This window comes from Cryobacterium algoritolerans, assembly GCF_004402785.1.
Taxonomy (GTDB): Bacteria; Actinomycetota; Actinomycetes; order Actinomycetales; family Microbacteriaceae; genus Cryobacterium; species Cryobacterium algoritolerans.
On sequence record NZ_SOFP01000046.1, the window covers coordinates 113,883 to 227,249 of the forward strand.

The 113,367-nt window shown below is 67.2% G+C and carries 104 protein-coding genes and 3 tRNA genes (2 of these 107 running past the window's edge); 62 read left to right on the forward strand and 45 right to left on the reverse strand.

Annotated features, from left to right (window positions below; translation table 11 throughout):
- Window positions 1-599: the 5' end (the start) of a bifunctional metallophosphatase/5'-nucleotidase gene (locus tag E3O19_RS09020; protein ID WP_241981284.1), read on the reverse strand. Its footprint begins 1,186 nt before the window's first position; only the first 599 of its 1,785 coding nucleotides appear in the window; its start codon is at window positions 597-599; its stop codon lies off the left edge, out of view.
- Between the two features lie 431 nt (window positions 600-1,030).
- Here E3O19_RS09020 and E3O19_RS09025 point away from each other — a divergent pair, with 431 nt between their 5' ends.
- A complete protein-coding gene (locus E3O19_RS09025) occupies window positions 1,031-2,614 on the forward strand; it encodes a S53 family peptidase (RefSeq protein ID WP_134567002.1) in 1,584 nt (527 codons plus the stop codon).
- A gap of 346 nt (window positions 2,615-2,960) precedes the next feature.
- Here E3O19_RS09025 and E3O19_RS09030 read toward each other — a convergent pair.
- A tRNA-Gly gene (locus E3O19_RS09030) sits at window positions 2,961-3,031 on the reverse strand.
- 168 nt (window positions 3,032-3,199) lie between these two features.
- On the opposite strand from E3O19_RS09030, the gene E3O19_RS09035 reads away from it, so the two are divergent.
- From E3O19_RS09035 to clpX, 5 genes are all read left to right on the forward strand, one after another.
- Window positions 3,200-3,273: transfer RNA gene (locus E3O19_RS09035), tRNA-Pro, on the forward strand.
- Between the two features lie 43 nt (window positions 3,274-3,316).
- Window positions 3,317-4,699, forward strand: coding sequence for a trigger factor (gene tig, locus E3O19_RS09040; RefSeq protein WP_166804525.1), 1,383 nt, complete (start codon window positions 3,317-3,319; stop codon window positions 4,697-4,699).
- Between the two features lie 195 nt (window positions 4,700-4,894).
- Window positions 4,895-5,494, forward strand: a complete 600-nt coding sequence (locus E3O19_RS09045) for an ATP-dependent Clp protease proteolytic subunit (protein ID WP_134567003.1) — start codon at window positions 4,895-4,897, stop codon at window positions 5,492-5,494.
- Window positions 5,495-5,510: 16 nt separating this feature from the next.
- Complete coding sequence (locus E3O19_RS09050; protein ID WP_134507476.1) at window positions 5,511-6,182, forward strand: ATP-dependent Clp protease proteolytic subunit; 672 nt, start codon at window positions 5,511-5,513, stop codon at window positions 6,180-6,182.
- Window positions 6,183-6,391: 209 nt separating this feature from the next.
- On the forward strand, window positions 6,392-7,672 hold the full coding sequence (gene clpX / locus E3O19_RS09055; protein WP_134567004.1) for an ATP-dependent Clp protease ATP-binding subunit ClpX: 1,281 nt from the start codon (window positions 6,392-6,394) through the stop codon (window positions 7,670-7,672).
- A gap of 69 nt (window positions 7,673-7,741) precedes the next feature.
- Here the strand turns inward: clpX and E3O19_RS09060 are convergent, their stop codons facing one another.
- Window positions 7,742-9,775 (reverse strand): M3 family metallopeptidase, encoded by a 2,034-nt coding sequence (locus E3O19_RS09060; protein WP_134567005.1) that lies wholly within the window; start codon window positions 9,773-9,775, stop codon window positions 7,742-7,744.
- 66 nt (window positions 9,776-9,841) lie between these two features.
- On the opposite strand from E3O19_RS09060, the gene E3O19_RS09065 reads away from it, so the two are divergent.
- The 3 genes from E3O19_RS09065 (at window position 9,842) to E3O19_RS09075 (ending at window position 13,365) form a co-directional block, all read left to right on the forward strand.
- On the forward strand, window positions 9,842-10,675 hold the full coding sequence (locus E3O19_RS09065; protein ID WP_134567006.1) for a class I SAM-dependent methyltransferase: 834 nt from the start codon (window positions 9,842-9,844) through the stop codon (window positions 10,673-10,675).
- 64 nt (window positions 10,676-10,739) lie between these two features.
- Window positions 10,740-12,161 carry a class I adenylate-forming enzyme family protein gene (locus E3O19_RS09070; RefSeq protein WP_134567007.1) on the forward strand — a complete coding sequence of 474 codons (1,422 nt, stop codon included), beginning with the start codon at window positions 10,740-10,742 and terminating at the stop codon, window positions 12,159-12,161.
- Window positions 12,142-13,365: a thiolase family protein gene (locus E3O19_RS09075; protein ID WP_134567008.1), complete on the forward strand. Its 1,224-nt coding sequence runs from the start codon at window positions 12,142-12,144 to the stop codon at window positions 13,363-13,365. Before E3O19_RS09070 ends, E3O19_RS09075 begins: the two co-directional genes overlap by 20 nt.
- Before the next feature lie 59 nt (window positions 13,366-13,424).
- Here the strand turns inward: E3O19_RS09075 and E3O19_RS09080 are convergent, their stop codons facing one another.
- The 7 genes from E3O19_RS09080 to E3O19_RS09110 all read right to left on the reverse strand — a co-directional run bounded on the left by E3O19_RS09080 (window position 13,425) and on the right by E3O19_RS09110 (window position 22,216).
- The gene (locus E3O19_RS09080) at window positions 13,425-13,691 is read right to left on the reverse strand and encodes a hypothetical protein (protein WP_134567009.1); all 267 of its coding nucleotides are present in this window, start codon (window positions 13,689-13,691) and stop codon (window positions 13,425-13,427) included.
- A 1-nt stretch (window position 13,692) separates the two neighbouring features.
- Window positions 13,693-14,139 carry a GNAT family N-acetyltransferase gene (locus E3O19_RS09085; protein WP_134567010.1) on the reverse strand — a complete coding sequence of 149 codons (447 nt, stop codon included), beginning with the start codon at window positions 14,137-14,139 and terminating at the stop codon, window positions 13,693-13,695.
- Window positions 14,140-14,148: 9 nt separating this feature from the next.
- Window positions 14,149-16,731 (reverse strand): valine--tRNA ligase, encoded by a 2,583-nt coding sequence (gene valS / locus E3O19_RS09090; protein ID WP_134567011.1) that lies wholly within the window; start codon window positions 16,729-16,731, stop codon window positions 14,149-14,151.
- Between the two features lie 151 nt (window positions 16,732-16,882).
- Window positions 16,883-18,691, reverse strand: coding sequence for a dipeptide ABC transporter ATP-binding protein (locus E3O19_RS09095; protein WP_241981285.1), 1,809 nt, complete (start codon window positions 18,689-18,691; stop codon window positions 16,883-16,885).
- Window positions 18,688-19,551, reverse strand: a complete 864-nt coding sequence (locus E3O19_RS09100) for an ABC transporter permease (protein ID WP_134567012.1) — start codon at window positions 19,549-19,551, stop codon at window positions 18,688-18,690. The genes E3O19_RS09095 and E3O19_RS09100 overlap by 4 nt, the downstream gene beginning before the upstream one ends.
- Window positions 19,548-20,570, reverse strand: a complete 1,023-nt coding sequence (locus E3O19_RS09105) for an ABC transporter permease (protein ID WP_420898599.1) — start codon at window positions 20,568-20,570, stop codon at window positions 19,548-19,550. Before E3O19_RS09105 ends, E3O19_RS09100 begins: the two co-directional genes overlap by 4 nt.
- On the reverse strand, window positions 20,567-22,216 hold the full coding sequence (locus E3O19_RS09110; RefSeq protein WP_134567013.1) for an ABC transporter substrate-binding protein: 1,650 nt from the start codon (window positions 22,214-22,216) through the stop codon (window positions 20,567-20,569). Before E3O19_RS09110 ends, E3O19_RS09105 begins: the two co-directional genes overlap by 4 nt.
- Window positions 22,217-22,598: 382 nt before the next feature.
- Between E3O19_RS09110 and ileS the strand changes: the two genes are divergently transcribed.
- Genes ileS through ndk form a run of 4 tightly spaced genes read left to right on the forward strand, consistent with a single transcriptional unit; the run spans window position 22,599 to window position 28,234 of the window.
- Entirely contained in the window at window positions 22,599-26,111 is a 3,513-nt protein-coding gene (gene ileS / locus E3O19_RS09115; protein WP_134567014.1) for an isoleucine--tRNA ligase, read from the forward strand.
- Window positions 26,104-27,480, forward strand: a complete 1,377-nt coding sequence (locus E3O19_RS09120; RefSeq protein WP_134567015.1) for a bifunctional folylpolyglutamate synthase/dihydrofolate synthase — start codon at window positions 26,104-26,106, stop codon at window positions 27,478-27,480. The genes ileS and E3O19_RS09120 overlap by 8 nt, the downstream gene beginning before the upstream one ends.
- Window positions 27,477-27,815, forward strand: coding sequence for a DUF4233 domain-containing protein (locus tag E3O19_RS09125; RefSeq protein ID WP_166804526.1), 339 nt, complete (start codon window positions 27,477-27,479; stop codon window positions 27,813-27,815). The genes E3O19_RS09120 and E3O19_RS09125 overlap by 4 nt, the downstream gene beginning before the upstream one ends.
- A complete protein-coding gene (ndk, locus tag E3O19_RS09130) occupies window positions 27,812-28,234 on the forward strand; it encodes a nucleoside-diphosphate kinase (protein WP_134567017.1) in 423 nt (140 codons plus the stop codon). The genes E3O19_RS09125 and ndk overlap by 4 nt, the downstream gene beginning before the upstream one ends.
- 109 nt (window positions 28,235-28,343) lie before the next feature.
- On the opposite strand, the gene E3O19_RS09135 is transcribed toward ndk, so the two are convergent.
- Entirely contained in the window at window positions 28,344-28,943 is a 600-nt protein-coding gene (locus E3O19_RS09135) for a vitamin K epoxide reductase family protein (RefSeq protein ID WP_134567018.1), read from the reverse strand.
- A gap of 280 nt (window positions 28,944-29,223) precedes the next feature.
- Between E3O19_RS09135 and E3O19_RS09140 the strand changes: the two genes are divergently transcribed.
- On the forward strand, window positions 29,224-31,971 hold the full coding sequence (locus E3O19_RS09140; RefSeq protein WP_241981286.1) for an Rne/Rng family ribonuclease: 2,748 nt from the start codon (window positions 29,224-29,226) through the stop codon (window positions 31,969-31,971).
- Between the two features lie 132 nt (window positions 31,972-32,103).
- On the opposite strand, the gene E3O19_RS09145 is transcribed toward E3O19_RS09140, so the two are convergent.
- Window positions 32,104-32,394 carry a DUF4031 domain-containing protein gene (locus E3O19_RS09145; RefSeq protein WP_134567020.1) on the reverse strand — a complete coding sequence of 97 codons (291 nt, stop codon included), beginning with the start codon at window positions 32,392-32,394 and terminating at the stop codon, window positions 32,104-32,106.
- A gap of 198 nt (window positions 32,395-32,592) precedes the next feature.
- Between E3O19_RS09145 and rplU the strand changes: the two genes are divergently transcribed.
- The 12 genes from rplU (at window position 32,593) to E3O19_RS09205 (ending at window position 41,161) form a co-directional block, all read left to right on the forward strand.
- Window positions 32,593-32,901: a 50S ribosomal protein L21 gene (gene rplU / locus E3O19_RS09150; protein ID WP_134447928.1), complete on the forward strand. Its 309-nt coding sequence runs from the start codon at window positions 32,593-32,595 to the stop codon at window positions 32,899-32,901.
- A gap of 19 nt (window positions 32,902-32,920) precedes the next feature.
- Complete coding sequence (gene rpmA / locus E3O19_RS09155) at window positions 32,921-33,178, forward strand: 50S ribosomal protein L27 (protein ID WP_134507497.1); 258 nt, start codon at window positions 32,921-32,923, stop codon at window positions 33,176-33,178.
- Between the two features lie 76 nt (window positions 33,179-33,254).
- Window positions 33,255-34,832, forward strand: a complete 1,578-nt coding sequence (obgE, locus tag E3O19_RS09160; protein WP_134567021.1) for a GTPase ObgE — start codon at window positions 33,255-33,257, stop codon at window positions 34,830-34,832.
- A complete protein-coding gene (gene proB, locus E3O19_RS09165; protein ID WP_134567022.1) occupies window positions 34,829-35,638 on the forward strand; it encodes a glutamate 5-kinase in 810 nt (269 codons plus the stop codon). Before obgE ends, proB (E3O19_RS09165) begins: the two co-directional genes overlap by 4 nt.
- A 13-nt stretch (window positions 35,639-35,651) precedes the next feature.
- Entirely contained in the window at window positions 35,652-36,467 is an 816-nt protein-coding gene (gene proB, locus E3O19_RS09170) for a glutamate 5-kinase (RefSeq protein WP_134567023.1), read from the forward strand.
- Window positions 36,468-36,509: 42 nt separating this feature from the next.
- On the forward strand, window positions 36,510-37,781 hold the full coding sequence (locus E3O19_RS09175; RefSeq protein ID WP_134567024.1) for a glutamate-5-semialdehyde dehydrogenase: 1,272 nt from the start codon (window positions 36,510-36,512) through the stop codon (window positions 37,779-37,781).
- Window positions 37,782-37,853: 72 nt separating this feature from the next.
- Window positions 37,854-38,054, forward strand: coding sequence for a hypothetical protein (locus E3O19_RS09180; protein ID WP_134567025.1), 201 nt, complete (start codon window positions 37,854-37,856; stop codon window positions 38,052-38,054).
- 13 nt (window positions 38,055-38,067) lie between these two features.
- Window positions 38,068-38,661, forward strand: a complete 594-nt coding sequence (nadD, locus tag E3O19_RS09185; protein ID WP_134567190.1) for a nicotinate-nucleotide adenylyltransferase — start codon at window positions 38,068-38,070, stop codon at window positions 38,659-38,661.
- A complete protein-coding gene (locus E3O19_RS09190) occupies window positions 38,658-39,611 on the forward strand; it encodes a hypothetical protein (protein ID WP_134567026.1) in 954 nt (317 codons plus the stop codon). The genes nadD and E3O19_RS09190 overlap by 4 nt, the downstream gene beginning before the upstream one ends.
- Window positions 39,612-39,651: 40 nt before the next feature.
- A complete protein-coding gene (rsfS, locus tag E3O19_RS09195; protein ID WP_134567027.1) occupies window positions 39,652-40,029 on the forward strand; it encodes a ribosome silencing factor in 378 nt (125 codons plus the stop codon).
- A 73-nt stretch (window positions 40,030-40,102) separates the two neighbouring features.
- Window positions 40,103-40,178, forward strand: a tRNA-Ala gene (locus E3O19_RS09200).
- A gap of 197 nt (window positions 40,179-40,375) precedes the next feature.
- Complete coding sequence (locus E3O19_RS09205) at window positions 40,376-41,161, forward strand: DUF4158 domain-containing protein (RefSeq protein WP_241981287.1); 786 nt, start codon at window positions 40,376-40,378, stop codon at window positions 41,159-41,161.
- A 283-nt stretch (window positions 41,162-41,444) separates the two neighbouring features.
- Here the strand turns inward: E3O19_RS09205 and E3O19_RS09210 are convergent, their stop codons facing one another.
- Window positions 41,445-41,894, reverse strand: coding sequence for a cytotoxic translational repressor of toxin-antitoxin stability system (locus tag E3O19_RS09210; protein WP_134567028.1), 450 nt, complete (start codon window positions 41,892-41,894; stop codon window positions 41,445-41,447).
- A complete protein-coding gene (locus E3O19_RS09215) occupies window positions 41,887-42,306 on the reverse strand; it encodes a prevent-host-death protein (protein ID WP_134567029.1) in 420 nt (139 codons plus the stop codon). Before E3O19_RS09215 ends, E3O19_RS09210 begins: the two co-directional genes overlap by 8 nt.
- Window positions 42,307-42,670: 364 nt before the next feature.
- Between E3O19_RS09215 and E3O19_RS09220 the strand changes: the two genes are divergently transcribed.
- Together E3O19_RS09220 and E3O19_RS09225 are read left to right on the forward strand one after the other, a co-directional pair.
- Entirely contained in the window at window positions 42,671-43,255 is a 585-nt protein-coding gene (locus tag E3O19_RS09220; RefSeq protein ID WP_134567030.1) for a type IV toxin-antitoxin system AbiEi family antitoxin domain-containing protein, read from the forward strand.
- Between the two features lie 2 nt (window positions 43,256-43,257).
- Window positions 43,258-44,133 (forward strand): nucleotidyl transferase AbiEii/AbiGii toxin family protein, encoded by an 876-nt coding sequence (locus tag E3O19_RS09225; RefSeq protein WP_241981302.1) that lies wholly within the window; start codon window positions 43,258-43,260, stop codon window positions 44,131-44,133.
- A 49-nt stretch (window positions 44,134-44,182) separates the two neighbouring features.
- On the opposite strand, the gene E3O19_RS09230 is transcribed toward E3O19_RS09225, so the two are convergent.
- The 4 genes from E3O19_RS09230 to E3O19_RS09245 form a co-directional block, all read right to left on the reverse strand.
- Complete coding sequence (locus tag E3O19_RS09230) at window positions 44,183-44,848, reverse strand: DUF6226 family protein (protein ID WP_134567032.1); 666 nt, start codon at window positions 44,846-44,848, stop codon at window positions 44,183-44,185.
- Window positions 44,849-45,075: 227 nt separating this feature from the next.
- Window positions 45,076-45,585 (reverse strand): DinB family protein, encoded by a 510-nt coding sequence (locus E3O19_RS09235; protein WP_134567033.1) that lies wholly within the window; start codon window positions 45,583-45,585, stop codon window positions 45,076-45,078.
- 134 nt (window positions 45,586-45,719) lie between these two features.
- Complete coding sequence (locus tag E3O19_RS09240; RefSeq protein ID WP_134567034.1) at window positions 45,720-46,259, reverse strand: hypothetical protein; 540 nt, start codon at window positions 46,257-46,259, stop codon at window positions 45,720-45,722.
- Window positions 46,260-46,484: 225 nt separating this feature from the next.
- Complete coding sequence (locus E3O19_RS09245; protein ID WP_277613020.1) at window positions 46,485-47,159, reverse strand: TetR/AcrR family transcriptional regulator C-terminal domain-containing protein; 675 nt, start codon at window positions 47,157-47,159, stop codon at window positions 46,485-46,487.
- Window positions 47,160-47,246: 87 nt separating this feature from the next.
- On the opposite strand from E3O19_RS09245, the gene E3O19_RS09250 reads away from it, so the two are divergent.
- The 3 genes from E3O19_RS09250 to E3O19_RS09260 all read left to right on the forward strand — a co-directional run bounded on the left by E3O19_RS09250 (window position 47,247) and on the right by E3O19_RS09260 (window position 49,073).
- A complete protein-coding gene (locus E3O19_RS09250; protein ID WP_134567035.1) occupies window positions 47,247-47,828 on the forward strand; it encodes a DUF4386 domain-containing protein in 582 nt (193 codons plus the stop codon).
- Window positions 47,825-48,205 (forward strand): GNAT family N-acetyltransferase, encoded by a 381-nt coding sequence (locus E3O19_RS09255; RefSeq protein ID WP_134567036.1) that lies wholly within the window; start codon window positions 47,825-47,827, stop codon window positions 48,203-48,205. The genes E3O19_RS09250 and E3O19_RS09255 overlap by 4 nt, the downstream gene beginning before the upstream one ends.
- 184 nt (window positions 48,206-48,389) lie before the next feature.
- Entirely contained in the window at window positions 48,390-49,073 is a 684-nt protein-coding gene (locus tag E3O19_RS09260; RefSeq protein WP_166804527.1) for a CG0192-related protein, read from the forward strand.
- A gap of 162 nt (window positions 49,074-49,235) precedes the next feature.
- On the opposite strand, the gene E3O19_RS09265 is transcribed toward E3O19_RS09260, so the two are convergent.
- On the reverse strand, window positions 49,236-49,679 hold the full coding sequence (locus E3O19_RS09265) for a hypothetical protein (RefSeq protein ID WP_134567037.1): 444 nt from the start codon (window positions 49,677-49,679) through the stop codon (window positions 49,236-49,238).
- Between the two features lie 375 nt (window positions 49,680-50,054).
- Between E3O19_RS09265 and E3O19_RS09270 the strand changes: the two genes are divergently transcribed.
- Window positions 50,055-50,525, forward strand: coding sequence for a GNAT family N-acetyltransferase (locus E3O19_RS09270; protein WP_134567038.1), 471 nt, complete (start codon window positions 50,055-50,057; stop codon window positions 50,523-50,525).
- A 115-nt stretch (window positions 50,526-50,640) separates the two neighbouring features.
- Entirely contained in the window at window positions 50,641-51,078 is a 438-nt protein-coding gene (locus E3O19_RS09275; RefSeq protein ID WP_134567039.1) for an ASCH domain-containing protein, read from the forward strand.
- A 40-nt stretch (window positions 51,079-51,118) separates the two neighbouring features.
- Here the strand turns inward: E3O19_RS09275 and E3O19_RS09280 are convergent, their stop codons facing one another.
- Complete coding sequence (locus E3O19_RS09280; protein ID WP_338145090.1) at window positions 51,119-51,442, reverse strand: putative quinol monooxygenase; 324 nt, start codon at window positions 51,440-51,442, stop codon at window positions 51,119-51,121.
- Between the two features lie 154 nt (window positions 51,443-51,596).
- Between E3O19_RS09280 and E3O19_RS09285 the strand changes: the two genes are divergently transcribed.
- The 3 genes from E3O19_RS09285 (at window position 51,597) to E3O19_RS09295 (ending at window position 54,126) form a co-directional block, all read left to right on the forward strand.
- On the forward strand, window positions 51,597-52,181 hold the full coding sequence (locus tag E3O19_RS09285) for a recombinase family protein (RefSeq protein WP_134567041.1): 585 nt from the start codon (window positions 51,597-51,599) through the stop codon (window positions 52,179-52,181).
- 186 nt (window positions 52,182-52,367) lie between these two features.
- Window positions 52,368-53,714, forward strand: coding sequence for a phosphoribosyltransferase family protein (locus E3O19_RS09290; RefSeq protein ID WP_134567042.1), 1,347 nt, complete (start codon window positions 52,368-52,370; stop codon window positions 53,712-53,714).
- A 7-nt stretch (window positions 53,715-53,721) separates the two neighbouring features.
- On the forward strand, window positions 53,722-54,126 hold the full coding sequence (locus E3O19_RS09295) for a YchJ family protein (protein WP_134567043.1): 405 nt from the start codon (window positions 53,722-53,724) through the stop codon (window positions 54,124-54,126).
- A gap of 21 nt (window positions 54,127-54,147) precedes the next feature.
- On the opposite strand, the gene E3O19_RS09300 is transcribed toward E3O19_RS09295, so the two are convergent.
- Together E3O19_RS09300 and E3O19_RS09305 are read right to left on the reverse strand one after the other, a co-directional pair.
- Window positions 54,148-54,801: an anaerobic ribonucleoside-triphosphate reductase activating protein gene (locus E3O19_RS09300; RefSeq protein ID WP_134567044.1), complete on the reverse strand. Its 654-nt coding sequence runs from the start codon at window positions 54,799-54,801 to the stop codon at window positions 54,148-54,150.
- Window positions 54,798-56,894 carry a ribonucleoside triphosphate reductase gene (locus E3O19_RS09305; RefSeq protein ID WP_134567045.1) on the reverse strand — a complete coding sequence of 699 codons (2,097 nt, stop codon included), beginning with the start codon at window positions 56,892-56,894 and terminating at the stop codon, window positions 54,798-54,800. The genes E3O19_RS09300 and E3O19_RS09305 overlap by 4 nt, the downstream gene beginning before the upstream one ends.
- A 337-nt stretch (window positions 56,895-57,231) precedes the next feature.
- On the opposite strand from E3O19_RS09305, the gene E3O19_RS09310 reads away from it, so the two are divergent.
- On the forward strand, window positions 57,232-57,936 hold the full coding sequence (locus E3O19_RS09310; RefSeq protein WP_241981289.1) for a TetR/AcrR family transcriptional regulator: 705 nt from the start codon (window positions 57,232-57,234) through the stop codon (window positions 57,934-57,936).
- Between the two features lie 211 nt (window positions 57,937-58,147).
- Here the strand turns inward: E3O19_RS09310 and E3O19_RS09315 are convergent, their stop codons facing one another.
- Entirely contained in the window at window positions 58,148-58,828 is a 681-nt protein-coding gene (locus E3O19_RS09315; RefSeq protein WP_134567046.1) for a hypothetical protein, read from the reverse strand.
- 218 nt (window positions 58,829-59,046) lie between these two features.
- Between E3O19_RS09315 and E3O19_RS17800 the strand changes: the two genes are divergently transcribed.
- On the forward strand, window positions 59,047-59,211 hold the full coding sequence (locus E3O19_RS17800) for a hypothetical protein (protein ID WP_166804529.1): 165 nt from the start codon (window positions 59,047-59,049) through the stop codon (window positions 59,209-59,211).
- Here the strand turns inward: E3O19_RS17800 and E3O19_RS09320 are convergent.
- From E3O19_RS09320 to E3O19_RS18095, 3 genes are all read right to left on the reverse strand, one after another.
- Entirely contained in the window at window positions 59,202-59,387 is a 186-nt protein-coding gene (locus tag E3O19_RS09320) for a hypothetical protein (RefSeq protein ID WP_134567047.1), read from the reverse strand. The two genes, E3O19_RS17800 and E3O19_RS09320, sit on opposite strands and share 10 nt — an antisense overlap.
- Window positions 59,388-59,435: 48 nt before the next feature.
- Complete coding sequence (locus tag E3O19_RS09325) at window positions 59,436-59,963, reverse strand: NUDIX domain-containing protein (protein WP_241981290.1); 528 nt, start codon at window positions 59,961-59,963, stop codon at window positions 59,436-59,438.
- 168 nt (window positions 59,964-60,131) lie between these two features.
- Window positions 60,132-60,323: a hypothetical protein gene (locus E3O19_RS18095; RefSeq protein WP_198413887.1), complete on the reverse strand. Its 192-nt coding sequence runs from the start codon at window positions 60,321-60,323 to the stop codon at window positions 60,132-60,134.
- Between the two features lie 85 nt (window positions 60,324-60,408).
- Between E3O19_RS18095 and E3O19_RS18100 the strand changes: the two genes are divergently transcribed.
- The 6 genes from E3O19_RS18100 (at window position 60,409) to treZ (ending at window position 69,348) form a co-directional block, all read left to right on the forward strand.
- Window positions 60,409-60,669 carry a zinc-binding dehydrogenase gene (locus E3O19_RS18100; RefSeq protein WP_198413888.1) on the forward strand — a complete coding sequence of 87 codons (261 nt, stop codon included), beginning with the start codon at window positions 60,409-60,411 and terminating at the stop codon, window positions 60,667-60,669.
- A gap of 27 nt (window positions 60,670-60,696) precedes the next feature.
- The gene (locus E3O19_RS09335; protein WP_134567049.1) at window positions 60,697-61,677 is read left to right on the forward strand and encodes a hypothetical protein; all 981 of its coding nucleotides are present in this window, start codon (window positions 60,697-60,699) and stop codon (window positions 61,675-61,677) included.
- 16 nt (window positions 61,678-61,693) lie between these two features.
- The gene (locus tag E3O19_RS09340) at window positions 61,694-62,728 is read left to right on the forward strand and encodes an LLM class flavin-dependent oxidoreductase (RefSeq protein ID WP_134567194.1); all 1,035 of its coding nucleotides are present in this window, start codon (window positions 61,694-61,696) and stop codon (window positions 62,726-62,728) included.
- A 116-nt stretch (window positions 62,729-62,844) separates the two neighbouring features.
- The gene (gene glgX, locus E3O19_RS09345) at window positions 62,845-65,235 is read left to right on the forward strand and encodes a glycogen debranching protein GlgX (RefSeq protein WP_134567050.1); all 2,391 of its coding nucleotides are present in this window, start codon (window positions 62,845-62,847) and stop codon (window positions 65,233-65,235) included.
- Window positions 65,232-67,592, forward strand: coding sequence for a malto-oligosyltrehalose synthase (gene treY, locus E3O19_RS09350; RefSeq protein ID WP_134567051.1), 2,361 nt, complete (start codon window positions 65,232-65,234; stop codon window positions 67,590-67,592). The genes glgX and treY overlap by 4 nt, the downstream gene beginning before the upstream one ends.
- Window positions 67,582-69,348, forward strand: a complete 1,767-nt coding sequence (gene treZ / locus E3O19_RS09355; RefSeq protein ID WP_134567052.1) for a malto-oligosyltrehalose trehalohydrolase — start codon at window positions 67,582-67,584, stop codon at window positions 69,346-69,348. The genes treY and treZ overlap by 11 nt, the downstream gene beginning before the upstream one ends.
- A 61-nt stretch (window positions 69,349-69,409) precedes the next feature.
- Here treZ and E3O19_RS09360 read toward each other — a convergent pair whose 3' ends face one another.
- Both E3O19_RS09360 and E3O19_RS09365 read right to left on the reverse strand, forming a co-directional pair.
- Complete coding sequence (locus E3O19_RS09360) at window positions 69,410-72,211, reverse strand: FAD-binding and (Fe-S)-binding domain-containing protein (RefSeq protein WP_134567196.1); 2,802 nt, start codon at window positions 72,209-72,211, stop codon at window positions 69,410-69,412.
- Window positions 72,212-72,285: 74 nt separating this feature from the next.
- The gene (locus tag E3O19_RS09365) at window positions 72,286-74,016 is read right to left on the reverse strand and encodes an L-lactate permease (RefSeq protein WP_134567053.1); all 1,731 of its coding nucleotides are present in this window, start codon (window positions 74,014-74,016) and stop codon (window positions 72,286-72,288) included.
- A 138-nt stretch (window positions 74,017-74,154) separates the two neighbouring features.
- On the opposite strand from E3O19_RS09365, the gene E3O19_RS09370 reads away from it, so the two are divergent.
- The 3 genes from E3O19_RS09370 to E3O19_RS09380 all read left to right on the forward strand — a co-directional run bounded on the left by E3O19_RS09370 (window position 74,155) and on the right by E3O19_RS09380 (window position 75,995).
- Window positions 74,155-74,847 carry a GntR family transcriptional regulator gene (locus E3O19_RS09370; protein ID WP_134567054.1) on the forward strand — a complete coding sequence of 231 codons (693 nt, stop codon included), beginning with the start codon at window positions 74,155-74,157 and terminating at the stop codon, window positions 74,845-74,847.
- 22 nt (window positions 74,848-74,869) lie between these two features.
- The gene (locus E3O19_RS09375) at window positions 74,870-75,427 is read left to right on the forward strand and encodes a hypothetical protein (protein WP_134567055.1); all 558 of its coding nucleotides are present in this window, start codon (window positions 74,870-74,872) and stop codon (window positions 75,425-75,427) included.
- Window positions 75,428-75,527: 100 nt separating this feature from the next.
- The gene (locus tag E3O19_RS09380; RefSeq protein WP_134567056.1) at window positions 75,528-75,995 is read left to right on the forward strand and encodes a hypothetical protein; all 468 of its coding nucleotides are present in this window, start codon (window positions 75,528-75,530) and stop codon (window positions 75,993-75,995) included.
- Between the two features lie 144 nt (window positions 75,996-76,139).
- Here the strand turns inward: E3O19_RS09380 and E3O19_RS09385 are convergent, their stop codons facing one another.
- Window positions 76,140-77,372 (reverse strand): low temperature requirement protein A, encoded by a 1,233-nt coding sequence (locus E3O19_RS09385; RefSeq protein ID WP_198413889.1) that lies wholly within the window; start codon window positions 77,370-77,372, stop codon window positions 76,140-76,142.
- 119 nt (window positions 77,373-77,491) lie between these two features.
- On the opposite strand from E3O19_RS09385, the gene E3O19_RS09390 reads away from it, so the two are divergent.
- From E3O19_RS09390 to paaZ, 4 genes are read left to right on the forward strand one after another with little or no spacing between them, the layout of a single operon-like run.
- Window positions 77,492-78,676, forward strand: coding sequence for a thiolase family protein (locus tag E3O19_RS09390; protein WP_134567057.1), 1,185 nt, complete (start codon window positions 77,492-77,494; stop codon window positions 78,674-78,676).
- Window positions 78,677-79,423 (forward strand): enoyl-CoA hydratase/isomerase family protein, encoded by a 747-nt coding sequence (locus tag E3O19_RS09395; RefSeq protein WP_134567058.1) that lies wholly within the window; start codon window positions 78,677-78,679, stop codon window positions 79,421-79,423.
- The gene (locus E3O19_RS09400; protein WP_134567059.1) at window positions 79,420-80,325 is read left to right on the forward strand and encodes a 3-hydroxyacyl-CoA dehydrogenase family protein; all 906 of its coding nucleotides are present in this window, start codon (window positions 79,420-79,422) and stop codon (window positions 80,323-80,325) included. Before E3O19_RS09395 ends, E3O19_RS09400 begins: the two co-directional genes overlap by 4 nt.
- Window positions 80,322-82,367 (forward strand): phenylacetic acid degradation bifunctional protein PaaZ, encoded by a 2,046-nt coding sequence (gene paaZ, locus E3O19_RS09405; protein ID WP_134567060.1) that lies wholly within the window; start codon window positions 80,322-80,324, stop codon window positions 82,365-82,367. The genes E3O19_RS09400 and paaZ overlap by 4 nt, the downstream gene beginning before the upstream one ends.
- On the opposite strand, the gene E3O19_RS09410 is transcribed toward paaZ, so the two are convergent.
- The 6 genes from E3O19_RS09410 to E3O19_RS09435 form a co-directional block, all read right to left on the reverse strand.
- Window positions 82,364-82,834, reverse strand: coding sequence for a hypothetical protein (locus E3O19_RS09410; RefSeq protein ID WP_134567061.1), 471 nt, complete (start codon window positions 82,832-82,834; stop codon window positions 82,364-82,366). The two genes, paaZ and E3O19_RS09410, sit on opposite strands and share 4 nt — an antisense overlap.
- 70 nt (window positions 82,835-82,904) lie before the next feature.
- Window positions 82,905-84,419 carry a dihydrolipoamide acetyltransferase family protein gene (locus E3O19_RS09415; protein WP_134567062.1) on the reverse strand — a complete coding sequence of 505 codons (1,515 nt, stop codon included), beginning with the start codon at window positions 84,417-84,419 and terminating at the stop codon, window positions 82,905-82,907.
- Complete coding sequence (locus E3O19_RS09420; RefSeq protein WP_134567063.1) at window positions 84,416-85,432, reverse strand: alpha-ketoacid dehydrogenase subunit beta; 1,017 nt, start codon at window positions 85,430-85,432, stop codon at window positions 84,416-84,418. Before E3O19_RS09420 ends, E3O19_RS09415 begins: the two co-directional genes overlap by 4 nt.
- Entirely contained in the window at window positions 85,429-86,613 is a 1,185-nt protein-coding gene (gene pdhA, locus E3O19_RS09425) for a pyruvate dehydrogenase (acetyl-transferring) E1 component subunit alpha (RefSeq protein WP_134567064.1), read from the reverse strand. Before pdhA ends, E3O19_RS09420 begins: the two co-directional genes overlap by 4 nt.
- A gap of 111 nt (window positions 86,614-86,724) precedes the next feature.
- Window positions 86,725-87,219, reverse strand: a complete 495-nt coding sequence (locus E3O19_RS09430; RefSeq protein WP_134567065.1) for an Lrp/AsnC family transcriptional regulator — start codon at window positions 87,217-87,219, stop codon at window positions 86,725-86,727.
- A 40-nt stretch (window positions 87,220-87,259) separates the two neighbouring features.
- Window positions 87,260-88,060 (reverse strand): oxygenase MpaB family protein, encoded by an 801-nt coding sequence (locus tag E3O19_RS09435; protein WP_338145091.1) that lies wholly within the window; start codon window positions 88,058-88,060, stop codon window positions 87,260-87,262.
- Between the two features lie 152 nt (window positions 88,061-88,212).
- Between E3O19_RS09435 and E3O19_RS09440 the strand changes: the two genes are divergently transcribed.
- Together E3O19_RS09440 and E3O19_RS09445 are read left to right on the forward strand one after the other, a co-directional pair.
- Window positions 88,213-89,421: a glycoside hydrolase family 3 N-terminal domain-containing protein gene (locus tag E3O19_RS09440; protein WP_134567066.1), complete on the forward strand. Its 1,209-nt coding sequence runs from the start codon at window positions 88,213-88,215 to the stop codon at window positions 89,419-89,421.
- Window positions 89,422-89,527: 106 nt separating this feature from the next.
- Window positions 89,528-90,088, forward strand: coding sequence for a YceI family protein (locus tag E3O19_RS09445; protein ID WP_134567067.1), 561 nt, complete (start codon window positions 89,528-89,530; stop codon window positions 90,086-90,088).
- A gap of 345 nt (window positions 90,089-90,433) precedes the next feature.
- Here E3O19_RS09445 and E3O19_RS09450 read toward each other — a convergent pair whose 3' ends face one another.
- The 5 genes from E3O19_RS09450 to sepH form a co-directional block, all read right to left on the reverse strand.
- A complete protein-coding gene (locus E3O19_RS09450) occupies window positions 90,434-91,498 on the reverse strand; it encodes a hypothetical protein (protein ID WP_134567068.1) in 1,065 nt (354 codons plus the stop codon).
- A gap of 669 nt (window positions 91,499-92,167) precedes the next feature.
- On the reverse strand, window positions 92,168-93,523 hold the full coding sequence (locus tag E3O19_RS09460; protein ID WP_338145094.1) for an FUSC family protein: 1,356 nt from the start codon (window positions 93,521-93,523) through the stop codon (window positions 92,168-92,170).
- A gap of 192 nt (window positions 93,524-93,715) precedes the next feature.
- Window positions 93,716-94,006 carry a DNA glycosylase AlkZ-like family protein gene (locus E3O19_RS18825; protein WP_134567200.1) on the reverse strand — a complete coding sequence of 97 codons (291 nt, stop codon included), beginning with the start codon at window positions 94,004-94,006 and terminating at the stop codon, window positions 93,716-93,718.
- Entirely contained in the window at window positions 94,003-94,293 is a 291-nt protein-coding gene (locus E3O19_RS09470) for a hypothetical protein (RefSeq protein ID WP_134567070.1), read from the reverse strand. Before E3O19_RS09470 ends, E3O19_RS18825 begins: the two co-directional genes overlap by 4 nt.
- A gap of 128 nt (window positions 94,294-94,421) precedes the next feature.
- Window positions 94,422-95,504, reverse strand: a complete 1,083-nt coding sequence (sepH, locus tag E3O19_RS09475) for a septation protein SepH (RefSeq protein WP_134567071.1) — start codon at window positions 95,502-95,504, stop codon at window positions 94,422-94,424.
- 197 nt (window positions 95,505-95,701) lie between these two features.
- Here sepH and E3O19_RS09480 point away from each other — a divergent pair, with 197 nt between their 5' ends.
- Entirely contained in the window at window positions 95,702-95,995 is a 294-nt protein-coding gene (locus E3O19_RS09480; RefSeq protein WP_066599570.1) for a DUF4193 domain-containing protein, read from the forward strand.
- 6 nt (window positions 95,996-96,001) lie between these two features.
- On the opposite strand, the gene E3O19_RS09485 is transcribed toward E3O19_RS09480, so the two are convergent.
- Complete coding sequence (locus E3O19_RS09485; RefSeq protein ID WP_134567072.1) at window positions 96,002-96,457, reverse strand: DUF3093 domain-containing protein; 456 nt, start codon at window positions 96,455-96,457, stop codon at window positions 96,002-96,004.
- A 38-nt stretch (window positions 96,458-96,495) separates the two neighbouring features.
- Between E3O19_RS09485 and dut the strand changes: the two genes are divergently transcribed.
- From dut to E3O19_RS09520, 7 genes are all read left to right on the forward strand, one after another.
- Window positions 96,496-96,987 (forward strand): dUTP diphosphatase, encoded by a 492-nt coding sequence (gene dut / locus E3O19_RS09490; protein WP_134567073.1) that lies wholly within the window; start codon window positions 96,496-96,498, stop codon window positions 96,985-96,987.
- Entirely contained in the window at window positions 96,984-97,613 is a 630-nt protein-coding gene (locus tag E3O19_RS09495; RefSeq protein ID WP_241981291.1) for a DUF3710 domain-containing protein, read from the forward strand. The genes dut and E3O19_RS09495 overlap by 4 nt, the downstream gene beginning before the upstream one ends.
- 29 nt (window positions 97,614-97,642) lie before the next feature.
- On the forward strand, window positions 97,643-98,482 hold the full coding sequence (locus tag E3O19_RS09500; protein WP_134567075.1) for a DUF3159 domain-containing protein: 840 nt from the start codon (window positions 97,643-97,645) through the stop codon (window positions 98,480-98,482).
- 4 nt (window positions 98,483-98,486) lie between these two features.
- The gene (locus tag E3O19_RS09505) at window positions 98,487-100,877 is read left to right on the forward strand and encodes an HAD-IC family P-type ATPase (RefSeq protein ID WP_134567076.1); all 2,391 of its coding nucleotides are present in this window, start codon (window positions 98,487-98,489) and stop codon (window positions 100,875-100,877) included.
- Window positions 100,878-101,078: 201 nt separating this feature from the next.
- Window positions 101,079-103,898, forward strand: a complete 2,820-nt coding sequence (locus E3O19_RS09510; RefSeq protein ID WP_134567077.1) for an aconitate hydratase — start codon at window positions 101,079-101,081, stop codon at window positions 103,896-103,898.
- 99 nt (window positions 103,899-103,997) lie between these two features.
- Window positions 103,998-105,953, forward strand: a complete 1,956-nt coding sequence (gene dxs, locus E3O19_RS09515; RefSeq protein ID WP_134567078.1) for a 1-deoxy-D-xylulose-5-phosphate synthase — start codon at window positions 103,998-104,000, stop codon at window positions 105,951-105,953.
- A 27-nt stretch (window positions 105,954-105,980) separates the two neighbouring features.
- Entirely contained in the window at window positions 105,981-106,958 is a 978-nt protein-coding gene (locus E3O19_RS09520; RefSeq protein ID WP_134567079.1) for an aldo/keto reductase, read from the forward strand.
- Between the two features lie 144 nt (window positions 106,959-107,102).
- Here E3O19_RS09520 and E3O19_RS09525 read toward each other — a convergent pair whose 3' ends face one another.
- The 4 genes from E3O19_RS09525 to E3O19_RS09540 all read right to left on the reverse strand — a co-directional run bounded on the left by E3O19_RS09525 (window position 107,103) and on the right by E3O19_RS09540 (window position 112,324).
- The gene (locus E3O19_RS09525) at window positions 107,103-109,265 is read right to left on the reverse strand and encodes a 3-hydroxyacyl-CoA dehydrogenase NAD-binding domain-containing protein (protein WP_134567080.1); all 2,163 of its coding nucleotides are present in this window, start codon (window positions 109,263-109,265) and stop codon (window positions 107,103-107,105) included.
- Between the two features lie 3 nt (window positions 109,266-109,268).
- Window positions 109,269-110,468 carry a thiolase family protein gene (locus E3O19_RS09530; protein WP_134567081.1) on the reverse strand — a complete coding sequence of 400 codons (1,200 nt, stop codon included), beginning with the start codon at window positions 110,466-110,468 and terminating at the stop codon, window positions 109,269-109,271.
- Between the two features lie 76 nt (window positions 110,469-110,544).
- A complete protein-coding gene (locus E3O19_RS09535) occupies window positions 110,545-111,741 on the reverse strand; it encodes an HRDC domain-containing protein (RefSeq protein ID WP_420898600.1) in 1,197 nt (398 codons plus the stop codon).
- A complete protein-coding gene (locus tag E3O19_RS09540) occupies window positions 111,734-112,324 on the reverse strand; it encodes a DUF3000 domain-containing protein (protein WP_134567083.1) in 591 nt (196 codons plus the stop codon). Before E3O19_RS09540 ends, E3O19_RS09535 begins: the two co-directional genes overlap by 8 nt.
- A gap of 65 nt (window positions 112,325-112,389) precedes the next feature.
- Between E3O19_RS09540 and E3O19_RS09545 the strand changes: the two genes are divergently transcribed.
- A protein-coding gene (locus E3O19_RS09545; protein WP_134567084.1) for an alpha/beta hydrolase family protein crosses the window boundary here: on the forward strand, window positions 112,390-113,367 show its 5' portion. It continues 210 nt past the right edge of the window; the window shows 978 of its 1,188 coding nt (coding positions 1-978); its start codon is at window positions 112,390-112,392; the stop codon falls past the right edge of the window.

Genomic DNA, 113,367 nt, shown 5'->3' on the forward strand with positions numbered 1-113,367 from the left:
TTCGCCTTGTCCCAGATGGCGATCCCGGGATTGGTCAGGCCGAGGATGCCCATCTTGATCGGCTTCTCACCGGCCGGGCTGATCGTCTTGATGACGTACGGCGCGAAGGCAGGCAGTCCGGTCGCCGCGTCCAGCGCGTTCGCGCCGAGCAGCGGAAAGTCGAGTTGATCGGCGAAGGTTCGGAGCAGCGGGATGCCGTAGTTGAATTCGTGGTTGCCGAGGGCTGCGGCGTCGTAGCCGATGTAGTTCATGGCCGCGGCCATCGGGTGCAGGTGACCGTCGGTGATCGGCGCGATGCGCGCGAAATAGTAGGCCAGGGGAGTTCCCTGGATCGTGTCGCCGGCGTCGATCATCAGCGTGTTCTCACGCCCGCGCTGGAGGCGGACAGCTTCGACCAGCGTCGCCACCTTGGCCAGGCCGATGTCGTTCCTCGCGGAATCGTCGTATTCCGCGTTCTGGAAGTAGTTCCAATTGAAGACGCAGCCGTGCAGGTCGGTCGTGCCCATGATCGTCAGCGAGACCGGGTCTCCCGGCCGATGTCGCCCCCCACGCTCTGCGGCCTGGGCCGGCGTCATCCCGGCGGCGGTCAGCACGCTCACCGCCGCGAAACTACCCAGCACGCTACGTCGAGTCAGTTGAATTGGCACATGAACTCCCCAGGTGTTCCCCGCGATGGAGGCGTCGTGAGGCAAGTGACCAGCCCCATCGGTAACGCTAGACCCGTCCGAGAAAGCCTGTCAATCAGTCCGGACCTGCTCGAGTTTCCTGAGCTGCGCCATATCGGTACGCAGTGGGCGGCCGCCGTCAGGGATTGCCCCGCACTGGCTGTCGCACTTCGGCTGCTGCGTCAGGGCAGGCGGGGCTGCGTCGTCCACCACGTGTTGCTCGTGATCGGCAGGGTGAATGTCGATGTTGGGCGTAGTGCCCGCGCGGTCACAGTGGTAGTTTCGGCTCGATTGCGAGATAAATCGGCGTCCGGAAATCCACTCCCGACGCCGCTCGTGCACTCTCACCAGGAGGTTGATGTTCCATGAAGCCATCCGTTCGCCTGGCCACTCTGCTCGGTGTAGCCACGCTCGGTGTAGCCACGCTCGGGATAGCCACGCTCGGGTTAGCCACAGCGCCCAACACCTCCGCGTTCGCGGCACCTCCGCCCACATCCACCAACCCTCAGCCATTCGCTGCGCAGGCGCCTGAGTCGGCGTTCACCTCGGCCGCCGACGCAACAGGAGCGGTGGCGTGCGCCCGACCGGCGCCCAGCAACACCGTGTCAACCACGCTGCACTGCTACACGCCCGACCAGCTTCGAGCCTTCTACGGTCTGGGCCCTCTCGCTTCGAGCAACGATGGTGCGGGGGAGACGATCGTGCTCGTGGACGCGTACGGTAGCCCCACCGCGGCGGCGGATCTTTCGTTCTTTGCCCAGACCTTCGGTGGCCCTCCTCCCAACTTTCAGGCAGTCTTCCCGTTGGGGTCACCCGACTACAGCAATCCGACCGGTAACGGTGTCGGCCAATCCGGGCCGAATTCAGCCGACGGCTGGGCGGGTGAAGCGAACCTCGACGTGCAATGGGCCTACGCGATGGCGCCCAAGGCGCACATCGTGCTGCTCGCGACGCCGCCGGCCGAAACCCAAGGGGTCCAGGGTCTGCCGAACCTCATGAAGGCCATCGACTGGGCGGTGGGCGAGTATCCGTCGGGCACGGTGTTCTCGATGTCGTTCGGCACCGACGAGCAGACCTTCGGATCGCAGTCGGCCGCAAGGACACAGTTCACGAAGTTCGATGCCACCTTCCAGCGGGGTGTGGCAAAGGGCGACACCTTCTTCTCCTCAGCGGGCGACAGCGGTTCGAGCGGTTTCGCGCGATCGCATCGTGCCACCACTGTGGGGGCAGTGCCGGAGGTCAGCTACCCGAACGTCTCGCCGTATGTGACCTCGGTCGGCGGCACACAGGTGCAGTCCGGCTGGACGTGGAACCCCACGCAGGATAAGCCGTTCCTCGGATCCGGCGCCCGCAACCCGGGCTACTGGTCGTGGACCCAGAGCGGCAGCACCGAACCTGTGTGGAACGAGAGTTGGGCGTCGATTGCAACCGGCGGCGGCCTCTCGACGGTGTACACGCGTCCGTCTTTCCAGAACGGAGTCGCATCCATCGTCGGTAACCATCGCGGTGTGCCTGACGTCGCATGGAACGCCGCCGTCAACGGTGGAGTGCTCGTCTTCCATTCCTACTTCCCGACGCTTGAGGGAAGCCCGAGGTGGTCTGTCTTCGGCGGCACGTCCGCATCATCCCCGCAGGTCGCTGCGGTCACCGCGATCGCCAACCAAGCGCGCGCCTCCGTGAACAAGGCGCCGATCGGCAACCTCAATCAGGTGATCTACGCTTCATCGTTCAACAAGGCTGCCGCATTCAGTGACGTTGTGACACGAATCTACGGAACGACACTGAGCGGCGTGCTGCAGAACAACCGCCTGTGGGATCTCGGGTCCGATGGATTCGTCGCACCCGACCCGGTGCCCGGCTACCCGACCACCACGGGTTACGACCTGACGACGGGCTGGGGCAGCCCGAAGGCTCCCGGATACATCACCCAGTTGGTAGCGGCGCAGTGACGCTCTGACACGAGGTTCCGGTCGGCTCCGCGCGTCGCGACGAAGCCGACCGGAAACATCGGTTTGATCGAATTCCGGCATTCCGGCATTCCGGCATTCCGGCATGCCGCGCTGGGCCGCTCCACAGGCTGTTGACGGTGCGTCCTGGCTGGCGCCCCTCGCCCGGCCCAGTCCACCCGCTCGGAGCAACAGTGGGTGAGCCCCGCTGATCAGCACTTCTCCGACAGAATCGAGGGCCGGACTCGAACCCGCGACACCACGATCATCAGCCGCTAGTTCCAAGCCCGGCAGCGATCTCGCCGGTCCGAAGTCGCCCAGAAGGACGAGAGGATCCGGCTCAGCATTGAGGGGATGACGGGAATCGAACCCGCGCCATCAGTTTGGAAAACTGAGGCTCTACCATTGAGCTACATCCCCAAGCGTGGACTCCCGCGCACTCGATCACTGTAGTACACGATCCGGGGTGACGGATGCACGGAGGGTCGCTTTCGCATCGTGAGCGTGGAGTAGACTTACCGAGGTCATTCCGCTGGTGCGTGAGCTTTGCGCGTCAGGAGGATGACTCCAACGGGTTGAGAAAATATCCGGGGCGTAGCTCAGCTTGGTAGAGCGCTCGGTTTGGGGCCGAGAGGTCGCAGGTTCGAATCCTGTCGCCCCGACAATCACCCCCCAGAACATCGTTCGAACACAGGAGATACCCACGTGAAGTCCACGGTCGAAAAGCTGAGTCCCACGCGCGCCAAGGTCACCATTTCGGTGACCCCCGAGGAGTTGAAGCCCAGCATCACCCACGCCTACGGGCACATTGCCGAGGACATCAACATCCCCGGCTTCCGCAAGGGCAAGGTTCCGCCGCCCATCATCGACCAGCGGGTGGGCAAGTCCGCCGTGCTCGAGCACGCGGTCAACGAAAGCCTCGACGGTTTCTACCGCAAGGCCGTCGAAGAGCACAAGCTGCGCCCCCTGGGCCGCCCGGAAGCCGACATTGTCGAATGGCCCAGCGACAAGGACTTCTCCGGGGACCTGCTCCTGGCGATCGAGGTCGACGTGCGGCCTGAGATCGACCTTCCCGCCTACGAAGGTCTGAAGCTCACCGTTGACGCGGTCGAGGTGTCCGATGAAGACGTCGCCGAGGAACTCGACCAGCTGCGCAGCCGTTTCGGCACACTTGTCACGGTCGACCGTCCCGCCACCACCGGCGACTTCGCCCAGATCGACCTGGTCGCCAGCATCAACGAGCTCGAGGTCGACAACGCGACCGGGATCTCCTACGAGGTCGGCTCGGGCGACCTGATCGACGGTATCGACGAGGCTCTCGACTCCCTCAGCGCCGGCGAGACCACCACCTTCAACTCCAAGTTGATGGGTGGAGACCACGAGGGTGAAACCGCCGAGATCACCGTCAAGGTCATCGCCGTCAAGGAGCGCGAGCTTCCGCCCATCGACGACGACTTCGCTCAGATCGCCAGCGAGTTCGACACCATGGCCGAGCTCACCGAGAGCCTCAAGGCGCAGGTCCTGCGTTCCAAGGCGTTCGGTCAGGGCAGCCAGGCCAGGGAGAAGCTCGTCGAGCAGCTCCTCGCCTCGGTCGAGGTTCCGATCCCGACCTCGATCATCGAGGACGAGGTTCGGCGCCACCTCGAGGGCGAGAACCGCCTCGAGGACGACGAGCACCGCGCCGAGGTGACCGAGTCCAGCGAGAAGACCTTCCGCCAGCAGATCCTGCTCGACACGATCGCGGAGGCCGAGAAGGTCCAGGTCAGCCAGGACGAGCTCACCCAATACCTCATCCAGGGCGCCAGCCAGTACGGCATGGACCCGAGCGAGTTCGTCCAGGCGCTCAGCGGCAACGGTCAGATCCCGTCGATGGTCGCCGAGGTTGCCCGTAACAAGGCCCTCGCGATCGCGTTGGGCAAGGCCGAGGTCGTCGACTCCAACGGGGCGCCCGTTGACCTGTCCGAGTTCGCCGCCGTCGCCGCGAACGACGAAACCGCCGAGGACGCCGAAGCCGAGGACGCCGACGAGGCACCTGTGGCCGACGCTGCCCCGGCCACGCCGAAGAAGAAGGCCGCAGCAAAGAAGTAGCACGCCACGAGAACGGGGTCGGATGTCGCAGACATCCGACCCCGTTCTCGCGTCCGGCCCCGCCCCACCTCACTCCGGTGTCCTGGGGGAGAGTCGCGGGCGGCGGCGCGCAATCTGCCGAGGGCGAACACGGCCTCCCCGGCGCGTTTCACCCTATAGATTCATTCTGAAGCGACAAGCGAAACGGAGCGCGACATGGCCGATATGGCACCTACACCCGGCGTTTTTGACCGACTGCTCAAAGATCGAATCATCTGGCTCGGTTCAGAGGTTCGGGACGAGAACGCCAACGAGATCTGTGCCAAGATCCTGCTGCTGGCGGCGGAGGACTCGGAGCGGGATATCTTCCTGTACATCAACTCGCCCGGCGGCTCGATCACGGCCGGCATGGCAATCTACGACACGATGAAGTTCGTACCGAACGACATCGTCACCGTTGGTATCGGACTCGCCGCGTCGATGGGTCAGTTCCTGTTGTCCTCCGGCACCAAGGGCAAGCGCTACATCACGCCGAACGCTCGCGTCCTGCTGCACCAGCCGTCCGGCGGATTCGGCGGCACGGCCGCCGACATCCAGACCCAGGCCAAGGTAATCCTGGACATGAAGAAGCGGATGGCGGAACTGACGGCAGAGCAGACCGGTAAGTCGGTCGAGCAGGTGCTCATCGACAACGACCGCGACAACTGGTTCACCGCCCAGGAGGCCGTGACATACGGCTTCGTCGACCACCTGCGCGAATTCGCGTCGGACGTGGTCGGCGGCGGCGGCACCGACGACTCAGTGAACAAGAAGTAGGACGGGCAGAGACGACATGGAATTCACGAATTTTGGTCACCAGGCCGGGGGCCGCGCCCCGCAGTCGCCCGAGGCCCGCTACATCCTCCCTACCTTCGAAGAGCGCACCGCCTACGGGTACAAGCGCCAGGACCCCTATGCGAAGCTCTTCGAGGATCGCATCATCTTCCTCGGCGTTCAGGTCGACGATGCGTCAGCAGACGACGTCATGGCCCAGCTGCTCGTGCTGGAGAGCCAGGACCCCGACCGCGACATCGTGATGTACATCAACTCTCCGGGTGGCTCCTTCACCGCGATGACGGCCATCTACGACACGATGCAGTACATCCGACCGCACATCCAGACGGTGTGCCTCGGCCAGGCGGCCTCCGCCGCTGCCGTGCTGCTCGCCGGCGGAACGCCCGGAAAGCGTCTCGCACTCCCGAACGCGCGCATTCTGATCCACCAGCCGTCGGCCGGCGGCCAGGGTGGCGGGCAGGCTTCCGACATCGAAATCCAGGCCGCCGAGATCCAGCGGATGCGTGAATGGCTGGAGTTCACCATCTCGCACCACTCCAACCGCACCGCGGAACAGGTTCACAAGGACATCGACCGCGACAAGATCCTCGGTGCCCCCGAGGCCCTCGAATATGGCCTGATCGACCAGATCCTGACCAGCCGCAAGAACGTTCCCACGCTCGTCAAGTAGCGCGTTTGGCAACAATCGCACGTCGAATCCGGCGGATGCCCGGCTGTACAACAGCCGGGCATCCGCCGTTTCTCGTGGCCGACGGCGGTTTCTCGCCTGGCCGCCGTTATCGCATTTGCACCGGTCCGCACGGGTTGCACACCACAGTCACAGCCACAGGCTAGGCTCAGTTCAGCGTTACCAGCAATACCGATGGAGGAGGCTGACGGATGGCCCGAATAGGCGAGAGTGCCGACCTGTTGAAGTGTTCCTTCTGTGGGAAGAGTCAGAAGCAGGTCCAGCAGCTCATTGCCGGTCCCGGCGTGTATATCTGCGACGAGTGCGTCGAACTGTGCAATGAGATCATCGAGGAACGCCTTGCCGAGGCCGGTGCCGAAGAAGGCCATGGCGAATTCGACCTCCCCAAGCCCAAGGAGATCTTCGGTTTCCTCGAGGAATACGTCATCGGACAGGAAGCCGCCAAGCGCGCCCTCGCCGTTGCCGTCTACAACCATTACAAGCGCGTTCGTGCCCGAGCCACCCTCACCGCCGCCGATGCCATCCACGATGACGTGGAGATCGCCAAGTCCAACATCCTGCTGATCGGCCCGACCGGGTGCGGCAAGACCTACCTGGCCCAGACCCTCGCCAAGCGGCTGAACGTTCCTTTCGCGGTGGCGGATGCAACGGCCCTCACCGAAGCAGGCTACGTCGGCGAAGACGTCGAGAACATCCTGCTCAAGCTGATCCAGGCGGCCGACTACGACGTCAAGCGCGCCGAGACCGGCATCATCTACATTGACGAGATCGACAAGATCGCCCGCAAGGCCGAGAACCCGTCGATCACGCGTGACGTGTCCGGCGAGGGAGTGCAGCAGGCGCTGCTGAAGATCCTCGAGGGCACGATCGCGTCGGTGCCGCCGCAGGGCGGCCGCAAGCATCCGCACCAGGAGTTCATCCAGATCGACACCACCAATGTGTTGTTCATCGTGGCCGGTGCGTTCGCGGGCCTTGACGACATCATCTCCACCCGGGCCGGCAAGAAGGGCATCGGTTTCGGCGCCCCGCTGCACAGCAAGGGCGACGACGTCAACCTGTTCAGCGAGGTGCTCCCCGAAGACCTTCACAAGTTCGGGTTGATTCCTGAATTCATCGGTCGGCTTCCCGTCGTCACGACGGTCACCCAGCTCGACCAGGTGGCCCTGATGCAGATCCTCACCGTGCCGCGTAACGCCCTCGTGCGCCAGTACCAGCGCATGTTCGAACTCGACGGTGTCGAACTCGAGTTCGAGCAGCCGGCCCTGGAGGCCATCGCCGACCTGGCCGTGCTCCGCAAGACCGGCGCGCGCGGCCTCCGCGCCATCATGGAGGAAGTGCTCGGGCCGATCATGTTCGAGGTGCCGTCGAGTTCCGAAGTCGCCAGGGTCGTCGTGACCCGCGCCGCCGTGCTCGACAACGCCGAGCCGACCATCGTGCTGCACAAGGCGCGCCGGGTGGACAAGTCCGCCTGACCCGTTCCGGATCCTGACCCGAATCGCTCACAGCGCGCCCTGACACTGCCCGCGGGCACGACCACTCCGTCAGTTCAGGCCGCGCCGGTCGAGCAGGGGCTGGATGCGGGCATCCCGGCCGCGGAAGTCCCGGTAGGCGGCGAGCTGGTCGGTGCTGCCCCCGACGCCCAGCAGGCGGTTGCGGAACCGGTCGCCGTTGTCGCGGGTGAGACTGCCGTTCTCGGTGAACCAGTCCACCGTGTCGGCGTCGAGCACCTCGCTCCAGATGTAGGAGTAGTAGCCGGCGTCGTAGCCGCCGGCGAAGGTGTGGGCGAAATAGGTGCTCGCGTAGCGGGTGGGCACCACCTCGTTCGCCAGGCCGCAGGCGGTGAGGGCGGATGCTTCGAACTCTGCGACATCCGTCACCACAGTGTCGGCGTCGATCAGGTGCCAGGCCTGGTCGAGCAGGGCCGCAGCCAGGTACTCGCTGGTCAGGAAGCCCTCGTTGAAGGTTGCCGAGGCGCGGATGCGGTCGACCAGGTCCTGGGGCATGCTCTCACCGGACACGGTGTGCTTCGCGAAGTTCGCCAGCACCTCCGGCCAGAGCAGCCACATCTCGTTGACCTGGCTCGGGAACTCGACGAAGTCGCGGTAGACGTTCGTGCCGGCGAACTTTGGGTAGGTGACCCGGGCGAACAGGCCGTGCAGGGCATGGCCGAACTCATGGAACAGGGTCGTGGCCTCGTCGTAGCTGAGCAGGGTGGGCTCACCGGCCGCCGGCTTCGGCACGTTGAGGTTGTTGCAGACCACCGCTGGCGTGCCCAGCAGTGCGGACTGCGAGATGAGGGGGTTCATCCACGCGCCGCCGCGTTTGGAATCGCGGGTGTACACGTCGAGGATGTACAGCCCGACTGGGGAGCCGTCGGCGTCGGCGACCTCGAAGACCCGGGCCTCCGGGTGCCAGGTGACCAGGTCGTCCCGTTCGGTGAAGGTGACCCCGTAGAGCCGGGTGGCGGCGTAGAAGACGCCGTCGTGGAGCACCCGCTCGAGTTCGAAGTACGGCCGCATGGCCTGGCTGTCCACGGCATACCGGGCCCGGCGCACCTTCTCGGTGTAGAACGCCCAGTCCCAGGCGGCCAGGCTGAACCCGCCGCCCTCCGCGTCGACGAGCCCCTGCAGGTCTGCCTGTTCGGCCAGCGCGTTGCGGGCCGCCGCCGGGGCGAGCCGGCCCAGCAGGTCGGCGACCGCACTCGGCGTCTTCGCGGTCTGGTCCGCGATGACCGCCGCGGCATGGTTGGCGAACCCGAGCAGCCTTGCCCTGGCGGCCCGCAGGGCTGTGATCTCGAGCACCAGGGCGCGGTTGTCGTGGACCCCGCCACGGATGCAGCGCGCACGCGACGCGGCCAGCAGTCGTTCCCGCACGCCCCGGTTGGTGAGCTGCGCCAGGTAGGGGTGGGTGGTAGGGAGCACGAGCGTGAGCACGTACCGCCCGGCCAGCCCGCGGGATTCAGCGGCCTGCGCTGCGGCCGAGATCTCACCGGCCGAGAGGCCGTCGAGTTCGGCGACATCGTCGAGCACGAGGGCCAGATCGTTGGTGTCGGCCAGCAGGTTCTTTTCGAACCGGGTGGCGGCGACGCCGAGCCGCGCGTTCAGGTCGCGAAGGGTGGCCTTGTCCTCGTCGGACAGGCCGGCGCCGGCGAGGGTGAACTCGGTGAAGTACCGTTCGACCAGGTACCGCGACTCCGGGTCCAGGCCCAGGCCGCCCCGCTGCTCATGCACCCTCGCGATGCGGGCGAAGAGGGCAGGGTCTAGGCGGATGGCGTCGGCGTGCGCGGCGAGGAGCGGTGCCAGTTCCTCCTCGAGCGCGTTGGTGAAATCGCTCGAATGCGACGAGCTCAGGTTGAAGAACACAGCGGCCACCCGGCTGAAGGCCTGTCCGCTGCGTTCGAGAGGCAGAAGGGTGTTCTCGAAAGATGGGGCCTCCGGATTCGCGCCGATAGCCGCGACCTCCGCGCGCTGCTCTGCCATCCCTTCGAGGAAGGCCGGACGGTAGTGCTCCTGGGCGATCGCCGCGAACGGCGGAAGCTGGAACGGTAGTGTGCTCGGACGCGAAAAGGGATTCATCGATTCACCATGCAACAAACCTAGTTCGGCCGACACCGGTTGCGCTTCCGTGCGTAGGCTCATGGCATGATCGACCAGCCCGAACGCCCTGAGACCGCTCCGCGTGACCGATACACGCACGGTCACCACGAGAGCGTGTTGCGCTCGCACACGTGGCGCACCGTGGCCAACTCGGCCGCCTACCTCATCCCGCACCTTGACCCCGGGTTGAGCCTGCTCGACGTCGGCTGCGGGCCGGGCACCATCACGGTTGACCTGGCGAGGCGGCTCTGGCCTGGCCGGGTCACCGGCATCGACGCCGCGGGGGAGATCATCCAGCGGGCGACCGGGCTCGCCTTCGACGAGGGGGTGCGCAACGTGGTCTTCCAGGTCGGCGACGTCTACGCCCTGGACTTCCCGGATGAGTCATTCGACATCGTGCACGCCCACCAGGTGCTCCAGCATGTCGCCAACCCGGTTGCGGCGATGAAGGAGATCCGGCGGGTGCTGAGGCCCGGCGGCGTTTTCGCTGCGCGGGACGTGGACTACGGCGGCGTGATGATGCATCCGAAGCTGCCCGGTCTGCTGCTCTGGATGACCGCCTACCGTGACGTGCACTATTGGAACGGCGGCGACCCTGACGCGGGGAGGGCGCTGAAGGCCTGGGCGCGCCAGGCCGGGTTCGGCAGTGTCACCAGCAGCGCGTCGATCTGGTGCTTCGCCTCGGCTGCCGAACGCGAGTGGTGGGGAGAGTCGTGGGCCGTGCGCGCCACCGAGTCCACCTTCGCGGCGCACGCGATCGAGGTCGGGGCGGCCGACCTGGCCGACCTGCGGCAGATCGCGGCCGCCTGGCGGCAGTGGGCGGCGGACCCTGACGGCTGGTTCGGGATGCCGCACGGCGAAATCATCGCCCGGAAGTGACGACGCCCGCAGCCGGGTCACGGCTGGACCTGACCGTCGGTGATCACCGGCAGTAACATCAAGGGTGCCCTTCCTGGATCAGCTGAACCACTGGGCCCGGCACCAGCCGGGCGCGACGGCCATCGAGGTCGGCGCCGATCGGCTCAGCTTTGCCGGACTCGCGGCCAGGGCAACCGCTGCGCTGTCCGACCAGACCGACGGTGCAGGCATCAGCGTCATCAGCCTGCCCAACGGCATTGAATTCGCCCTCGCCCTCACCGCCGGGATCGCCGGTGACCGCGCCGTCGCCGTGCTCGATGCCGGCTGGCCGGATGTCCAACGGGACGCCGTCACGGAACGGCTGGCCGCGTTGGACCCGCGACGGGCGCGGCCCCGGCGTGGGCCCGGCACGGTCCTGGCCGACGGGCACCCCGATTCGGTCTTTCTCTATGGCTTCACCTCCGGCACGACCTCCCTGCCCAAGGCGTTCACCCGCAGCCGGGAATCCTGGCGGCGCTCGTTCGAGGCCGGCACCGACTACTTCGGGCTGACTCGGCACGACCGCACGCTGGCGCCGGGACCCTTGTCGTCCAGCCTCACCCTCTACGCCCTGGCCGAGTCCCTGCACGCCGGCGCGACCTTCGTCACCCTGCCGGAATTCGACCTTGCCGCAGCCCTCGCCTGCGTCGCCGACCGGGAGATCACCCGGCTCGTCCTCGTACCCACCATGCTGCGCCTGCTCAGCGAACGCGGCCTGGCCGGTGGGGTGAACGGCCGGGCGCTCACCCGCATCGTCAGCGCCGGGGCCCGGCTGGATCCCGCGACCCTTGCCGCCGCTCGCCGGTTCGCGCCCAACGCGACGATCCAGCAGTACTACGGGGCGGCCGAGCTGAGTTTCATCGCCGCCTGGACGCTGCGCCCCGGGGACGCGCCGGGCGCGAAGGTGACGGCCGTCGGCCGAGCATTGCCCGGCATTTCTCTCAGCATCCGGGACGAGGCCGGGCGGGAACTGCCCCGCAACGAGCCGGGCACGATCTTCGTGCGCAGCGACCTGGTCAGCAACGGCTACGCCTGGGGCGACGACGGCGCGGCGTTCCGCCGCGACGGTGACTGGTGCACCGTCGGCGATCTCGGTTTCCTCGACCAGGACGACGTGTTGCACTTCCTGAACCGACGCTTGGACATGATCGTCACGTCAGGCCGCAACGTCTACCCGCAGGAGGTGGAGGCGGCACTGCAGCAGTTGCCGGGAGTCGCATCCGTGGTCGCGGTCGGAGTGCCGGATGCCCGCCGTGGCGCCCGGCTCGTCGTGGCGGTCCTCGGCAGCCCTGAGGTCGACGCGGCCTCGCTTCGCCGGGCCTCTGCCGCGTCTCTCGCGGAGGCGAAACGGCCACGGTCCTACTACCGGCTGACCGCCCTTCCCCTCGCCCCGACCGGCAAGCTCAGCCGGCACCTGTTGGCCCGATGGATCACCGAGGGAGACCCGCGTGTCACCGCACTCGACTGACCGTGCCCGGCCGGGCACCGACCGCGAGCCGGTCATCGTCCTCGGCCGTCGCTCCGCCTTCGGGCGCGTGAACGGCGGCCTGGCGGCGCTGACCGCCGACCGGCTGCTCGCGCCGGTGCTGGCGGCGCTGCTGGCCGACACGGGCGTCGCACCGGAAACGGTCGACGACGTCATCATCGGCAATGCGGTCGGCGGCGGCGGGAACGTGGCCCGCCTGTCCCTGCTGCGCGCGGGACTCCCCGTGACGGTGCCGGGCCTGACCGTCGACCGCCAGTGCGGCTCCGGCCTGGAGGCCATCGTCCTGGCCTGTCGGCTCGTGGCCGCAGGGGCCGGTGACATCTATCTGGCCGGCGGCGTGGAGAGCTGCAGCACCGCGCCGTTGCGGGCGCACCGGCTCTCGTCGACGCCCGGACACCCCGACTTCTTCGACCGGGTGAGGTTCTCGCCGGACGAGGTCGGAGACCCCGAGATGGGCGTCGCCGCCGAGAATGTGGCCGACCGGTTCGGCATCACCCGGGAGCGACAGGACGCGTTCGCGCTCCGGAGCCACCGGCTGGCCATCGCTGCGAGCGAGTCGGGGCAGCTGACCGGCGAGATCGTCGCCGTCGAGACGGATGCCGGCCGGATCGATGCCGATGCGGGACCGCGGCGCAGCCTCACCCTCGGTCTGCTGAGCCGGTTCACCCCGGCGTTCCGGGCAGGCGGAACCGTCACCGCGGGCAACTCCTGCGCGGATGCCGACGGGGCCGTCGCGGTTCTGGTGACCAGCCGCCGGACCGCGGCGGCCCTCGGGCTCGGTCGTGGTCTGCGCTTCGTCGAGTCCGCGGTGACCGGCACGAACCCGTTTTTCCTCGGCATCGCCGGCGCCGAGGCAGCACGGCTCGTGCTTTCCCGACAGAGGTTTGCCGGCACAGACCTGTCCTGGATCGAATTCAACGAGGCCTTCGCGGCCCAGGTGCTCGCGTCGCTGGATCTCCTGGGCATTGCGGAGGAGCACGCCAACCGGCAGGGCGGGGCACTGGCTCTCGGCCATCCGTTCGGCGCGAGCGGCGCCCTGCTGGTGCTCAGCCTGTTACGGCAGTGCCGGGCCTCGGCCTCGCCGGGAGAGCTTGGCCTGACCGCCGTCAGCATCGCCGGGGGACTCGGCGTCGCGGCGCTGTGGTGCTGGGACGGCACCGACGACGCGGCGCGAAGCGACGAATAGCGCGTGGCGACGTGTGGTACGCCGAGGCGCACTCGGGCCGGTTCCGGCCGTGCGAGCGGCTAGATCCAGTCCTCGTCGTCCTCGACCGCCACGGCCGGCTGGGTGATGGTGGCGCTGTCTTCACCCGGGTTGTACCGGATGACGGTGCCGTCGTCGAGCTCGAGCACCGGCTGGGCCTCGAGCCAGGTCAGCGTCCAGCGCCAGGCGCTGCTGTCCTCGCCCAGGGCGGCGAGTTCCTCTTCGACCGCCTGGATCGCGATCTCGACCACGTGGGGCAGCCCCGGCGGAAACGGCCCGCCGAGCGCAAAGCGGCTTCCCAGTTGCACTCTAGAGCTCGATCCCGTAGGTCACCCAGTCCGTGCGGGTGGCGACATCATCGTAGAGATGCTGGGCCTCCTCATTGTCAGCGGCCGTGATCCAAGCCATGGTGCTGAGGTGGTGCTCCGTGGCGTACAGCTTCGCGAACTCGATCAGGGTGCGCCCCACCCCGGTGCTGCGAGAATCGGGGACCACGAACAGGTCGTCAAGGTAGAGCCCGCGGGTGGCGCTGAGCGTGTTGGGCACCTCCCGGTAGTGTGCGAACCCGATGAAGTCACCCTCGTCATTGACGGCGACCGCTCCGGCGAGCACGTGGTTCTTGTCGATGATCCAACTCCAGACCTGAAGCGCTTTCTCATCCGTGAGCGCACTCTTGTAGAACTCGCTGTAGCCCTCGAAGAGGCCTAACCACGAGAAAAAGTCCTTGTCGTCCAGTGTTCGTACCTTGACTGACATCCGGTTCTCCTAACTCTCTGGCACCGTGTCGAGCACGATGTCAGTGACAGCCAATTCACTGCCATCGACAAAAACCAATTCCGAGATACGACCGACGGCCCGCAGATCGTCGGAGGCCTGCGCGAGCAGGGCCACCTCAGCGGCCGTTCCGCTAATTACAGCAGATGCGACGGCAGATTTCTGGGATGCCTTCGCATCAGTCTTGGCGCGCCGGATGCCGGTGAGCGCCCGGCTGGCCAGATCGAGCAGGGCGACGTTGCCGATACCGCCCGCCGCGCGCTCCGCCTGGCTCGGCCACGGCGCACGGTGCACCGATCCTTCGCTGGACCAGGACCAGGCCTCCTCGGTTGCGAACGGCACGAACGGAGCGAACAGGCGCAACAGCGTGCTGAGGGCCGTGCGGAGCGCGGCGACGGCCGACGCCTGGCCGGCGCCGCTCTCGCCGTAGGCGCGTTCCTTGACCAACTCGAGGTAATCGTCGCAGAACGTCCAGAAGAAACTCTCGGTGAGTTCGAGCGCACGGGCGTGGTCGTAACCCTCGAATGCGGCCGTGGCCTGGCCGACGACGACGCTGAGCCGGGCGAGCATGCTCTGGTCGATCGGCTCGGTGACCGGGGCGTCCGCGGCGCCGTCGAAGCCGAGGATGAACTTGGATGCGTTCAGGATCTTGATCGCGAGGCGACGGCCGATCTTGATCTGGGTCGGGTTCTTCGGGTCGAACGCGGCATCCGTGCCCAGGCGGGACGACGCAGCCCAGTAGCGCACCGCGTCGGAGCCGTGCCGTTCGAGCATGTCGGCGGGGGTCACCACGTTGCCCTTTGACTTGGACATCTTCTTACGGTCGGGGTCGACGATGAAGCCAGACAGCGCCGCATGCTGCCACGGCGAGACGCCGTGTTCGAGTTCGGCGCGGAGCAGGGTCGAGAACAGCCAGGTGCGGATGATGTCCTGGCCCTGCGGGCGGAGCGAATATGGGTAGACCAGGTTGAACAGTTCGGGGTCGCGTTCCCAGCCTCCGGCCAGCTGCGGGGTGAGTGAGGAGGTCGCCCAGGTGTCCATCACGTCGACCTCGCCGACGAAACCGTTCGCGGCTCCGCGCTGATCGGCGCCGTAGCCGGGGGCCGTGTCGGATGACGGGTCGACGGGGAGCAGGTCGCGGGTGGCCACGATCGGCTGGTCGAAGACCGGGTTGGCGTCGGCATCCAGCGGGTACCACACGGGCAGGGGCACACCGAAGAAGCGCTGGCGGGAAACCAGCCAGTCGCCGGTGAGTCCGTTCACCCAGTTCTCGTAGCGAACCCGCATGAACTCGGGGTGCCACTGCAGGTCGGCGCCGTGGGAGATCAGCCGGGAGCGCAGGGCCTCGTCCCGGGCGCCGTTGCGGATGTACCACTGCCTGGTCGACACGATCTCGAGCGGCTTGTCGCCCTTCTCAAAGAACTTGACCGGGTGCACGATCGGCTTGGGCTCGCCGATCATGTCCCCGCTCACGCGGAGCAGTTCCACGACAGCCTGCTTGGCGGAGAATACCGTCTTGCCGGCCAGTTGGGCGTAGGCGGCGACTCCGGTCTCGCTGACGATGACGTCGGGGGCCTCGGCGATGATCCGGCCGTCGAAGCCCATGATTGCGCGGTTGGGCAGGTCGAGCTCGCGCCACCAGACCACGTCGGTCACGTCGCCGAACGTGCAGATCATCGCGATTCCGCTGCCCTTGTCCTTCTGGGCGAGGTGGTGCGCGAGGATGGGCACCTCCACGTCGAAGAGCGGGGTGCGCACGGTGGTGCCGAAGAGCGCCTTGTACCGTTCGTCGTCCGGGTGCGCGACGAGGGCAACGCAGGCGGGGAGCAGTTCGGGCCGGGTGGTTTCGATCTCGATGGTGCTGTCGTCGGGCTTCCGGAACGAGACCCGGTGGTAGGCGGCGGGCATTTCCTTGTCTTCCAGCTCGGCCTGGGCGACCGCGGTGCGGAAGGTCACGTCCCAGAGGGTCGGCGCCATGGCCTGGTAGGCCTCGCCGCGCTCGACGTTGCCGAGGAACGCGAGCTGGGAGGTGACGAGCGAGTCGTGGCCGATCGTGCGGTAGGTCTGGGTCCAGTCGACGCTCAGGCCGAGGGTGCGCCAGAGGGCCTCGAACTGCTTTTCGTCTTCGATGGTGAGGCGTTCGCACAGTTCGATGAAGTTTCGACGGCTGATGGGGAGCTGGTCGGCGGCCTTGCTGCTCTTGCCGTCGCCGCCCTCGAAGGGCGGGGTGAAGTCGACCGCGAAGGGGAGCGAGGGGTCGCAGCGCACGCCGTAGTAGTTCTGCACGCGACGTTCGGTGGGCAGGCCGTTGTCGTCCCAGCCCATCGGGTAGAAGACGCTCTTGCCGCGCATCCGCTGGAAGCGCGCGATGACATCGGTGTGGGTGTAGGAGAACACGTGCCCGATGTGCAGCGAACCGGAGGCGGTCGGCGGCGGGGTGTCGATGGAGAAGATGTTCGCGCGGGTGGCGGATCCCCGGTCGAACCGGTAGAGGCCGGAGCCTTCCCAGCTGCTGCCCCACTTGGTTTCGAGACCCTCGAGGGCCGGTTTGTCCGGAACGCTGGCGGCGGTCATGTTTCTCCGTTTGGGTATGTGCGGCACCGTGTAGGTGGTGAGGTGCCTGAGTATTGGGCCGCAACCAATCTACCGGATGCCCTGTTCCCCGCCGATTCCGCCGGTGGTTGGGCTTGTCGATACTCGGCCGCCGGATCTCGACGTGCCGCCCTCAGGCGAGCCCGGGGACGGCAGCGAGCAGGGACTGCGTGTACGGATGCTGCGGCGCCCCGAACACCTGCGTCGTCGCCCCGATCTCGACGATCCGGCCGTCCAGCATCACCGCGACCTGGTCGCTGGCGTGCTGGATCACCCCCAGGTCGTGGGAGATCACCAGCAGGCTCAGGCCACGCTCGCGCTGTAGCTCGTCGAGGAGATCGAGCACCTGGGCCTGCACCGTCACATCGAGGGATGACACGGGTTCGTCGCAGACGATGATCTGCGGTTCGGAGGCGAGTGCCCTCGCAATGCCGACGCGCTGACGCTGGCCGCCCGAGAGTGACAGGGGGCGTCTGGTGAGCAGCGTCGACGGGAGGGACACCTGGTCGAGCAGCTCGGCCACCCTGGCCCGGTCACGGGCTGCGGTCCCGCGCCCGGCCGACCCGGACCGCGCAGCGTGGCGGGCGCCCCGCACGGCGTCCCGCAGCACCGCGTCGACCGTCAGCCGCGGGTCGAAGGAGCTGAGGGCATCCTGGTACACCGCGCCGAGCTCCGGTCGCAGGCGCCGGCGTTGCCGCTCGGTGGCCGCGCTGAACGGACGACCGAGCACCCGCACCTCTCCCTCGTCCGGCCGGCCGAGTGCCAGCAGCAGCCGCGCCGTGGTGGTCTTGCCCGACCCGGACTCGCCGACCAGGCCGAGGGTGGTGCCGCGGGCGAGCCTGAACGAGACCCCATCCACCGCCCGCTGGTCGCTGCCGTCCGGTCGCCGGAAGGTTTTGACGAGTCCGACCGCCTCCAGCACGACCTCGCCCGGAGAAGGAACTGGAGAAGGAACAGGAGAAGATGCAGGGGCAGATGCGGGAGCAGGCGCGGGCGACGCCGACGAGGCCGGCGGCATTGTCGGCGCTGAGACGTAAAAGGCCGGCGGTGCGGGCGGGCTCGCCGGAGCATCCGCCCGGTCCACGGGAGCGGCCAGACGCGTCCCGCGCGGCTTGTCGACGGGAATCGCGGCGATCATCCGCCGGGTCTGCTCCTGCCGAGGCGAGGCGAGCAGCCTCGCGGCCGGCCCCTGCTCCACGATCCGCCCGGCGTTCATCACGGCGATCCGGTCGGCGATCCGGCCCACCACGGCGAGGTCGTGGCTGATCAGCAGGATGGCCGTCCCATGCCGTTTGAGGCTCTCCAGGAGGTCGAGGATCTGCGCCTGCACCGTCAGGTCGAGGGCCGTCGTCGGTTCGTCGACCAGCAGCAGGGGCGGGTCGAGGGCGATCGCGGATGCGATCAGGGCGCGCTGGCGCTGCCCGCCGGACAGCTCGCCTGAGCGCTGCCGCACCCGGGTACGGCCGTCGGGCAGACCCACCCGCTCGAGCACCTCCTGCACCCTGGCCCGCCGCGCCGCCCGGTCGAGGGTGGTGTGCAGGCGAAGCGAATCGGCGATCTCGCGGCCGATGGGTCTCAGCGGGTCGAGGGAGACGAGAGCGTCCTGGAGCACCAGGCCGACGTCACGGCCGCGCCGGCGTCGCCACTGCGCCTCGGAGAGGCCGATCACGTCGCTGCCGTTGATGGCCAGTTCCGTGGCCTCCAGCCAGGCGCCGTCGCCGGCCAGTCCGAGCAGGCTCCGGGCGGTGACGCTCTTTCCGGAGCCGGACTCGCCGACCAGGGCCAGGCATTCGCCGGGGGCGATGTCGAAGGAGACCCCGGCGACGACCGGATCGGTTCCGGGCTGTCTGCCGAAGCCCACAGCCAGGTCCCGCACACGAAGCATGGAGACGAGCGGTCCGGTTGGCGGACGGTGGACCGGGAGGCTGGTTCCGGGACTCATGCGTGCCTCAACCGACGTTCAAGGGCGCGTCCGAGGCTCGTCGCGGTGACCGCGGTGAGCACGATGAACAACCCGGGGAAGAAGGCCAGCCACCAGGCCGACGTGATGTAGGTGCGCCCGGCCGAGAGCATGGCGCCCCATTCGGCGGCCGGTGGGGCGGCGCCCAGCCCCAGGTAGCTCAGCGCCGAGGCCCAGACGACGGCCTGCCCGATGCCGAGGGTGCCGAGCACGAACAGCGGCGCCAGGGTGTTCGGGAGGATGTGCCGCACCAGAATCTGCCAGCGGCCGCGGCCGAGCACGGTGGCGGCCTCGACGAACGCCGCCGACCGCACCGAGATGAGCTGGGCCCGGATGATCCGGGCATAGCCGGGCGCCGTCGCCAGCCCCACGGCCACGGTCGCCGTCTGTATCCCCGGCCCGAAGACCAGGATGACGAGCAGGGCCAGTAACAGGCCAGGGAACGCGAACAGCACCTCGAGGAACCGATTGACGGTGAAATCGACGATCCGCCCGAGCATCCCGGCCATGGTGCCGAGCACAATCCCGAGGCCGAGGCCGATCCCTGTGGCCAGCGTGCCGATCACCAGGGATCCTCCGGTGCCGTGGCTCACCCGGGTGAAGATGTCCCGTCCGGACTCGTCGGTGCCGAACCAATGCACGAGGTTCGGCGCCTGGAAGGCCGACAATGGATCGATGGCGAGCGGGTCGCCCGGCGCGACGAGAGACGGCGCGAACGCGGCCGCGATGAGGAACAGCGCGAAGGCCCCGGCGAGGGCCTCGGCGACACTGATCCGGCGTCGGCGCGGCGACCTTGCCCGCGCCTGGCGGCCGAGGTCGGCCTGGATCTCGAGGTCGCTCATCGCCGGCGCAATCGCGGGTCGGCGATCCACTGGGCCAGGTCGGTGATGACCGTCATCAGAATGTAGCCGATGGCCACGATCATGACCACCCCGATCACGACGGGCACGTCGCGCACCGTGACGGCGTTCAGTATCGTGCGGCCGAGGCCGGGCCGGGCGAAGATGGTCTCCACCACGACGGCGCCGCTGATCAAGGAACCGAAGGCCCAGCCGGAGAGGCTGATCGCCGGCAGCGACGCGTGTCGGAGCGCGTGGATCCAGCGCACGCCGCGTTCGCCCTCGCCGCGGGCTCTGGCCGAGAGCACGAACGGTGACTCGAGCGCGGTGAGCAGTGATTCGCGCATGATCTGGCCGAGGAACCCGGCCAGAGGGATCGCGAGCGTGAGCACGGGCAGCACGAGCCCGGCCGGTCCCGGTGTGCTGATCGGCGGCAGAACGCCCAGCCAGACACTGAAGAGCACGATCAGCGCGGTGGCCAGCCAGAAGTGGGGCAGTGCCGCTGCGACGATCTCCAGCCCAGAACCGAGGTACCAGGCGAAGCGGCCGCCGCGGGTTGACCAGGTGGCGAGCACGAGCGCGAACAGCCAGGCGACGACGAGCGCGAGTGCCGCCAGCAACAGGGTCCCGCCGAGCTGGCCGACCAGGAGCGGGGCGACGTCCTGTCTGAGCGCGTAGGAGCGGCCGAGGTCGCCGCGTGCCAGCCGGCCCAGTTGCGCCAGGTACTGCACGAGGACGGGCTGGTCGAGACCGTACTGGGCCCGAACCGCGGTCAACGCCTCCGGCGATGTCTGCGAGCCCGGACCGCCGAGGATGGCCTCGGCCGGGTCGCCCGGGATCAGTCGGATGGCGAAGAAGGTGATCGTGGCCACGGCCCAGAGCACGAACACCGCCCCGACCAGGCGGGCAGCGAGCAGGCCGGGGATCGAACGGCGCACGGCGAGCCACGGGCGTGCCCGCAGGGGCCGTGCGGAGCGGGGCGCTCCGTCAGGCCGCAGCGCCCCTGCCGCGGTGCCGGTCACTCGGCGGGCAGCCAGGCGTCGTAGAACGTGGGAGTCGACACGGTGGGCATCGCGCGGGCGCCGGAGACACGGGAGCTCAACAGGTAGTGGTTCTGCTGGTCGTAGAGCGGCAGGATGTAGAAGCCCTCCAGCACCCGGTTCTGCACCTGCGTGTAGAGGCCGGCGCGCTTGTCGGCATCCGTCACCGCCGCGGCCTCGGTGAGCAGTGCGTCCACCTCGGGGTCGTTCACCTGCGCGTGGTTGGCGAAGTAGCCGCTGGGGGCCGGCACGATGCCGGCGGAGTCGAAGAGGATGCGCAGCACGTCGGGACCGACCTTGCTGTATGGAGCGCTGACGGCGTCGTAGCCGTTCTCACCGAGCGCCGTGTACCAGCTGGCGAGGTCCATCGGGGTGAGCACCACGTCGAAGCCGGTCTTCTTCGCGGTCGCCTGGATCTGCTCGAACAATGACCGTTCGGCGGGGATGGACTGGTTCGTACTGACCGGGAATTGGACGGTGAGGCGCACGCCGTCCTTGACCCGGAAGCCGGCCGCGTCGCGGGCTGTCCAGCCGGCGGAGTCTAGCAGCTTGTCGGCGGCCTTGGCGTCGTAGCCGAACAGGTCGGGTCGCTGGACCGCGGTGGCCTCTACGCTGCTGAGTGTGGAGTATGACCGCTTGGCCGTGCCCTGGAAGAGGCTGGTGACGGCATCGTCGACGTTCGCCGAGCGGATGAACGCCTCGCGCACGCGCGGGTCGTTGAACGGCGGTCGGGACGAGTTCAACTCGATTCGGTTCGAGGCTCCGGGCCGGGGCGCGTCGAGGTGGGTGATCGAGTCACCCTTCTCCGCCTGCACGATCGTGTCGGGCTGGGCGTTGTCGATCACGTCGACGTCACCGGCCTGGAGGGCCGCGAACCGCGATGCCGAGTCGGGGATGAACCGCCAGACGATCCTGGCCAGGTACGCCGGGCCGGTGTGGTCGGCGTCGGCGGGCGGCGACGTGTACGTGGCGTTGCGCACGAGCACGACCGAATCCTGCTTCTGCCAGCTCTCGACCTTGAACGGGCCGGTACCGACCGGGGCCGCACAGTTCTCATCCATGCCACGGGCCAGGCCCGTCGGGGATTCGATCGCCAGCCACGGCTGGGTGAGCGATTCAAGGAGGGCGCTGTCCGGTGCGCTCAGGGTGAATCTGACCACCTTCGCGGAGACGGCTTCGGTGCTCGTGACCTTCGCCAGCGCCAGGTAGCCGGTCGAGGAACCCGTCTTCGGGTCCTGCAGGTGTGCCACGTTGGCCTGCACGGCGGCAGCGTCGAGCGGGGTCCCGTCCGTGAACGTGACGCCGTCCTTGAGTGTGAACTCCCAGGCGAGTCCGTCGGGGCTCTCCGTCCAGGATTTCGCCAGCCAGGGGATGATGGCGCCGTTGCCGTCCCGGGAGACCAGCGACTCCAGGTACTGCGTGCTGACCAGGGCCTGCGGGTAGTTGCCTCCGACGTGCGGGTCGAGGCAGGTGGGCTCGGCGTCTCCCGACGCGTAGGTGAGGGTGCCACCCTTCACCGGGGTGCCGCCGCCGGCACCGGGGGAGGCGGCACACGAGGTGAGCAGGAGGCCGGCGGCCAGGACGGCCCCGATGGCGGCCGAACGGTGAGAATGAATACAGGAATGCATGAGAGGAGTCTCTTTTCACGGCAGGGGAACGGCCGAGTGTGCTGGTCGAGGAGTCGACCCGTAGTGGGTCGCCAATGTCCCATCGTAAAACATCGGGTGGCGACCTGGAATTCCACCCGGCGGATGCGGCAGGGTAGAATCGCAAGCGCATGACTATGATCCGGCCATCACCGGTGAGTCTTCGGAAGAACGGCCCTCCGGGGTCTGCTAGAACCGAACGGGTCGGGCCCGTCACAGCCTCTGAACAAGCGGTCGCCCGCTCACCCGGGCGGCAAGCGAGGTGGTACCGCGGCGGATCCCGTTCGGAGTCGGCGTCCTCGTGGAACAGGGCAGGCCTGCGCGAAGCAGGAATCAGAAACTGCCCGACTCGTCCAGGAGAAGCATGACGTACCCCGCAGGTCAGCAAACAGGTTCGGCAGCCCGGCAGCCCGGCTCCATCGTGCCGTCGCCGAACTTTCCCCAGCTCGAAACCGAGGTGCTCTCGTTCTGGAAGGACGACGCCACCTTCCAGGCGTCGATCGACAATCGGGAGGGTGCGCCCGAGTGGGTCTTCTATGACGGGCCGCCATTCGCCAACGGCATGCCGCACTACGGCCACCTCCTGACCGGGTATGCGAAGGACCTTTTTCCGCGTTTCCAGACCATGCGCGGCAAACAGGTGCACCGCCGGTTCGGCTGGGACACCCACGGGCTCCCGGCCGAGCTCGAGGCCGAACGCGAGCTGGGCATCGTCGACAAGAGCGAGATCGAGAAGATGGGCATCGGCGCCTTCAACGCCGTCGCCCGCAGCTCCGTGCTCAAGTACACGAAGGTGTGGGAAGAGTACGTCACCCGCCAGGCCCGTTGGGTTGACTTCGAAAACGATTACAAGACGCTCGACATCACCTTCATGGAGTCCGTGATCTGGGCCTTTAAACGGCTGCACGACAAGGGCCTCGCCTACGAGGGCTACCGGGTGCTGCCGTACTGCTGGCGTGACCAGACCCCACTGTCCAACCATGAGCTGCGGATGGACGACGACGTCTACAAGATGCGCCAGGACCAGACGGTCACGGTCACGTTCCCACTGGTCGGGGCGAAGGCGGAGGCGCTCGGCCTCACCGCCGTGCGCGCCCTCGCCTGGACGACGACTCCGTGGACACTGCCGACCAACCTCGCGCTCGCCGTCGGCCCGCGGATCGTCTACGCCGTCGTGCCGGCCGGCCCGAACGGCACCCCGGATGCCACCGTCCTCCGCGAGGAGACCGGCAGAACGGATGCCGCCGCCGAGGTGTTCGGCGCCGAGTACCTGCTCGCGATCGACCTCGTCGGCAACTACGCCAAGGACCTCGGTTATGAGTCCGCCGCCGACGCGACCGCGGCGATCTCCCGCACCGTTCTCGGCAGCGACCTCGAGGGTGTCTCCTATGACCGGCTCTTCGACTACTACGCGGACACCGCGGTCTGGGGCACCCGGAACGCCTGGACCGTCGTCGTCGCCGACTACGTCACGACCGCGGACGGCACCGGGATCGTGCACCAGGCGCCCGCCTACGGCGAGGAGGACCAGCGCATCTGCGAGGCCGCCGGCATCCCGGTGATCATCTCGCTCGACGACGGCGGGAAGTTCCTGCCCGACGTGCCGGAGGTCGCCGGCCTGCTCTGGTCAGACGCGAACAAGCCGCTCACCCAGCTGATCCGCGCCGAGGGGCGCCTGCTCCGCCAGGCCAGCTACGAGCACTCCTACCCGCACTGCTGGCGCTGCCGCAACCCCCTCATCTACAAGGCCGTGTCCAGCTGGTTCGTGCGGGTCACCGACTTCCGGGGCCGCATGGAGGTGCTCAACCAGGACATCAACTGGGTCCCGGAGAACGTCAAGGACGGTCAATTCGGCAAGTGGATCGGTAACGCCCGCGACTGGTCGATCAGCCGCAACCGCTACTTCGGCTCGCCGATCCCGGTCTGGAAGAGCGATAACCCCGACTACCCGCGGATCGACGTCTACGGTTCCCTCGACGAGCTCGAAGCCGACTTCGGCGTGCGCCCCACCGACCTGCACCGCCCGTACATCGACGAGCTCACCCGGCCGAACCCTGACGACCCGACCGGGCAGTCCACCATGCGGCGCATCACGGATGTGCTCGACGTCTGGTTCGACTCCGGCTCGATGCCGTTCGCCCAGGTGCATTACCCGTTCGAGAACCGGGACTGGTTCGACAGTCACAACCCCGCCGACTTCATCGTCGAGTACATCGGTCAGACCCGTGGCTGGTTCTACATGCTGCACGTGCTCGGGGTCGCCTTGTTCGACCGTCCGGCCTTCAAGAACGTCGTCAGCCACGGCATCGTGCTCGGCAGCGACGGGCAGAAGATGTCGAAGTCGCTGCGCAACTACCCCGACGTGAACGAGGTGTTCGACCGGGACGGGTCGGATGCGATGCGCTGGTTCCTGATGAGTTCCTCCGTGCTGCGCGGCGGCAACCTCATCGTCACGGAGGAAGGCATCCGCGAGGGTGCCCGCCAGGTCATGCTCCCGCTCTGGAGCACCTGGTACTTCTTTTCTCTCTACGCCAACGCGTCAGGCGAGAACGGCTACGACGCGAGCTGGCGCACCGACTCCACCGACGTGCTCGACCGCTACCTGCTGGCCAAGACCCGCGCATTGATCGTGGACGTCACCGCCGACCTCGAAAACCTGGACAGCACCCAGGCGTCCGCCCGGCTCCGGGACTTCGCCGACGTTCTCACCAACTGGTACGTGCGCCGGTCCCGCGACCGGTTCTGGGTCGGAGCGACCGGGGTCTCGACAGGCTCGACCACCGGGGCAGGCTCGACCACCGGGGCAGCCACGACCACCGGGGCGGTGGCAGAGCCCGGTGACAGCACCGAGGCCTTCGACACCCTGTATACCGTGCTCGAAACCGTTGCCCGGGTTGCCGCACCCCTGCTCCCGCTCGTCACCGAGCGCATCTGGCAGGGACTCACCGGTGGCCGCAGCGTGCACCTCGAGGACTGGCCCGACCCTGAGTTGTTCCCCGCCGATGATGTGCTCGTCGCCGCCATGGACCAGGTGCGTACCATCAGTTCCACCGTGCTCTCCCTGCGCAAGCAGGCCGGGCTGCGTGTGCGCCTGCCGCTCGCGAACCTGACCGTCGTCACCACCGACACGGTGGCGATGGCGCCGTTCGAGGCCATTTTGCGCGACGAGCTCAACGTCAAGAACGTGACCCTGGTGGAGCTCGCCGCCGACAGCGCCACCGCCTATGGCGTGACTTCCCGGCTCAACGTCAACGCCCGGGCAGCAGGCCCGCGTCTCGGCAAGCAGGTGCAACACGTGATCAGGGCCGCCCGCGCCGGCGAGTGGAGCGAGACCGACGGCGTTGTCACCGCCGGCGGGATCGAATTGGCCCCGGGGGAGTACGAGCTGGTGCTGCAGACCGGCGGCCAGGCCGCCGAAGCAGGCCGGGGCGCCGAGTCCGGCGACACGACCGCTCTCGCCCTGCTCCAGGGCGGCGGTTTCGTGTTGCTCGACACGGAGACGACCGCGGAGCTCGAGGCCGAGGGATTCGCCAGGGACCTGATCCGCGCGGTGCAGGACACCCGCAAGTCCGCCGGATTCGAGGTGAGCGACCGCATCCGCCTCGACCTGGTCTTCTTCGACGACGCTGACATGGCCACCTTCGCCCTGGCCTCGGGGGTCGACCTGCCGGCAGAAACCCTCACCACCCGCTTTGCCACCCATCGCGCGAGCGACGCGGGCTCCGAGCAGCTCGACGCGACCCTGCCGTCGGAATGGCTCGGCGGCCTGGTGGGTGCGCCGGTCGAACACTACGTGCGCTTCGAAGCGGGGCAGTACGCCAACCTGGGTGCCGTGCTCGTCGCCGTCGCCAGAGAGAACGGACTCATCCATGTCTAAGTCCAGCGCAAAAGCCGACGACGCCGGGCGGAGCGCCGGCGACGCCGTGTACGCCGCTCTGCTGGCCCGTGTCGGCGAAGGGTCCCCGCGGCCCCGCCTCGAACCGACCAGGCGGGTCCTTGAATTGCTCGGCGACCCGCAGACGGTGTACCCGATCATCCATATCACCGGCACCAACGGCAAAACCAGCACCAGCCGGATCGCCGAGAGCCTGCTCCGCGCCTACGGCCTGCGTACCGGCCTGCTGATCAGCCCGCACCTCGTGCGGCTCAACGAGCGCATCGTGATCGACGGTGAGCCGATCGACGACGTGGCCCTCGCCGCGAATTGGGACGACATCGCCCCGTACCTGCGGATTGTCGACGACGAGCTCACCGCCGCGGGCGACGAACCGCTGACCTTCTTCGAGGCGCTCACCGTTCTCGCCTTCGCCTGCTTCGCCGATGCCCCCGTCGAGGTCGCGGTGATCGAGGTCGGGATGGGCGGCGAGTGGGACTCCACGAACGTCGCCGACGGGCAGGTCGCCGTGATCACGCCGATCGCCCTGGACCATACCAAGCGCCTTGGGAGCACCATCGCGGAGATCGCCCGCACGAAGTCCGGGATCATCAAGCCGGCGGCATCCGTCGTCACGGCGGCGCAGGCCGAGCCGGCGCAGGCCGAGCTCGAACGCGCCGTCGAACTGACCGAATCGACCCTGGCCAGCGAGGGCGAAGACTTCGCCCTGCTCGCCAGCCAGGTCGCCGTGGGCGGGCAGCTCATCTCGGTGCGCGGCCTCGCCGGAACCTATTCCGACCTTTTCCTTCCGCTCTACGGCACCCACCAGGCGCAGAACGCGGCCGTCGCGATCGCCGCCGTCGAATCGTTCCTCGGCGCCGGCAGCCAGGAGCTGGCCTACGACCTCGTTGAGGAGGGCCTCGCCTCCGCCACCTCGCCCGGCCGGCTGCAGCTGGTCGGCATCGACCCGACCGTGCTGGTGGATGCCGCGCACAATCCGCACGGAGCGGCCGCCCTGGCCGCGGCGTTGGACGACTACTTCGACTTCGACGAGATCCTCGCCGTCGTCGGCATCCTCGCCGACAAGGACGCCGCCGGGATCATCGCCGCGCTCGAGCCTGTCGTCGGCCGATTCCACGTCACCGCGTCGCACTCCGAGCGGGCCATCCCCGTCGACGACCTCGCCGACCTGGTCGCGCGCACGGCCGGGGATGACATCACGATCCGGTTTGACGACCTCGGCCAGGCCCTCGATTCCGCCAGGGACTGGGCCGAGGAGTCCCCACGCCGCGCCGTCATCGTCACCGGGTCGATCACCCTCGTCGGCGAGGCGATCGCCTTGGCCGACGCCCGGGAATGGCTGAAGAAATGAGCCAACGCTCGGTGAAACGGTCGCTGGCCTCGATCGTGCTCGGCTTCGAGATCATCGTCGTGTTCCTCGCCGCGCTGGTCATCTTCGGCCTCGGGGCCCTGCCTGCCTGGCTCGCGCTCGGCGGGGGAGCGGCGCTCTGCCTCGCCATGGTCGCCGTCATCGGCCTGCTCGGCCGGGGCTGGTCGTATTACGCCGGCTGGGGCATCCAGGCCATCGTCATCGCCACCGGTTTCCTCAACCCCACGATGTTTTTTATTGGCGCAATGTTTGCCGCCATGTGGACGTACTGCATGGTCGTCGGCACCAGGATAGACAACCAGAAGGAGAGCTCATGAGCACCCAGATCGAAGAAACCCTCGTATTGGTGAAGCCGGACGGCGTGGCCCGCAACCTGTCCGGCGAGATCCTGCGCCGGATCGAGGCGAAGGGCTATTCCCTCGTCGACGTGAAGCTGGTCGAGCCAGACCGGTCCCTGCTCGCTGCGCACTACGCCGAGCACGAGGGCAAGCCGTTCTTCGAACCGCTCGTCGAGTTCATGGAAAGCGGGGCCGTCCTCGCGCTCCGGATCGCCGGTGAACGCGTGATCGAGGGCTTCCGCGCCCTCGCCGGAACGACCGACCCGACGACCGCGGCACCCGGGACCATCCGCGGCGACCTCGGCCGCGACTGGGGCGGAAAGGTGCAGCAGAACCTCGTACACGGCTCCGACTCGCCCGAGTCGGCTGCCCGCGAACTGGCCCTCTGGTTCGACTAGACCTCTGGCCGGACCGTGAGAAAAGCCGCCTCCCAATCGTGCGGAGGCGGTTTTCCCCACACCTGGCCGACGTGACGGAGCAGGCCGCCACGCGCGCGGTCGGCCTGGCTCAGAGGCGGTGCAGGAAGTCCATCTGCACCTGGGCGATGGTCGCGCCCGCCAGGTAGCAGCCGATCGTGATCACGACGATCCAGGAGTGGGCGCCGGCGGCGAAGCGGCGCACCGCGGCGGATGCCGGGAGGTTCCCCTCCTTGAGGTTGTGCAGCGTGACCGCAAGGAAGACCGGAATGGTCACGACCCAGGTCACCATGCACCACGGGCAGAGCACGTCCAACACGAAGAAACTCTGGCCCATCAGCCAGACCACGAACGCGATCGCACCGGTGACTCCCACGTTCAGGCCGATCCAGAACCAGCGGGGGAACCGGGCCCCGGCGAGGATGCCGGCGCCGATCGTGATCACGACGCTCCAGCCGACCAGGCCGATCAGTGGGTTCGGGAAGCCGAAGATGGCGCCCTGCCACGAGCCCAGGTTGGTGCTGCAGCCCACGAGCACGCTGAAGTTGCAGGAGAGCTGGGCCTGGGGATCCTCAAGGATGTGGATCTTGTCGAGAGTGAGCAGGAAGGCCGCAGTCAGGGCGATCAAACCGCCGATGATGAGCAAGATTGCGAGCCCAACGGGGCGCTTGGACGTCTCGGGCTGTGGCACCCTCGGATTATGTCATGCGCCTCGCGCTTGATCCTGAGAATGCGTGCGATAATCGAAGAAGTCGCTTGAGCCGCGCTCAAGCTGACGCCAGAGAAGGCCTAATGGGCAGCGAACGCCCAGATTCATTGGTCCCACGACCAAAGGTATTAGCAATCAGAGCCAAGAGCCGGTTGCGAACGAAGAGGATTCCCGAGGCTTTTGCGCAAGCAGAAACCTCGCACGAGAGAGTAGCCGGATGGGTGGCGCGGTCGCCCAAAACCGGTCAAGGAGCGCACCAGCGATGGTGGAAGACAACGAAAACAAGAAGCGCAAGGGCCTATTCGGCGGTCGCAGGACCAGCCGACGGGCATCCGCGGCAGCATCGATGACGCCGGAGGTGGCCGCTCGGCCACAGCCCGTCGTGACGGATGACGCCCCGCCCGCCGACGCGACGGCACCGACAGGCGCCGCGCCGACCCGCGCGACCAGGACCAGCACGGCGCGGACCAGTGCCGCGATCACCACCGACGAGCGGGCCGAATCGAACACCGCTTTCGAGGCCCAGCCCCAGACCCCAGCGGAACAGGACTCCACCGTGGACCTCACGACCTTGCCCGTCGAACAGAGCGAGGTGCGACGCCCGTCGACCTCCCTGCTCTTCCAGGCACCGAACATCCTCCCGCTCCCGGCCCGCACCGGTGGCCGCCAGGGTGCCTCCCGTCAGGACGGTTTCCGCCAGGACGGTTTCCGCCAGGACGGCCGTCAGGACAGCCAGCGCCAGGACAGCCAGCGCCAGGATCAGGACGACGACGGCGATGAAGCGTCGACCGTGCGCCGCCGAGCCCGCCGGCGCACCGGCGACGAGGGCCGCTCCGGCTCAGACGACCCGGCGAACACCGTCGTGCGGGTGCGCACACCGCGCGAACCCGAACTGATCACCGAACCCCAGCGGATCAAGGGATCCACCCGGCTCGAGGCCAAGAAGCAGCGTCGCCGCGACGGCCGCGATGCCGGGCGGCGTAGGCCCGTGATCACGGAGGCCGAGTTCCTCGCCCGCCGTGAGGCCGTCGACCGGGTCATGGTCGTGCGCGCCAGGCACAACAAGATCCAGATCGGCGTCCTCGAGGACGGCGTTCTCGTCGAGCACTATGTGGCCAAGAACCAGGATGCCTCGCTCATCGGCAACGTCTACCTCGGCCGGGTGCAGAACGTGCTCCCCAGCATGGAAGCCGCGTTCGTCGACATCGGCCGCGGCCGCAACGCCGTGCTCTACTCCGGCGAGGTCGACTGGGATGCCGCCGCCGAGAACTCGGGCAACAGCAGCCAGGCCCGCCGGATCGAACTCGCTCTGAAGCCGGGCGACAAGGTACTCGTCCAGGTCACCAAGGATCCGATCGGTCACAAGGGCGCACGGCTGACCAGCCAGGTCTCCCTCCCCGGCCGCTACCTCGTCTACGTGCCCAACGGTTCGATGAATGGGATCAGCCGCAAGCTGCCGGACACCGAGCGTACCCGCCTGAAGAAGATCCTCAAGGAGGTTCTCCCCGACAACGTGGGCGTGATCGTTCGCACCGCTGCTGAGGGTGCCACGGACGAGCAGCTGACCCTCGACGTCAATCGCCTCACCTCGCAGTGGGCATCCATCGCCAAACAGGTCGACACGGTCCAGGCGCCGTCCCTGCTGCACAGCGAGCCCGACCTGCTGATCAAGATCGTTCGGGATGTCTTCAACGAGGACTTCCAGAAGATGGTCATCTCCGGTGACGACTCGCGTGATGTCATCGAGGCCTACCTGCGCCAGGTGGCCCCTGACCTGGTCGAGCGAGTCGAACGCTACGAGGCCGAGGCCGAGGGCGACGTAGAGGTCGACGCCTTCGACGAGTACCGCATCTCGGAGCAGATCGAGAAGGCACTCGACCGCAAGGTCTGGTTGCCGTCCGGTGGATCGCTCGTGATCGACCGCACCGAGGCCATGACGGTCGTCGACGTCAACACGGGCAAGTTCGTCGGCTCCGGCGGAAACCTTGAGGAGACCGTCACCAAGAACAACCTTGAAGCGGCCGAGGAGATCGTGCGCCAGCTCCGCTTGCGCGACATCGGCGGCATCATCGTCGTCGACTTCATCGATATGGTGCTCGAGACCAATCGGGACCTCGTGCTCCGCCGGATGCTCGAGTGCCTCAGCCGGGACCGCACCAAGCACCAGGTCGCTGAGGTCACCTCGCTCGGCCTCGTACAGATGACCCGAAAGAAGCTCGGGCTCGGACTGCTCGAATCGTTCAGCGAGAACTGCGAAGCCTGCGCCGGACGTGGCATCGTCATCCATCACGACCCGGTCGTCAAGCACCGGCAGACCGCGCAGCCCGCCATGGAGCGTCGCCCGCGCAGCAAGTCGGGCAACAACGGCAGTAACGGCAACGGCGACAACGGCAGCCGGGGCGGCGACAGCGGTCACCGGAGCAGCAACGGCGGTGACAGCGGTCACCGCGGTGGTGGCGGCAACGGCACTCAGCAATCGGAACCCACCAAGTCCACCGTCGGCACACACGGGATCACCGAAGACGCCAAGCACGCCCTGGCGCTGATCGCGGCGCGCACCATCACGCGTTCCCTGACCGGTGCCATCCCGGTCGTTCCGGCCACCCTGGCGAACCCGATCGCGGCGGCCGTCGACTCCGCAACAACCGAGACGGCTTCGCCCATCCTGGTTGCGGCCACCCAGGCCACCGCCGGCCCGGCCAAGGATGCGTCGGCGGACCCGCGAGGATCGCGCACCGACACGGTGGAGGCTGTGGCGACCGTGCCACTGGTCGACGACGCCTCGGATTCCGTGGCCATCCTCGACATCCCGGTGACGAAGTCCCCACGCAGCCGCCGCACGGTCAGCAAACAGGTCACCGACCAGCTCCTGGACTCGGTTCTCGAGGCTCTCCCCGAGCCCAAGCAGCCGGGCCAGGGTCGCTCGCGCAGCCGCCGCGTCACGACCGCCGGTGGCTCGACCGCCACGGTGCAGGCCATTGTGACCCCCGGGACCGACACTCAGCAGTAACGGTTTCGTCCCAGGAGACCGATGGAGGACCCGGCTTCAGCCCGGCCTTCATCGGTCGCTTAGGTTCATGGAGTGGGGACCGAAGGAGGTTGGTACCGCGGCGTCGGCCTTCCAGGCTCCGCTCATCGGTGATCAGGGCCTCTGATGCTCCGGACGGTTCGCGCGCTCCCGGGCGCTCACCCTGAGTCCGCTTCCGCGCAGGCGCAGCACCAGCTCACGGTTGCCGACCGGTTGCGCCCCAGCGGCCACCAGGGAGTCGTAGAGGCGCGCCGGCACGTCGTAATGATCAAGGTCGAATCCGCGACGGGGAATCTCGTTGGCGGCAGCGAAGGCATGCAATTCGTCCAGCGAGGTGTCGCTGACCAGATGCGACCAGACGGTGCCGTGGGCGGGCCAGATGGGACGGTCGATCAATACGGTCATCACCAGATTCTATGTTCACGGTTCGGTTTGACCGTGGCAGGTGGATCAGCTAAAGTCGACTGTTGGTGTGCGATGGGCCTGAGCCCGCGCGGTCACCAAGGTTTTCTGACAGCGACGAGCCGACTTGGCCTGTTCAACGCAGTAACTTTCCATCTTAGGAATCGGGGCCTCACGGCTCCCCAGAGTTAGGTACGTAACGTGGTTTACGCAGTTGTGCGCGCCGGTGGGCGGCAGGAGAAGGTAGAGGTCGGGACCATCGTCACGATGGACCGAATCAAGGCTGATAAGGACGGCAACGTCGAGCTGGCCGCCGTGCTTCTCGTCGACGGCGACAAGATCACCTCTGACTCGAAGTCGCTGGCCAAGGTCACGGTTACCGCCGAGGTCCTCAACGACCTCCGTGGTCCGAAGATCGTCATTCAGAAGTTCAAGAACAAGACCGGGTACAAGAAGCGTCAGGGGCACCGTCAGGAGCTCACCCGCGTTCAGGTCACCGGCATCGCCTAAGGCCTGAGGAGAAGAACAGATGGCACACAAAAAAGGTGCGAGTTCCACTCGCAACGGTCGCGACTCCAACGCGCAGCGCCTCGGCGTGAAGCGTTTCGGTGGTCAGGTTGTCAGCGCGGGCGAGATCATCGTTCGCCAGCGCGGCACCCACTTCCACCCCGGCGTCAACGTCGGCCGCGGTGGAGACGACACGCTCTTCGCCCTGGAATCCGGCTCGGTTGAGTTCGGTGCAAAGGGCGGCCGCAAGGTCGTCAACATCGTGGTGGCTGCCGCGTAGGCATCCACAACTCTTGAACGTCAGGGCGGGCTTCGGCCCGCCCTGACGTGTTTTCGCCACCTGAAAGGGGCACCCCATGGCCACATTCGTTGACCACGTCACGCTGCACCTGCGAGCGGGCAATGGAGGGAACGGCTGTGTCTCCGTCAAGCGGGAGAAGTTCAAGCCCCTCGCCGGCCCCGACGGTGGAAACGGCGGAAACGGCGGCGACATCGTACTCGTCGCCGACCCGCAGGTGACCACGCTGCTCGGCTACCACCGTTCTCCGCACCGCAGCTCTTCCAACGGCGGGCCGGGGATGGGCGACCACCGCGCCGGCTACGCCAGTGACCTGATGGAACTCTCCGTGCCGCTGGGCACCGTCGTCAAGGACACCGAGGGCAATGAACTCGCGGACATGACGGAACCCGGCTTCCGCATCGTTGTCGCGCCAGGCGGCCAGGGCGGGCTCGGCAACGCGGCCCTCGCCTCGACCAAACGCAAGGCCCCGGGTTTCGCGCTCCTCGGCACCTACGGTTGGGAAGGTGACATCCAGCTTGAGCTCAAGACAGTGGCGGATGTCGCGCTCGTCGGCTACCCGTCGGCCGGTAAGTCCAGCCTGATCGCCGCGATCTCGGCCGCGCGCCCCAAGATCGCCGACTACCCCTTCACCACCCTGCACCCCAACCTCGGCGTCGTCGACGCCGGCGAGGTGCGGTACACCGTCGCAGATGTTCCCGGCCTGATCGAGGGTGCCAGCGAGGGCAAGGGACTCGGCCTCGAGTTCCTCCGCCACGTCGAGCGCTGCACCGCGCTGCTGCACATCCTCGACTGCGCCACCCTCGACCCCGATCGCGACCCGCTCAGCGACCTCGACGTGATCCTCGGCGAACTGGCCGCATACCCGGTTCCCGAGGGCCAGAAGCCGCTTCTCGACCGACCGCAGCTCATCGCGCTGAACAAGATCGACGTGCCGGAGGCCCGCGAACTCGCGGATTTCGTCAGAGGTGACCTCGAGGCGCGCGGCTACCGCGTGTTCGAGATCTCCACGGTCAGCCACGAGGGCCTCCGGGCGCTCAACTACGCGCTGGCCGAGGTCGTCGAAGCCGGACGGGTCGAAGCGGCCGCGACCCAGGCCGGCAAGCCGCGCATCGTCATCCGCCCCAAGGCCGTCGACGACAGCGGATTCGTCGTCAAGGTCGAGGGTGGTTCGTTCGGCAACATCTACCGGATCATCGGGACCAAGCCCGAACGATGGGTGCAGCAGACCGATTTCACCAACGACGAAGCGGTCGGCTTTCTCGCGGACCGTCTCGCCAAGCTCGGGATCGAGAACGAACTGTTCAAGGCCGGCGCCATCGCCGGGTCGACGGTCATCATCGGCCCCGGCAACGGAGTCGTCTTCGACTGGGAGCCCACGCTCACCTCCACGGCCGAGCTGATCACCGCACCCCGAGGAACCGACACCCGGCTCGACGATTCCAAGCGCCGCACGAGCAACGAGCGTCGCGAGGAGTACTTCGGACGGATGGACGCCAAGGCGGCCGCCCGAGCCGAACTCATCCGCGAACGCGAAGCCGGCATGTGGTCAACCGGCGAAGAGGAATTCAACGGCGACGTGACCGGCGACGGTTCAGTCCCAGTGAAGGGAAAGAAGGAAGGCGGGTCGGAATGAGTGCCCGCGCCCGCGCCCAGGTTTCCTCGGCCCGGCGGATCGTGGTGAAGGTCGGTTCCTCCTCGATCAGCGGTGACAACGCCGACCAGATCGCCCCACTGATTGAAGCCCTCGCGGAAACGCACGGCCGCGGCGTCGAGGTGGTTCTCGTGTCCTCGGGGGCCGTCGCGAGCGGGATGAGCCACTTGAATCTCGACGGGCGACCGAGCGATCTGGCCACCCAGCAGGCGGCCGCCTCCGTGGGACAGAACGTGCTCACCGCCCGCTATCAGGAGACCCTGGACCGGCACGGCATCGCGGCGGGGCAGGTACTGCTCACCGAGGGGGATCTTCTCAATGAACCGCACCGCAGCAATACCCGGCGTGCGGTGAACCGGCTTCTCGACCTGCGGATCATGCCGATCGTGAACGAGAACGACACCGTGGCCACCTATGGGCTGCGGTTCGGAGACAACGACCGCCTCGCGGCCATGCTCTCGGTGCTCATCCGGGCCGACCTGCTGCTCCTGCTCAGCGATGTGGACTCCCTCTACACTAAGCCTCCTCACCTGCCCGGTGCCGAACGGATCGACCACATCGGATTCGACGCGGAACTGGGCGGGATGGAATTCGGGGCCACCAAGGCTGACGGCGGCGTCGGAACCGGCGGGGCCAACACCAAGGTGAAGGCGGCCCGGCTGGCCGCATCCGCCGGCACGGCCGTGCTCGTGACCGCGACCGGGCTGGCCGCCGCCGCCCTCCGCGGTGAACAGGTCGGCACCTGGTTCGAGCCGATGCCCACCGCACCGGGGCGCGCGCTCCTGTGATCCGGGTCGGGGAGTGAGCGTGCTCGCACGGCACCAGATTTCGTCGGCGGCGCGCATCGTCGTCAAGGTCGGCTCCTCGTCGATCAGCGGACCGAACGCCGGACAGATCGCCCCTCTGGTCGACGCCCTCGCGGCCGCCCACGGGCGCGGCGCGGAAATCGTGCTCGTGTCCTCCGGCGCCATTGCCACCGGAATGCCCTACCTCCAGCTCGATGAACGGCCAAGCGATCTCGCCACCCAGCAGGCCGCGGCATCCGTCGGCCAGAACCTGCTGATCTTCCGCTACCAGGACAGCCTCGATCGGTACGACATCGTGGCCGGCCAGGTGCTCCTCACCGCCGGCGACCTCGAGAACCCGTCGCACCGCAGCAACGCTCACCGGGCCATGGACCGGTTGCTCGGGTTGCGCATCCTGCCGATCGTCAACGAGAACGACACCGTCGCGACCCATGAGATCCGCTTCGGCGACAACGATCGGCTGGCCGCCCTCGTCGCCACCCTGATCAAGGCGGACCTGCTCGTGCTGCTCAGCGACGTCGATGCGCTCTACACCCGCCCGCCGCACCTGCCAGGTGCCGAGCCGATCTCCCACGTGAGCCCCGGGGACCGGCTGCCCGGCGTCGAGTTCGGCGGGAGCCGTTCCGGCGTGGGCACCGGGGGAGCGGGCACCAAAGTGTCTGCGGCCCGGATCGCGGCCGACGCCGGCACCGCCGTCCTCGTCACCTCCACGTCGCTGGTCGCCGAGGCGCTCCGCGGTGACCTGGTCGGTACCTGGTTCGAACCGAGCACCGAGGCGCTCATCCCGCCGTCCGGCAGCCCGTTCGGGTAAACCACCCAGCCGACCGGCAGCCTGGTCGCGTAGGCTGCCGGGATGTCCTCACAGACCCTGACCGACACTGCCCAGCTCCCGCCCATCCTCGAGGCATCCCGGCGGGCGTCGGTTGCCCTCGCGGCCGCGCCAACCCAGCTGAAGAACCGTGCTCTGGCCACCGTTTCCGCCGCGCTGCGCGGAAACATCTCCGACATCCTCACCGCCAACCGGGTCGACCTCTCCGCCGGCCGCGAGAACGGCCTGTCCGCCGGGATGCTCGACCGCCTCAGTCTGGACGAGTCCCGGATCGAAGGACTCGCCGCCGCCGTCGACCAGATCGCCCTGCTCACGGACCCGATCGGCGAGGTGGTGCGGGGGAGGAACCTGCCCAACGGCATCAAGATCAGCCAGGTGCGGGTACCCTTCGGCGTGGTCGGGGTCATCTACGAAGCGCGACCCAACGTCACCGTCGACATCGCCGCGATCGCCCTCAAGAGCGGCAACGCCGTCGTGCTCCGCGGCGGATCTGCCGCGGAGAACACCAACCGGGTTCTCGTCAGACTCCTGCAGCAGGCGATCGGATCAGCCGGGCTGCCCGCGGAATCCGTGCAGACGATCGACCCGTTCGGGCGCGATGGTGCCACCGAGCTGATGCAGGCCCGCGGCTATGTGGATGTGCTCATTCCCCGGGGAAGTGCCGGGCTGATCCAGGCGGTGGTCAACCAGTCGAAGGTGCCCGTGATCGAGACCGGTGCGGGCGTCGTGCACATCTTCCTCGACGAGAGCGCCAACGCGGACTGGGCGGTGGAGATCGTGCACAACTCGAAGGTTCAGCGGCCCAGCGTCTGCAATTCTCTCGAGACCCTGCTCGTTCACCGTGATGCCGCGGCCCGGCTGCTCCCCGGCGTGCTGGCAAGGCTCACCGGATCCGGCGTCACAATCCACGGCGACCTGCGGGTGCAGGAGATATTCCCTGCCGCGGTGCCGGCGAGACCGGAAGACTGGGGCACCGAATACATGGGCCTTGAGGTCTCCGTGGCCGTCGTCGACTCCCTCGACGACGCGATCGCGCACATCCGCCGGTATTCGACCGGGCACACTGAATCGATCATCACCAACGACGTGGTCAACGCCGAACGTTTCCTGGCCGAGGTCGACTCCGCCGCCGTCATGGTCAACGCCTCAACCCGGTTCACCGATGGTGGCGAGTTCGGATTCGGTGCCGAGGTGGGTATTTCGACCCAGAAACTGCACGCCAGAGGGCCGATGGGTCTGTCGGAGCTCACCAGTACCAAATGGATCGTGCGTGGCTCGGGCCAGGTGCGAGTGTAGGCCCCGCTAGAATACTCTCGGAGTCGTCCGCTCTTGCCGGGTGCCCGTTAACCGTCTCTGAATGGAGAACCCATGTCGTTCCTGAACGAAGTGCTCGCGCAGGCCGAACACGTCGCCCTGCCCATGCCGACGTTCGTCTACGGCCTGATCGCGCTTGTGACCTTCGCGGCGCTCGGCGTCGTCGTCTGGTCCTACCGCGACGTGGCGAACCGCCACCAGGCCAAGGCGAAGGCATATGCCGACGCCCACGGCGGCGCGCGCGCCAACCACTGAGGCTGTCGTTTCGATGCCGGCGCGCCGCCTGAGAATCGGGGTGATGGGCGGCACCTTCGACCCGATCCACCACGGGCACCTCGTGGCGGCCAGTGAGGTGGCCCAGAGCTTCGACCTCGACGAGGTGATTTTCGTGCCCACCGGACAGCCGTGGCAGAAGCCCGATGTCACGGTCAGCGAGCACCGCTACCTGATGACGGTCATCGCCACGGCGTCGAATCCGCGTTTCACGGTGAGCCGGGTCGACATTGACCGGACCGGTCCCACCTACACGATCGACACCCTTCGCGACCTGCACGCCCAGCGCCCGGACGCCGAACTCTTCTTCATCACCGGGGCGGATGCGATCCGGCAGATCCTGAGCTGGAAAGACGTCCAGGAGCTCTGGGACCTCGCGCACTTCGTGGCTGTGAGTCGTCCGGGACATGAGCTGAGCGTTTCGGGATTACCCAACCAAGACGTAAGCTTATTGGAAGTTCCGGCTTTGGCTATCTCGTCCACAGACTGCCGGGCACGTGTGAACCGGGGATTCCCGGTCTGGTATCTGGTCCCCGATGGGGTCGTCCAGTATATCTCAAAGCATCATTTGTATCGGAGTGTGGCATGACGTTGGGTAATGACCCACAGCCACTGACGCGTCGTCAAGCGCGCGAGTTGGCCCAGGGGCACGAGCCTGCCTCGGCAGACCAGCAGAATTCGTCGAACCACATTCCCACGCACTCCTCCGGATCCACCCCGGCACAGACCGCGGCGCCCGACAAGCCCGCCGTCGCATCCGCGTTCGCCCCGCCCGCGACAAAGTCCGGTTGGGCCGCGGCGGTGAGCGCTCCACGCCAACCCGTCCCCAAACGAACGCTGACCCGTCGTGAACTGCGCGCCGTGCAGCTGGCTCAGGGCCACGACGACGAATCGGGCCAGTCAGAGCCGATCGCGGTCGAGCTGCAGGGTACCCCGGCTCCCGTCGTCAAGGCGAAGCAGCCTGTTCCCGTCGAGTTCCTTGTCGAATCGAAGTCCTCTTCCTCGTCGGCCCGGGTCCGCCCCGGTGTACTCCACCCGCCGGTGGGACATTGGTCCCTCGATCGTGACGACGACGACGGCTCCATCCCCTCCGCATCGCCGATCGAACCGTTCGACCAGCTGATGTCCCGTGGCATCAGCGCCGGCGGAATTCCGACGACGACCAACGCCCTTATCCTGCCGTTGATCCCGCATCAGGGCACGACCTCGGGACCGCTGACCAGCACCGGCGAGATCATGATCACCGGCTCGATCGACCTGCCCCGCAGTCTCGGGTCGACGGGCGCGCATCCGAATCTTTTCGACTCCGCCGAGATGGACCACATGCTCGACCAGCTCGACGAGAGCGGTCACCACAGCGACGTCGCCCCGGTGAGTGCGAGCCGCGCCGTCAGCACCCACGCCTCGACCAGGGGTGTTATGGCGCCGCCGGCCAAGCGCGGGGTGACACTTCCCACCGTCCTGACCATCACGGTGGGAGTGCTCGCTCTCGGCGTCGTTGCGCTCTTCATCGCCGGCTACGTCCTCAAGATCTTCTAATGCCACTTCATTCGCTCTCACTATCCCAGGGATTCATTCGATGACAGCTTCTGCCCATGCTCTCGAGCTCCTCAAGCTGGCCGCCGCCGCCGCAGACTCGAAGGCGGGGGAGGACCTCGTCGCAATCGACGTCTCGAACCCCCTTCCGCTCGCCGACATCTTCCTGATCGTTACCGGCCGCTCGGAGCGCAACGTCGTGGCTATCGCCGGCGAGATCGAAGACAAGCTCACGGAGGCCGGCCACAAGCCCCTGCGTCGCGAGGGCCGCGCCGAGGGCCGTTGGATCCTCGTTGACTTCGGTGACCTCGTTGTCCACGTCTTCCACGAAGAGGAACGCGTCTACTACTCCCTCGAGCGCCTGTGGAAGGACTGCCCGGTCGTTCCGATCGAGTTGCCCGCCCACAATGTGCAGGAGTAGCAGCTGGTACTCCACCGGGCTCGGGATGTAGTAGCCTAGAGAAGTTGTTTCGGGGGAATCCGAAACACAATCTGGGTCCGTGGCGCAGCTGGTAGCGCACCTGCATGGCATGCAGGGGGTCAGGGGTTCGAATCCCCTCGGATCCACCACGCAACACCGTTGGACAAGAAGTACCCGCTCACTGAGCGGGTCTTTTTTGTATGATCTGGTCCTTTTCTTGTTCCAGATCCTCGCCGAGGCTGGGATTTCGGTGCCCGCCGGTCTCGTCAGTCCTGCGGAGCCGGCGTCTGAGGAGGATCGGTACGGAAATTCACGCTAAGTGGTCCGGGGCTTATGGATTGGTGGCATGGCGGTTGATTTTCTAAGTGATGAGCAGGTCGCCGGGTTCGGCCGATTCCCTGATGAGGTATCGCGGGAGGACCTGGAGCGCTTTTGTTGGTTGGACGATGCTGATCTGTCGGTGGCCGGCCGGCGGCGGGTGATGCACAACCGTCTGGGATTCGCTGTTCAACTGGCCACGGTCCGTGTAGTAGGCCGGTTCCTGACGGATCCGTTGGTTGTCCCTTGGCCGGTGGTGGAATCCTTGGCCGAGCAACTGGGCATTGCGGATGCTTCCACTCTCAAGCTTTACGCGCAGCGGGGACAGACCGGCTACGAGCATGCTGCGGAGATTTCTGCCTTTTATGGGTACGTGGACTTCGCTGATCCGGTGAAGTACGAGGAGCTGAGGCTGTTCCTGTCGGCCCGGGCGTGGACGTCGTCGGAGGGGCCAGTGCGTTTGTTTGAACGCGCGGCCCTCTGGCTGCGTGAGCGGAAGGTCCTTCTTCCTGGCGTCTCCGCGTTGACGCGTCTGGTTGCAGAGGTCCGTGCTGGCGCGAGTGACCGGCTCTATGCCGTGCTGGTTGACGCGGCCGGGCCCAACTTGATCCGGGGGTTGGAGGCCTTGCTTCGCGTCGAGGACGGTTCCAGGCTGACTGCGTGGGAAAGACTGCGGACAGGGCCCTCGCGGGTCTCGGTGCCGGAGTTGCTGCGGCAGTTGGACCGGCTGACACGCCTACAGGCCTTGGGTGCGGGGACCATTTTACGTGCCTGCCGATGCGCAGCTGATCGAGTGGATGCCGTAACTGCGTGAAGCAGGTGTCTCGCCCTTTGTGGCCTGGGCCTGTGATCCGGCAAAGGCGAAGGCCCGTTCTCCGCGCGAGTCGAGAACGGGCCCAGGTCGCTGGGTTGTGAGCACTGCGCCGCAATGGGGTGCTGACAGTTCGCAAGGGGGACCCCCTACGGGACGCTCAAAAAGGTGGACCAGTCAGCGTTCGACGTCTTTGCAGCTCACCAGAATCGGGCCGTAGAGGGTCGCTGCCACCAGCATGGTGACCCTTCCCGAAGCCTCATCGGTCCAGTAGTTGTCGAATCACTCACGAACTGCGTTGGTGGCCGTAGCGCTCGGCCATCTTCTCGGAGAGTAGCTGCGCTGCTTCCGCCGCGGTGAGTGTCAGGCTCTCGCTTTCGTCAACGCCGAGTTCGCTGAGCGCCCGAACGAGATACAGCGGTAGCGGCTCCCTCTGGGTCACGGTTTCGGGCGCCCCGCGGTCCGGCAACTTCTTGTCACGAACACAGGCCCAGAACGCTTCAGGGTCAACGGCGAGCTGGGTTCGCAGGATGTGGGTCCACATCCCGGCAGAGTAAGTCGACTTGTCGACGGGTCTGGAGATTCGAGTTCGGAGGATGTGCCCGTCCCAGAGCGTCAACTCGTAGGTGCGGTGATGCCTGACAGGCTGTCCTGATGCGCCGCGTATGAGCTGCCACTTCTCCGCCACGCAGAAGTCGTCGTGGTCCTCGCGGGTCGCGGCCGGGTGTCTACTCACCGCCGCGCTCAAGCCATTCGAGGAGCTGTTCGTCGGTGGAAAGTTTAATGAGCTGCACAAGTGCCCAGTTTCCGGCGTGATTCGGAGCACTCTCCAGCCGGTCGTCCCAGTCTTCGGCGTACTCACGAAGCGAAAGGGCGAGGTCAGCGAGCGCGCCGTTAACATCCGTACCCTCAGACACAAAGGGGCGACCATCCATCAACGCGATAGTGCGGCCATCTTCGCGAGTGACGCGAACGCGCGGCGATACAGTTCGAGAGAAGTAGGTACGGAGCCGATCCACCGGCATGACCGCGGAGAGCTGACCATCGCGCTGCACGGTGACGGTTCGCCCGCGCGCGGTCGCATCGAACACTTCCTTGAGATGTGAGCGCGCGTCTGTGAACGTCTTGTAATCGGCGACGAGTGGCATTTTCAACCTTCCTGCGGAGGTGAACCCTTGCATGTAGACGTACGTTGAGTACGTCATGTACATGTTATCTCGGTGTCGACTCGAATGGTTGACTCGGCCACGTACTCACCGCAACCCCACACCCGCCACAGCGACCCAATGGCTGCACACGTGCCCGTAACCCGAACGGTTACCGGGACACAGCTAATTGGATTGGCCCGTCCGGAACGGGCGATTAGGCAAAGGCCGTAAACGACAGGTGCTGCGCCAGGACGAGATGGGTCGTTTGAGTCTGGCGCGGACTCCCAACTCCTCTGGCGTACTGAAGTGTTTGCAGATAAAGTTACGTGTAAGCACTTTGATACTCGGAGAAGGGCGGCCCCTCATGGCGACGATTGATGATCTGCCCGTTCAGGTTTTCAATGCGGCTGCGGCTGCCGACGCAGGTTTCGGTGTGCGAGAGTTGCGCCGGCTTTGCGAGAGCGGTGCCATCGACCGCATCGGCAGGGGCTTGTACCGCAGGGCCGATCTTCCGCCTGCGAACCTGGACCTGATCGAAATCGCCGCCCGAAGGCCGGACGCGACATTGTGCCTCACGAGCGCATTGGCGCACCATGGCCTCATTGATGCCATCCCCGCGCGTATAGATGTAGCCCTGCCTCGTCGCGCCCGGTTCCCGCGCACTCAGGCCCCTGTCGCCTGGCACCATTTCGATCCTGAGTCATTCACGCTCGGACGCACCGAACTGCCCATCGACGGAACCGACGGGACCATTGGCCTATATTCGCCTGAGCGCTCCATCGTCGATGCTTACCGGCTTCGTGGCTTGGAAGGGTATGAGATCGCTCCAGAGGCGTTGAAGAATTGGCTCCGCAAGAGCGGGTCCCACCCGGCCTCACTGATGGCCATCGCCCAGCAGCTTCCCCGAGCGAGCGGCCCGCTTCGCCAGGCTCTGGAGCTGCTGTCGTGAGCATGGCGTCGCAGCTCTATGCCGCGCTTCAACGGCACGCCCGTGAATCGGGTCGGCCGGTCACCGAGACGGTCACCCTCTACGCCATGGAAGCGTTCCTGAACCGATTGGCTCAGACTCCGTACCGAGAGGATTTCGTCCTCAAAGGCGGAGTGCTACTGGCCGCGTATCACCTTCGCCGTCCGACGAGTGATATCGATATGGAAGCCGTCAACTTCCAAGTGGATGACGCACATCTGCTCGCCGTTGTCCGTGCTGTGGCGGCGGTCCCCGTCGATGACGCGTTTGTCGTTGACCCGGTCCGCACTGATGTTCGCGCCATCCGTGAGGGCGACGACTACTCGGGCCTCCGAGTCAAGATCTTCGCAAACGTTTACAACAGTGCGATGTCGTTTCATTTGGACATCAGCACGGGCGACCCGATTTGGCCGGTTCCGCGCGTTGTCGCGGTTCCGCGTATCCTCGGCGGTCAGTTTGAAATGCTGGGATACCCGGTGGTGATGGTCGTCGCTGAGAAGGCTGTCACGATGCTGACGCGTGGTGCGACGAGCACCCGATGGCGCGATGTCGTGGATCTCCGTAATTTCTCGATGACACAGGACTTCCTTGCTGGTGAGGTTCAGGGTGCTGCCCAGCGCGTCGCCGACTTCCGTCAAGTGCCACTGACCTCAATCGCAGTTGCCACGGCGGGTTGGCCCGCACTTGCTCAGAAGAAGTGGGCGGCATGGCGACGCAAGCTCGACCTCACGGACCAATGCCTGGAATCGTTTGAAGAACAGCTGGCGGAAGTTATCCAATTTGTGGATCCGATATTCAGTGGTGCTGTGAGGGCGGATGCGGCGTGGGACCGGGCGATCAAGCGGTGGCACGAGAGTTGAACTGATGCGCCCGCACTCCAACCCTCACCGGCACGGCAGGCTCGGGCGATCAGCCGATAGCGTCGGCTAGGCCCTTTGGAAGCAATGGCCAGGGGGACCACTGACCTGCAGGCGGTACCGCGGTTCGCGCGGACTTGACCCGGTCCTCTGGCAGGTCCTCGGTGCGGCTGCGTCCGGATCGCATCCCGACCCCTGGCTCCTCGAGCCGGTACTCAATCCAGTCGCCCCGCCCGGGATCGAACCGCTCAGAATAACCGCCTGACACGACGGTGCGCGTGGTCCATTCGAGCTCTTCCGCCAGATTCAGGACATCGTCGTCACAGGCATCACAGCCGCACACCGGGAAGTGGAAGTCGTTGAGCGAACCCGCGTGAAGGTAGACGCCCGGGAACGGCGTAAGGACAAATGTCAGCGGTGCCGCTGTCGGGTTGCGAGGCACGACCCGTACTGCACGGACGACCTCATTTGGCATGTGGAGACGATCTGCAGCGGCGTTTGGGGCTTCGTCGACGGCAACGTCGAACGTGGTGTGCAGCCACTCGATCAGTGCGTTAGCGACGTCGTGCAACCGCGCGAACCGCTGCAGATTACTAACACGGGAATACACGTCTTCGGGCGGAGACGCTCCTCCCCATCGATTGCCGTAGTCAATCGGACGGCCCTGCTCATCCCGGTAGATCTCCACCGGGAACGTGGGGCGTCGATACTCTGTCATGTTCACAAACTATCCGTCCAGGGTTCTGTTCACCGAGAAGTTCGTCGGCCCGCAATCGGGCATCTATCGATGCTCGGTTGTTGTGAGCTGGGGAGTGCCTTGGTGCTCGCACTCAGGGATCGCAGAGGAACGTGCAACGCGACTGGTCAACTGCCGGTCACCGAATGACTGAAGGGTCGATGCTTCCAAGACGTTTCCTCTAACGAGGATTCTGACGTCTTGGTTTGCTATTCCCCGACCGTGCCGTCGATCGCTTCGCGCAGGAAGTCGGCGTGGCCGGCGTGGCGCGCGGTCTCCTCGACAAGGTGCAGCAGTACCCATCGGAGCGAGAAGTTGCGTCCATCGCTCAGCGTCTTGACCGACAGCTGACCCAAGCCTGTCGATTTGGACACGACTGCCCGGCTCCGATCGCAGGCTTCGCGGTAGCGACTCCGCAGCTGCATCGGCTCGAGAAGAGCAGCGTTGCGGAATTCCCAGTCCGGGTCGTCGTCCCAGTCGGCACTGGCCCATGGCTCGCGATCTGGGAGACCAGCAAAGCGGACCTCCATCCAGCTTTCCTCCACGAGCGCCAGATGATACAGCAGGCCCGCGAGGGTGAGTGTGGACGGGGAGTGCGTTTGTGCCAGCTGCTCACGGGTCAGTCCGTCGGTCTTCGAAAGCAACGTCTCACGCTGATAATCGAGGTACTGCGCGAGCATGCCGGATTCCGCACAGTTGGTTTCAGGATCGTTTCGCATTCGCTCATCCTGCCAGTGGGCGGAGACGCGTCGCTAGGCGAACCCTCTCCGGGCTACTCCAGGGCGCTTGCCTCGGAGCGCCGGCGTCGTGGGTTGACTTGAGTCCCGCGCACACTCGCGATGCCGAGACCCAGTCAGGCCAATGCGGCCAACTCTTCCCGCACCGATGACGACAACGTGTCAACTGCCACCTCGCGCCCGGACAGAACAACGCCGAGAGCTTCTTTGTATACGACATCACGCACGGGAAGAGGTCGTCTTTTTCCCACCTCAAGCATTGTGAGCCCGTTCCTGAAATCCCGCTTATGGCCCTTATAGATCACCCCGTGCGCACCTGGGATAACGGTCGTCAATACTCCACCGAGATACGCCTGCACCTCATCGATGAGCGCAAGCTGACTTGACGTGAACGGGCCGTTCCCCGGAGTGCCGAGTGCAGGAAGCGGGTTCCACTTCGAGGGCAACTCCACAGTCTCCGTGTCGTGCCGTTCCTTGATGTGCGTCAGGAACCATTCGTTCACGGCATCCAGGCTTTCGATACTGCCATCGAGTTGCGGATCGCTTGGTGCACTCAACCGTGCTCGGAAACGGTCTCGCGCCGGCTCCAAACCGCTGGCATACGCCTCGTGCAATTCCTCGCGCTTCTCGCGACTGGCGCTCATCGTGTCCCACATGTCGTCAGGCTACCCAAAGGTAGAAAGCGAACGGGGAAGGTTGATGCGCAGATTGAGCACGAGCTTCTGGCCCGCACTTCACTCAGCGCATCAAGGGGAAATGTGCGGCGTCAGAACCCGTTGCAGGATCCTGGCTCACTTGAGGGCCCAGCCGCGAACCTGCGGATGGCGCCCGAAGCGCTTTGGATCAGGTGCGTTCTCACGCAGGAACCCTGGCGAGAGAGGTCATGGACTTTGCCAGCGGCGGCCTGCGCTGCTGCGATGCCGTCGAGGATGAGCTTCAGTCCGAAGTCGAACTCGTTGCCGTAGGCGTAGCCCGGCTGCAGGATCAGGCTTGACCGCCATGTCGGCAAGGTTGGGGAACGCCTGCGCCATCTGGTCCTGCTGCGCCATGATGTCTTCCGTCGCGGCGCCGATATCGCCCGATGGGTCTAGGGGCAATGACGCCTCCTGCTGCGCGAAGCCCTGCACATAGCTGTCGAGAATCGACATGGCGTGGCCGGTCAGGGGCATCGAGAAGCCGGCTGCGCGCAGGCAGCCGATCACCGAGTCGAGGTGACCGAGGGTCGCCAGCCCCGGTGAATTGCGGGCCTTGATGCTGATCGCCCAGGGATGCTGCGCCAATACGTTGCGCGTGGACTCCGCTCGATCGCGCATGGCCGAGCGCCGCTCGTCACCGGCGTGCGGGGTCGAGAACTCGGAGTACACGACGTCGAGCATCCCGTCGAGGATGTCGTCTTTGCTCTTGACATGGTAGTAGAGCGACATGGCCTCGATGCCGAGTTCCGCGGCGAGCTTGCGCATGCTCAGCGGCTCGATGCCACCCACATCGGCGAGTGCTACCGCGACCCGGATTGCTCGCTCCCGCGTGACCGGTTCTCGGGTTTCCGATTTTACCATAGACGCCACCTTACATTGTATGGTACCGTCTTGCTGTTCGACCTTACACCGTATGGTCAGCTCACAATTCGAGACAGGACACACACCATGAAGAACTCACGCCCAATCGCCCGCACGGTCGGCACGCTCATGCTCGCCGCCTTTCTCCTCTACGGCATCGGAAGCTCCATCGCCACGACAGCCTCCCCCGGCGCACTCCTCACCACGGGCGCGGTGATGATGCTGCTCAACTCGGCGGCCGTCATCGCGATCGGCGCACTCATGCTGCCCGTCCTCCGCCCGCACGCCCCGGCCGTCGCCGTCGGCTACCTCGCAACCCGGATCTTCGAGGGCGGGTTCCTCGCCGTCGGCGCAGTCGCGCTGCTCATGGCATCCGCGGGCACCAACTTCCTCGCCTACAACATCGCGATGGCCGGTCTCGGCATCGGAAGCCTGTTCTTTTGCGTCGCGCTCTACCGTTCGCGCCTCATCCCGCGGTTCCTCTCGGTCTGGGGATTCGTCGGCTACGCGTCGTTCGCGGCCGGCTGCTTCCTCGAACTCGCCGGAGTCGCCGGCGCCGGCCTGGCCTCCACCGTTCCCGGTGGCCTGTTCGAGACCTTCTTCGCCATCTGGCTCATCGCGCGCGGCTTCGGATCGACCGCGGCCATCACGGTCACGGCTCCCGCATGACCGCCCCCTGGACGACGGATCGCATGCCGGACCTCGCCAGCACGACGGTCATCGTCAAAAGCGACACGATTATCAGTCGAATCAATCTCACAAGGATCGTTCGCGGGCCATTCCAAAGCGTCAACGTCGGGTACTGGGTCGACAAAGAACACGTCGGACAGGGCCTCGCCTCCGTAGCCTTGGAAAACGTCATCAATCACTGCATCAAGGATCTCGGGCTTCACCGTCTCCAGGCCGGCACACTGCTGCATAACCTCGGCTCCCAAAAGGTCCTGCGCAAAGCGGGATTCGAGCCCATCGGCATTGCAAAAAAATACCTCAAGATTGCCGGTACCTGGCAGGACCACTTGCTCTTTCAACGCATCTTGAGCGAATAGGGTTTCCCGAGCAAACACCGATGACCGAACCCTCTCCGGGTCAACTGAACTCGGGGCAGTCCTGTTACGCCGACGCCGGAGGCGTCGTCGGTGATTGTCAGGCGGTAATTCTCACCACTGATGCTTCGCTGTTTGCAAGATTTCGGACGAAGCGACTGGCAGGTGGCCCTCTAGAATCGGCCGTATGGCACTCATACATCAGGCCGAGCTGCGGCCGTCGAAGGTCGAGCTCATCGGAGGATGGGCGCCGACCCAGCCGTGGTTTGAAGGCGACGCTGGCTCAAGGTTTGTGAGCGTTGGCTCGTTCCGCTTTGATGATCCCGATGGCGAGGTTGGCATCGAAACAATGCTCGTCTGGGTCGGAGAGGGGCCGGTGCTGCAGGTCCCTCTGACCTACCGTGGCGCGCCGCTCGCGGGCGGGGACGCCTGGCTCATCGGCACCATGGAGCATTCCGTTCTGGGCCGACGATGGGTGTACGACTCTACGGGAGATCCCGCTTATCTGGCGGCGGTGGCAGCGGCGGCGCTCACGGGTGGCAGGCAAGCCGAGCAATACATCGAAATTGACGGGGTGAGGGTCCTCCGTGAGTCGACGGCCGACGTCGCGGGTAGTGGCAAGACCGACGGGCACGTACCGTCGCTACCGCCGGGTGGCACGGTGTCCACAAGGTACGAGTTGGGCGTTACCGTCATAGAAGCTGGCGCCCTGCGAATCGTCGTGGTGCGGCGTCTGGCCGCTCAAGGCCCTCAGCTGCACGGCTCGAATGGGCTCGTCGCCTTGAACAACCAGGGGCAAGCGCAGATACTCACCGGCACTTGGTCAAACCAGTCGAATCCGCAGACACTCGTTCAGGCCGAGGTTCTCTGAACATATGCGGCGACGATGAGCGCTGCCCGCCGCTTACGGGGATGAGGGCCGGCTTGTTACATCGATCTGAACACGACGCTGATTTCCGCTCGCACTAGGGGGAACCCTGAGCGAAGCAGGAGCCGATACTCCTGGAGGCGCGTCTTCTCAGACCAAGAGGAATCACGACGGGCGCACGCTCAACGCCACCTGGAGATTCCCGTTGGGATCCACGCTGAACACCGTCAGCTGGTACTTATAACCATCCTTGACTGCCCGCCCCGTGCAGACGATGGTCTCCCCGGTCTCGGCGGCTGGCCTCTGACACGTCCCCTCCACGGCAAGCACCAAACCCGCCGGAGTAGCGATTTCTTCCAGGTCCTGGTCGGTAACCGCCGTGTCCACCTGCCAACGCCGGGAAATGCTTGGACACGGGTTAGTGCTCATGCACAAGAAGTGTTCCCCGCGGACAATGTCGCTCAGAGGCTGCCAGCCCGCCGGTATTTCGAGCCGTGACACCTGTGTAACTAGTTCGCTGGTGACTCGTTCCTCCAGGGAGCGGACGATGAAGAACGCAGACACAGCAAGGACAATGACGCCAACCAAGATCGCACCAAGAATCTTCACGCCATCCCCCAATGAGCCGAAGCAGACCATAACGCTCGTTGCAGGCTGCCCAGCACAGCTGCCTGCATCATATCGGGCGAACGGCACGACCGCTCTAGGAGAACGCCTCCCTCACGTCTGCTCGCACCCGGTTTCAGCGAAACGGGGAATCGCCTGGCGCTCGGATCCGGGTGCCGCCGAAGGACCCCCATCGACGCCGAATCGGTACCAATTCGCCGAAGGTCCGAAGTCTCGGGGGAGTGGCGTTGGGGAACGCTAAGAGTGACAGATCTAGGCCAGGGCCTCATCCAATAGTTCATGCCCTCCGGCCCGTCCCCGCTCTGCCCTCGGAATCCGTCGGTGAAAACCGACGGCTCGGCCTGGAAGAATTGAGAGGTGACCGTAACCCTTCAGCGAATCTTGGCCAGCGATTTCCCGACATGGATTGAGCAAAGCTGCGCGGAGTACGTCGGTGATTTACTTGCCCAGGGTCGATCACACGAGGAAGCTCGGCGCATAGCGGTCGAGAGCATGGCTCGTTCATTCCCGAAGAGTACTCAGAGCCCCGGCAATGAGGTCTTTCACGTTATGAACGAGGTTGGCACGGCAGTGGGATATCTGTGGATCGGGCAGGATGTCACCACCGATCCGGGGGCGTGGTGGGTCTGGGACGTTTTCATCAACGCTGACCAGCGTGGCCAGGGTCATGGGAGAACAACGATGCTGCTCGGCGAGGAATATGCACGCTCACACGGTGCGCGCTCTCTCGGCCTCAGCGTCTTCGGATTCAACACCGGCGCCAGGGGACTTTACGATTCCCTCGGCTACGAGACAACCTCGGTGAAGATGCTCAAGAAGCTCGAATGAGCCTTCTCTTCGCTATCGCTGGTTGGCGTCACCGCAGGGCGGCGCCGAGATGGATACCCGTAGGTGGAACGCCTTGGGGTTCAGGGGTGCGTGCCTCGGCACCTGGGATCACTTCATGACCAACCACGGTGGATTCCCGATTGCTGAGTTCGGTTTTCCAGGCCCGCTTCGGGATCGACTGATCGCCGCAATTCTGGCCGGCAAGAAGACCTCCACCAGCTCGACCTTCGTGGAGTATTCGGTAGAAGACGAACAGTTGCCGATCGTCGGGAACAAGCAGACGGTCGTGGATTCCAACGATGCCGCGGTGGCGATCATCCAGACGGTTGCGGTCGAGATTGTCCGACTTGCTGACGTCGGCCTCGAGCATGCGCGCGATGAGGGCGAAGGATTCGACTCCGTAGGCGCCTGGCGCCGCGGTCATGAAGCCTTCTGGCACAGCACGTATATGCGTGACTTCCTCAACAATTCAGACTTCACCGTCGATGACGAAACGCTCGTCGTGCTGGAGCGGTTTCAGCTAGTCGAGGTGCTCAGCCAGGCAGCACCGTAGTAGTCGTACCGGCAGCCCAAGGTGGGGCAATGTGGGGTGACTAGAGCCCGCGGATCGCGTAGCGACGTTCGATCCCGGCTGTGACCCGTCCCCAGTCGCTTCCCGCAACGCGGTCCTGGTGTGCTTTGAGCGCAGAACTGTCCTGGAAGCACTCGTCGACCTGCCATACCAGGGGATCGACGGTCGAGGCGACACTGAATGAGATGCACCCGGGCTCCGCACGCGTTCGAGCCACGTGATCCGAAAGATGCTCAGCGACTACGGCCGCCTGATCCCGATCGCGGCAGACGAGTTGACCACTCAGGTGCATTTGGCTCATGCCATGAGCGTATAGGCCGGCCGGAGAGCCGTGCCGGGGTGTCATCTCTTGCGTGTCCCGCAAGCCGGACGGTGACCGGGACACGAGAATGGCCGAGGAGCGCCGACGAGGAACCGCATAGTTCCGGGGCGCCCGATTCCCGTAAGACCAGCCCGAGAAAATGCCCGATGAAGGGGGCTAACCGGTACACTCCAGAAGCATGACCGGGATGCTTATAGGCTACGCGCGCGTATCAACCAACGACCAAGACCTCACCGCCCAAAAAAACGCCCTCGCCGCCCTCGGCGTCTCACACCAGACGACGTTTACCGACCAGGGCCTCACCGGAACGAACCGGGCCCGGCCAGGTCTTCGCGAAGCGTTAGCCGCCTGCCGAGCCGGCGACACCCTCGTCGTGACCAAGCTCGATCGCCTGGCACGGTCGCTTCGCGATGCCAAAGACATCGTCGACGACCTCACCCGCCGCGAAGTGAAGCTCAGCATCGGCGGTTCCGTTCACGACCCAACCGACCCGGTCGGCAGACTCCTCTTCAACGCGCTCGCGATGGTCGCTGAATTCGAGGCCGACCTCATCCGAGCACGCACTCGCGAAGGGATGCAGGTCGCCAAAGCGGCCGGTCGTCTGCGCGGTAAGCAGCCCAAACTGTCCAAAGCGCAGGAGAAGCATCTGATCGAGGTCCACCAGCGAGGCGAACACACCACCGCGCAGATCGCTGAACTCTTCAGCGTCGGGAGGTCCACGGTCTACCGCGCAATCCAGCGCGCCGGCGACACCGACGTTTAGATTCGAAAAACTTCACCGTCCAAAGCCGGAATCCGCACCGGTGCGCCCTAAACATGAATTTCCGTACCGATCCTCCTCAGACCCCGAGCCGGACTTTTCCACCTGGAGCCCTGTCGGGGAGCTCTGGTCGGGGGGATGATGTGCGGGAGCGCAATCTTCCGCGCCCGATCAAGGAGGTCCCGGACCATGGTCATCTTCGCCGACCGCGTGGATGCGGGTCGCCAACTCGCCGAGCGCCTGCGTCACCTGCGTGACCGGGATGTCGTCGTGCTCGGTCTGCCACGCGGGGGGGTCCCCGTCGCGTTCCAGGTCGCCGAGGCACTGCACGCGCCGCTGGACGTGATCGTGGTGCGCAAGCTGGGGGTTCCGTACCAACCGGAACTGGCCATGGGGGCGATAGGAGAAGGCGGGGCACGCGTGCTCGATTCGGAGGTGCTCACTCTCACCGGTGTCACCGTGGAGGAACTCCGGACCGTTGAGCAACGAGAGCGGGCTCTGCTGAACGAGCGGGTGGCCGGCCTCCGGATGGGCCGTGCGCGGGTGGACCTGACCGGGCGCACCGTCGTCATCGTCGACGACGGCATCGCCACGGGCTCCACGGCCCGGGTGGCGTGTGACGTGGCCCGTCACCTCGGCGCGGCGACCGTGATCATGGCGGCGCCGGTGGTGCCGGCGGAGACCGTCGGGAACCTTCCGGGAGCCGACGAGGTCGTCTGCGTCCTCGCGGCCCGCCAACTGGTCGCCGTCGGGAACCATTACCGGGACTTCTCCGCGACCAGCGATGAGGAGGTGGTGGTCCTGCTGGACGCGGCGGCCCGCCGGATGCGCAACGGTCGGGTCGTGGTCGACGACCTGGATCGCGACGTCGAGATCCCCGTTGACGGGGTGCTCCTCGAAGGCCACCTGCGCCTGCCGAAGGGTGCCACCGGGATCGTCGTCTTCGCGCACGGCAGCGGCAGCAGTCGGCACAGCCCACGCAACCAGTTCGTCGCGGAGGTGCTTCTCCGTGCCGGCCTCGGGACCCTGCTTCTGGATCTTCTCACCGCCGACGAGGAACCGAACCGGGCGAACGTCTTCGACATCGAACTGCTCGCGAGCCGTCTGATTGCGGCAACCGCGTGGTTGCAGCATGGCCCGGAGACGTCGCAGTGCCGGATCGGGTACTTCGGAGCGAGCACCGGCGCCGGTGCGGCGCTCTGGGCGGCGGCGGAGCCGGGCAGCGACATCTCTGCCGTCGTCTCCCGTGGCGGACGACCCGACCTTGCCGGAGCCCGGCTGCCGATCGTGCAGGCCCCGACACTGCTGATCGTGGGTGGAGCGGACGAAGTAGTGCTCGAACTCAACCGGCAGGCCCAGGCCCGGCTGCGCTGCCGAAGCAGGCTCACGGTCGTGGATGGTGCCACGCACCTGTTCGAGGAACCGGGTACCCTGGCCGCCGCCGCGAACCTCGCCACCGACTGGTTCATCCGGTATCTCCTACCGGAGCGCGGCGAGAACGGGGACGACACGACACCGGCCGGTCGTAGCCGATAATGGGGCTGTGCCGACCCCTGGAACGACAGCCTCGCGACCCGGGCGTTGTCCGTGCCGGAGCGGCGACTCGTACCTCGACTGCTGCGGTCCGCTCCACGACGGCCTGTCGTTCGCTCCCACCGCCGAGCGGCTGATGCGCTCCCGGTACAGTGCCTTCGTGGTCGGCGACGTCGGCTACCTGCTCTCGACCTGGCATCCGAGCACTCGGCCGCACGAATTCGAGTTGGACGCCGCCCTCGTCTGGACGCGCCTCGACATCGAACGGACCGAGCGCGGGGGACCGTTCGACACCGACGGCGTGGTGGAATTCACGGCGCAGTGCCGGGCCGGCGGCATCCGCAGCCGACAGCACGAGGTGAGCCGCTTCGTGCGGGTGGATCGCCGCTGGCTTTACCTGGACGCATTGGACTGACCTGGAACCGGGCCGGCCGGGTCAGGCGAAGTGCGCGGCGAGGCGTTCCGCGAATTCCGGTCGCGCGCCCTCGGAGCGGACCGTCTGGATCACGTGCTCGTGCACGCCCAGGTCGTCGAGGATGGCGGTGAGCCCGGCCACGTCCGCGCCGGACATGATCATCGGGTCCACCGTGGTGCGCACCTGAAGCTCCACCGGGGAGTCAAGCGCAACCCGGAGACAGGCGAAGGCCTTGGCCGCCGCGGCTTGTACGCCGGTGACCGCGCCGTAGAGCCGCTCCGGTGCCTTGATATCGAGGCCGACCCAGTCGCAGAGCGGAAGCACCTCGGCGAACCGCTTCGGGTATGGCCCGGCGGTGTGCAGCCCGACCCCGAAGCCGAGTTCCCTGACTTCGCGCATTGCAGCGGCGAGACCGGCCTGGCGGGTCGGCTCCCCGCCCGAGAAGACGAGGCCGTCGAGCAGGCCGTGACGTTTGGCGAGGAGCTCACGCACCTGCTGCCAGGTCACGGTACCCGGCGTGCGCGGGTCGAGCAGCCCGGGGTTGTGACAGTAGGTGCAGTCCAGCGGACAGCCCTGGAGGAACACCGTTGCCACGAGTTTGCCCGGCCAATCACAGCTGGACAGGTTGACCAACCCCGCGATCTGCAGGTCGTCCGCGCACGCCGGCCTGCTCATCGGGCCATTGCTGCTTCGACGAAGTGGGTGCGTTCGGCGTGCTCGCCCTTCTTGCCGATGTTGAAGGAGCTGACCGGGCGGAAGTACCCCATCACCCTGGTCCACACCTCGCACGGACCTCCGCAGGTCGTGCACGTGGGGTGCTCTCCGGCCAGGTAGCCGTGGTCTGGGCAGATCGAGAAGGTGGGCGTGACCGTGATGTACGGCAGCCGGTGGGTCGACAACGACCGTTTGACCAGCTCGCGGCAGGCGGCGGCCGTGGAGAGCTTCTCCGACATGTACAGGTGCAGCACGGTGCCGCCGGTGTACTTGGTCTGCAGTTCATCCTGACGGTCGAGGGCATCGAACGGATCGTCGGTGAAGCCGACCGGCAGCTGCGAGGAGTTGGTGTAGTACGGGTTCGCGACGGTGCCGGCCTGCCGGATCGACGGGAAGCGCTTCTTGTCTTCCTTGGCGAACCGGTACGTCGTACCCTCGGCCGGGGTGGCCTCCAGGTTGTACATGTTCCCGGTGGCCTCCTGGAACTCGATCATGCGGGTGCGCACGTGGTCGAGCAGGCGCACAGCGACCCCATGGCCCGGCTCGGTGGTGATGTCGTGCGCGTCGTCGGTGAGGTTGCGGATCATCTCGTTGACGCCATTGACACCGATGGTGGAGAAGTGGTTGCGCAGGCCGGCGCCGAGGTAGCGCTTCGTGTACGGGAAGAGCCCGTCGACGATGAGCTGGTCGATCACCGTTCGCTTGAGCTCGAGGGAGTCTCTGGCCAGGTCGAGCAGGCGGTCCAGGTCGGCCAGCAGGCCGGCCTCGTCGCCGCGATGGACGAAGCCGAGACGCGCGCAGTTGATGGTGACGACGCCGAGCGAGCCGGTCTGCTCCGCGGAGCCGAACAGTCCGTTGCCGCGCTTGAGCAGCTCGCGCATGTCCAGTTGCAGCCGGCAGCACATCGACCGGATCTGGTTCGGTTTGAGCTCGGAGTTGATGAAGTTCTGGAAGTAGGGCGTACCGTACTTTGCGGTCATCTCGAACAAGCGGTCGGCATTCTCGGATTCCCAGTCGAAGTCCTCGGTGATGTTGTAGGTGGGGATCGGGAAGGTGAACACCCGGCCGCTGGCATCCCCGGCCGTCATCACGTCGATGTAGGCGCGGTTGATCAGGGCCATTTCCTCGGCGAGCTCGCCGTAGCCGAAGGACTGCTCGACGCCGCCGATCACGGGCACCTGCTCACGCAGGTCCTCCGGGCAGACCCAGTCGAAGGTGAGGTTGGTGAACGGGGTCTGGGTGCCCCAGCGGGAGGGAACGTTGAGGTTATAGATCAGTTCCTGGATGCCCTGGCGCACCTCGGCGTAGCTGAGCTTGTCGATCCGCACGAACGGCGCCATGTAGGTGTCGAAGGAGCTGAACGCCTGGGCCCCCGCCCATTCGTTCTGCATGGTGCCGAGGAAGTTGACGATCTGGCCGATCGCGGAGGAGAAGTGCTTCGGGGGAGTCGATTCGACCTTGTCCGGCACTCCGTTGAGGCCTTCTTCGAGCAGCACGCGCAGCGACCAGCCGGCGCAGTAGCCGGCGAGCATGTCGAGGTCGTGGATGTGCAGTTCGCCCTCGCGGTGGGCCTTGCCGATTTGCGGTGAATACACATTGGAGAGCCAATAGTTGGCGACGACCTTGCCTGCCGTGTTCAGGATGAGGCCGCCGAGGGAGTAGCCCTGGTTGGCGTTGGCGTTGACTCGCCAGTCCGAGCGGTCGAGGTATTCGTTAATGGACGTGCTCACGTCGACCGTGGTGCGGGTGACGTCGCGTTCTCGTGCGTGCTGGTCCCGGTAGGCGATGTAGGCCCGGGCGGTGGCAGCATAATTCTTCGACAGCAGGGTCTGCTCGACGAGGTCCTGCACCTGTTCGACGGTCGGGTAGGCCCGGCCCAGGTCGGCGAGCGCCACGACGACGGTGTGTGTGACCAGGTCGGCGTCGTCGCCCACCATCTCTCCCGATGCGGTTCCGGCGCCGGTGATGGCGGCACGGATACGCTCGGCATCAAAGGGTGCGGTCGCGCCGGTGCGCTTGATGATGCCTAGAGGAGAGATGGTTTGTGCTGTCATTCGAGGCGTTCCTTGGATTGTGGCCGTCATCCGGTTGATGAGGAGCCGTTGATTCCATACCCTACGCCCGAGCACCACATGTAGTGGTCGTCGCACGCCGAGTAACTGCATGTAGTGGTTGGGCGTAAACGTGGTGCCCAGTGTTTTCAGGTCGATCGGGCGGAGGATGCCCTCAGAAATGTTGTCAGACCACATTGGCCGGTCACGGTGCCGCGGGCGAGTCGCGGTCCGTTCGCCAAGCATCTCCACCCGGCTGGATCCACCATACGTTGTAAGGTGTGTCTAGGGTTTCGTCGACCGGCCAGCGGCAGGGGTCGCCGGGCCGACATACGGAGGCATGATGACGGCTGAGGCACCGAACGAGACGACACGGGCGCCGGTGACCCGGCAGAGCGCCGTGCGGGCGGCCGTTGCGTTCGCCGACAGTGAGGGGCTCGACTCGCTCAGCATGCGCAAACTCGCCCGGGACCTCGGGATCGAGGCGATGTCGCTCTACTACCACGTCGCCGGCAAGGACGACATCCTCGACGGAATGGTCGAGGCCGTCGTCGCCGAAATGGCCCTTCCGGCCGACGGCGCGACCTGGAAGACGGCGTTGCGCGAGGGTGCGGAGTCGGCGCGCGCGGTGCTCGGACGGCATCCGTGGGCCATCAGCCTGATGGATTCGCGCACCACCCGAGCGACGCTCAACCACCACAATGCCGTGATCGCCTGTCTCCGAAACGCGGGTTTCAGCTTCGGCCTGGCCGCGCACGCGATGTCCCTCCTCGACAGCTACGTGCACGGGTTCGCGTTGCAGGAGGCGTCGCTGCCGCTCGACGAGTCCGGCGACATCGGCGCAGCGACCGAAGAGATAATGGGCAGGCAGAGCCTGATGGAGCAATTCCCCTATCTCGCGGAGATGGCCGTGGCGCACATTCTCCAACCGGGCTACGCCTACGCGAACGAGTTCCGGTTCGGGGTCGGCGTGATTCTGGACGGTATCGAAGCGGCCCTCGCCAAGGATGCCGCCGCCGCGTCGACGGGGCAACGCCTGTCGTAATCGCTTCGGACAGGCACCCGTGGCCCGTCAACGGCGGCCAGCCCCTCAACCCGTCCTCCCGCGACAAACTGGAGTGTCAACTCACCTCCGGTGGGTGGCTGGAGTGGCTGGAGTGGCTGGGGTGGTGGGGGTTCGGGCTCCGATCAGGCTTCCGCCCTGAATGGGCACGGGTGTCGGCCTCCTTCCCGGCCGGGCGCGGAAGACCGCGTGCTCACCGGGTATGCGTTCCGACCATGAAGGCGGTGATGACATCGAGGGTGCCCAGCGGGCCGGAACCCGAAATCGGGGCAACCCGAACCGTCCAGCGCGGGGAGGACCGATCGATTCCATCGGCGTCCGCGGCCCAGACGGCACCGTTCAGAGCGCACGAATACGTTCCGTACCAGCCGGGGTACGAGGCCAGGTCGTTCCAGACGCCGCCACTGCGGATCAGGCAGTGGTCGCCGTCGCTGAGCACCAGACCGAGTGGCTGGGGCGTGGGGGGCGCCGGCGCGGACGGGAAGCTGCCCCTGAGTTTCATTCGGACCAGGTCGGGGCTCCAGGGGTTGCGGAAACAGATTGCGGTGGCCGGGGCGGGGTCGTTCCAGCAGGCGACGGCATAGGCGCTCGACGGAAAGCAGACCAGGATGTTGTCGTCGACGGCGACCGCAGACGGTCGGGCCGTGGATGGTGAACCGCAGTCGATCATCACGGACGTGTCGCTGGTGACGGAGAATCCGCGGGCCGGCCGGCCGGATTCCGTGACCGGGCGAAGCACGACCTGCCCGGTCGGCTTCGTCGGGGTCGCGCTCGGCGGGGAGGCGGTCGACGGAGGTGCCGGTGCGGACGGTGAGGCGCATCCCGGGAGTGCGGCGACTGTAATGCCGAGGGCGATGAGGAACAGTGCGCGCATTTCCGGCCCTCCGTTCCGCACGCTCCGTTCGGCTCCCGATGGGCTGGCAGGTGTCCCCGGCGTGATCGGGGGGCGCCGGCCGGGTGTCCGCCGGTCATCGCGGCCCTCTGAGCGCAGACGGTACCCTCGGCCCAATTCCCCGTCAAGGGAGTCCTCAGGACGAGGTCTAACCTTCCCTGTGAGAGGTAAAACGGCGACTGGATGCGGGAGTCGCAGCAATGTTCGCTTTGAGTGCTCTCGTGGACGTCGAGGGCACGAGCGGCGTCCCGGTCTGGTGGAGCATCCTGGTGCTGCCATACCCCGTCGGCGCGGTGATGGCGTTGGTCGATGCCATTGTGTTGTGCGCGCGCGGCTTCAGGGCGGGCACACGCGATCAGAGGTGACGGGAATCCAACTCGGTGAAATGACGGAGCCGGCGTTCATGTTCCGCGTCGAAGGCGTCCTGCCCGCCGGCTTTCGCAATGAAACCGGGATGGTCTGAGTAGTGCGCCCAGCGATCGAGGTCGGCCCGCGCCGCGGAGAGCTCCTTCGGCGTCGGTGCGGAGGCATCAGGCTGCATGGCTTGATTATGGCCTGATTGATGGCCGAGGTGGTGAATACGCACCGGTCAGGCCGACGGCTGTCCCGCCGAACCGGCATGACGGTCGTCCTCGACCATGGCGATCCGGTCCAGCACTCCGCGCAGGCGTCGTCCGAAATGCGGGGGCACGTTGACGGGGAGCGCCTCGACGGGCCACCAGGCGACGTCGTCGTTCTCGTCGCTGCCGACCGGGACCGCAGTCAGGCTCGCGGTGGCGGCGAAGCCGACATCCCAGTGGGCACTGCACCGGGTGAAGCCGTCGCCCAGGGAGTGCCGGTCCAGGTCGACGACTCCGCCACCGAGCGGGCGGAGGTCGTCGATTCCGCACTCCTCTCGAGCCTCGCGGTGGGCGGCTGCGGCCACCGAATCGTCGGCTGGTTCGATGTGGCCGCCGAGCTGGACCCAGAAACGCCCCTTCTTGTGAAAGCACAACAGAACCTGCGCCAGGTCGGGACTGAAGACGAAACAGCTCGCGGTGAGATGCTCCGGGCCGCCGTCCCGGTCCAGGGCGGCTGCGGGGGAGCCGCTGACGAGGGCGCGGTATTCGGCACGCAACTCCCGCTGCTCCAGCCCGATCGGCCGCCAGGCCTCGAGGGCTTCGATGAAGTGCGATGCGGGCGTCGGAAGACTCCGTGGGTCGGTGGGCCTGTCCTCAGAATAGCCTCGGATGATCGGGCCGATCCGCGATCGTCCTGGCTGCCTTCCGGATTCCCTTCTGGTTCGTTAGGGTCCAGGTATGAGGGCAGCGGTGCACACACGATAGGGTCCGCCGGAGGTGGTCAGGATCGAGGATGTGGCGCCACCATTCTCGGGAACGACTTCTCGGGTGGCGTCCACGAGGGCGGCGCCGGCGTCGCGTCGTTCGTGGTCGGCGAGCGGGTCGTCGGGGACAACGAAGGCCCGTTCGGGGCCCACGCCGAATACCTGTCGCTCCCGCCAACGGATCGATCGCGACCATGCCGGCGAACGCGACGTGCGCGAAGGTTGCCTCGAGCACCACGTGACCGCTGTCCGCGGCACCGCGAACGTGGTTCTGGTCAGGGGACTGGGCGCGGACAGGGTGCTCGACTGCCCGGTGGAGGACTTCACCGGTGACACCCAGGTATACGACGTCGTCCTTGACGCCGTCGGCACGAGTTCCTTTGGCCGCTGTCGGCCGCTCCTGAACCCGGGTGGGATCTACCTCTCGACGGAGTGGGCCCCCTCGCCCGGAAGCCGTTCCTCGCCCTGGTTGGTTCGCTGCATGCCGAAACGAGGTTGATTTTCCTCCATGCCGAAGTGATTCTTCATGGCAAGCGGAGCTGACGAATCCGGCGAAGACATGGTTGTCGGGCGGACCAATACCAGCGAGGATCGCACCCTGCTGCTCGCGATCAATGGCGACAACGCTGCCGAGGGCTACGGGGAGGACTTCGTCCTGAATGTGTCGACCCAGGGCGACCAGATCCTCGTTTCATCTTCGCACGGGGTGCATGCGATCCATGCCAGGGGCACGGTGTCCTACCTGACTCGTGGTGCCCCTGGCACCGTCCCCGCCGGGAACGGGATCATCGCGCAGGGCGTCAACGGCGCGGTCGGCTATGTCCACGAGGTCGCCCGCGACAAGCCTCTGGAGAGCTCCGTCGGTGCGGGGTTGCTCGGCGTGGGCGGGGCTGGCGCAGCAGGGGTTTTCGGCAGCGAACAGAACGGAATCGTCGGCTACGAGCAGTCGACCGGGCGTGATCTCGTTTTTGAGGCCGGGCGGAGGTCCGACGTGCTGGGACGCGCCGAGACCGGCGTCAGCGGTGACGGCGCTATCGGTCCCGGCGTATTCGGCCACCGGGTTCCCGGCGTTGAGGGCCAATCGACCGGCGGTCCGGGAATTCTGGACGTCGGGCTGACTCGCCTGGTCGCGACGGGAAGCGACGGCCCGGGCACGATTGCTTCGTCAACGTCGGAGCAGGCTGCGACTCTGGAATCCACACGGATGGCCCAACTCCTCCTCGTTCCCTTGCGTATCGAGAGCCCGCTGGTCCTCAAGAGGTCCACAGCCGGGGAGCTGCTGACAACAATCCGGGCTGACGCGGAGCAGCGCGGCAAGGACATCGTCAGCCTGTGGTTCTGCAAGGTGGGCGGCGACCCGACCCAGTCGAACTGGGTGAAGCTCGCCTGGCGTCGAGAACGCCAGTTTCGATCGGTCTCCTCTGCAGTGAGCGGCGGGAACCGAGGTTCCGGAATAAGCCAGACGCTGGCAAGGTTCCCCTGTTGGATGCATTTGCATGCAAAATGACCGAGGGAACACGACGATGGCGCAGAAGATCGAATTGGGACTGGACACCTTCGGAGACGTGACCTTCGATGCGGCGGGCGCACTGCTTCCGCAGCCGCAGGTGCTGCGGAATGTGGTCGCCGAGGCGGTGCTGGCCGACCAGGTCGGGCTGGACTTCTTCGGGATCGGCGAACATCACCGCGGGGACTTCGCGGTGTCGGCGCCCGAAGTCGTTCTGGCCGCGATTGCGGGACGGACCCGCGACATCCGGCTCGGCTCGGCCGTCACCGTGCTCAGTTCCGACGACCCCGTCCGGGTCTTCCAACGCTTCTCGACCCTGGACGCCGTGTCGAACGGGCGGGCCGAGGTCGTCCTCGGGCGCGGCTCCTTCACCGAGTCGTTCCCGCTCTTCGGCCTTGAACTCGACCGGTACGAGCTCCTGTTCGAGGAGAAGCTCAACCTCTTCACGGAACTGCTCAAGGAGGAGCCCGTGACCTGGGCCGGGGAAACGCGGGGCGCGCTGAAGCAGCAGAGCGTCTACCCGCCCACCGAATCCGGCTCGCTCCGCACGTGGATCGGGGTGGGCGGCAGCCCGCAGTCCGTCGTACGCGCCGCACACTACGGCCTGCCGCTCATGCTGGCCATCATCGGCGGCTCGCCGCTCGCGTTCGAGCCGCTCGTCGACCTCTACCATCGCGCCCTGGCCCAGTTCGAGAAGCCGATCCAGCCGATCGGGGAGCACTCGCCGGGCTATATCGCGGCAACGGATGCCCAGGCCTGCGAGGAAATGTGGCCGCATTACGCCGCCATGCAGGAGCGGATCGGGCGCGAGCGGGGCTGGGGCCCGGTCAGCCGGGAACGGTTCGAGCACGACGCAGGCCCGGACGGTGCCCTCTTCGTCGGCTCGCCCGAGACCGTCGCGACCAAGATCGCTTCCGTCGCGAAAGGCCTCGGCCTGTCGCGTTTCGACCTCAAGTACAGCCTCGGCACGCTGGCCCATGAGAAGCTGATGACCAGCATTGAGCTTTACGGCACCCAGGTGGCCCCGCTCGTGCGCGAACAGCTGGCCTGATTCGGTTTCGCCGCGACCGTGCAGGACGTGGCGGACTCCCGGAGACGGTAGCGTACAGGAGTGCTCAGCGGTCGCCGCCAGGCACCTGTTCGATCCGAATAACCCTGAGGAGTCCCTTGGAAACCTGGCCTGGAACTGCTTACCCGCTCGGCGCCACCTATGACGGCAGCGGAACGAACTTCGCTCTCTTCAGCGAGGCCGCGTCGAAGGTGGAACTCTGCCTGTTCGACGATGACGGCGGCGAGACGCGGATCGACGTGATTGAGTCCAGCGCGTTCATCTGGCACTGCTATCTCCCACTCGTGCAGCCCGGCCAGCGCTACGGCTACCGCGTGCACGGCGATTACGACCCGGCGAACGGGCAGCGCGCCAACCCGAGCAAGCTGCTCCTCGACCCGTACGCGAAGGCCACCTGCGGCACCATCGACTGGGACCCTTCTCTCTTCTCCTACAACTTCGGCGACCCCGATTCCCGCAACGACGACGATTCCGCGTCGCACATGATGCTCGGCGTCGTCGTCAACCCGTTCTTCGACTGGGTCGGTGACCGCCCGTTGCGCACGCCGTACAGCGAATCGCTGATCTACGAGGCCCACGTCAAGGGGCTCACCAAGTTGCAGGAACTCGTGCCGGAATCACAGCGCGGCACCTACGCGGGCGTCGCGCATCCATCTGTCATCGACCACCTGCAGAAACTCGGCGTCACCGCCATCGAGCTGATGCCGGTGCACCAGTTCGTCAACGACGGCACCCTTGAAGAGAAGGGGCTGAACAATTACTGGGGCTACAACACCATCGGCTTCTTCTCCCCGCACAACGCGTACTCGTCGACCGGCGACCTTGGCCAGCAGGTGCAGGAGTTCAAGGGGATGGTGCGAAGCCTGCACGACGCGGGTATCGAGGTCATCCTCGACGTGGTCTATAACCACACGGCGGAGGGCAACCACCTCGGCCCGACCATCTCGTTCAAGGGCATCGACAACCAGGCCTATTACCGGCTGATGGACGATGACAAGCGCTACTACATGGACTACACCGGCACCGGCAACACGCTCAACGTGCGGCATCCGCACGCCCTGCAGCTGATCATGGACTCGTTGCGGTACTGGGTGATCGAGATGCACGTCGATGGTTTCCGGTTCGACCTCGCCTCGGCGCTGGCCCGCGACCTGTACGACGTGGACAAGCTCTCCACCTTCTTCGAGCTCGTTCAGCAGGACCCGATCGTGTCTCAGGTCAAGCTCATCGCCGAACCGTGGGATGTCGGCCCTGGCGGCTACCAGGTCGGCAACTTTCCTGCCCAGTGGACGGAGTGGAACGGGCAGTACCGTGACACCGTTCGCGACTTCTGGCGCGGCGAGCCGTCGACGCTGGGCGAGTTCGCCTCGCGCATCAGTGGCTCCGCCGACCTCTACGAGCACTCCGGCCGCCGGCCGGTGGCCTCGATCAACTTCGTGACCGCGCACGACGGGTTCACCCTCTCCGATCTCGTCTCCTACAACGAGAAGCACAACGACGCCAACGGAGAAGGCAACAACGACGGCGAGTCCCACAACCGGTCCTGGAACATGGGCGCAGAAGGACCGACCGAGGACCCCGCAATTCGGTCCCTGCGCGCCAGGCAGCACCGCAACATCCTGGCGACGATGCTGCTCTCCCAGGGGGTGCCGATGATCCTGCACGGGGACGAGCTGGGCCGCACCCAGCAGGGCAACAACAACACCTACGCGCAGGACTCCGAACTGAGCTGGATTCACTGGGACGACGCAGACCATCCGCTGATCGAATTCACCGCGGCCGTGTCTCGCCTGCGGAAAGACCACCCGACGTTCCGGCGTAGCCGGTTCTTCGACGGCCACCCCGGCAAGCGGGCCGAAGGCGACTCGCTGCCCGACATCGTCTGGCTGAACAGTGACGGCAAGGAAATGCAGTCGGAGGATTGGGACGAGAACCGGGCCCGCACCGTGGGCATGTTCCTGAACGGACTGGGGATCCGGGAGCGGAACTCCCGCGGTGAGAACGTCACCGACGTCAACTTCCTCCTGGTCTTCAACGCCGACCCCGACGACGTCGACTTCACCCTGCCTCCCGCCGACTACGCACCGGCCTGGGAGATCGTCGTCGACACTGCGGGGCACGGAGCCGACGCCGTGCCGCACGCCGCCGGAGCGGTGCAGACCGTGTCGTCCCGGTCGCTCGTGGTACTGCGCGCCTACCAGCCGCCGGAAACCGCCCCCGACCATTCCGTCGCCGCTTCCCTCGCCGCCCTGGCCGGTTCGCCGATTCCGACGGACGTGGTGACGGATGCCGTGGAACCCGATGCCGTGGAACCCGATGCCGTGGAACCCGATGCCGTGGAACCCGATGTTGCTGAACCCGATGGCGCTGATCCCGATGGCGCTGAGCCGAAAGCCGCCGGACCGGATGCCGCAGCACCGGCCGAACCTGCCGCGAAGCCGGTGAAGAGAGTGCGGAGGCCCCGCACCAACCCGGAGGGATCCAAGTGAGGATTCCGCTCTCGACCTACCGCCTCCAGATCACGGCCGACTTCGACCTGGATGCCGCCGCCGGTATCCTCGACTACGTCACGGCCCTGGGCGCGGACTGGCTCTACCTCTCGCCTCTGCTCGCGGCCGAGGACGGGTCCGACCACGGCTACGACGTGGTCGACCATTCCACGGTCGACCCGGTGCGCGGCGGCCCGGAGGGTCTCCTTCGACTCGCGACCGCCGCGACGGACGCGGGGCGCGGCCTCCTCGTCGATATTGTGCCCAACCACGTCGGGGTTGCGACACCACGGCACAACGCCTGGTGGTGGGACCTGCTCGCTGGCGGCCAAGACTCCCGTTTCGCCGAGGCATTCGACGTGGACTGGGAGGCGGCTGCCGGCCGCGTCCTGCTCCCTGTCCTCGGCGACGGCGACGACGAGCTCGACCGGCTCGAGGTCGTCGGTGACGAACTGCGCTACTTCGAGAACCGGTTCCCGCTCGCCCCCGGCAGCGCTGAAGACGGGGCGGATGCCGTCACCGTGCACTCCCGCCAGCACTACGAGCTCATCAATTGGCGTCGCGCCGACGCGGAGCTGAACTACCGGCGCTTCTTCGCCGTGAACAGCCTGGCGGGGATCCGGGTGGAGGTGCCCTGGGTGTTCGAGGAATCGCACCGGGAGATTGTGCGCTGGGTGCGGGACGGGCTCGTGCACGGACTGCGGGTCGACCACCCCGACGGCCTGGCCGATCCGGGCGGTTACCTGGACCGGCTCTGCACGGCCACCGGGGGAGCCTATGTCGTCGTCGAGAAGATCCTCGAGGGCCGGGAGCAACTGCCCGCAAACTGGGCCACCAGGGGCACCACCGGCTACGACGCGCTGGGCGACTTCGACCGGATCCTCGTCGACCCGGCCGGGCAAGATGCCCTCGCCGCCCTCGAGGCGCGCCTCCAGCGCGAGGCAGGGCGCCTCGAAGACGGTGCTGTCGCCGTCGACTGGGAGGAGCTGGTGCACACAGACAAACGCACCATCACTGACAAGACCCTGCGCGCCGAGGTGCTGCGACTGGCCCGACTGGTGCCGGAGATCGCCGACCCGGCCGACGCGATCGCCGAACTGCTCGCCTGCTTCCCCGTCTACCGCTGCTATCTCCCGGTCGGGATCGACCGGCTGCAGGCCGCCGCACGGCTGGCCGTCGCCCGCCGCCCCGAACTGGCACCGACGATCGACCTGCTGTTGCCCGTGCTGGCCGACCCGGGGCATCCGGCCGCCGTGCGATTCCAGCAGACCTCCGGCATGGTGATGGCCAAGGGCGTCGAAGACACCGCCTACTACCGGTACGGCAGGCTGACTTCGCTCAACGAGGTCGGTGCCGACCCGTCGGAGTTCGCGATCGACCCGGCGGAGTTCCACCGCCGCCAGCAACTGCGCCAGGCCACGATGCCCGGCTCGATGACCACGCTCTCCACCCACGACACCAAACGCGGTGAAGACGTACGGGCCAGGATCGACGTACTCTCTGAGATCCCCGCCGAGTGGGCGACGACCCTTGACTCGCTCCGCACGGCCACACCGCTCGGTGACGCACCGTTTGAGAACCTGCTCTGGCAGGCCGTGATCGGAGCCTGGCCGGCCACCCCGGAACGACTCGCCGCCTACGCGGAGAAGGCCGCCAGGGAAGCCGGGACCTCGACCACCTGGACCGACCAGAACGACACCTTCGAAACGGCCCTACGCGACCTCGCGGCTGCGACCTGCGGGAACGAGGACGTCGCCGGCACGATCACCGGTTTCGTCGACCGGGTGCGGCAGGCCGGCTGGAGCAATTCCCTCTCCGCCAAGCTCGTGCAACTCACGACCTCCGGTGTCCCCGACGTGTTCCAGGGCAGCGAATTGTGGGAGACCTCCCTGGTCGACCCCGACAATCGCCGCCCCGTCGACTACGCGCTCCGGCGCGACTACCTGGCCCGGATCGACGACGGATGGCTGCCGGCGGTCGACGAGACCGGCGCGGCTAAACTACTGGTCACCGCCCGGGCCCTGCGACTGCGCCGCGACGAGCCGGGCCGGTTCTTCCGCTATGCGCCGGTCCCGGCCTTCGGAGCCAGGGCCGGGAATGTCATCGCCTTCGATCGTGGCGAGGCCGTCACGGTCGCCACCCGACTGCCGCTGGGCCTGTCCGACGCGGGCGGGTGGGCGGACACCAGGATCGTGCTCGCCGGCCGGCCGGTCGTCGACCTCCTGACCGGCACGCGCTTCGCGGGCGGGTCGATTCGGCTGGCCGACCTGCTGGCACGTTACCCGGCGGCGCTGCTCGTGACCGATCCCGACCTCGACCAGCGCGCATCGACGAAAGGCGGCCGGCATGCCCAGTGAATCGTTCGAGGGCAGCGAGTTCTTCGAAGTCTGGGCCCCGGCCTCGGCCACGGTCGAACTGGTGCTCACCGACGCGAGCCTGCCGATGACCCGGGCGGAGGACGGCTGGTGGCGGGCACCACGCCCCGGGGCCTCTGGGCCGCTCGACTACGGCTTCCGGGTCGACGGCGAGGGGCCATTCCCCGACCCTCGATCGCGGCGCCAGCCGAACGGAGTGCATGGGCTGTCCCGTACCGTGGCGGCCGGCTATGCCTGGACAGACCAGGCCTGGACCGGCCGCCAGCTGGCCGGAAGCACCATCTACGAGCTGCACCTGGGCACGTTCACCCCGGAGGGCACACTGGACGGCGCGGCCGGCAAGCTGGCCCACCTGGCGTCCATCGGCGTCGATTTCGTCGAACTGCTCCCCGTGAACGCGTTCAACGGCAGCCACAACTGGGGCTACGACGGGGTGCTCTGGTACGCCGTTCACGAGGGCTACGGCGGCCCTGCCGCCTACCGGCGCTTCGTCGACGCCTGCCACCGGGCCGGCATCGGGGTCATCCAGGACGTCGTCTACAACCACCTCGGTCCGAGCGGTAACTACCTGGGGAAGTTCGGGCCCTACCTGAGCGCCGCCGCCGGGAACGACTGGGGGTCGTCCGTCAACCTGGACGGTCCGGATTCTGACGAGGTGCGGCGGTACATCATCGACAACGCGCTGATGTGGCTCGGTGAGTACCACGTCGACGGGCTGCGCCTGGACGCCGTGCACGCCCTGCACGACGACCGGGCCACCCACCTGCTCGAGCAACTGGCCATCGAGGTCGATGTCCTCAGCGCGCACGTCGGCCGACCGCTCAGCCTGCTGGCCGAATCCGACCTGAACGACCCGCGCCTGGTCACCGCCAGGGAGGCCGGCGGTTACGGGCTGACCGGGCAGTGGAGCGACGACTTCCACCACGCGGTGCACGTGGCGCTGACCGGCGAGACCACGGGCTACTACGCCGATTTCGAGCCGCTCGGCGCCCTCGCAAAGGTGCTCACCCGCGGTTTCTTCCACGACGGCACCTTTTCCAGCTTTCGGGCACGCAGCCACGGCCGCCCGATCGACACCGAACGGATGCCGGCCTGGCGTCTCGTGGTCGCCAGCCAGAATCACGACCAGATCGGCAACCGCGCCATCGGCGACCGGTTGAGCGCCCAGCTGGACCCTGGCCAGCTCGCCATCGCGGCGACCCTGACCCTGCTCGGCCCGTTCACGCCCATGCTCTTCATGGGCGAGGAATGGGGAGCCCGCACACCGTGGCAGTTCTTCACCTCGCACCCGGAGCCGGAGCTCGGCGAGGCCACGGCCAGGGGTCGGATCAACGAGTTCGCCCGGATGGGCTGGGACCCGGCGCTGGTCCCTGACCCGCAGGACCCGGCGACCTTCGCACGCTCGAAACTAGACTGGAACGAGCCGGCCACGCCCGGCCACGCCCGGCTTCTTGCGTTCTACCGGTCCCTCGCCGCGCTCCGGCGGAGTCACTCGGACTTCACGGACCCGCGGTTCGAACGCGTCGAGGTGCGGTTCGACGAGACCGAGCACTGGCTGCGCCTTCGCCGCGGCGACACCGAGCTGCTGGTCAACCTCGGCGAGGTGCCGCGCGCAGTTCCCACGGGAGGCGAGGCCGTGCTGGTGTCCTTTGCGTCGGCGGCGGCCGTCCTTGGCCGTGAGGCGGGGTCCCTGCTGCTCGCGCCGCACTCCGTCGTCGTGACGGGCCCCGCGCAGTAGTCGCAGGCCGGCTGCGCGGGTCAGTACGCATCGACCGGGGAGCGAACCCGGCGCGGGCGAACTACGGCGTGGGCCGCGACACTTCCTCCAGCAGTTCGAGTACGTGGCGGTAGTCCTTGCCAGTGGCCCGGGTCATGCCAAGCTCGCAGGTGCGGTTGCAGGAAGCGTGCACCACGGTATCGAGGGCTGCAACATCCGCGGCCTGCGCCCGGGTCGCAGACTCGGTGAGCTCGGGATGCAGCATGCCGCGGTCGCCGGCGAAGCCGCAGCATCCCCAGTTCTCCGGCACGTCGACGCGGGTGGCCACGCCGCGGGCGAGGCGCTCCAGCTCCGGGTTGATGCCCATTCGGGTGGACGAGCAGGTCGGGTGCAGCGCCAGGGACTCGATCTTCGCGTACTCCGGCAGGCCCGGCAGGATGCGCTCGGCTGCGAATTCGACAACGTCCACCACGCGCAGTGGCCGCTCGCTCGTGTCGCTTTCGATAGCCTGGCGCAGGCCCTCGGTGCAGGAGGAGGCGTCGCAGACGACGGGCAGTTCGCCGTCCCGGGTGGCGGCCCGGAGCGCCGCCAGGGTCTTCTGCCACATGGTGGCCCGTCCGTCGATCAGTCCCTTGGACGACCACGGGGTGCCGCAGCACAGCCCGTCGATTCCCTCCGGAACCAGCAGGGTGAGGCCGGCCCGGTCGCAGAGCTGCTCGAAGCTGAGCTGCACCCCCGGTGTGGTGTCGACGGCCGGGCCGAACATCGTCTGCACGCACGCCGGGAAGTACACGGCATCCGGATCGCTGGTGGGCGCCGGGCGCCCTCGCGTTTTACCGCCGCCGGGCAGCTCGGGGGAGTACAGCGGCACGGTGTCCGTCCCCATCGCGGCGCGCGCCAGCTTGTTCGGCGCCAGCACCGCGCCGGACGGAACGGCGCGGACCACACTCAACGCGAGGCCGGCGCCGCGGGTGACGGTGCCCCAGTTCTTCGCGGCGACGTTCCAGAGGCCGTTCTCGGCCCGGCCCGCCTCCTCCCGGCGCAGCTTCTTGACCAGGCTTCCGGTGTCGATGTTGACCGGGCAGGCGGTCTGGCACATCCCGTCGACGGCGCAGGTCTCGACGGCGTCGTAGGCATAGTCCTTCCGTAGCTCGGCCTCCAGCACGACGTCCCCGTCGACCCTGGCCTGTTCGATGGCGCGCAGGGTGACGATCCGCTGCCGTGGGGTCAGCGTGACATCCCGGCTCGGGCAGACGGGTTCGCAGTAGCCGCAGGACACGCAGCGGTCCACCTCCACGGCAACGGGCGGGACGGTCTTGATGTCCTTGAGGTGCACGACGGGGTCGTCGTTCATCAGCACACCCGGGTTGAGCATCCCGGCCCGGTCGAAGAGCGTCTTCACCTGGCGCATGACGTCGTAGAGTTCGTCGCCGTACTGCCGACGCACGTACGGGGCCATCACCCGGCCGGTGCCGTGTTCGGCCTTGAGCGAGCCGCCCTCGCCGAGCATCAGGTCCACCATGTCCTCGGTGAACGCGCTGTAGCGGTCCAGCTCGGACTGTCCGGTGAAGCCATCGGTGAGCATGAAGTGGATGTTGCCGTCCTTGGCATGGCCGAAGATGACGCTGTTGCGGTATCCGTACCTGTCGAACAATGAAATCAGCTCCACGCAGGTGCGCCCGAGGGCGTCGACTGGAACGACGACGTCCTCGAGCAGCGCGGTAGTGCCCGGTGGGCGAGCCCCGGCCACGGAGGCGTAGAGACCCTTCCGCAGGTGCCAGAGCTGCGCACGCACGGCGGCATCCGTGCTGAACGCGGCCGGGGCGGCGAGGCCGAGCAGACCGGCCAGTCCCAGCCCGGTCCGCTGCAGTTCGGCGAGAGGCTCGGCCCCGTCCGCCTGGTACTCCACCAGCAGGGCCGCATGGTCGCGCACGGCCAGGTCACGGATGACCGGGGGCGTGTTCTCGAGGTTCTGTCCCACCTTCAGGGACAGCGCGTCCATCAGCTCGAGCGTGGCGGCACCGGTCGCCACGAGGGCAGGCAGGGCGGCGTTGGCGGCTTCCAGGTCGTTGAACACCAGCAGGCCCGTGGTGGCGTGGGCCAGCCGCGGGACGGTGCGAAAGACGGCCTCTGCCACGAAGCCGAGCGTGCCCTCACTGCCGACGATCAGGTGCGCGAGCATGTCGACCGGCCGGTCGAAGTCGAGCAGGGAGTTCAGACCGTAGCCCATCGTGTTCTTCATGGAGTACTGGTGCCGGATGGTCGAGGCGGATGCCGGATTGCCCACGACCCGGCGATGCAGCCGTAGCAGACCCTCGTGCAACTCCGGTTCGAGCGCGCGGAGGCGTGCGTCGGCATCCGGCGCGCCGGTGTCCACCAGCGTGCCGCTGGGCAACACGACGGTGAGGGACTCCAGGGTCTGGTAGGCGTTGTCTACGGTGCCGCAGGACATGCCGGACGAGTTGTTGGCCACGACGCCACCGATGGTGCACGCGGATTCGCTGGCCGGGTCGGGCCCGAACTTGCGGCCGAAGCGGGCCAGCCGGGCGTTCAGGGCCCGCACGGTGACGCCGGGTTGTACCCGCACCCGGGCGCCGCCGTCCAGCACCTCGATGGCCTTGAAGTTGCGGCGCACGTCGACCAGGACCCCGTCGGTGAGCGCCTGGCCGCTGAGGCTGGTGCCGCCGGAGCGGAAGGTGAGCGGCACGCCCTGGGCGGCGCTGGCCCGCAGCAGCCGGCCGACCTCGTCGGCGTTGCCGGCGACCACGACGGCCTGGGGGACGAGCAGGAAATGCGAGGCATCGTGGGCGTTGGCGTGCAGGTCGATGGCGCGGGTCTTGATTTGCCCCGGGTTCGCGACGGCGTCCCGGAGCGCGTCGAGCATGCCGGAGTTATCCATGCCGCCGGTGGCTCTGGTGGCTCTGGTGGCTCTGGTGGCGCCACGCACGATGCCGGTCATTACGGCAACATCCAGCTGAGAACCGGGGTGGACTGCAGCACGATCAGCACGGCGATCAGCACGAGCAGGCCCAGGCTCCAGCCAATGAGCTTTCGGAAAAGGGTGCTCTCCGCGCCCTCCAGCCCGACGGCGGCAGCGGCCACCGCCAGGTTCTGCAGCGCGAGCATCTTGCCCAGCACTCCGGCCGACGAGTTGGCGGCGGCCATCAGCACCGGCGAAAGGCCGGTCGAGTTGGCGGCGGTGACCTGCAGTTGCCCGAAAAGCGCGTTGGACGAGGTGTCGGAGCCGGTGAGGGCCACGCCGATCCAGCCGATCAGCGGCGAGATCACGGCGAAGAACGCCCCGGTGGAAGCGAGGAAGGCGCCGAGAGAGGCGGTCTGGCCGGACAGGTTCATCACGAATGAGAGGGCCAGCACGGCCGTGACGGTGACGATGGTCCAGCGCAGCTGGACGAGGGTGTCCCGGTAGATCTTCAGTCCCTGGCGTAGCGAGACCTTGTAGAGCGCCATCGTGATCAGGCCGGAGAAGAGCAACAGGGTTCCGGTGGCTTTGAGGTGGTCGAGCTTGAACGTCGTGGCCGGAACCGGGTCGCCGGCCGCGTTGGTGACTTCCAGCCCGGGCCAGGCGAAGGTGACGCTGCCCACGACGCCGAGCCAGGCCTTGACGGCCGGGATCTGCGCGATCGAGAAGATGCCCATGATGATCAGGTACGGGGCGATGGCCTTCCAGACCTGGCGGGGTTCCGGGCGGGTGTTGTCGGACAGGTCAGGGGTCCCGCCGGAGCGCCGCGCAGTCTTGATCGCGGTCGTGGGGGTGCTGCGCAGCGCGTCGACCGGGCGAGCCTGGGCCAGCAGGGTCCGCTGCTCGGTCTCGGGCGCGGCGACCAAGTCGACATCGTCGTTGTGTCCCATGGCTTCGGCCGGCTGCCAGAATCGCAGCATGACGAGGACCGCAACGACGGTTGCGACGGCGGCCACAACATCCGTCAGTTCAACGGCGAAGAAGTTTGCGGTGACGAACTGGGCCAGTCCGAAGACGAAGCCGGCCACCAGGGCCAGCGGCCAGGTCTGCTTCAGTCCGCGCTTTCCGTCAACGATGAAGACGAGGATCAGGGGCACCAGCACTGCGATGAAAGGGGTCTGGCGCCCGGCCATCGAGGCGAGTTCCTGAATCGGCAGGCCCGTGACACCGTTGAGCGCGATGATCGGGGCGGCCATGGCGCCGAACGCCACCGGGGCCGTGTTCGCCAGCAGGGACACCAAGGCGGACTTGAGCGGCTTCATGCCCGCGGCCATCAGCATCGCGGCGGAAATGGCCACGGGGGCGCCGAAACCGGCCAGGGACTCCAGCAGCGCGCCGAAGCAGAAGGCAATCAGGATCGAGAGGATCCGGAGGTCGTTGGAGATGGAGCGGATGGTGCGGCCGAGAACCTCGAACCAGGGCGTCGCGACCGTGAGCTTATAGATCCAGAGTGCGTTGACCAGGATCCATAGGATCGGAAATAGGCCGTAGAAGGCACCGGCGGCCGTTGCGCTCAGCGCCTGGCCCACGGGCATCTGCCAACCGACTACGGCCAGTGTGACCGAGAGCAGGAGGCTGGCCAGCGCCGCCTTATGTGCCTTGACCCGGAATACGCCGAGCAGAACGAAGAGAAGGATGAGGGGTAGTGCGGCGAATATTGCCGACCAGACGAGGGATCCAAAGATCGGGTCGAGGGGCTGCTGAAACATTTGCTCTCCACACTGAGGTCAAGGTCACCGCGTTGTGACGTTCCAAAAGTGTCTAACAAGTGTGCACGCTTGTCAATGACTAGTGCCGATTTGTCTGACAAGATGGGGGAATATGAGTTGAAGAGTGTGAGGCACAATGTGGCATTCCGTGTAGCGGCAACCTCGATCGTCGATGCAATCGCCGATGACCTCCGCGCGCGCCTGTTCGTCGGGGAGCTGGCCGGCGGCATGGCGCTGACCGAGACCGACATGGCCGCGTCCTACGATGTGGCGCGCCCGACTGCCAAGGCCGCGATCGAGAAACTCGTCGCCGAGGGGCTGCTCGTGCGCGGCGTGCACAAGACCGCACGGGTGGCCGCTCTCGGCCCAGAGTCCGTGCGTGACATCTATCTGGCCCGTGCCTACCTCGAGAGCGAGGTTCTCCGGCGGCTGGCGGCGACCCGCACCGTCCCGGCCGGCGCGGCACAGGCGAACCAGGACATCGCGGCCGTGGGTGACGGGTCGGCCCTGGCCGTGGTCGAGCCGGACATGCGCTTCCATACCAGCCTCATCGACGCCGTCGGAAATGAGCGCGTCAGCAAGATGTACCGGTCCCTGGTCAGCGAGGTGCGTTTGTGCATGACGCGGGTGCAGTCGCTGAACCTGCTCGACACCGCGCTCATTCAGGCCGAACACGAGAAGATCCTTGAGCTGATCGGCGCCGGCGAGGGGGAGGCCGCGGCGGCCCTCCTCGATGTTCACCTCGGGCGAGCGCGGGAGCGCCTGGTCGCGGCCCTCGGAGGCCGGCCCGGCCCGGCGGCCGAGCTGCCGTCCGACCTGCTGCCCAGCTAGCCCTGACACGCTAGGAGTCGAAATGAAATCCTTCCTCGCACCGACGACCAGGGCTGCGCTGGCCAGGCTGGCCGAGCACGACGAGAACAGCGAGTCGCCGCCGATCGAGCGGCTGCGTGCTATCCGGGCGCTGCTCCTCGCTCTGGAAACCGACCCGGCAACCCTCGCCGGCGTACGGGCGGCGCTCGAGCAGGGCGCGAGCTGGAAGCAGATCGCCGACGCCGCCGGGCTGAAGCCCGCTGCCGCCAAGTGGCGCTGGCACGGGACCGACATTGAGATCGAGGCCAGGCAGGATGCCGGGCGCAAACGCTCCCTACGCCCGAGCAACGTTCCCACCGACCTTCCCGGCCTGTCCGTGGCCGAGGCGGCCGCCAAACTCGGCATCACCCCACAGGCCGTGTACCTCCAGGTGAGCCGCGGCCGGCTGTATGGCCGAACCGTGGAGCTCCCCGATGGCCGCAGCTATAAGCGTGTGTTCCCCGAAGGCTATGTGCCGCCCCGGCTTGACCCCGATCAGGCTGCGGCACACAATAGTGCGACGGATACCCGAGCGACAGACGACGGAGTGAGACATGACTAATTTGCCCCCAGCCACGCCCACACGAATGATGCCGGTGGCCGATACGGACGTGTACGCGCGCACAGTACCGATCGATCGGCCGGCCACGGAGCAGCAGCCAATGCCGCTCGCACAGCCCGCCGCCGCGCCCCGTCAGTCTGCAGAGTCGGTCCCTACCGGAGCCCCGGCCTCCAGCCAGGCCTCCGACCGCCCCGCTGCCCCGCCGCGCACCGCGCTCGTCGTGCTGGCCGGGATCGGCGCCCTCGCACTGGATTTCATCGTCATGATCCTGGTCGGCGTCTCGAGCGAGAGTATCAACGCACTCGCCGTGCTCTCGACCCCCATCGCCTCGATGGTCGCCGCGTACTACGGCATCACGCTGAGCATCCAGCAGGTGCGGAACGAACGCGCCGAGAAGGAGAAGGCCATCGGGCGCGCGGACGCCGCCGACGCGAGCAGCCGTGAAACCGAGGTCTGGTCTGCACAGATGGAGTCCGGGCTCCGGGTGGCTATGGCCAAGCTCGCCGCCGCCGGCGTCGGCACCGACGAGGTCACGAAGGCGGCGGGCACCCCGGACGGCTTCTTCTGATCGACCGCGGACGCCGTTCTCCGCCGCTCCGCCGCTCCGTTTAACCACTCCGTGTCACCGCGAGAGTGCACTTTTCGCCCCCATGCGCCTCCCGAAGGGGCCACAAGTGCACTCTCGCGAGCAGGGAGTTGAACGGGGGCGAGGTCAGCCGGCGTCGTCGTCGGTTGTGCCGGCTCGGAGCCGCACGATGGTTTCGCTGCCGGCGACGAGCACCAGCACGGCAGTGCACAGGCCCGCGAGGGCAAGCGGCGATACAGACCCGGCGGCGGCGAACGCCAGCACCAACAGTGCGATCCCGGCGAGGTGTGAGGCCAAAACCTCCCGGGTGACGATCCAGCGGAACAGTTGGAGCCCGACGAGGTAGATGAAGGGGCCGCCGGCGATGACGACGGCCGTCGACAGGCGCATCGAATCGTACGGATGCGCGAGAATCTCCTTGTCGGCGACGCTGGCCAGCACGATGCCGGCGATGATGATCGCGTGCACGTAGGTGTAGGCGAGGCGAGCGATCCTGCCGGGCTCGGCCGAGGCGGCGATGGTGCGGCTTCCGGCCCGCTCGCCGTGGTCGAAGTACAGCCACCACATCGCCACGCCGCTGGTGAAGGCGAGGAGCAGACCCAGCACGCCAGGAACCGACGCTTCCTGGTCGACAAACGCGAAACCGGTGACGAGGATGGATTCGCCCAGCGCGATGATCACGAACAGGGCGCTGCGCTCCGCGATGTGCGGGCCGGAGAGATCCCAGTCGTCGAGGCCGGACCGGCCGAGCCCCGGCACCCGAAAGCCGATGCTCGCCGAGACGTACTCGACCAGGAGCCCGGCGATCCACAGGGGCAGCCGGAACTCCAGCGGCAGCAGCGCGCCCACGATCCAGCAGACGCCTGCCACCGAGAGCCAGACCAGAATGCGCAGGAAATTCCAGTACAACACCCGGTCGTGGCGTGCCAGGGCCAGCATCATGAAGACGGTGCGACCCAGTTGCAGCGCCACGTACGCGAGGGCGAAGACGAGGCCGCGGTCGCCGAACGACTCGCCGATCGACACGCTCAGGAGCAGGCCGACGACGGACAGCCCGATCACGACCAGGCGCACCGGCAACCGGGCCGGGTCGAGCACGTTCGTCACCCAGGTCGTGTGCACCCACACCCACCACAACGCCAACACCAGAGTCGCGGACTCGAGCGCGCCGACCCAGGACTGGTTCTCGTAGAGGAAGCGCGATAGCTGGGTGAGGGCGAAGACGAAGACGAGGTCGAAGAACAGCTCGACGTAGGTGACCCTATCGGTGCGCGGATGGTCGGTGGGCCGGGCTAGATTGCGGTGGAGCGCCAGCGCGGGCATGGGTGGATGCGTCGCATCGTTCGGTCGGTGAATCACGACCCCAGTCTGCCCGACCTGCCTGGCCGGAGAGTCGGTTGCCCCATCCGTCGTTTCTGTGTCATTCTTTACGGAACGAACGGTCAGTAAGTAATACGGCGATCAAAGGTGATGAAGCCATGCCAGAAGCATTCCTCGTAGATGGTGTTCGCACTCCCATCGGCCGATACGGCGGGGCGCTTGCCGGCGTTCGCCCCGATGACCTTGCCGCACTCGTGCTCTCGGCCGTGGTGAGCCGTTCCGGCCTCGACCCGCTCCTGATCGACGAGGTGATCATGGGCGCGGCCAACCAGGCCGGCGAGGACAACCGCAACGTCGCCCGGATGGCCGTGCTCCTCGCGGGGCTGCCCGACAGCATCCCCGGGATCACCGTCAACCGGCTCTGCGCCTCCGGCCTCTCCGCGGTGCACCTGGCCGCCAGCATGATCAAGGCAGGCGAGGCCGACCTGGTCATCGCCGGCGGCGTCGAGTCGATGACGAGGGCACCCTGGGTGCTCGCCAAACCTGAAAAGGCCTGGGCCAAACCGGGCGAGATCGTCGACACGTCGATCGGTTGGCGCTTCGCCAACCCGCGGCTCAGCGCGCGCGACAAGGCCACCTTCACCATGTCGGAAACCGCCGAGGAGGTCGCCGCGCTCGACGGCATCAGCCGGGCGGATGCCGACGCGTTCGCCCTGCGCTCGCACCGGCTTGCCGTCGACGCCCGGCAGAACGGCACCTTCGCCCCCGAGATCGTGCCGGTGCCCACCCGGGCCGGTCTCGTCGACTCCGACGAGGGTCCCAGGGCGGACACCACCCTCGAACGTCTGGCAGGCCTGCGCTCGGTCGTGCGCCCCGGCGGAATTGTCACAGCCGGCAACGCCAGCTCGCTCAACGATGGGGCATCCGCCATCGTCGTGGCCAGCGAGGCGGCCATCGAACGCCTCGGCCTGACCCCCCAGGCCCGAGTCGCCGGCGGCGCCAGCGCAGGGGTCGCGCCGGAGACGATGGGCCTCGGACCCGTGCCCGCCACCGAGAAGCTCCTGCGCCGGCTCGGCCTGGGCATCGGAGACCTGGACGCGGTCGAACTCAACGAGGCCTTCGCCACCCAGTCGCTGGCGTGCATCCGTCGCCTCGGTCTCGATCCGGAGATCGTCAACCGCAACGGCGGCGCGATCGCCCTCGGGCACCCGCTCGGGTCGTCCGGGGCGCGCATCCTGGTCACCCTCCTCGGCCGGATGGAACGCGAGGGCGCCAGGCGCGGCCTCGCCACCATGTGCGTCGGCGTCGGCCAGGGCTCGGCCCTCATCGTGGAGAGTGTCTAGATGCCCCGGGAATTCAGCACCCTGCTCGTCGAACGCCGCCCGGACCGGGTGCAGGTACAGCTGAACCGCCCCGACGTGCGCAACGCAATCGACCAGGCCATGGTCGACGAACTTCACTTGCTCTGCGGCGAGCTGGAACGCGGGCCGAGGATCCTGATCCTCTGCGGTTCCGCCGGGGTCTTCGCCTCCGGCGCCGACATCGCCCAGCTCAGGGAGCGGCGCCGCGACGACGCCCTGAAGGGCATCAACTCGGAACTGTTCGAGCGGATCGCCCGCCTGCCGATGCCGGTGATCGCCGCGATCGACGGTTGGGCGCTCGGCGGCGGGGCTGAACTCGCCTACGCGGCCGACTTCCGGATCGCCTCCGAAACGGCCCGGCTCGGCAACCCGGAGACCGCGCTCGGCATCATCCCCGCAGCCGGGGCGCTCTGGCGACTGGCCGAGCTCGTCGGTGAACCCGTCGCGAAGGAGATCATCCTGGCCGGCCGCATCCTCACTGCCGAGGAGGCACTCGCCGTGCGACTGGTCACCGAGGTGCACCCCGCGGAGCTGCTCCTGGGCGCCGCCCACGCCCTCGCGGATCGGATTGCCGCCCAGGACCCCCTCGCCACCCAGTTCGCCAAGGAGGTCTTCCACGTGCCGCGCGCCCGGCATCCGCGCGCCGACAACGAGGCCCAGGCCGTCCTCTTCGAATCCGAGGAAAAATTCGCCCGAATGACCGCATTCCTGGAGAGGAAGAAACGATGACGCTCGCCCCCGGCACCACGGCCCACCAGAACACCGAGGCGCCCGCCGTCGTTCCCAGCCAGGTCGGCGTTCTCGGCGGCGGACGGATGGGTGCGGGCATCGCCCACGCCTTCCTCGTCGCCGGTTCGCACGTCACCGTCGTCGAGCGCGATGCGGACGCGGCCGCCGCGGCACACGAGCGAGTGCTCGGTGCCGTCGACACCGCCCTCCGCCTCGGCGCGATCGAGGGCGCACGGTCCTCCTTCGCCGACCGGCTCAGCGTTGCCACGGACGCCTCGGCGTTCGCCGGAGCCGGGCTTGTCGTCGAGGCCGTGCCGGAGGTCGTGTCGCTGAAGTCGCAGGCGCTTCGCAGCGTGGAGGCTCATCTGGCCCCCGACGCCTGGCTGGCCTCGAACACCTCGTCGCTCTCGATCACCGACCTCGCCGGTGTGCTCGAACGCCCGGCCCGGTTCATCGGGCTGCACTTCTTCAACCCGGTTCCGGTCTCGACCCTGATCGAGGTGGTGACGGGGGCGGCCACCAGCCCCGAACTCGTCGCCCTGGCCGCCGGCTGGGTCTCCGCCCTCGGCAAGACGCCGATCCTGGTGCGCGACTCGCCCGGCTTCGCCAGTTCGCGGCTCGGCGTCGCGATCGCGCTCGAGGCCATCCGGATGGTCGAAGAGGGCGTCGCCAGCCCCGCCGACATCGACGCGGCCATGGTGCTCGGCTACAAGCACCCGGTTGGCCCGCTCCGCACCACCGACCTGGTCGGACTCGACGTGCGCCTCGGCATCGCCGAGCACCTGCACTCCACCCTCGGCGAGAGGTTCGCTCCGCCGCAGCTGCTGCGCGACCTCGTCGCGCGCGGCGACCTCGGACGCAAGAGCGGCCGTGGATTCTTCGATTGGAAGGACGCATCATGACTCTCCTCAGCACCGGCACGATCGTGCCCAGCTACGTCCTGGACTCCTGGTGGACCCCGGCGGACGGCTCCCGGTCCCAGCTCGTGCTCGACGCCAGCACCGGCGAGGAGGTCGCCTCGGTCAGCAGTGAGGGACTCGACCTCGCCGATGTGGTCGAGCACGCCCGCACGGTCGGCCAGGCCTCGCTCGGCCGGCTCACCTTTCATCAGCGTGCCATCCTGCTCAAACAGCTCGCCCAATATCTGAGCGGCGTCAAGGATGAGCTATACACGCTCTCCGCCCGCACCGGAGCCACCCGGTACGACTCGATGGTCGACATCGACGGCGGCATCGGCGTGCTGTTCACCCTGTCGTCGAAGGGTCGGCGGGAGATGCCCAACAGCCAGGTCTACGTCGACGGCGACGTCGAGGCGCTGTCGCGGGACGGCTCGTTCAGCGGCCAGCACATCTTCACCCGCATCCCCGGGGTGGCCTGCCAGATCAACGCGTTCAACTTCCCGGTCTGGGGGATGCTCGAGAAGTTCGCCCCGGCGTTCATCGCCGGGGTGCCCTCGATCGTCAAACCGGCCTCGCCGACCGGGTACCTCACCGAGGCGGTCGTTCGTCACATCATCGCCTCCGGGATACTGCCACCCGGCACCCTGCAGCTCGTCTCCGGCAGCGCCCGCGACCTGATCGACCACCTCGATTACCGCGACCTCGTCGCCTTCACCGGTTCAGCCGGGACCGCGCGCAGCCTCAAGGCACACCCGAATGTGGTCGAGGGCGGGGTGCGGTTCACCAGCGAGACCGACTCCCTCAACGCGGCGATCCTGGGTCCGGACGCCACTAAGGGCACGGCCGAGTTCGACGCCTACGTCGCCTCCGCCGTCACCGAGATGACCAGCAAGGCCGGCCAGAAGTGCACGAGCATCCGCCGGCTGATTGTTCCGTCCGGGCGGCGCGACGAGATCGTCGCGGCCGTGGCCGAGCGAGTGGAGCGCCGGGTCAGGGTCGGAGATCCGCGCGCTGACGGGGTCACCATGGGTCCCCTGGCCAGCCTTGACCAGCGGCGGGAGGTGCTCTCCAGCGTCGCGCGCCTGGTCGAGGGCGGTGGCCGGATCGTGATGGGCTCCACGGATGCCCCGGCCGGCACCGACCCGGGCGGCGCCTTCGTGGGGCCGCTGCTTCTCGCCTTCGACGACGCCGAGAGCCCCGCCGTACACGAGATCGAGGCGTTCGGTCCGGTCGCGTCGATCATCGAGTACACCGACCTGGACCACGCCGTCGCCCTGGCCGCCCTGGGCGGAGGTTCGCTGGTGGCGACGGTCGCCACCCACGACCCGAACGTCGCCCGCGCCCTGGTGCTCGGGATCGCCGCCCACCACGGACGGGTGCTGATGCTCGACCGGATCGACGCGCGCAGCAGCACCGGCCACGGCGCACCCGTGCCGCATCTGGTGCACGGCGGGCCGGGCCGGGCCGGCGGCAGTGAGGAGCTGGGCGGCATCCGCTCGGTGCTGCACCACATGCAGCGCACGGCCATCCAGGGTTCGCCCGACATGCTCACGGCGATCACCGGCCAGTGGCACACCGGTGCTGCGGTGCGGCACGGGATCCACCCGTTCCGCAAGTCCCTCGCAGTGCTGCGGGTGGGTGACCAGGTGCAGGGCGGGCCGCGCACCGTGAACCTTGCGGACATCACCGCGTTCGCCGAAGCCACCGGCGACAAGTTCTACGCGCACACCGATGCTGAGGCGGCCTCGGCGAACCCGTTCTTCCCCGGGATCGTCGCCCACGGCTACCTCCTGGTCTCGTGGGCCGCCGGGCTGTTCGTGGATGCGGCCCCCGGACCCGTGCTCGCGAACTCCGGGTTGGACCGACTCCGGTTCGTCACCCCGGTCTCCCCGGGCGACAGCATCCGGGTCACCCTCACCGCCAAGCGGATCACCCCGCGCGAGACGGAGGACTACGGCGAGGTCTGTTGGGACGCCGTGTTGCACAACCAGAACGATGAGGTCGTCGCCAGCTACGACGTGCTCACCCTGGTCAGCAAGAACTAGGGGCGCCGTCGCCGGGAACCGGAGGAGCTGAGCAGCGCGAAGAAGAGGAAGGTCAGCACCGTCGTTGTCGCCACAGCAATGACGTCGACGACGGTGAGCGGATTCGGGCCCAGCGCGGCCGGAAGCAGCACGAGCAGGCTCCAGCAGAACAGCACGGCCGCCGCCGCGGTGCACGCACTGGACAGCCGCACCGCCCCAAGCGAACCGTAGTGCGCGGCCGCGGATGCGCCCAGGACCGCACCCACGAGGGCTGCCAGCCCGACGAAGGCACCGAGCAGGAGCCCGAGGCCGGCGCCCAGGGCGGCCATGCCCCCGGCCAGGGCCGGGCCGCGCCCACCCTGGTAGGCGAAGAGGAAGTTGGCCACCGGGTAGGCCGCCCCGGCCGCCGCCGCGAGCACGACGATCGGTCGCCCGCGGCGCCCGACCCGCGCGGCGGCGTCACCCCACCGGTCCTGTAACGATTTCACCTCTCCATCGTGGCAGATTGAGGTGAGTAAGACTCAGGAATTTTCAGTCGGTGCGTGCCGAATGCGGGCCTCAGAGGTCGGCGAGCAGGGAAACGGGGGATTCGATGCAGCGCGCGACAAAGGTGAGGAACCCCGCAGCCGTATCGCCGTCGCAGACCCGGTGGTCGAAGACCATGGACAGTTCGACGACGGTCCGCACCGCCAGCTCGTGGTCGACCACCCACGGGCGTTCGATCATCCGGCCGATGCCCAGGATGGCGGCCTCCGGGTGGTTGATGATCGCCGCCGACCCGTCCACGCCGAGGGAACCGAAGTTGTTCAGGGTGAACGTTCCACCGGACAGGGCGCCGGGGGCGAACGCGCCGTCGCGTGACTGCGTCACGAGGCCGGCGATGGAATCCCGCAACTGCCGGGTGGTCAGGCCGTGGGCGCCGTGCACGACCGGGACCATCAGGCCCCGTGGAGTCTGCGCGGCGATTCCGAGGTTGATGTCCCCGCGCACCAGGATCTCCTGGCTGGCGGTGTCGACCGAAGCGTTGAGGAGCGGGTACCGACGCAGGCCTTCGACGACGAAACGGGCGATCAGCGCGGTTACGCTGAAGCGTTCGCCGGTGACGGCGAGCAGCCGGTCCCGGGCACCGAAGAGCTCGGTGGCGTCGACGTCGAGCCAGATCGTGGCCTCGGGGATCTCCCGTCGGGACTGGGCAAGGCGCTCGGCCACCACCTTGCGCAGCCCGGTGATCGGGATGCGGGTGTCCCCGATGGCCGGCGCTCCCAACTCTGCAGCGGCTGCGGGAGCGGCGGACCGTGCCTGTGGCAGCGTCGGGGCTGCTGCCGTTGCTGCCGTTGCTGCCGTTGCTGCCGTTGCTGCCGTTGCTGCGGCTGCTGCTGCCTGGCCCTGGGCGTGGATCCGGGCTTCGACGTCGCGGCGCAGGACCAGGTCGTTCGGCCCGCTGCCGCGCAGCGTGCTCGCGTCGAAGCCGTTCTCCCGGGCGAGCCTCCGCACGATCGGGGAGACGACCGGTGACGGGAGACCAGGGTGGGTCGGGCCGGCCTCGGGAGTGATCACCGCGGCTGTCGTCACGAGAATCTGCTGGGGGGACGGTTCACCTCCCCTGGCGCCGAATCGCGCCGAGGAAGGCCGCCGGACCGGCCGGGTATTCTCACTCGTGCCGTAACCGACGAGCACGGCACCGGACGCCCCGCCCGACTCGGCGGGCGAGTCGGCAGATGAATCGGCAGATGACGAGGCGGGCGCAGCTGCGGCCGCGGGTGCCGGCAGAGTTCCCGGTGCTGCCCCGACGGAGGGTGCGGACACAGGTGCGGATTCCGGGGCCGGCTCCGCGGCATCCGTCACGCTCAGCAGCACCTGGCCGGAGTGGATCACCTGGCCGGTCTCGCCGAAGAGCGCCTCGACAACGCCGCCGAACGGCGACGGGAGTTCCACGATCGACTTCGCGGATTCGACCTCGACGACGGGCTGGTCGATCGCGATGGTGTCGCCGACGCTCACCAGCCAGGACACGATCTCCGCCTCGGTCAGGCCCTCGCCGAGGTCGGGAAGGATGAAGTCGTGCGTCATCATGACCACTCCCAGGTGCCGAGTGCGGCGAGGATCCGGTCGGGGGTCGGCAGGAAGTATTCCTCGAGCTTGGGGGACGGATAGGGGATGTCGAATCCGGTGATCCGCAGGATGGGCGCGGCGAGGTGGAAGAAGTTGCGTTCGGTGAGCCGCGCCGCGACCTCTGCGCCGTACCCGCCGAACTGCGCGGCCTCGTGCACGACGGCGGCCCTGCTCGTCTTGCGCAGCGACGCGCCGACGGTGGCGTCGTCGAAGGGCGACAGGCTGCGCAGATCGATCACTTCGATCGACAGGCCCTCCGCCGTGGCCAGCTCAGCGGTGGCCAGCGCGGTCTTCACGGTCGGACCGTAGGCGATGAGCGTGACGTCGGTGCCCTCCCGAAGCACCACGGCGGTGTTCATCGGGGTGGTCTGCACGGGCAGACTGAGCACCTCTTTCATCCAGTAGCGGCTCTTGGGCTCCATGAAGATCACTGGGTCGTCGCTCGCGATGGCCTCGCGCAACATCGAATACGCGTCGGCGGGGTTGGACGGCGACACGACCGTCAAGCCGGGCGTGGCGCTCCAGTACGCCTCGGACGAGTCGGAGTGGTGTTCCACCCCGCCGATGTCGCCCGCGTATGGGATACGGATGACGATGGGGAGCGAGATCCGCCCCCGGGTGCGATTGCGCATCTTGGCGAGGTGCGAAACGATTTGCTCGAACGCCGGATAGCTGAACGCGTCGAACTGCATCTCCACCACCGGGCGCAAGCCATAGATGGCCATGCCGATCGCGGTGCCGACGATACCGGACTCGGCCAGAGGAGAATCGCTCACCCTGGTCTCGCCGAACTCGGCGTAGAGCCCGTCGGTGACCCGGAAGACGCCGCCGAGGGGACCGACGTCCTCCCCGAACAGCACGACGGTCGGGTCGTCCCGCATCGAGTCGTGGATTGCCGCGTTGAGGGCGGCGGCCATGGTGAGGGCGGCGGGCGGGCGGGCGACCACTGGGGAGATCGTGCTCTGCAGTGTCATGCGTGCGCTCCTGCGGGGGTGGTGGATGACGAGGGGGTGGTCGGCGCTGAGGGTGTGGCGGGCGGCTGCCCGGCGAGCGCGGCGTGTTCGGCCAGTTCGGCGGCCAGGAACGCGCGCTGTTCGGCGAGCGCGGCCCGCGGGTCGGCATAGACGTGGTCGAAAAGTTCGAGCGGGTCCACCCGCACCGGCAGCATCATGCATTCCCGGGTCGCCGCCGCGAGGTCCTCCGCTTCGTCACGGATGCCCGCCCGCTCCTGGTCACTCAGCGCGCCGATGGAGACCAGGTAGGTGTCCAGGCGTTCGATCGGGTCGCGCCGCCGCCAGACGTCGACGTCGCCCGCCGCGCGGTAACGGCTCGGGTCGTCGGAGTTGGTGTGCGCCTCCATCCGGTAGGTCAGCCCCTCGACCAGGGTCGGCCCACCGCCCGTGCGTGCCCGGTCGACGGCCGCGGAGGTGACGGCGTACATCGCGGCGACGTCGTTGCCGTCGACGTAGAAACCGGGCATACCGTAGCCGATGGCCTTGTCCGCGATGGTGCGGCAGCGCATCTGCTTGTCGAGCGGCACGCTGATCGCGAACTGGTTGTTCTGCACCACGAATACGACTGGCGCCTGCCAGACGGCGGCGAAGTTGAGCGCCTCATGCGCGTCGCCCTCGCTCGTGGCGCCGTCACCGAGCAGGGTGAGGGCGACGGTGCTGTCCTGCTTGAGCTTGGATGCCGTGGCCAGGCCGACGGCGTGCAACGCCTGGGTCGCGAGCGGAGTGGCCTGCGGGGCGATCCGGTGCTCGTATTGGTCGTAGCCGCTGTGCCACTCACCGCGGAACGAGGCGAGGATGTGTTCGGGCTTCACCCCCCGGGTGAGCAGGGCGATACTATCCCGGTAGGTAGGGAAGAGCCAGTCGCCCGGATCGAGCGACGCGACGGCCGCGATCTCGCAGGCCTCCTGGCCGAGGGCCGAGGGGTAGGTGGCCAGGCGGCCCTGTCGGGTGAGCGCGGTGACCTGCACGTCGAACCGGCGTGCCACAACCATCTGCCGGTAAAGGCCGAGGAGCGTGCCGGGGTCAGGGAGCACGAAATCGCCGGCGTTGTCCGTCACGGCATGGCCGGTGTCATCGATCAGGCGGAGGGGCTGCGGCGCCGGCGCGGTGGACACGACGGGGCTCTCGACGTTGAGGCTCATGACGCAATCGTGGGGCATCGGTCGGTCGGTCACGACACCGCGGAGACGGATGCGAACGATTGGCTCGAACCTGCCCTTTACCGTGCCAAACGTCCGAGAACCATGGCGGCGTCAGTGCCAGATGTCCGGAGCTTCGGCGGGCGCGTGACCGGCGATCTCCTCGAGAATCAAGTGGGACCGGGTGGATATGACACCGGGCATACTGTGGATGTCTCGCAGGATGGCCTGGCTCAGCTGCTCGTGGTCGGGCGCGCTCACCGTGAGAATGATATCGATGTCGCCGCTGACCGCCTGAGCCTTCTCGACGAAGGGCAGCTTGCTGAGTCGGGACGCGATGTCGGTCCAGGAGACGTCGCCGATCTTGACCACTACCAGGGCGGACACGTGCAGGCCGAGGGCGCGCGGATCGATCTGGGCTCCGAAGCCGGTGATGACCCCGTGGCGCACAAGGTTCTGAACCCGCGTGTGGGCCGCCGTGCGGGAGATGTGCACGAGGGCAGCGACCTGGCGCATCGACAGGCGGGCGTCCCTGCTGAGTTCGGCGACTATCCGCCGGTCGATGGCATCAAGGCCGGCGGGCGCGGGCGATGGGGAGTGATCGCTCATACCGGCAGTTGCGTCATGGTGGTCCTCAGGTCGGGAGGCTTCAGACTACCGCCGGCTCACTCGACTGGCGCACCTCGCGCAGGTAGTGGTTCTTCGGCCAGTGCCGAAGCCGCAGCGGCAACAGTGGGTAAACGACCGCGGTGAACGCCAGGAGGCGGTCGAAACGACGCTGCGAGCGCGGTGACCAGTCCAGTTCAAACAGGTCCCGCACGTGCGGGGGGAGCAGCCCCACGGTGAGGAAACGGCCCAGTGGCATCAGGAGGTGGAGCCATCCCGGACCGGTCTGGGGGTGCAGGAGTTGCCTGGCCACCGCCCTGGTGGTTGCATCCGTGCGGAGTTCGGCGAGCCGGTCCCGGAAATACACGGCGAAGGCCGCGCGATCAGCCGGCCACAGTTCGGTCGGCACCTGCAGCGCCGTGCCGAGAACGGCGTAGTCCAGGTAGAGGGCGTCGGCGACGTCGTCCGCCAGAGGACCGAAGACGAGTTCGCGCATCGTGATCGCCGAGTCGTACAGGGTCGCTGCCACCCAGAGTTGCAGCTCGGGGGTGAACGCGCTGTAGGCCGGGGCCCCGTTGGCGGCGTCGCCGACGACCGGGCCGTGAGCGCGGTTGACCCGACGGCTGGCGCTCGCCGCCTCGGAGGGGGTGCCGAAGACCACGGCGTAGACGTACGTGAGTGTGCCGCGCAGCCGGTTGAGGGGCCGTGATGCGAAATCGCTGTGGTGGGCAACGCCGTGCCCAATGGCCGGATTCGCGATCTGCAGCAGGATGGACCGTCCGCCGGCGGCGATGAGCACGCCCTCGCCGGCGATGTCACGCATGCCCAGGTCGCGACGTGTCACTTCTTCCTCCCGTCGGGTTCCTCCCGTTGTAGATGACGAGTGTAGTGCGACTTGAGAGGATCGTGACGCCGGGTTCCCGTGACAGTTCGCGGGGCTAACCTTGACTGATGGATACCGGGCGAGGACGACCAGGACGGCCTCGCGGGGGCGCGATGCTCGTCGTTGCTCTGGCCGCCGCTGTTGCCGTTTCCGTGCTGCTGGGCGGCTGCTCGCCGGTGTCGCCCGCTACAGGCGCCCGGGGGCCCGCCCAGGTGCCGTCGGCTCATGCCAGGGATCGGGTCGATCCGCTCGCTGCCAACGCCCGGCGGCGGCTGTCCGCCATGACGCTGACCGAGAAGATCTCCAGCCTGCTGATGCTGCACCAGCCGGGAACGGATGCCGCCACGCTCGGTTCCTTCGCCGCGGATAACGGCCTGGGCGGGCTCATCCTGATGGGCGACAATGTGCCGGAAGCCCCAGAGGCCCTCGGCAAGCTGACCGCGACGCTGAGCGCCGACGCAGCGCTTCCGCTCGTGATCGGGATCGACCAGGAGGGCGGCGAGGTCGACCGGCTGAGGAATGACGAGGCGCCGGGGGCGGAGGCCGTGCGCTCCCAGCCCGTGCCTGCCACGGAGGGCGCCTTCCGTAGTCGCGCCGCCCTGCTTCAGTCCGCCGGGGTCAGCGTCAACTTCGGCATCGTGGCCGATGTCACCGCCGATCCGAACTCGTTCCTCTACGGCCGGGTGCTCGGCACGGACCCTGCCACGGCATCCGTGCGGGTTGCCGCCGCCGTCGCCGGCGAACGTGGCCGGGTGCTGAGCACCCTCAAGCACTTTCCGGGGCATGGGGCGGCGCAGGGGGACTCGCACCGGAGCGTTCCGTCGACCGAGCTGGGTTATCGGGAATGGCTCAGCCAGGTGGCACCACCGTTCAAGGCCGGCATCGCCGCCGGCGCCCAGGTGGTCATGTTCGGGCACCTGGCCTATCCGGCCGTTGATGCCCGGCCCGCCAGCCTTTCCCCGGCCTGGCACACGATCCTGCGCCGCACGCTCGGTTTCACCGGCATCGCAATCACCGACGACCTGCTGATGCTTCAGGACACGGGGCTGCCCGAGTACGCCGACCCAACCGAGAATGCCATCGCGGCGATCGCTGCCGGCAACACCATGCTGCTCTACGTCACACCCGCCGACCCCGCGCGCGTCGGGATCGCCGTTCCCGCTCTGGTTGCCGGAATCGCCGGCGCCGTCGAATCCGGACGGATCGAGGAGGCCCAGATCGACGACGCGGCTTACCGGTTGATGGTGTTGCGCCGCGGACTCGCCGTGCGTTCGGCCCACGGCGACCCGTGCGGCGTCGACTGCCGCCGGCTGCTGCGATAGCGAGGCGGTCCGAAAGAAAACTAGCGGATTCGGAATAATCCGAGATCCTATGCGATTGCATGTAATTGGCGGCGATAATCCACCGCCTGAGACTCGAGGAGAACCAATGACTGACACCATCACGAACATCCCCGGATACAAGGCCGGAACCTGGACCATCGATCCCACCCACAGCGAGGTCGGTTTCAGCATCCGTCACCTGATGATAAGCAAGGTCAAGGGCAAGTTCGAGAAGTTTGACGCGACATTCGTGACCGCAGAGAACCCGCTCGACAGCACTGTCAGTGCAACGGCCGAGGTTGCCTCGATCAACACCAACGAGGCTAACCGCGACGGTCACCTCCGCACGGGCGACTTCTTCGACGCCGAGACTTTCCCCTCCATCAACTTCGTTTCCACCGGTGTGCGTAACGTCAAGGGCGACTTCCTCATCGACGGCGACCTCACCATCAAGGGCGTCACCAAGCCGGTCACCTTCGACTTCGAGTTCGGCGGCTTCGGCACTGACCCCTACGGCAACTACAAGGCCGGTGCCACCGCCAAGACCGAGGTCACCCGCGCAGACTTCGGGCTCGAGTACAACGCGGCCCTCGAGACCGGCGGCCTTCTCCTCGGCGAAAAGGTCACCATTACCCTTGAGCTGCAGGCCGCGCTGAACCAGGCGTAATCCGGCGGTATCGACAGGGGCTCTGCTACGGCGGGGCCCCTTTGTCTCGCCCGGGCCGGCAAAAGGACTCCCCATTGTGGCGCCGACCCGCCTCGGATGGCCCAGCCAGACGGGCCTCACCGTGACGGGCCGGGTGTACTTCCAGAAATTGAGGGCATTGGAACGCTGGTGGTTGAACTGTTCTTGACCAAGACGTCCAGCCCGCCCCGTCGTCGAGCGTGTCCCGCGGTGCTTGAGCGTGCCCTAGCGTGGTCGAGCCAGTCCTGCGGTGGTCGAGCCAGTCCTGCGGTGGTCGAGCCAGTGGAGACCTGGCTCAGTCGGGTGGTTGCTGACTCGCCCCGCGCTTTATGGCCGCCTTGTTCTGGCGGAGCTTGAGGTGGGTCTTGCGGGGGAGTGGGATGAGGGTTTGTTCCGGGTCGAGTGTCGTGGGTGGTTTGAGGCGGTAGGTGTTGGCGTTGCGGAGGATTTCCCAGTGTGTGTTGTGGAGGAGTAGGTGGTGGGGGTGGCAGAGGCAGATTCCGTCGGCGAGGTCGGTGAGTCCGTGTTCGAGTAGCCATTTTTTGAGGTGGTGGGCTTTGGTCCAGGATGGTGGTCGGTCGCAGTCGGTCGCAGTCGGTCGCAGTCGGGCCAGAGGCAGCCGCCGTCACGTGCGCCCATGGTGGTGCGTTGTTTTTCGGTGAAGAATCGTTGTTCTCGTCCGACGTCGAGTGCCTGTCCGGTGTCGTTGAAGAGGATCCCGCGCGCACCGGTGTCGCGGAGTTGTCGTTCGATGGTGGCGAGGGAGATCGAGGCGGGACTGCCCTCAAGGTAGCCGTGGCCGACCGGTGGAGAGGATGCAGCGGTTTCTGCGGGAGTTGAGGGAGAAGTGCCGGCCGGGGAGTCGGCTGCGTTGCCGGCACCGGCACTGGCACTGGCACTGGCACTGGCACTGGCACTGGCACCGGCACCGGCACCGGCACCGGCACCGGCACCGGGACTGTCGCCGGCACCGGCACCGGCACTGGCACTGGCACTGGCATCGCTGGCAGCACTGGCGCGGGTGTTGGCGTTGGTGAGGTCTTTGTGGGTGACGATGACGCGCACGGCAGGGCGGCGGCCGCCGAGCATTTTTCCGGGTTCGACTTCGCCGGCGATTTTGAGTGGTTGCACGGAGGAGTCCGCGGCGATCTGTTGGGTGCTGCGGGGGTCGTCGTAGGCCTGTTTCTCCCGGGCGGCGATGCCGGCGTCGTCAACGTCGTCACGCATCCGCCTGGCCCGTTTGAAGCACTCGGCCGCATTCCAGAGCGATGAACCCGCAAGCAGCCGGGTGAGGGTGGTAAAGAGTTTGTCCGCGGTGACAGCGGTGTCGATATCTCCCAAGCCCTTCCGGATCGACTCCGCGGCATCGACGGAGAGCGTGCCGGCGGCCACGGCGCGCGCGATCGGGCCCTGCCACGCCCGGGAGCGCCTGAACCGGGCAGGAGACCAGGCAGGAGACCGGGCGGGAGACCAGGCGGGAGACCAGGCGGGAGACCGGGCGGGAAACCGGCAGGACGGTCGGGGCTGTCGGGCCCGCCGGCACCACCGGTGTCGCCGGTCCCACCGGCGCTGGGCGACCCGAACGCGTCATTCTTGCTGGAACCGGTGACCTTCTGGATCATCGCCTCCGGCGAGAGGAACTCCTGCCGGGCGGCCAGTCCCGAATGGCCCAGCTCCGGCCGGGACCGGTGGGCGATCGTCGCGGCCATCCACGCCGCATACTGTTCGATCAGACGGCGGGCGACGGCGATCTGACCTTGACCCGTCAGCACCGCAGCATCAGGCAGGGCCTCCAGATCGGCGCTGGAACAGCCCAGACGCGCGACGGTCTCCGCTGCCTGCCTGAGCTGATCTGCCGGTGAATCCATACCACGAGAATACCAAAAGGTGAACACAAATATGAGTGAACATCACGTCTTGTGGATAACTAATCGAAAGTTTATCCACCGGGTCTTGACGGGCTCGACCACCGGGCCAGGCACGATCACTGGGCTCGACGGTCTCGACCACCGGGCCGGCTCGACCGCCGGGGGCGGCGATACCGCCGGGACTCGATCTGCCCTAGTCGCCCTTGATCTCCTCGCGCACCCGACGCAGGTCCTCCATCAGCGAGCCGATCAGGATCCAGTGCTGCGGATGCGGCAAAGCGATGAACAGTGGGGCGGTCAGTGTCGGCGGCTCGACGGGCAGGGACACCTTCTCTCGATCGGGGTGGTCGACCTCCGACGCCAGGAGCCTGAGGTCATGGGCGGCCCGGCTGAGCTCCACGGTGATCGCCAGCACGGTCGGCTCCAGGTGGAGCGAGTGGTCATAGTGGTCCCTGAGCGACCTGGTCATGCCGATGGTGCGCGTGACCAGGGAGATCAGACGGTTGTAGAACTCCTCGTCGATATCGAGCAGGCGCCGGTGCATCCCATGCCGTGGATTGAGGGTGAGACTTTCCTCGGCCTGTTTGATTGCCTTCTCGGCCTTGCTCAGCATCGGGCGCAGCAGCCGCGCCTTGATCATCATCTCTTCGATCTGGCTGGCCTGCTGCGGAAATCGGAGGGCGTCGACAATGCGGTCGAGGGTGTCGGCCACTTCGCGTGCGAGCCGCACGACGGCGTCGTGGGCCGGTGCGAGTAGCACGGGCGGCACGATCAGCGCGTTGACGACGAGCGCGACGGCCGCCCCGATGATCGTCTCCAGGATGCGGTCCCGTGCGTACTCGGGGGTTGTCGCCCCGATCGAGAGCACGAGCATCGCGCTGATCGGGATCTGGCTGGCCGAGCTGGGGGCGAGGCGAAGTGCCCAGGCCAGCATGATGCAGAAGACGATGGCGAGCAGCACGATCCAGCTGGACTGGCCGAAGGCGATGCCGATCGCGTAGGCGATGAGCACGCCGCCGATCACCCCGAGGCTGCGCTCGACCGCTCGGCCCAGGGTCTGGTTGATGTTCGGTTGCACGACCAGCAGCGCCGCGATGGCGGCGAAGATGGGCAGGTCGGTCTGCAGCAGGACCTGTGACAGGAGCCAGCCAAGTCCCACGGCGACGGAGGTCTTCACGGCCTGGAGTAGCGGGATCCGGCTCGTGGATCGCAGGCGGGCCGTTATTCTCACTTGCTCAGGGTAGCGTGAGCCGGCCGCCCGGCGGTCCGGGTGGCTCGACGTGTTCCAAGGTTTCGGCAGGCTGGGTTGCGGTTGCGGTTCATCCGACGCGGCCCAGAACTGGGTGATGCCCTCCACCTGCAGTTCGATCAGCCGGTCGCGAGCTGCATTGAGGCCGACCTGGACTTCGGCAACGGTGAGCCGGGACGACCCCATGAAATCCTGCAGGGTCGCCGGTCCGTGGCCGGAGAGGTAGCGGAGCGGCGCCCGTAGACAGTCGTCCAGCAGTACCTGCAGTTGCCGAGAGCCGACCTGTCTGCCCCAGCAGATCGGGCCCGGTCAGGTCAAGGCGGGCGATCAATTGGTAACCGCTCCGGCCCGTTGTGGTGATTCCGGCCGACACGAGGGTGGCGAAGAAACCGACCCCGGACAGCTGACGGCTCCCGTTCAGGGAGGAAAGCGCGGCGTCCCTCGCCTGCTCGAGGATCGCCTCGTTCGGGCCGAGTTGACCTCGATGGGTTTTCATTCCGGGCAACACCCGCGGGCCGTCAGACCGAGCGTCCAGGCCAGGTCTACCGCCGGTAGGCAATGGTGGGGGCCGCGCATCGGCCAGGACCGCACGATCTGCGCGCCATCGATCGCCTGGAGAACGTCGCAAACGGATGATCCGGGTGCCCGCACACCGATGGCACACCGGGCGGCCGCGAACTCCTGCGCCTGCACGGCGAGGAGGCGATCGGTGCCATCGAACAGGTATGCCGGACAGAGTCCGGGCCACGGCTGTTCTGGCTTGGACAGGCCTGCCTCGGTCAGTCAAACGTGCGAACCAGCTGCCACTCCGCCTCGGTTTCGCCGTGCTCCACGTCGAAGACGTGGGTTTCGCCGTCGTCGGCCGTGGCTTGGAACCTCCAGCCGGCAATCCGCAACGGGGGATGCCCGATGCCGAAGTCGTGCGGTGAGAACGGTCTCCACCAGTCGCAGGTCCCCACCAGGGTCGTCGGGGTGTCGGTCACCCGGAACCGGCGCGCGCGCCAGACCATCCGCTGCGGTTCTCCGACCGCACTCGTCCAGACCCTGATCGATTCGTCCACCCTCGGCACGGGGCGCCACCTCACTACCATCCCAAATAGAACGTATGTTCGATAAGAAACTGTAGCTCCGTTGTGCGGTTCACCGCCAGTACCCGTCGCACCGGGATCTCACTTCGGCTCGGCACCCACTGGCGAGTTCAGGCGAGGTCGTCGTCCGTGCGCGCGCCGAAGACGATCTCATCCCAGCTGGGCATCGAGGCCCGGCCGCGCTTGCCGTGGCTGCCGGTGTTGCGGGGCTGACCGGTGGCGGCCTGGTTTGACCAGGCGTTCCTGGATGGATCGGTGGTCGGTTCCACCGCGGGCGCCTCCACCGGGGTCTCCAGCAGTCGCATGCCCTGGGAGGACACCGAGGGGGCTTCGTCGTGCTCGAAAACGGCCGCTTCCCGCTCGCCGCGCCGGCGACGAAGGGACTCGAGCAGGTCGGCGGTTTCGCTCAGGCTCTGGGGTGGTTCGGCGGCGCGTTTGATCGCGGCCTTGGAGACGGCATCCGTCGTACCGGCCGGGCGAGAGTACGGGATCGGATCAAGCAGCGGCGCCGTGTCAGCCAGCAGGTCGTCGGCCAGGGACTCCTTGAACGTGAAGGCTCCGCTGTCGAACCGGGACACGTCGGCCAGGCTCGTCTCCGCGCCGACGGCGCGAAGGCGGGGGATGAGCGCTCCCTTGAGCTCGCCCTGCTGGGAGAGTGCGATCGCCTCGTTGCCGACCGGCGACAGGGAGTTCTTCTTCGGCTCGAAGCCCCAGCGCGCATCGTGGTCGATGTCGTCCGCGGTGAAGGCGAGCTTGACAATCCAGCCGGCGCCCGGCTCTTTCCAGCTGGCCCACCGCTCATTGATGGCGCCGAGCGACGCGAGGCGTTCACGGATGACGCTTCCGAAATTGGCGCCGCCCTCGATCGGATCGGGGTCGATCGCGGTATGCACGGGCACGCTCAGCGCGCAGGACACGATGTATTCGCGCTCGGCGACGACCGGGCCCTCGAAACGGCGAACGAAGTCGATGGACGCTCCGGTCACGGCCGCGACATCCTCTGCGGACATGCCCGAACGAATGTGCGCCTGCACCTCGCGCGGGGATAGCTTCGGCCCAGCCGTGGATTCGGTCTGGGTTTGGCGAAGTCGGGACTGGAGAACCTCGTCGATGGGGATCCGGAAACGATCCCCATCTTCGCTTGCTGCAAGCAGCGCGCCGTTCTCAACTCCGATAACTTTCAATTCCTGCATCTCGAAAGCCCTCTCGCGATCACTGATGTCGCCAAGACTGCCATGAGATCACCGCTTTTCCGGGGAATACGCCGGGCGTGCCGCAAGTTGATGACTGAGCCGGTGAACACGGACGGCGCGTAGTTTGCTATTCCGTCAGGATTGTTGGAAACTATGCCCGCCGATTTCGTTTATCGGCGTTAAAGAAATGGATGGGTATGGCAACCGATTACGACGCACCGCGAAAGACCGAAGACGACTCTGAGTCGATTGAGGCCCTCAAGGAGCGCGTACCCGACAAGATGTCCGGAGTCGTGGATGTCGACGACTCAGACAACCCCGGTGGTTTCGATCTTCCCGGCGCCGATCTGTCCGACCTCGACCTCGATGTCGTCGTCCTGCCCCCGCAGGCCGATGAGTTCACCTGCGTTGAGTGTTTCCTCGTGAAGCACCGCTCGCAGATGTCGCACGAGACCAAGCTCGGTCCGGTCTGTCTGGAGTGCGACGCCTAAGCGCGCTTAGTTACTTGATACTGGCCGTCGCGATCCATTGATCGCGGCGGCCAATTTCTGTGGGTGGCGAGTCGACACCAGCCAGTACGGCGCGGGGTCGGTCGCATCCACGATCGGAATGCGCACGACCGGGCCGACCCAGCCACGGATGAGCAGCCACGCGCGGGCATCGAGCCGGCGTCCTCGTTCCAGGGTCGCCTCCGCGCCCTCGAACGGCATTGCCTCGCCGACCAGATCGGTCGTAATCGTCGCCTTCCCCGCCGTCAGAGTCCCGTCCTTCACGGCAACGACGGGCGAGGTGAGCACCAGGGTCAAGACGCAGGCGGCATACAGGCCGGCGGCGATGATGATTCCGGCCGGCATCGAGATCGGCGCGAAGACGAGGATGCTCGCGGGGATGACAAGTGCTGTGGCGACGTAAGGCGCAGGTGACGCCCAGAGTTTTTCGCGATATTCAGGCATGGCTCTATTCGATCAGACTTCTGCACTACCCTCGACACGTGGCAGAAAGCGTCGAAGTCCTGATTACCGCGTCCGTCCTCCCGAATTACGCGCATCCGGGCGATGCCGGGGCAGATCTGCATTCCTCGGAGGCGCTCGTCCTGGCCCCCGGTGAGCGAGCCCTCGTCGGAACCGGTGTCGCCATCGCGCTGCCCGACGGCTACGCCGCGTTCGTGGTTCCCCGAAGCGGGCTCGCCGTGAAGCACGGAATCACCATCGTCAATGCGCCCGGCACCGTGGATGCCGGCTACCGCGGCGAGATCAAGGTCACGCTGCTCAACACGGATACTTCTGCCGCATTCCCGATCGCCATCGGCGACCGTATCGCGCAGCTCATCATCATGCCCGTGGCCCGTGCCGCCTTCATCCCCGTCGAACGGCTGCCAGGCAGCCAGCGCGGGGAAGGCGGATTCGGGTCGACCGGGCTCGGCCGGAAGCCCGCCGGCGCCGCAGGGCCAGTCGGCACCCCAGAATCAGGAGACACCCCGTGAGTGACATCGTTGAGCCGGAAGAATTCCCGGAATTATTGGCCAAGTCGGCACCGGAAGACCGTGAGACCGAAGGCCCACTCGACGAGATCGAGGCGAACCCCGTGCGACCTTATGTCGACCTCGGCGGCGTGAAGATCCTGCCCCGCGAGGGTCTCCACTTGCGCCTTGAGATCGAGGAGGGCAGCAAACGGGTTGTCGCAATCGGGCTCGACTACGCCGGCTCGACCCTCCAGGTGCAGCCGTTCGCCGCCCCGAGGTCGAGTGGCCTCTGGCACGAAATCCGTGACCAGATCGCCGACCAGATCGGTAAGCAGGGTGGCACGACGACCCTGCGGGAGGGCCCGTTCGGCCCCGAACTCGTCGCGGAGATCCCGGTCGCGGCCGGCTCCGGCGCCGACGAATCGAGCCGACTCGCCCGCTTCATCGGCGTCGACGGCCCCCGGTGGTTCCTCCGCGGCGTGATCGCGGGGGAGGGTGCCGTCAACCCGGAGGCGGCCGCCCAGATCGAAGACCTCTTCCGCAGCATCGTCGTCGTGCGCGGGTCGGCGCCGATGCCGCCCCGAGACCTCATCCCGCTCCGGATGCCGTCTACTCCGGCCGGCGCGGCCGAACCGACCGACGGCTGAACCGGCCTCCCAGCAGAAAGAACGCCCGCATGACGGACGCACAGGTACCTCCAGACGAGCCTCCGGCCGCGTCTTCGTCGGTGGACGCCCCGGCCGGGCCCGCATCCGGCGCGCCGCCGGGTTCCGGGGCCCGCCCCGCGGTTCCGGAGACCTTCGCCCAGGGAATGGCCGCCGCCGCCAGGCGCGCCGGCTTCGCGTCCGCCGCCGACGGCGAGCCGATCAGCGGCCACGCCCTGCTCGCGGCGATGGGCGGCATCCGTGGCCTGGTCGAGGCCGTGCTGCCCGGCCTGGTCTTCCTCGTCGTCTACACGTTCACCCGATCAACCCTGCCTGACCAGTCGCTTCTACTATCCCTGATCGCCCCCGTGGTCATCGGCGTCGTGTTCGCGGTGCTCCGCCGCGCGGTGCGGCAGACCGTGACCCCGGCCATCGGCGGCCTGCTCGGCGCCGGGTTCAGCGCCGTGCTGGCTCTGTTCTCCGGCAATGCCGCGGATGCCTTCCTGCCCGGCTTCTGGACCAACGGGGCGTACGGGACGGTGCTGCTGGTGTCGGCCCTTGTCGGCTGGCCGATCCTCGGCCTCGCGGTCGGCTTCCTGATGAATGACGGAATCGCGTGGCGGGACGACCCGTCGAAGCGGCGGGTGCTCACTGTCCTCACCCTGTGCTGGGCCGCGCTCTTCGCGCTCCGCCTGATCGTGCAGCTGCCGCTGTACTTCTCCGGCAATGTCGAGTGGCTCGGCGCGGCCAAGCTGATCATGGGTATTCCGTTGTATGCCCCGCTCCTGGTCGTGTCCTGGCTGATGGTGCGTTCCGTCTATCCCGCGCCGGGCCATACGGGTACGACGTCTGCCGGGGCGAGCGGGGCCTGACCTCATGGTCGCGGGCGATGAGCTTCCGGGTCTCACCGGCGGGGAGGTTGCGCAGCGACTGGCCGACGGTCGCGGAAACGATGCACCGCAGCCGACCTCGCGCACCGTGGGGGACATCCTGCGAGAGAACGTCTTCACCCTGTTCAACGCGATCCTCACGGCGTGTTTCGCGGCCGTACTGCTCCTCGGAGACCTACGCGACGGGCTGTTCTACGGGGTTGTCCTCGCGAATGCGCTGATCGGAATCGTGCAGGAGGTGCGAGCCAAGGTCGTGCTCGACAGACTGGCGCTCCTGTCCACGCCGGAGGTCGCGGTCAAGCGCGACGGGAGGCGGCAGATCGTGCCGCTGGCCGGGGTCGTCCTGGACGACATCCTCGTGCTGCGGCCGGGCGACCAGGTGCCTGCCGACGCCCGGGTACTGGGCGGGGATGACCTCGTCGTCGACGAGGCCATGCTGACGGGCGAGTCTGAGCCGCAGACCAAGGTGGCGGGGGACCTGCTGCTGTCCGGCTCGCACGTGGCAGGCGGGACCGGCTACGGGGTCGTCACCGCGGTCGGCGCAGCGTCCTACGCGAACAAGCTGACGGTCGAGATCAAGCGACATTCCCTCGTGCGCTCCGAGTTGAGGGCGGCGACCAACCGCATCCTTGTCCTGCTGTCCTGGATCCTCGGGCCCGTGATCGTGATCACCCTTCTCGGCCGGGTCTCGACCTACGGCGGAATCGCGGCCCTCGCCGACTTCAGTGACGGAGACTGGCGCGCCGCCCTCCGCGACGCGGTGGCCAGCGTGGTCGGCATGATCCCGGAAGGTCTCGTGCTGCTGATCAGCCTCGCCTTCGGGGTGGCCGCGATCCAGCTGGCCAGGCACAAGGTGCTGATCGAGGAACTGGCGGCAGTCGAGGTGCTCGCCCGCGTCGACGTGCTCTGCCTCGACAAGACCGGCACGCTCACCAGCGGCGAGCTCGTCTTCGACCGGCTCGTCCTCGACCGCGGGGCCCGGCTCGACCCGACACTCGAAACGGGGGCGAGCCGGGCCCTCGGCGCCTTCGGCGCCGACGATGCCGCCAACCTCACCGCCCGGGTACTCGGCGGCCATTTCTCCACTGACGGCGCCACGGTGCGATCCCGGCTGCCATTCGGCTCGGCCCGGAAATACAGCGGTGTCGCACTCGAACACCGGGGAGAGGCATCCGCGTGGCTCCTGGGGGCACCGGAGCGGCTCCTCGCGGGGCACCCGGACCGCCTCGCCGCGGCGAACGACATCGCCGCAGCCGGCGAACGCACCCTCGCCCTGGTCAGGCTGGGCGGCGACCTGGCAACGAACGCCGCCGACCCGACCGACCAGCCCCTGACCCCGGCGGCGCTCGTGGTGTTCCGAGAATCGGTGCGCCCGCACGCTGCCGAGACCCTCCGCTACTTCGCCGGGCAGGGAGTGCGCGTGATCGTGATGTCCGGTGACAACCCCGTCACGGTCGCGGCCCTCGCCCGCAGGCTCGGCCTCGCCGGGGAGACGGTGAACGCGGCGGGCCTCGCCGATGACGCGGGCCTTGCTGCGGCTCTGGGCTCGGCGAGCCTGTTCGGCCGGGTCAGCCCCGAGCAGAAGCGGAAGGCCGTCGCCATCCTCCAGGCCGAGGGCCGCACCGTCGCGATGACCGGCGACGGGGTCAACGACGCCATGGCGATCAAGGACGCCGACCTCGGCATCGCCATGGGGACTGCGACCCCCGCCACCAAGGCCGCGTCCCGGCTGGTGCTGCTCGACAACCGGTTCGACCGGCTGCCCGAGGTGCTCTACCTCGGCCGCCGGGTGATCGCCAATGTGGAGCGGGTGGCGAACCTGTTCCTGTCGAAGACCGTCTACGGCATCCTGATCGCCCTGACCATGGCGGCCCTCTCGCTACCGTTCCCGTTCCTGCCGCGCCAGCTGACCCTGGTTTCCGCCCTCGCGATCGGGATCCCCTCGTTCGTGCTGGCCCTCGCCCCGAACCGGCGCATCTACACGCCCGGCGTGCTGCGCCGGATCATCCGATATGCCGTGCCGACCGGGATGATCGCCGCCGCGACCGTGCTCACGGCCTTCCTCCCGCTCTATCCCCGGATTCCCCTGAACGAGGCCAGGAGCGTCACGACGGTCGCCCTGTTCGTCGTCTCACTGGCGATCCTGGCCGCGCTGGCCCGGCCGCTCACCGGCCCGCGGTTGGCACTGGTGTTGTCCATGGCGGCGGCAATGGTCCTCGCCTGCAGCGTGCCGTTCGGCCGGATATTCTTCGCCATTTCGGTTTCGCCGAACCCGGCACTGGCCTTCGGCATCGGGATCGGCCTGTTGGGCGCAGCCGGCATCGAACTGATGTACCGGTTCGCGAGGCGTCGCGGCTTGATCTTTGACCGCGAATAGTCCGGAAATGCCGCACGGAATGCTGCCATGCCACTGCGTCACGCTAGAGTTATCTCTACGTCAAGATAGTTTGGCGGACAGCATCGACCGGGTGCCGTGCCCGCTGGTTAGGTTAGCCTTGCTGGCAGGGGCAGGCGTCCGGTCGTCAGGATTGGGGATTGCGGACGGTTTCCCGTCGGTTTCCACAAAGGAGAGGGCAACGTGTCTGCAGTAAACAGCTTTGGAGCAAAGGACACCCTGCGGGTCGGTTCGACGGACTATGAGGTCTTTCGGCTCGACGCGGTCGAGGGCTACCATAAATTGCCGTTCAGCCTGAAGGTGCTGCTGGAGAATCTTCTCCGCACCGAGGACGGCGCCAACATCACCGAAGATCACATCCGTGCCCTCGGCGCGTGGGTGCCGACCGACGAGCCCGACACGGAGATCCAATTCACCCCGGCCCGCGTGATCATGCAGGACTTCACCGGGGTGCCCTGCATCGTCGACCTCGCCACCATGCGCGAGGCCGTCGCCGAACTCGGCGGCGACGCGACGAAGATCAACCCGCTCGCCCCGGCCGAGCTCGTGATCGACCACTCCGTCATCGCCGACCTCTTCGGCAGCGAGGACGCCCTCGAGCGCAACGTCGAGATCGAGTACCAGCGCAACGGTGAGCGGTACCAGTTCCTCCGCTGGGGCCAGACCGCGTTCGACGATTTCAAGGTCGTTCCGCCGGGAACCGGCATCGTGCACCAGGTCAACATCGAATACCTCGCCCGCGTCACCATGACCCGCGTCGTCAAGGGCGTGCTGCAGGCCTACCCCGACACCTGCGTCGGCACCGACTCGCACACCACCATGGTCAACGGTCTCGGCGTGCTCGGCTGGGGAGTCGGCGGCATCGAGGCCGAGGCGGCCATGCTCGGCCAGCCCGTCTCCATGCTTATCCCCAAGGTCGTCGGCTTCAAGCTCACCGGTTCCATACCCACCGGCGTCACCGCGACGGATGTCGTGCTCACCATCACGCAGATGCTCCGCAAGCACGGCGTGGTCGGCAAGTTCGTTGAATTCTACGGCGAGGGCGTCGCCCAGGTGCCGCTGGCCAACCGTGCCACGATCGGCAACATGAGCCCCGAGTTCGGCTCCACCGCCGCCATGTTCCCGATCGACGACGTCACCCTCGACTACCTCCGCCTCACCGGCCGCAGTGAGGAGCAGGTCGCCCTGGTTGAGGCCTACGCGAAGCTGCAGGGCCTGTGGCATGACGCGAACCAGGAGCCCGTCTTCAGCGAGTACCTTCAAATCGACCTCGGCACGGTCGTCCCCTCGATCGCCGGTCCGAAGCGTCCGCAGGACCGGGTAGAGCTCTCCCGCGCCAAGGCGCAGTTCGAGACGGACCTCCAGAGCTACGCCAGCCAGGACCTGTCCCGGGTGGACGCCGCAGTCGAGGCGACTTTCCCGGCATCCGACCCGATCGGGTTCACCGCCCAGGACGAGTCGAGCGCCCACCAGCTCTCGCACAGCCACGTGAGCCACGCCCCGGCAACCGTGTCGAGCCCCGTTCCGATCACCACGGCCGACGGCGCGAGCTACACCCTCGACCACGGTGCGGTCGCCGTGGCCGCCATCACGTCGTGCACGAACACCTCCAACCCGTCCGTCATGCTCGCGGCTGGCCTGCTGGCCCGCAACGCGGTCAAGAAGGGTCTCAAGAGCAAGCCGTGGGTCAAGACCACCCTCGCGCCCGGCTCCAAGGTGGTCACCGACTATTACGCGAAGGCCGGCCTCACTGACGACCTCGAGGCCCTCGGCTTCTATACCGTCGGCTACGGCTGCACGGTCTGCATCGGCAACACCGGCCCGCTCATCGACGAGGTGTCCGCCGCAATCAACGAGAACGACCTGGCCGTCACCGCGGTGCTCTCGGGCAACCGCAACTTCGAGGGCCGGATCAGCCCCGACGTCAAGATGAACTACCTGGCCAGCCCGCCGCTGGTCATCGCATACGCCCTGGCCGGGTCGATGAACTTCGACTTCGAGACGGATTCCCTCGGCCCCGACCGAGACGGCAACGACGTGTTCCTCAAGGACATCTGGCCCGACTCGGCCGAGGTGCAGGCCACGATCGACAGCTCGATCGACACGGCGATGTTCACCAAGGAATACGGTGAGGTCTTCGAGGGCGACGAGCGTTGGCGCGCACTGCCGACCCCCGACAGCGAGGTCTTCGAATGGGATCCTGAGTCGACCTACGTGCGGAAGCCCCCGTACTTCGACGCTATGACACTGGAAACCAGCCCGGTCACCGACATCGTGGGAGCCCGCGTGCTCGCCAAGCTGGGCGACTCCGTCACGACCGACCACATCAGCCCTGCCGGCAACATCAAGGCCGACAGTCCCGCCGGACAGTATCTGGTCGAGCACGGCGTCGCACGCGGCGACTTCAACTCCTACGGGTCGCGCCGCGGCAACCACGAGATCATGATCCGCGGAACCTTCGCGAACATCCGCCTCCGCAACCAGTTGCTCGAGGACGTCGAGGGTGGCTACACCCGCGACTTCACCGTCGACGGCGGCCCACAGGCCTTCATCTACGACGCGAGCCGAAACTACCAGGCTGCGGGCACGCCGCTCGTCATCTTCGGCGGCAAGGAATACGGCTCCGGCTCGTCCCGCGACTGGGCCGCCAAGGGAACCAGCCTGCTCGGCGTGAAGGCCGTCATCACCGAGAGCTTCGAGCGGATCCACCGATCGAACCTGATCGGCATGGGCGTCGTCCCCCTGCAGTTCCCGGCCGGCGCAAGCTGGGCCTCTCTGGGTCTGGACGGCACCGAGATCGTCTCGATCTCCGGCATCGAAGAGCTGAACAGCGGAACGACCCCGAAGACGGTCCGAGTGACCGCCACGCCGAGCGCCGATTCGGCGGCCGGCAAGGAAACCGTCGAGTTCGATGCGGTCGTGCGCATCGACACGCCGGGCGAGGCCGACTACTACCGCAACGGCGGCATCCTGCAGTACGTGCTGCGTTCGCTCGTCTCCTAGCAACTCCCGGCTGGCGCCCAAACCGGCGCGTAGACTCGGTCTGACCGAATCCACGCGCCGGTTTCCCTCGGCGCCTGGCCAACGTGAAAGGTGTTCTTGATGGGTCTTCTGGAGACAATTTCCGGTCCCCGTGATCTCGATGGTCTTTCGAACCAACAACTCATCGAACTGGCCGCCGAAGTGCGGGCGTTCCTGGTCAGCGAGGTCGCGAAGACCGGCGGGCACCTCGGGCCCAACCTCGGCGTCGTCGAGATGACGATCGCCATCCACCGGGTCTTCGAATCGCCGCGGGACGCCATCGTGTTCGACACTGGCCACCAGACCTACGTGCACAAGATGCTGACCGGGCGCCAGGACTTCAGCAAGCTGCGGCAGCGCGGCGGTTTGGCGGGCTACCCGCAGCGTGCGGAGTCGGTGCACGACATCGTCGAGAGCTCCCATGCCTCGAGCTCGCTGTCCTGGGCCGACGGGATCTCCCGAGCCTTCGAGATAACCGGGCAGAGCGACCGCCACGTGATCGCTGTGGTCGGTGACGGCTCCCTCACCGGGGGAATGACCTGGGAAGCCCTCAACAACATCAGCGACGACAACACCCGGCGCCTGATCATCGTCGTCAACGACAACGGCCGCTCCTATGCGCCCACCATCGGCGGCATGGCCAGGTTCCTCAACACCGTGCGCACCCGGAAAAGCTATCGGGCGGCCTACCTGACCAGCCGCCAGGCCTTCGATCACATGGGTGCTCCCGCGCGGGCCTTCTTCCGCGGTGTTCGCGGCGGGCTGCACGGCTTCCTCGCCCGCGTCACCAATAACGAGGCGCTCTACTCGAACCTCGACATCAAGTACATCGGCCCGGTCGACGGCCACGACATGGCGGCCATGCTCGAGGCCCTTCGCCAGGCCAAAGGCTACGGGGCCCCGGTGATCGTGCACACGATCACGCAGAAAGGCAAAGGCTACGACCCGGCCATGCAGGATGAGGCCGACCAGTTTCATGCCGTCGGCCAGATCGACCCGGAGACCGGTGAATCGACCGAATCGGCCGGTGCGCCGTCGTGGACCTCTGTCTTCGCCGACGAGCTCCTCCGTCTCGCCACCCTCGAGGAGCGGATCGTCGGCATCACCGCCGCGATGCTCCGCCCAACCGGACTGCACAAGATGGCCGAGCGGTTCCCCGACCGCGTCCACGACGTGGGGATCGCCGAGCAGCACGCCGTGACGAGCGCGGCCGGCCTCGCCTTCGGCGGCCTGCACCCGGTCGTCGCGCTCTACGCCACCTTCATCAACCGGGCCTTCGACCAGGTGCTGATGGATGTCGCCCTGCACAAGGCCGGTGTCACCTTCGTGCTCGACCGGGCCGGCGTGACCGGTCCGGACGGCCCGAGCCACCACGGAATCTGGGACCTGGCCATCCTCCAGGTCGTGCCTGGTATTCGTCTCGCCGCCCCCCGGGACTCGATCCGGCTGCGCGAGGAGCTCGAGGAGGCCGTCAAGGTCGACGACGGACCGACCGTGTTGCGCTTCCCCAAGGGGAGCACCGGAGTCGAATTCGACGCCATCCGCCGTCTCGACGACGGGGTGGACGTGCTCCTGGAATCCAGCCAGAACGATGTGCTCATCGTCACGGTCGGACCCATGGCCGGGATGGGTCTCGACGTCGCGCAGCGCCTCGCCGCGCAGGGAATCGGCGCCACCGTCGTCGACCCGCGCTGGGTTGTGCCGGTGCCGAAAAGCATCATCGGGCTTGCCGCCGAGCACCGGATCGTCGTCACCATCGAGGACGGCATCCGGGTCGGCGGTATCGGCACCCGGATCCGCCAGGACCTGCGCGAGGCCGGCGTGGACACGGCTGTGACCGAACTCGGCCTGCCCGACGAGTTCCTCGACCACGGCACCCGGGCGGAGATCCTCGAGCACGCGGGGCTGACCCCGCAACACATCGCCCGCGACGTCGTCGCCATGGTGCTCGGCAGCAAGATCCCGCACGCCAGGGCGTTGCCGGCCGACCACACCGACACGGGCTCGATCACGGTCAACCGCGCCCAGAAGGACTGACTGGGCCTCTGAGAGGAATTCACCCGCATGAAGCACATCACGCTCGGAACCGGAGGACTGAACGTCTCGCGCCTCGGCCTCGGCTGCATGGGAATGTCCGCCTTCTACTCCGGCGCCGGCACGGACGACTCTGAGTCGATCCGAACCATCCACCGTGCCATCGACCTCGGGGTCACCTTCTTCGACACCGCGGAGATCTACGGCCCTTACCTCAACGAGCAGCTGCTCGGCCGTGCACTGGCCGGACGACGTGACCAGGTCGTCGTTGCCACCAAGTTCGGCACCATCCTGCATCGCGGGGACGGCGGGCGCGGTCTTGACGGTAGCGCCGAAAACGTGCGACTGTCGGTGGAAGGGTCACTGACCCGACTCGGAATCGACCACATCGACCTCTACTACCAGCACCGGATGGACCAGGGAGTGCCGGTCGAGGAGACCGTCGGCGCTCTTGCCGAGCTGATCGCGGAGGGCAAGATCGGGCACTATGGTCTGTCGGAGGCGGCGCCGGAGACGATTCGCCGTGCTCACGCCGTGCACCCCGTAACCGCGCTCCAGACCGAGTACTCGCTGTGGAGCCGGGATCCGGAGCGGGAGCTCCTGCCGCTCGTGCGGGACCTCGGTATCGGCTTCGTGCCGTACGCGCCGCTCGGACGCGGCTTCCTGACCGGCAAGATCCGCTCGCTCGACCAACTCGACGAGGCCGACTTCCGGCGCAGCAACCCCCGGTTCGCCGGGGAGAACCTGGCCGCGAACATCAGGATCGTCGAACAGGTCGACGCCGTGGCGGCGGAACTGGCTGCCACCCCGGCCCAGGTCGCCCTGGCCTGGCTGCTCGCCCAGGGTGATGACATCGTGCCCATCCCGGGCACCAAGCGGGTCAGCCGGCTCGAGGAGAACGTGGCGGCGGATGCGCTCCGGTTGAGTCCAGAGCAGCTCGCCACTCTCGGTGCGATCGACGCGCCTGTCGGCGACCGATACGCGGACATGTCACCGGTCGACCGGTAGCCCCTGGAACGATTATCGCCTACGATTCAGGGGCTTCAGCCGCCGGTCGAGCATCACCCCGGTGGTCGAGCTTGTCGAGACCGGATCTCGACAAGCTCGATCAGTGCGGGGTGTGCTCGACCACCGCTGTTACTCGGTCACCCGCTACTCGGCCGCGATGGCCAGTGCCGGAACCGCTCCGACGCCGCGGATCGGCGGCGTGTGGAATGTGCCTCCGAAGACTCGCTCGCTCGCGCCCACACGGTCGAGGTACGGCGTGACCCCGCCCATTTGGAACGGGTAGCCGGCGCCGAGGATCATGCACAGGTCGATGTCCTCTGCCGCGTGCACGACGTCGTCATCCAGCATCCGGTTGATCTCGTCGGCAAGGCCATCCTCGAACCGGCGCTGCAGTTCCGCGGCAGTCATCGGGGTGGTGCCACCCGCGACGATCTTCAGGGCGCCCTTGTCATACCCCTTGATCTTGCCCTTCGCGTCGCGGTCGAGGAGCTTGCCATGTTCGGCGAGCCTGTGCAGGTTCGTGCTCTCGAAGAACCGGTCGGGGAAGGCGGCGTGATGGGTGTCCAGGACGTGTGCGCCCACCTTGAGGCCGACCAGTTCGAGCAGTTCGAACGGTGTCATCGGCAGTCCGAACGGGGCGATCGCCTCGGAGACGACATCGAACGGGGTGCCGGTGTCGACGGCGTGCATGGCCTCGCCGAGCACCTTGGCGAGAACGCGGTTGACTACGAATCCGGGGGTGTCCCGGGTGATCACCGCGTTCTTCTTCAGTTTGCCCGCGACGACCATGGCCGTTGACAGGGTGACATCGCTGGTCTGCGGGGTGTTCACCACCTCGATCAGCGGCATGACGGCGACGGGGTTGAAGAAGTGGAAGCCGACCAGCCGTTCGGGGTGGGAGAGCTTCGCACCGATCTGCTCGACCGACAGTGATGATGTGTTGGTGGCGAGGATGGCGTCGGGAGCGATGAATTTCTCGATCTCGGCGAAGACGTCCTGTTTGACGCCCAGCTCCTCGAAGACGGCCTCGATCACCCAGTCGGCGTCGGCGAACTGCGCCTTGTCCGTGGTTCCGGTGACCAGCGCGCGGAGCCGGTTGGCCTCATCGGAGGTGATCCGCTTCTTGGTCTCCAGGGCGATGATCTCGTCGTGGATGTAGGCGACGCCCTTGTCGACCCTGGCCTGGTCGAGGTCAGTGATCACGACGGGCACACGCAGCCGCCGCACGAACAAGAGGGCGAACTGGCTGGCCATCAGCCCGGCGCCGATGACGCCGACCTTCCTGATCGGGCGAGCCAGGGCCTTGTCCGGGGCGCCGGCCGGGCGCTTGGCGCGCTTCTGCACGAGGTTGAACGCGTAGATGCTCGCCTGCAGTTGATCGCCGGAGATGAGCCCGGCCAGAGCGTCGTCCTCTCGTTCGAAGCCCTCCTGCCTGGTGCCGCTCTTGGCGGCCTTGACCAGGTCGAGCGCGACATAGGGCGAGGCGGCGACGGTACCGATCCGGCTCTCCAGCATCCGCCGGGCGATGCCAACGGCCGCATCCCATTTCACGAGTCGTTCGACCTTGCCCGGGAGGTTCGGCCTGGTCACCGTCTCGGATCCCGCGATGACCCGGTCGGCCCACGCGATCGAACTCTCGAGGAAGGTCGCGGAGGCGAAGATGACGTCGGCGATGCCGAGTTCGAGGGCATCCGTCGCCTTGAGCACCCGGTTCTTGAGCGGGTTCTCGATGATCACCTTGAGCGCGTTCTCGATCCCGACCAGGTTCGGCAGGAGGTACGAGCCGCCCCAACCGGGGATCAGCCCGAGGGAGACCTCCGGCAGCGCGATCGCCGGGACGGAGGCGTCAACGGTGCGGTAGTCCGCGTTCAGGGCGATCTCGAGTCCGCCGCCGAGTGCGAGCCCGTTGATGAAGACAAAGGAGGGCACGCCCAGCTCCGACTGCTTGCCGAGAGCGTGGTGGCCGAGCTGAGCGAGCAGCTTGCCGGTGGCAAGCGACGGGATCTCGCTGACCTTGCTCAGATCGGCGCCCGCGGCGAGGAAGTACGGTTTGCCGGTGACGGCGACGCCGTGGATCTCCCCACGCGCAGCGCGCTGCTTCAGGACGTCCATGGTGGCCGAGAACTCCAGCAGCGTTACCGGGCCAAGGGTGTTCGGGCGGGTGTGATCCCTGCCGTTGTCGAGCGTGACCAGGGCGAGGGTACGGCCGTGGGAGAGCGGGACATCCCTGACGAAGGAATGGGTGACGACCTCGTCGGTCGACAGGTCGACCAGCGGGGAGAAATCGAGTGTGGAGTAGTCGCTCATCGCTTACTTGGCCTTCCGGTTGAAGTGTGGGTTCTCCCAAATTACGGTGCCGCCCTGACCGAGGCCGATGCACATGGCGGTCAGTCCGTAGCGCACCTCGGGGTGCTCGCTGAATTGGCGGGCAAGTTGGTTCATCAGGCGCACGCCCGAGGACGCGAGAGGGTGGCCGATCGCGATGGCGCCGCCGTATTCATTGACCCGCGGGTCGTCATCGTCGATGCCGAAGTGGTCGAGGAACGAGATGACCTGCACGGCGAAGGCCTCGTTGAGCTCGAAGAGCCCGATGTCGGTGATGCTGAGGCCGGCCTTGCGGAGGGCCTTCTCCGTGGACGGAACCGGTCCGAGGCCCATCACCTCAGGCTCGACCCCGGCGAAGGCGAAGCTGACCATCTTCATCTTGACGGTGAGGCCGAGTTCCTTGGCCGCCTTGCCACTGGCGAGGAGGCAGGCACTGGCGCCGTCGTTGAGTCCGGAGGCGTTGCCGGCCGTGATCCGGCCGTACGGACGGAACGGAGTCTTCAGGCCGGCCAGGCCCTCCAGGGTGGTTTCGGGGCGTGGTGCCTCGTCGCGGGTCGCGAGTCCCCAGCCGGCCTCACTGCGGATCGCAACGGGGATCAGGTCGGGCTGAATCTTGTCGGCGGTGTACGCGGCGGCGACCTTCTGCTGGCTGCGGAGCGCGAAACGGTCGGAACGTTCCTTGGTGTACGAGGGAAAGCGGTCGTGGATGCGTTCGGCCGTGGCACCCATGATGAGGGCGTCATCGCTGACCAGACGCTCGGCCAGGAAGCGGGGGTTCGGGTCGACACCGGATCCCATCGGGTGGCGTCCCATGTGCTCGACGCCGCCGGCGATGGCCAGGTCATATGCGCCGAATCCGATGGCGGAACCCATGGTGGTCACGGCGGTCATGGCGCCGGCGCACATGCGGTCGATCGCGAAACCGGGTACCGACTTCGGCAGCCCGGACAGCAGGGCAGCGGTTCGACCGAGGGTGAGACCCTGGTCGCCGGACTGAGTCGTCGCGGCGATGGCAACGTCGTCGATGCGTTCGCCGGGGACCGCAGGGTTGCGTTCAAGCAAGCCCATCATGGCCTTGACGACCAGGTCGTCTGCCCGGGTGTTCCAGTACATTCCCTTTTCACCGGCTCGCCCGAACGGGGTGCGAACCCCGTCCACGAAGACGACTTCTGTTCTATCGGCCACTTTGCCTCCATCAATCCAACGGGTGTCGGTCGATCCTAAGGTGACACCCTGGGTCAGAAGAATCCTTGGACGGTTCCTACGAATCCGCTTCCGAGGCTGCCACGATCGTTTGGTGAATGTCGACAAAGGCATCGGCGATTCGTTGTGAGGTAAGTTCAATTTGCCACTCGCGCGCTCCGAGGACGGCCAGGGCCTGCCCGACCGATTCGGCGTCGATCGGCTCCGGCGGAGTCCAGGCCATCCGGCGCACGTAATCGGGCGTAACCAGGTTCTCCAGTGGGATGAGGAACTCCGTGGAGATCTCGGCGAGCACCGCGCGCGCGGCCTTGAAACGCAGGTCGGCCTCCGGATTACGGTCGGCCCAGGCTCGGGGCGGGGGAAGAGCGTCCCCGTTTCCCCGCAGCGACGGGAGATCGGTCTGGGCCAGGCCGGTCTGGATTGCGGCCCACCATCGGTCGAGTTCGCTACGGCTCGCCCGACCGCTGAAATCCCGGAGGTCGGCGAGACCCTGGCGGGTGGTCGGAAGGGCGCGAGCCGCCGCGATGAGCGACGCGTCCGGCACGAGACGTCCCGGTGAGACGTCGATGTCCTGCGCAAGTCTGTCCCGGGCGAGCCAGAGTTCACGAGCGACGGCCAGGTTGCGCTGGGTGCGGAGGGAATGCACGCCGGACAGTCGCCGCCACGGCTCGGCCAGCGGGGGTTTGGTCTCCCGCGTCAGTACCGCCGCGAACTCCTGCTCGGCGATGACGCTCTTCTGGTCTGCCGCGAGCATTTCGACCATCTGATCGCGAAGGTTCGGGAGCAGCTCAACGTCGAGCGCGCCGTAGACGAGCCACGCCTCCGGCAGCGGGCGGGTCGACCAGTTCGCGGCTGAGTGCTCCTTGGCCAGGTGGATGCCGAGCAGCTCTTCGACGACCGTGCCGAGGCCGACCCGGGGCATGCCTAACAGGCGTGCGGCGAGTTCGGTGTCAAAGATCCGCGCTGGGTCGAGGCCGACCTCGCGCAGGCAGGCGAGGTCCTGGCTGGCGGCGTGGAAGATCCACTCCTCGTCGACGAGGGCGTCGTTCAGTTCGCGGAAATCGCCGATCGCCGGCGGATCGAACAGGAAGGTACCGGCGCCCCGACGGTAGATCTGGATCAGGTACGCGCGCTGCGAGTAGGTGAAGCCGGAGGCACGCTCCGCGTCGACCCCGATCGGGCCAGTGCCGCCGACAATAGCCGCGGTCGCCGTCAAGTAGGCGTCCCGCGTGTCGATCACGTGGTGATCAACCACGTCCGGTTCGGCGTGTGGACAACATGCTGACTCCTTCGCCAGTGGGTGGAAGACCTGCGAGCATGCAGAGCAGTTCACCCCATCCTTCGACATGGGCGGTGAGATTGTGGTCCTGCGGCGTCCACGAGGCTCTCAGCTCTATCTGTGCTCCGTCGCCCTGCTTGGCAAGTTCGCCGAAGCCTGACGAGATGATCTTAGTCGCAGTCCCTGATGCCGCGGTGTATCGGGCACCGTGGGCGTCGAGCGCGTCGACCAGCCAGGCCCAGGCAACCTCGGCGAGGAACGGGTCGAGGCCGATGTCCGTTTCCAGTGGAGCCTGCGCGAAACAGACCACGCGGAAGGCGCCCCCCCACGCTTCTGGCTCATCGGGGTCGTAGAGCAGGATGAACCGGCCCGTTCCGAGGTCGGAGTTCCCGCCGTGACGACTCGGCGTCACGTCGGCGGCGAGCGCCACGGCGTAGGGCGCAAGATTGCCCGGCGCCGAGATCTCGTTGACCACCAGTTCGACCCGGGACCGGGCGCGCCGAACCGCCTCGAGGGCTGCGGCGAACTCCGGCGGGAGTGGTTCCTGTGTTTCGGGCACGAGTGCAGACTAGAGTTTTTTCAGGGTGCTTTACGACAGGCACGCCGAGCGGGTGGAGGCGACGCGTGAGCAGAGGGTGTGACTGGGTCGGGCGTCTGGTGCGGATTGCGGCGTTGGCCGGGATAATCGGTGGGGCCGCTCTGGCCAGTGGCGCCCTGGCGGCGAGTGTTCTCTCCGGTGTCATGGCCCGTCGGATCGTCACGCCGTCGGTGAAGCGCGCCGATGACGTGCGGGTCGAGGCCGTTGATCTCGCGGCCGGAACGATCACGTTGCAGTCCACTGCCGACTCCGTGCTCCAGGGCGACTACAGCTTCTGGTTCTCCGGTGACAGCGGGCATGCGCACGTGGGGGAGGTTCTCCGCAGCACGCCCGCGGCGGTGACCCGGCGCATCCTGCGAGTCGACTACGGCGACCTGGCGGAGGCGCGGCGCGGCCGCCTCGGCGGATATTCCTTCCTGGGTCCCTGGGACCTCTCGGTCGACTTCGAGGACGTGCTCATTCCGACTCCGGCCGGGGATGCCCCGGCCTGGCTGATTTCGTCGACGGTCCCGGGCGGGCGGTGGGTCATCCAAGTGCACGGCCGCGGCGTGCGGCGGCAGGAGACGCTGCGGGCGGTGCCGGTTTTCAGGGACGCCGGGTACACCTCCCTTCTCATTTCGTACCGGAACGACGGCGAAGCGCCCGTGAGCGCCGACGGGCGCTACGGTCTCGGCGACACCGAGTGGCAGGACGTCGAGGCGGCCATTGCGTTCGCCGCGGGCCACGGGGCCACCGAGATCGTGCTGATGGGCTGGTCGATGGGCGGTGCCATTGTGCTGCAGGCGGCCACCCGGTCCCGGTTGCGGGAACTCGTCGTGGGTGTCGTGCTCGACTCGCCCGTGATCGACTGGGCCGATGTCGTCGCCTTCCAGGGTGACAGCCTGGGGTTGCCGGGGATGGTGTCCAGTGGCGCGATGCAGGTGCTGGGCCGGCGCTGGGGCGGGCTGATCACCGGACAGAGGGCCCCGATCGACTTCCGCCGGCTGGACTTCGTGTCGCGGGCG

What these genes read in the sequence shown, in the direction of transcription:
- E3O19_RS09310 (WP_241981289.1), top strand. Translation starts at nt 57,232, where the DNA reads ATGATGACGGCTGAGGCACCGAACGAGACGACACGGGCGCCGGTGACC.
- E3O19_RS09380 (WP_134567056.1), top strand. Translation starts at nt 75,528, where the DNA reads ATGCCGCTCGCACAGCCCGCCGCCGCGCCCCGTCAGTCTGCAGAGTCG.
- E3O19_RS09400 (WP_134567059.1), top strand. Translation starts at nt 79,420, where the DNA reads ATGACGCTCGCCCCCGGCACCACGGCCCACCAGAACACCGAGGCGCCC.
- E3O19_RS09180 (WP_134567025.1), top strand. Translation starts at nt 37,854, where the DNA reads ATGTCGTTCCTGAACGAAGTGCTCGCGCAGGCCGAACACGTCGCCCTG.
- E3O19_RS09420 (WP_134567063.1), bottom strand. Translation starts at nt 85,432, where the DNA reads ATGACACTGCAGAGCACGATCTCCCCAGTGGTCGCCCGCCCGCCCGCC.
- paaZ (WP_134567060.1), top strand. Translation starts at nt 80,322, where the DNA reads ATGACTCTCCTCAGCACCGGCACGATCGTGCCCAGCTACGTCCTGGAC.
- valS (WP_134567011.1), bottom strand. Translation starts at nt 16,731, where the DNA reads ATGACCGCCGCCAGCGTTCCGGACAAACCGGCCCTCGAGGGTCTCGAA.
- E3O19_RS09260 (WP_166804527.1), top strand. Translation starts at nt 48,390, where the DNA reads ATGGCACTCATACATCAGGCCGAGCTGCGGCCGTCGAAGGTCGAGCTC.
- E3O19_RS09230 (WP_134567032.1), bottom strand. Translation starts at nt 44,848, where the DNA reads ATGACAGAGTATCGACGCCCCACGTTCCCGGTGGAGATCTACCGGGAT.
- E3O19_RS09290 (WP_134567042.1), top strand. Translation starts at nt 52,368, where the DNA reads ATGGTCATCTTCGCCGACCGCGTGGATGCGGGTCGCCAACTCGCCGAG.
- E3O19_RS09320 (WP_134567047.1), bottom strand. Translation starts at nt 59,387, where the DNA reads ATGCAGCCTGATGCCTCCGCACCGACGCCGAAGGAGCTCTCCGCGGCG.
- E3O19_RS09110 (WP_134567013.1), bottom strand. Translation starts at nt 22,216, where the DNA reads ATGCATTCCTGTATTCATTCTCACCGTTCGGCCGCCATCGGGGCCGTC.
- E3O19_RS09525 (WP_134567080.1), bottom strand. Translation starts at nt 109,265, where the DNA reads ATGAGCGACTACTCCACACTCGATTTCTCCCCGCTGGTCGACCTGTCG.
- E3O19_RS09395 (WP_134567058.1), top strand. Translation starts at nt 78,677, where the DNA reads ATGCCCCGGGAATTCAGCACCCTGCTCGTCGAACGCCGCCCGGACCGG.
- ndk (WP_134567017.1), top strand. Translation starts at nt 27,812, where the DNA reads ATGAGCACCCAGATCGAAGAAACCCTCGTATTGGTGAAGCCGGACGGC.
- E3O19_RS09300 (WP_134567044.1), bottom strand. Translation starts at nt 54,801, where the DNA reads ATGAGCAGGCCGGCGTGCGCGGACGACCTGCAGATCGCGGGGTTGGTC.
- E3O19_RS09375 (WP_134567055.1), top strand. Translation starts at nt 74,870, where the DNA reads ATGAAATCCTTCCTCGCACCGACGACCAGGGCTGCGCTGGCCAGGCTG.
- E3O19_RS09190 (WP_134567026.1), top strand. Translation starts at nt 38,658, where the DNA reads ATGACGTTGGGTAATGACCCACAGCCACTGACGCGTCGTCAAGCGCGC.
- E3O19_RS09485 (WP_134567072.1), bottom strand. Translation starts at nt 96,457, where the DNA reads ATGCCTGAATATCGCGAAAAACTCTGGGCGTCACCTGCGCCTTACGTC.
- E3O19_RS09215 (WP_134567029.1), bottom strand. Translation starts at nt 42,306, where the DNA reads ATGCCACTCGTCGCCGATTACAAGACGTTCACAGACGCGCGCTCACAT.
- E3O19_RS09440 (WP_134567066.1), top strand. Translation starts at nt 88,213, where the DNA reads ATGCTCGTCGTTGCTCTGGCCGCCGCTGTTGCCGTTTCCGTGCTGCTG.
- E3O19_RS09340 (WP_134567194.1), top strand. Translation starts at nt 61,694, where the DNA reads ATGGCGCAGAAGATCGAATTGGGACTGGACACCTTCGGAGACGTGACC.
- E3O19_RS09415 (WP_134567062.1), bottom strand. Translation starts at nt 84,419, where the DNA reads ATGATGACGCACGACTTCATCCTTCCCGACCTCGGCGAGGGCCTGACC.
- E3O19_RS09085 (WP_134567010.1), bottom strand. Translation starts at nt 14,139, where the DNA reads ATGTCAGTCAAGGTACGAACACTGGACGACAAGGACTTTTTCTCGTGG.
- E3O19_RS09050 (WP_134507476.1), top strand. Translation starts at nt 5,511, where the DNA reads ATGGAATTCACGAATTTTGGTCACCAGGCCGGGGGCCGCGCCCCGCAG.
- E3O19_RS09140 (WP_241981286.1), top strand. Translation starts at nt 29,224, where the DNA reads ATGGTGGAAGACAACGAAAACAAGAAGCGCAAGGGCCTATTCGGCGGT.
- E3O19_RS09305 (WP_134567045.1), bottom strand. Translation starts at nt 56,894, where the DNA reads ATGACAGCACAAACCATCTCTCCTCTAGGCATCATCAAGCGCACCGGC.
- E3O19_RS09505 (WP_134567076.1), top strand. Translation starts at nt 98,487, where the DNA reads ATGGTCGCGGGCGATGAGCTTCCGGGTCTCACCGGCGGGGAGGTTGCG.
- E3O19_RS09280 (WP_338145090.1), bottom strand. Translation starts at nt 51,442, where the DNA reads ATGACACCCCGGCACGGCTCTCCGGCCGGCCTATACGCTCATGGCATG.
- E3O19_RS09235 (WP_134567033.1), bottom strand. Translation starts at nt 45,585, where the DNA reads ATGCGAAACGATCCTGAAACCAACTGTGCGGAATCCGGCATGCTCGCG.
- E3O19_RS09225 (WP_241981302.1), top strand. Translation starts at nt 43,258, where the DNA reads ATGGCGTCGCAGCTCTATGCCGCGCTTCAACGGCACGCCCGTGAATCG.
- E3O19_RS09065 (WP_134567006.1), top strand. Translation starts at nt 9,842, where the DNA reads ATGATCGACCAGCCCGAACGCCCTGAGACCGCTCCGCGTGACCGATAC.
- rpmA (WP_134507497.1), top strand. Translation starts at nt 32,921, where the DNA reads ATGGCACACAAAAAAGGTGCGAGTTCCACTCGCAACGGTCGCGACTCC.
- E3O19_RS09245 (WP_277613020.1), bottom strand. Translation starts at nt 47,159, where the DNA reads ATGGTAAAATCGGAAACCCGAGAACCGGTCACGCGGGAGCGAGCAATC.
- treZ (WP_134567052.1), top strand. Translation starts at nt 67,582, where the DNA reads ATGCCCAGTGAATCGTTCGAGGGCAGCGAGTTCTTCGAAGTCTGGGCC.
- E3O19_RS09275 (WP_134567039.1), top strand. Translation starts at nt 50,641, where the DNA reads ATGACCAACCACGGTGGATTCCCGATTGCTGAGTTCGGTTTTCCAGGC.
- E3O19_RS09240 (WP_134567034.1), bottom strand. Translation starts at nt 46,259, where the DNA reads ATGTGGGACACGATGAGCGCCAGTCGCGAGAAGCGCGAGGAATTGCAC.
- rsfS (WP_134567027.1), top strand. Translation starts at nt 39,652, where the DNA reads ATGACAGCTTCTGCCCATGCTCTCGAGCTCCTCAAGCTGGCCGCCGCC.
- E3O19_RS09335 (WP_134567049.1), top strand. Translation starts at nt 60,697, where the DNA reads ATGGCAAGCGGAGCTGACGAATCCGGCGAAGACATGGTTGTCGGGCGG.
- E3O19_RS09500 (WP_134567075.1), top strand. Translation starts at nt 97,643, where the DNA reads ATGACGGACGCACAGGTACCTCCAGACGAGCCTCCGGCCGCGTCTTCG.
- clpX (WP_134567004.1), top strand. Translation starts at nt 6,392, where the DNA reads ATGGCCCGAATAGGCGAGAGTGCCGACCTGTTGAAGTGTTCCTTCTGT.
- E3O19_RS09095 (WP_241981285.1), bottom strand. Translation starts at nt 18,691, where the DNA reads ATGAGTCCCGGAACCAGCCTCCCGGTCCACCGTCCGCCAACCGGACCG.
- E3O19_RS09445 (WP_134567067.1), top strand. Translation starts at nt 89,528, where the DNA reads ATGACTGACACCATCACGAACATCCCCGGATACAAGGCCGGAACCTGG.
- dxs (WP_134567078.1), top strand. Translation starts at nt 103,998, where the DNA reads ATGGGTCTTCTGGAGACAATTTCCGGTCCCCGTGATCTCGATGGTCTT.
- E3O19_RS09175 (WP_134567024.1), top strand. Translation starts at nt 36,510, where the DNA reads ATGTCCTCACAGACCCTGACCGACACTGCCCAGCTCCCGCCCATCCTC.
- proB (WP_134567022.1), top strand. Translation starts at nt 34,829, where the DNA reads ATGAGTGCCCGCGCCCGCGCCCAGGTTTCCTCGGCCCGGCGGATCGTG.
- E3O19_RS09520 (WP_134567079.1), top strand. Translation starts at nt 105,981, where the DNA reads ATGAAGCACATCACGCTCGGAACCGGAGGACTGAACGTCTCGCGCCTC.
- E3O19_RS09390 (WP_134567057.1), top strand. Translation starts at nt 77,492, where the DNA reads ATGCCAGAAGCATTCCTCGTAGATGGTGTTCGCACTCCCATCGGCCGA.
- E3O19_RS09100 (WP_134567012.1), bottom strand. Translation starts at nt 19,551, where the DNA reads ATGAGCGACCTCGAGATCCAGGCCGACCTCGGCCGCCAGGCGCGGGCA.
- nadD (WP_134567190.1), top strand. Translation starts at nt 38,068, where the DNA reads ATGCCGGCGCGCCGCCTGAGAATCGGGGTGATGGGCGGCACCTTCGAC.
- sepH (WP_134567071.1), bottom strand. Translation starts at nt 95,504, where the DNA reads ATGCAGGAATTGAAAGTTATCGGAGTTGAGAACGGCGCGCTGCTTGCA.
- ileS (WP_134567014.1), top strand. Translation starts at nt 22,599, where the DNA reads ATGACGTACCCCGCAGGTCAGCAAACAGGTTCGGCAGCCCGGCAGCCC.
- E3O19_RS09480 (WP_066599570.1), top strand. Translation starts at nt 95,702, where the DNA reads ATGGCAACCGATTACGACGCACCGCGAAAGACCGAAGACGACTCTGAG.
- E3O19_RS09205 (WP_241981287.1), top strand. Translation starts at nt 40,376, where the DNA reads ATGGCGGTTGATTTTCTAAGTGATGAGCAGGTCGCCGGGTTCGGCCGA.
- E3O19_RS09120 (WP_134567015.1), top strand. Translation starts at nt 26,104, where the DNA reads ATGTCTAAGTCCAGCGCAAAAGCCGACGACGCCGGGCGGAGCGCCGGC.
- E3O19_RS09125 (WP_166804526.1), top strand. Translation starts at nt 27,477, where the DNA reads ATGAGCCAACGCTCGGTGAAACGGTCGCTGGCCTCGATCGTGCTCGGC.
- E3O19_RS09430 (WP_134567065.1), bottom strand. Translation starts at nt 87,219, where the DNA reads ATGAGCGATCACTCCCCATCGCCCGCGCCCGCCGGCCTTGATGCCATC.
- E3O19_RS09315 (WP_134567046.1), bottom strand. Translation starts at nt 58,828, where the DNA reads ATGCGCGCACTGTTCCTCATCGCCCTCGGCATTACAGTCGCCGCACTC.
- E3O19_RS09025 (WP_134567002.1), top strand. Translation starts at nt 1,031, where the DNA reads ATGAAGCCATCCGTTCGCCTGGCCACTCTGCTCGGTGTAGCCACGCTC.
- E3O19_RS09045 (WP_134567003.1), top strand. Translation starts at nt 4,895, where the DNA reads ATGGCCGATATGGCACCTACACCCGGCGTTTTTGACCGACTGCTCAAA.
- E3O19_RS09365 (WP_134567053.1), bottom strand. Translation starts at nt 74,016, where the DNA reads ATGTTTCAGCAGCCCCTCGACCCGATCTTTGGATCCCTCGTCTGGTCG.
- E3O19_RS17800 (WP_166804529.1), top strand. Translation starts at nt 59,047, where the DNA reads ATGTTCGCTTTGAGTGCTCTCGTGGACGTCGAGGGCACGAGCGGCGTC.
- pdhA (WP_134567064.1), bottom strand. Translation starts at nt 86,613, where the DNA reads ATGAGCCTCAACGTCGAGAGCCCCGTCGTGTCCACCGCGCCGGCGCCG.
- E3O19_RS09360 (WP_134567196.1), bottom strand. Translation starts at nt 72,211, where the DNA reads ATGCTCGACGCGCTCCGGGACGCCGTCGCGAACCCGGGGCAAATCAAG.
- E3O19_RS09255 (WP_134567036.1), top strand. Translation starts at nt 47,825, where the DNA reads ATGACCGCCCCCTGGACGACGGATCGCATGCCGGACCTCGCCAGCACG.
- E3O19_RS09145 (WP_134567020.1), bottom strand. Translation starts at nt 32,394, where the DNA reads ATGACCGTATTGATCGACCGTCCCATCTGGCCCGCCCACGGCACCGTC.
- E3O19_RS09220 (WP_134567030.1), top strand. Translation starts at nt 42,671, where the DNA reads ATGGCGACGATTGATGATCTGCCCGTTCAGGTTTTCAATGCGGCTGCG.
- obgE (WP_134567021.1), top strand. Translation starts at nt 33,255, where the DNA reads ATGGCCACATTCGTTGACCACGTCACGCTGCACCTGCGAGCGGGCAAT.
- E3O19_RS09250 (WP_134567035.1), top strand. Translation starts at nt 47,247, where the DNA reads ATGAAGAACTCACGCCCAATCGCCCGCACGGTCGGCACGCTCATGCTC.
- E3O19_RS09285 (WP_134567041.1), top strand. Translation starts at nt 51,597, where the DNA reads ATGACCGGGATGCTTATAGGCTACGCGCGCGTATCAACCAACGACCAA.
- E3O19_RS09060 (WP_134567005.1), bottom strand. Translation starts at nt 9,775, where the DNA reads ATGAATCCCTTTTCGCGTCCGAGCACACTACCGTTCCAGCTTCCGCCG.